The 115,343-nt window shown below is 46.1% G+C and carries 99 protein-coding genes and 25 pseudogenes (2 of these 124 only partly in view); 60 read left to right on the forward strand and 64 right to left on the reverse strand.

Translation table 11 applies throughout. The features are described from left to right. The 7 genes and pseudogenes from HRE53_RS28745 to HRE53_RS28780 all read right to left on the reverse strand — a co-directional run. Positions 1–529, reverse strand: partial view of a polysaccharide deacetylase family protein gene (locus HRE53_RS28745; protein WP_235111894.1) — the 5' portion only. The gene continues 353 nt to the left of window position 1, outside the view; only the first 529 of its 882 coding nucleotides appear in the window; it begins with the start codon at positions 527–529; its stop codon lies off the left edge, out of view. 275 nt (positions 530–804) lie between these two features. Continuing rightward, complete coding sequence (locus tag HRE53_RS28750) at positions 805–1,059, reverse strand: DUF1816 domain-containing protein (RefSeq protein ID WP_212667005.1); 255 nt, start codon at positions 1,057–1,059, stop codon at positions 805–807. A gap of 450 nt (positions 1,060–1,509) precedes the next feature. Continuing rightward, the gene (locus HRE53_RS28755; RefSeq protein ID WP_235111895.1) at positions 1,510–1,947 is read right to left on the reverse strand and encodes a transposase; all 438 of its coding nucleotides are present in this window, start codon (positions 1,945–1,947) and stop codon (positions 1,510–1,512) included. A gap of 108 nt (positions 1,948–2,055) precedes the next feature. Further along, the gene (locus tag HRE53_RS28760; RefSeq protein ID WP_235111896.1) at positions 2,056–2,688 is read right to left on the reverse strand and encodes a hypothetical protein; all 633 of its coding nucleotides are present in this window, start codon (positions 2,686–2,688) and stop codon (positions 2,056–2,058) included. 309 nt (positions 2,689–2,997) lie between these two features. Beyond that, complete coding sequence (gene grpE, locus HRE53_RS28765) at positions 2,998–3,702, reverse strand: nucleotide exchange factor GrpE (protein ID WP_235111966.1); 705 nt, start codon at positions 3,700–3,702, stop codon at positions 2,998–3,000. Positions 3,703–3,975: 273 nt separating this feature from the next. Next, a pseudogene (locus HRE53_RS35370) lies at positions 3,976–4,486 on the reverse strand (Rpn family recombination-promoting nuclease/putative transposase); the annotation flags it as partial. 325 nt (positions 4,487–4,811) lie between these two features. Next, positions 4,812–4,970 (reverse strand): annotated as a pseudogene (locus tag HRE53_RS28780) (DUF4351 domain-containing protein); the annotation flags it as partial. 279 nt (positions 4,971–5,249) lie between these two features. Between HRE53_RS28780 and HRE53_RS28785 the strand changes: the two are divergent. Both HRE53_RS28785 and HRE53_RS28790 read left to right on the forward strand, forming a co-directional pair. Beyond that, on the forward strand, positions 5,250–5,687 hold the full coding sequence (locus HRE53_RS28785; RefSeq protein WP_235111899.1) for a hypothetical protein: 438 nt from the start codon (positions 5,250–5,252) through the stop codon (positions 5,685–5,687). Then, entirely contained in the window at positions 5,684–6,208 is a 525-nt protein-coding gene (locus HRE53_RS28790; RefSeq protein WP_235111900.1) for a Mu transposase domain-containing protein, read from the forward strand. The genes HRE53_RS28785 and HRE53_RS28790 overlap by 4 nt, the downstream gene beginning before the upstream one ends. A 3-nt stretch (positions 6,209–6,211) precedes the next feature. On the opposite strand, the pseudogene HRE53_RS28795 reads toward HRE53_RS28790, so the two are convergent. The 3 genes and pseudogenes from HRE53_RS28795 to HRE53_RS28805 form a co-directional block, all read right to left on the reverse strand. Continuing rightward, positions 6,212–7,565 (reverse strand): annotated as a pseudogene (locus tag HRE53_RS28795) (ISKra4 family transposase). 50 nt (positions 7,566–7,615) lie between these two features. Then, positions 7,616–9,169 (reverse strand): DUF4347 domain-containing protein, encoded by a 1,554-nt coding sequence (locus tag HRE53_RS28800; protein WP_235111901.1) that lies wholly within the window; start codon positions 9,167–9,169, stop codon positions 7,616–7,618. Between the two features lie 760 nt (positions 9,170–9,929). Next, positions 9,930–10,211: a hypothetical protein gene (locus HRE53_RS28805; RefSeq protein WP_235111902.1), complete on the reverse strand. Its 282-nt coding sequence runs from the start codon at positions 10,209–10,211 to the stop codon at positions 9,930–9,932. Between the two features lie 861 nt (positions 10,212–11,072). Between HRE53_RS28805 and HRE53_RS28810 the strand changes: the two genes are divergently transcribed. After that, complete coding sequence (locus HRE53_RS28810; protein WP_235111904.1) at positions 11,073–11,753, forward strand: Rpn family recombination-promoting nuclease/putative transposase; 681 nt, start codon at positions 11,073–11,075, stop codon at positions 11,751–11,753. Positions 11,754–11,912: 159 nt separating this feature from the next. Here HRE53_RS28810 and istB (HRE53_RS28815) read toward each other — a convergent pair whose 3' ends face one another. After that, the gene (gene istB, locus HRE53_RS28815) at positions 11,913–12,632 is read right to left on the reverse strand and encodes an IS21-like element helper ATPase IstB (RefSeq protein WP_235111907.1); all 720 of its coding nucleotides are present in this window, start codon (positions 12,630–12,632) and stop codon (positions 11,913–11,915) included. 35 nt (positions 12,633–12,667) lie between these two features. On the opposite strand from istB (HRE53_RS28815), the gene HRE53_RS28820 reads away from it, so the two are divergent. The 4 genes and pseudogenes from HRE53_RS28820 (at position 12,668) to istB (HRE53_RS28835) (ending at position 15,404) form a co-directional block, all read left to right on the forward strand. Beyond that, on the forward strand, positions 12,668–12,838 hold the full coding sequence (locus HRE53_RS28820) for a hypothetical protein (RefSeq protein ID WP_235111908.1): 171 nt from the start codon (positions 12,668–12,670) through the stop codon (positions 12,836–12,838). A 146-nt stretch (positions 12,839–12,984) separates the two neighbouring features. Beyond that, positions 12,985–13,755, forward strand: a complete 771-nt coding sequence (istA, locus tag HRE53_RS28825; protein WP_235111910.1) for an IS21 family transposase — start codon at positions 12,985–12,987, stop codon at positions 13,753–13,755. Between the two features lie 19 nt (positions 13,756–13,774). After that, positions 13,775–14,539 (forward strand): Mu transposase domain-containing protein, encoded by a 765-nt coding sequence (locus HRE53_RS28830; RefSeq protein ID WP_235111912.1) that lies wholly within the window; start codon positions 13,775–13,777, stop codon positions 14,537–14,539. Between the two features lie 12 nt (positions 14,540–14,551). Next, positions 14,552–15,404: pseudogene (gene istB, locus HRE53_RS28835) on the forward strand (IS21-like element helper ATPase IstB). Between the two features lie 152 nt (positions 15,405–15,556). Here istB (HRE53_RS28835) and HRE53_RS28840 read toward each other — a convergent pair. Continuing rightward, positions 15,557–15,817: a hypothetical protein gene (locus HRE53_RS28840; protein WP_315876781.1), complete on the reverse strand. Its 261-nt coding sequence runs from the start codon at positions 15,815–15,817 to the stop codon at positions 15,557–15,559. A 132-nt stretch (positions 15,818–15,949) separates the two neighbouring features. On the opposite strand from HRE53_RS28840, the pseudogene HRE53_RS28845 reads away from it, so the two are divergent. Then, positions 15,950–17,303, forward strand: a pseudogene (locus HRE53_RS28845) (ISKra4 family transposase). A gap of 535 nt (positions 17,304–17,838) precedes the next feature. Here the strand turns inward: HRE53_RS28845 and HRE53_RS28850 are convergent. Beyond that, a complete protein-coding gene (locus tag HRE53_RS28850; protein ID WP_235111914.1) occupies positions 17,839–19,686 on the reverse strand; it encodes a hypothetical protein in 1,848 nt (615 codons plus the stop codon). A 1,030-nt stretch (positions 19,687–20,716) separates the two neighbouring features. Beyond that, positions 20,717–21,931 (reverse strand): annotated as a pseudogene (locus HRE53_RS28855) (RNA-guided endonuclease InsQ/TnpB family protein); the annotation flags it as partial. Between the two features lie 84 nt (positions 21,932–22,015). On the opposite strand from HRE53_RS28855, the gene HRE53_RS28860 reads away from it, so the two are divergent. The 3 genes from HRE53_RS28860 to HRE53_RS28870 are packed head-to-tail and all read left to right on the forward strand — an operon-like array spanning position 22,016 to position 23,329. Next, positions 22,016–22,576 (forward strand): DUF6431 domain-containing protein, encoded by a 561-nt coding sequence (locus tag HRE53_RS28860; protein ID WP_235111915.1) that lies wholly within the window; start codon positions 22,016–22,018, stop codon positions 22,574–22,576. Further along, positions 22,501–23,181 carry a hypothetical protein gene (locus tag HRE53_RS28865; protein WP_235111916.1) on the forward strand — a complete coding sequence of 227 codons (681 nt, stop codon included), beginning with the start codon at positions 22,501–22,503 and terminating at the stop codon, positions 23,179–23,181. Before HRE53_RS28860 ends, HRE53_RS28865 begins: the two co-directional genes overlap by 76 nt. After that, positions 23,144–23,329: a hypothetical protein gene (locus tag HRE53_RS28870; protein WP_235111917.1), complete on the forward strand. Its 186-nt coding sequence runs from the start codon at positions 23,144–23,146 to the stop codon at positions 23,327–23,329. The genes HRE53_RS28865 and HRE53_RS28870 overlap by 38 nt, the downstream gene beginning before the upstream one ends. Before the next feature lie 166 nt (positions 23,330–23,495). On the opposite strand, the gene HRE53_RS28875 is transcribed toward HRE53_RS28870, so the two are convergent. After that, complete coding sequence (locus HRE53_RS28875; RefSeq protein WP_255801587.1) at positions 23,496–24,647, reverse strand: ParB N-terminal domain-containing protein; 1,152 nt, start codon at positions 24,645–24,647, stop codon at positions 23,496–23,498. A gap of 309 nt (positions 24,648–24,956) precedes the next feature. Then, a complete protein-coding gene (locus HRE53_RS28880) occupies positions 24,957–25,427 on the reverse strand; it encodes a ParB N-terminal domain-containing protein (RefSeq protein WP_235111921.1) in 471 nt (156 codons plus the stop codon). Positions 25,428–25,641: 214 nt separating this feature from the next. Between HRE53_RS28880 and HRE53_RS28885 the strand changes: the two genes are divergently transcribed. From HRE53_RS28885 to HRE53_RS28920, 10 genes and pseudogenes are all read left to right on the forward strand, one after another. Further along, positions 25,642–26,979 (forward strand): NB-ARC domain-containing protein, encoded by a 1,338-nt coding sequence (locus HRE53_RS28885; RefSeq protein WP_235111922.1) that lies wholly within the window; start codon positions 25,642–25,644, stop codon positions 26,977–26,979. A 4-nt stretch (positions 26,980–26,983) separates the two neighbouring features. Continuing rightward, complete coding sequence (locus HRE53_RS35375) at positions 26,984–27,277, forward strand: 4-Cys prefix domain-containing protein (protein ID WP_396133504.1); 294 nt, start codon at positions 26,984–26,986, stop codon at positions 27,275–27,277. Then, complete coding sequence (locus tag HRE53_RS28890) at positions 27,277–28,740, forward strand: serine/threonine-protein kinase (RefSeq protein WP_235111926.1); 1,464 nt, start codon at positions 27,277–27,279, stop codon at positions 28,738–28,740. The genes HRE53_RS35375 and HRE53_RS28890 overlap by 1 nt, the downstream gene beginning before the upstream one ends. Before the next feature lie 45 nt (positions 28,741–28,785). Further along, positions 28,786–29,664: a hypothetical protein gene (locus tag HRE53_RS28895; protein WP_235111928.1), complete on the forward strand. Its 879-nt coding sequence runs from the start codon at positions 28,786–28,788 to the stop codon at positions 29,662–29,664. Positions 29,665–29,810: 146 nt separating this feature from the next. Continuing rightward, entirely contained in the window at positions 29,811–29,990 is a 180-nt protein-coding gene (locus HRE53_RS28900; protein ID WP_235111929.1) for a hypothetical protein, read from the forward strand. Positions 29,991–30,074: 84 nt separating this feature from the next. Then, the gene (locus tag HRE53_RS35035) at positions 30,075–30,314 is read left to right on the forward strand and encodes a transposase (RefSeq protein ID WP_235107289.1); all 240 of its coding nucleotides are present in this window, start codon (positions 30,075–30,077) and stop codon (positions 30,312–30,314) included. Further along, positions 30,296–31,219 carry an IS4 family transposase gene (locus HRE53_RS28905; protein ID WP_235111161.1) on the forward strand — a complete coding sequence of 308 codons (924 nt, stop codon included), beginning with the start codon at positions 30,296–30,298 and terminating at the stop codon, positions 31,217–31,219. Before HRE53_RS35035 ends, HRE53_RS28905 begins: the two co-directional genes overlap by 19 nt. Before the next feature lie 5 nt (positions 31,220–31,224). Beyond that, positions 31,225–32,106, forward strand: a complete 882-nt coding sequence (locus HRE53_RS28910) for a hypothetical protein (protein WP_235111931.1) — start codon at positions 31,225–31,227, stop codon at positions 32,104–32,106. A gap of 63 nt (positions 32,107–32,169) precedes the next feature. Beyond that, a pseudogene (locus HRE53_RS28915) lies at positions 32,170–33,226 on the forward strand (IS630 family transposase). Between the two features lie 34 nt (positions 33,227–33,260). Beyond that, on the forward strand, positions 33,261–35,372 hold the full coding sequence (locus HRE53_RS28920; RefSeq protein WP_235111933.1) for a pentapeptide repeat-containing protein: 2,112 nt from the start codon (positions 33,261–33,263) through the stop codon (positions 35,370–35,372). 21 nt (positions 35,373–35,393) lie between these two features. Here HRE53_RS28920 and HRE53_RS28925 read toward each other — a convergent pair whose 3' ends face one another. Continuing rightward, positions 35,394–36,071 carry a CHAT domain-containing protein gene (locus tag HRE53_RS28925; RefSeq protein WP_315876787.1) on the reverse strand — a complete coding sequence of 226 codons (678 nt, stop codon included), beginning with the start codon at positions 36,069–36,071 and terminating at the stop codon, positions 35,394–35,396. A gap of 32 nt (positions 36,072–36,103) precedes the next feature. On the opposite strand from HRE53_RS28925, the gene HRE53_RS28930 reads away from it, so the two are divergent. Together HRE53_RS28930 and HRE53_RS28935 are read left to right on the forward strand one after the other, a co-directional pair. After that, positions 36,104–36,661, forward strand: a complete 558-nt coding sequence (locus HRE53_RS28930) for a DUF6431 domain-containing protein (protein WP_212666506.1) — start codon at positions 36,104–36,106, stop codon at positions 36,659–36,661. Positions 36,662–36,688: 27 nt separating this feature from the next. Beyond that, complete coding sequence (locus HRE53_RS28935) at positions 36,689–37,399, forward strand: hypothetical protein (RefSeq protein WP_235111937.1); 711 nt, start codon at positions 36,689–36,691, stop codon at positions 37,397–37,399. A gap of 45 nt (positions 37,400–37,444) precedes the next feature. Here the strand turns inward: HRE53_RS28935 and HRE53_RS28940 are convergent, their stop codons facing one another. Together HRE53_RS28940 and HRE53_RS28945 are read right to left on the reverse strand one after the other, a co-directional pair. Further along, entirely contained in the window at positions 37,445–39,229 is a 1,785-nt protein-coding gene (locus HRE53_RS28940) for a hypothetical protein (RefSeq protein WP_235111938.1), read from the reverse strand. Between the two features lie 2 nt (positions 39,230–39,231). After that, the gene (locus HRE53_RS28945; RefSeq protein ID WP_235111940.1) at positions 39,232–40,719 is read right to left on the reverse strand and encodes a ShlB/FhaC/HecB family hemolysin secretion/activation protein; all 1,488 of its coding nucleotides are present in this window, start codon (positions 40,717–40,719) and stop codon (positions 39,232–39,234) included. A 183-nt stretch (positions 40,720–40,902) separates the two neighbouring features. On the opposite strand from HRE53_RS28945, the pseudogene HRE53_RS28950 reads away from it, so the two are divergent. After that, positions 40,903–42,144 (forward strand): annotated as a pseudogene (locus HRE53_RS28950) (ISAs1 family transposase). Positions 42,145–42,283: 139 nt separating this feature from the next. Here the strand turns inward: HRE53_RS28950 and HRE53_RS28955 are convergent. The 3 genes and pseudogenes from HRE53_RS28955 to HRE53_RS28965 form a co-directional block, all read right to left on the reverse strand. Then, on the reverse strand, positions 42,284–43,693 hold the full coding sequence (locus tag HRE53_RS28955; RefSeq protein WP_235111941.1) for a hypothetical protein: 1,410 nt from the start codon (positions 43,691–43,693) through the stop codon (positions 42,284–42,286). A 127-nt stretch (positions 43,694–43,820) separates the two neighbouring features. Further along, positions 43,821–44,624 (reverse strand): annotated as a pseudogene (locus HRE53_RS28960) (filamentous hemagglutinin N-terminal domain-containing protein); the annotation flags it as partial. Between the two features lie 209 nt (positions 44,625–44,833). After that, positions 44,834–46,231: a cytochrome P450 gene (locus HRE53_RS28965; RefSeq protein WP_235111943.1), complete on the reverse strand. Its 1,398-nt coding sequence runs from the start codon at positions 46,229–46,231 to the stop codon at positions 44,834–44,836. 201 nt (positions 46,232–46,432) lie between these two features. Between HRE53_RS28965 and HRE53_RS34675 the strand changes: the two genes are divergently transcribed. Continuing rightward, positions 46,433–46,564: a hypothetical protein gene (locus HRE53_RS34675; RefSeq protein ID WP_255801593.1), complete on the forward strand. Its 132-nt coding sequence runs from the start codon at positions 46,433–46,435 to the stop codon at positions 46,562–46,564. Positions 46,565–46,571: 7 nt separating this feature from the next. Beyond that, positions 46,572–47,114 carry a hypothetical protein gene (locus HRE53_RS28970; RefSeq protein WP_235111944.1) on the forward strand — a complete coding sequence of 181 codons (543 nt, stop codon included), beginning with the start codon at positions 46,572–46,574 and terminating at the stop codon, positions 47,112–47,114. A 15-nt stretch (positions 47,115–47,129) separates the two neighbouring features. Here the strand turns inward: HRE53_RS28970 and HRE53_RS28975 are convergent, their stop codons facing one another. Beyond that, complete coding sequence (locus tag HRE53_RS28975; protein WP_212666981.1) at positions 47,130–47,714, reverse strand: hypothetical protein; 585 nt, start codon at positions 47,712–47,714, stop codon at positions 47,130–47,132. Between the two features lie 401 nt (positions 47,715–48,115). Here HRE53_RS28975 and HRE53_RS28980 point away from each other — a divergent pair, with 401 nt between their 5' ends. The 3 genes from HRE53_RS28980 (at position 48,116) to HRE53_RS28990 (ending at position 48,965) form a co-directional block, all read left to right on the forward strand. Then, positions 48,116–48,352, forward strand: a complete 237-nt coding sequence (locus HRE53_RS28980) for a hypothetical protein (RefSeq protein WP_212666982.1) — start codon at positions 48,116–48,118, stop codon at positions 48,350–48,352. Between the two features lie 15 nt (positions 48,353–48,367). Further along, positions 48,368–48,529 carry a hypothetical protein gene (locus tag HRE53_RS28985; protein WP_235111946.1) on the forward strand — a complete coding sequence of 54 codons (162 nt, stop codon included), beginning with the start codon at positions 48,368–48,370 and terminating at the stop codon, positions 48,527–48,529. A 154-nt stretch (positions 48,530–48,683) separates the two neighbouring features. Further along, a complete protein-coding gene (locus HRE53_RS28990) occupies positions 48,684–48,965 on the forward strand; it encodes a cell division protein SepF (RefSeq protein ID WP_235111947.1) in 282 nt (93 codons plus the stop codon). 47 nt (positions 48,966–49,012) lie between these two features. On the opposite strand, the gene HRE53_RS28995 is transcribed toward HRE53_RS28990, so the two are convergent. Together HRE53_RS28995 and HRE53_RS29000 are read right to left on the reverse strand one after the other, a co-directional pair. Further along, on the reverse strand, positions 49,013–49,771 hold the full coding sequence (locus HRE53_RS28995; protein ID WP_235111949.1) for a hypothetical protein: 759 nt from the start codon (positions 49,769–49,771) through the stop codon (positions 49,013–49,015). Between the two features lie 371 nt (positions 49,772–50,142). After that, positions 50,143–50,457, reverse strand: a complete 315-nt coding sequence (locus HRE53_RS29000) for a single-stranded DNA-binding protein (protein ID WP_212666985.1) — start codon at positions 50,455–50,457, stop codon at positions 50,143–50,145. Between the two features lie 125 nt (positions 50,458–50,582). On the opposite strand from HRE53_RS29000, the gene HRE53_RS29005 reads away from it, so the two are divergent. After that, on the forward strand, positions 50,583–51,419 hold the full coding sequence (locus tag HRE53_RS29005; protein ID WP_235111951.1) for a hypothetical protein: 837 nt from the start codon (positions 50,583–50,585) through the stop codon (positions 51,417–51,419). A gap of 50 nt (positions 51,420–51,469) precedes the next feature. Here HRE53_RS29005 and HRE53_RS29010 read toward each other — a convergent pair whose 3' ends face one another. Further along, the gene (locus tag HRE53_RS29010; protein ID WP_235111952.1) at positions 51,470–51,748 is read right to left on the reverse strand and encodes an RNA-binding protein; all 279 of its coding nucleotides are present in this window, start codon (positions 51,746–51,748) and stop codon (positions 51,470–51,472) included. A 214-nt stretch (positions 51,749–51,962) separates the two neighbouring features. On the opposite strand from HRE53_RS29010, the gene HRE53_RS29015 reads away from it, so the two are divergent. Next, the gene (locus HRE53_RS29015; RefSeq protein WP_212666964.1) at positions 51,963–52,265 is read left to right on the forward strand and encodes a DUF3240 family protein; all 303 of its coding nucleotides are present in this window, start codon (positions 51,963–51,965) and stop codon (positions 52,263–52,265) included. Positions 52,266–52,489: 224 nt separating this feature from the next. On the opposite strand, the gene HRE53_RS29020 is transcribed toward HRE53_RS29015, so the two are convergent. Further along, complete coding sequence (locus tag HRE53_RS29020; protein WP_212666963.1) at positions 52,490–52,999, reverse strand: class IV adenylate cyclase; 510 nt, start codon at positions 52,997–52,999, stop codon at positions 52,490–52,492. Between the two features lie 205 nt (positions 53,000–53,204). Between HRE53_RS29020 and HRE53_RS29025 the strand changes: the two genes are divergently transcribed. The 4 genes and pseudogenes from HRE53_RS29025 to HRE53_RS29040 all read left to right on the forward strand — a co-directional run bounded on the left by HRE53_RS29025 (position 53,205) and on the right by HRE53_RS29040 (position 56,570). Continuing rightward, positions 53,205–53,615 (forward strand): hypothetical protein, encoded by a 411-nt coding sequence (locus HRE53_RS29025; protein ID WP_235111953.1) that lies wholly within the window; start codon positions 53,205–53,207, stop codon positions 53,613–53,615. 453 nt (positions 53,616–54,068) lie between these two features. Then, positions 54,069–54,821, forward strand: coding sequence for a response regulator transcription factor RpaB (gene rpaB / locus HRE53_RS29030; RefSeq protein WP_212666962.1), 753 nt, complete (start codon positions 54,069–54,071; stop codon positions 54,819–54,821). After that, a pseudogene (locus tag HRE53_RS29035) lies at positions 54,812–55,069 on the forward strand (hypothetical protein); the annotation flags it as partial. The gene rpaB and the pseudogene HRE53_RS29035, both read left to right, overlap by 10 nt. 257 nt (positions 55,070–55,326) lie before the next feature. Beyond that, positions 55,327–56,570 (forward strand): annotated as a pseudogene (locus HRE53_RS29040) (ISAs1 family transposase). On the opposite strand, the gene HRE53_RS35040 reads toward HRE53_RS29040, so the two are convergent. The 5 genes and pseudogenes from HRE53_RS35040 to HRE53_RS29065 all read right to left on the reverse strand — a co-directional run. Further along, positions 56,559–56,957, reverse strand: coding sequence for a transporter substrate-binding domain-containing protein (locus HRE53_RS35040; RefSeq protein WP_212666961.1), 399 nt, complete (start codon positions 56,955–56,957; stop codon positions 56,559–56,561). The pseudogene HRE53_RS29040 and the gene HRE53_RS35040 overlap by 12 nt on opposite strands. 78 nt (positions 56,958–57,035) lie before the next feature. Next, on the reverse strand, positions 57,036–57,392 hold the full coding sequence (locus HRE53_RS29050; RefSeq protein ID WP_212667114.1) for a pentapeptide repeat-containing protein: 357 nt from the start codon (positions 57,390–57,392) through the stop codon (positions 57,036–57,038). Between the two features lie 116 nt (positions 57,393–57,508). After that, entirely contained in the window at positions 57,509–59,206 is a 1,698-nt protein-coding gene (locus tag HRE53_RS29055; protein ID WP_235111954.1) for a recombinase family protein, read from the reverse strand. Beyond that, the gene (locus HRE53_RS29060; protein WP_235111955.1) at positions 59,203–59,379 is read right to left on the reverse strand and encodes a hypothetical protein; all 177 of its coding nucleotides are present in this window, start codon (positions 59,377–59,379) and stop codon (positions 59,203–59,205) included. Before HRE53_RS29060 ends, HRE53_RS29055 begins: the two co-directional genes overlap by 4 nt. A 142-nt stretch (positions 59,380–59,521) precedes the next feature. Continuing rightward, positions 59,522–59,836, reverse strand: a pseudogene (locus tag HRE53_RS29065) (IS4 family transposase); the annotation flags it as partial. Between the two features lie 196 nt (positions 59,837–60,032). On the opposite strand from HRE53_RS29065, the pseudogene istA (HRE53_RS29070) reads away from it, so the two are divergent. Then, positions 60,033–61,051: pseudogene (gene istA / locus HRE53_RS29070) on the forward strand (IS21 family transposase); the annotation flags it as partial. Positions 61,052–61,295: 244 nt separating this feature from the next. On the opposite strand, the gene istB (HRE53_RS29075) reads toward istA (HRE53_RS29070), so the two are convergent. The 3 genes from istB (HRE53_RS29075) to HRE53_RS35385 all read right to left on the reverse strand — a co-directional run bounded on the left by istB (HRE53_RS29075) (position 61,296) and on the right by HRE53_RS35385 (position 63,569). Further along, positions 61,296–62,042 (reverse strand): IS21-like element helper ATPase IstB, encoded by a 747-nt coding sequence (istB, locus tag HRE53_RS29075; protein ID WP_304518441.1) that lies wholly within the window; start codon positions 62,040–62,042, stop codon positions 61,296–61,298. A gap of 257 nt (positions 62,043–62,299) precedes the next feature. Continuing rightward, positions 62,300–62,908, reverse strand: coding sequence for a Mu transposase domain-containing protein (locus tag HRE53_RS35380; protein ID WP_396133505.1), 609 nt, complete (start codon positions 62,906–62,908; stop codon positions 62,300–62,302). Next, entirely contained in the window at positions 62,889–63,569 is a 681-nt protein-coding gene (locus HRE53_RS35385) for a hypothetical protein (RefSeq protein ID WP_396133476.1), read from the reverse strand. The genes HRE53_RS35380 and HRE53_RS35385 overlap by 20 nt, the downstream gene beginning before the upstream one ends. Before the next feature lie 721 nt (positions 63,570–64,290). Between HRE53_RS35385 and istB (HRE53_RS29085) the strand changes: the two genes are divergently transcribed. Further along, the gene (istB, locus tag HRE53_RS29085) at positions 64,291–65,040 is read left to right on the forward strand and encodes an IS21-like element helper ATPase IstB (protein WP_304518439.1); all 750 of its coding nucleotides are present in this window, start codon (positions 64,291–64,293) and stop codon (positions 65,038–65,040) included. Between the two features lie 190 nt (positions 65,041–65,230). On the opposite strand, the pseudogene HRE53_RS29090 reads toward istB (HRE53_RS29085), so the two are convergent. The 4 genes and pseudogenes from HRE53_RS29090 to HRE53_RS34680 form a co-directional block, all read right to left on the reverse strand. Next, positions 65,231–66,401: pseudogene (locus HRE53_RS29090) on the reverse strand (IS4 family transposase); the annotation flags it as partial. Between the two features lie 29 nt (positions 66,402–66,430). After that, the gene (locus tag HRE53_RS29095; RefSeq protein WP_235111969.1) at positions 66,431–67,120 is read right to left on the reverse strand and encodes a Crp/Fnr family transcriptional regulator; all 690 of its coding nucleotides are present in this window, start codon (positions 67,118–67,120) and stop codon (positions 66,431–66,433) included. Between the two features lie 16 nt (positions 67,121–67,136). Then, positions 67,137–68,081: pseudogene (locus HRE53_RS29100) on the reverse strand (transposase); the annotation flags it as partial. Positions 68,082–68,097: 16 nt separating this feature from the next. After that, on the reverse strand, positions 68,098–68,421 hold the full coding sequence (locus HRE53_RS34680) for a transposase (protein WP_255801504.1): 324 nt from the start codon (positions 68,419–68,421) through the stop codon (positions 68,098–68,100). A 390-nt stretch (positions 68,422–68,811) separates the two neighbouring features. Here HRE53_RS34680 and HRE53_RS29105 point away from each other — a divergent pair. The 6 genes and pseudogenes from HRE53_RS29105 to HRE53_RS29130 all read left to right on the forward strand — a co-directional run bounded on the left by HRE53_RS29105 (position 68,812) and on the right by HRE53_RS29130 (position 74,252). Further along, positions 68,812–71,113, forward strand: a pseudogene (locus tag HRE53_RS29105) (nitric-oxide reductase large subunit). 77 nt (positions 71,114–71,190) lie between these two features. Next, positions 71,191–71,871, forward strand: coding sequence for an alternative oxidase (locus tag HRE53_RS29110; protein WP_212666957.1), 681 nt, complete (start codon positions 71,191–71,193; stop codon positions 71,869–71,871). A 26-nt stretch (positions 71,872–71,897) separates the two neighbouring features. After that, a complete protein-coding gene (locus tag HRE53_RS29115) occupies positions 71,898–72,344 on the forward strand; it encodes a CopD family protein (protein ID WP_212666956.1) in 447 nt (148 codons plus the stop codon). Next, positions 72,341–73,186, forward strand: a complete 846-nt coding sequence (locus HRE53_RS29120; protein WP_212666955.1) for a YwiC-like family protein — start codon at positions 72,341–72,343, stop codon at positions 73,184–73,186. The genes HRE53_RS29115 and HRE53_RS29120 overlap by 4 nt, the downstream gene beginning before the upstream one ends. Positions 73,187–73,340: 154 nt before the next feature. Beyond that, positions 73,341–73,661: pseudogene (locus tag HRE53_RS29125) on the forward strand (recombinase family protein); the annotation flags it as partial. A 201-nt stretch (positions 73,662–73,862) separates the two neighbouring features. Continuing rightward, positions 73,863–74,252: a response regulator gene (locus HRE53_RS29130; RefSeq protein WP_212666954.1), complete on the forward strand. Its 390-nt coding sequence runs from the start codon at positions 73,863–73,865 to the stop codon at positions 74,250–74,252. Between the two features lie 21 nt (positions 74,253–74,273). Here the strand turns inward: HRE53_RS29130 and HRE53_RS29135 are convergent, their stop codons facing one another. Continuing rightward, entirely contained in the window at positions 74,274–78,314 is a 4,041-nt protein-coding gene (locus HRE53_RS29135; protein ID WP_235111959.1) for a PAS domain S-box protein, read from the reverse strand. A 470-nt stretch (positions 78,315–78,784) separates the two neighbouring features. Between HRE53_RS29135 and HRE53_RS29140 the strand changes: the two genes are divergently transcribed. Together HRE53_RS29140 and HRE53_RS29145 are read left to right on the forward strand one after the other, a co-directional pair. After that, complete coding sequence (locus tag HRE53_RS29140) at positions 78,785–79,036, forward strand: RNA-binding protein (protein ID WP_212666952.1); 252 nt, start codon at positions 78,785–78,787, stop codon at positions 79,034–79,036. A 607-nt stretch (positions 79,037–79,643) separates the two neighbouring features. Beyond that, a complete protein-coding gene (locus tag HRE53_RS29145; protein ID WP_212666951.1) occupies positions 79,644–80,147 on the forward strand; it encodes a hydrogenase expression protein HypE in 504 nt (167 codons plus the stop codon). Positions 80,148–80,218: 71 nt separating this feature from the next. On the opposite strand, the gene HRE53_RS29150 is transcribed toward HRE53_RS29145, so the two are convergent. From HRE53_RS29150 to HRE53_RS29175, 6 genes and pseudogenes are all read right to left on the reverse strand, one after another. Further along, positions 80,219–80,554, reverse strand: a complete 336-nt coding sequence (locus HRE53_RS29150) for a DUF1830 domain-containing protein (protein WP_235111961.1) — start codon at positions 80,552–80,554, stop codon at positions 80,219–80,221. A gap of 390 nt (positions 80,555–80,944) precedes the next feature. Beyond that, a complete protein-coding gene (locus tag HRE53_RS29155) occupies positions 80,945–81,271 on the reverse strand; it encodes a DUF1816 domain-containing protein (RefSeq protein ID WP_212666949.1) in 327 nt (108 codons plus the stop codon). Positions 81,272–81,904: 633 nt separating this feature from the next. After that, positions 81,905–83,069, reverse strand: a pseudogene (locus HRE53_RS29160) (IS4 family transposase); the annotation flags it as partial. A 321-nt stretch (positions 83,070–83,390) separates the two neighbouring features. Continuing rightward, positions 83,391–84,507, reverse strand: a pseudogene (locus HRE53_RS29165) (NAD(P)/FAD-dependent oxidoreductase). Beyond that, positions 84,504–85,907, reverse strand: coding sequence for an FAD/NAD(P)-binding oxidoreductase (locus HRE53_RS29170; RefSeq protein ID WP_212666946.1), 1,404 nt, complete (start codon positions 85,905–85,907; stop codon positions 84,504–84,506). The pseudogene HRE53_RS29165 and the gene HRE53_RS29170 overlap by 4 nt, the downstream one beginning before the upstream one ends. Further along, the gene (locus tag HRE53_RS29175; RefSeq protein ID WP_212666945.1) at positions 85,900–86,196 is read right to left on the reverse strand and encodes a (2Fe-2S)-binding protein; all 297 of its coding nucleotides are present in this window, start codon (positions 86,194–86,196) and stop codon (positions 85,900–85,902) included. Before HRE53_RS29175 ends, HRE53_RS29170 begins: the two co-directional genes overlap by 8 nt. 679 nt (positions 86,197–86,875) lie before the next feature. On the opposite strand from HRE53_RS29175, the gene HRE53_RS34685 reads away from it, so the two are divergent. From HRE53_RS34685 to HRE53_RS29200, 6 genes and pseudogenes are all read left to right on the forward strand, one after another. Beyond that, the gene (locus HRE53_RS34685; RefSeq protein WP_255801556.1) at positions 86,876–87,598 is read left to right on the forward strand and encodes a hypothetical protein; all 723 of its coding nucleotides are present in this window, start codon (positions 86,876–86,878) and stop codon (positions 87,596–87,598) included. Beyond that, complete coding sequence (locus tag HRE53_RS34690) at positions 87,576–87,935, forward strand: hypothetical protein (protein WP_255801557.1); 360 nt, start codon at positions 87,576–87,578, stop codon at positions 87,933–87,935. The genes HRE53_RS34685 and HRE53_RS34690 overlap by 23 nt, the downstream gene beginning before the upstream one ends. Before the next feature lie 62 nt (positions 87,936–87,997). Next, entirely contained in the window at positions 87,998–88,261 is a 264-nt protein-coding gene (locus tag HRE53_RS29185; RefSeq protein ID WP_212666943.1) for a transposase, read from the forward strand. Between the two features lie 143 nt (positions 88,262–88,404). Beyond that, positions 88,405–88,923 (forward strand): winged helix-turn-helix domain-containing protein, encoded by a 519-nt coding sequence (locus HRE53_RS29190; protein ID WP_235111757.1) that lies wholly within the window; start codon positions 88,405–88,407, stop codon positions 88,921–88,923. A gap of 38 nt (positions 88,924–88,961) precedes the next feature. After that, positions 88,962–89,267 (forward strand): hypothetical protein, encoded by a 306-nt coding sequence (locus HRE53_RS29195; RefSeq protein ID WP_235111759.1) that lies wholly within the window; start codon positions 88,962–88,964, stop codon positions 89,265–89,267. Beyond that, positions 89,264–89,884: pseudogene (locus HRE53_RS29200) on the forward strand (IS6 family transposase). The gene HRE53_RS29195 and the pseudogene HRE53_RS29200 overlap by 4 nt, the downstream one beginning before the upstream one ends. Here HRE53_RS29200 and HRE53_RS29205 read toward each other — a convergent pair. Further along, positions 89,862–90,691, reverse strand: a protein-coding gene (locus tag HRE53_RS29205; protein ID WP_212662238.1) for an IS1 family transposase whose coding sequence is annotated in 2 segments (ribosomal slippage) — positions 89,862–90,347 and positions 90,350–90,691 — 828 coding nt in all. Because the reading frame shifts where the segments join, the coding sequence is not laid out codon by codon here. The pseudogene HRE53_RS29200 and the gene HRE53_RS29205 overlap by 23 nt on opposite strands. A 56-nt stretch (positions 90,692–90,747) precedes the next feature. Here HRE53_RS29205 and HRE53_RS29210 point away from each other — a divergent pair. Beyond that, a pseudogene (locus HRE53_RS29210) lies at positions 90,748–90,885 on the forward strand (IS6 family transposase); the annotation flags it as partial. Between the two features lie 166 nt (positions 90,886–91,051). On the opposite strand, the gene psbU (HRE53_RS29215) reads toward HRE53_RS29210, so the two are convergent. Then, positions 91,052–91,489, reverse strand: coding sequence for a photosystem II complex extrinsic protein PsbU (gene psbU, locus HRE53_RS29215; RefSeq protein WP_235111761.1), 438 nt, complete (start codon positions 91,487–91,489; stop codon positions 91,052–91,054). A 316-nt stretch (positions 91,490–91,805) separates the two neighbouring features. Between psbU (HRE53_RS29215) and HRE53_RS29220 the strand changes: the two genes are divergently transcribed. After that, positions 91,806–92,900 (forward strand): hypothetical protein, encoded by a 1,095-nt coding sequence (locus tag HRE53_RS29220; protein WP_235111763.1) that lies wholly within the window; start codon positions 91,806–91,808, stop codon positions 92,898–92,900. Positions 92,901–93,112: 212 nt separating this feature from the next. Here HRE53_RS29220 and istB (HRE53_RS29225) read toward each other — a convergent pair. From istB (HRE53_RS29225) to HRE53_RS29250, 6 genes and pseudogenes are all read right to left on the reverse strand, one after another. Continuing rightward, a pseudogene (istB, locus tag HRE53_RS29225) lies at positions 93,113–93,863 on the reverse strand (IS21-like element helper ATPase IstB). A 590-nt stretch (positions 93,864–94,453) separates the two neighbouring features. Beyond that, entirely contained in the window at positions 94,454–95,389 is a 936-nt protein-coding gene (istA, locus tag HRE53_RS35390) for an IS21 family transposase (RefSeq protein ID WP_396133496.1), read from the reverse strand. 449 nt (positions 95,390–95,838) lie between these two features. Beyond that, positions 95,839–96,258, reverse strand: coding sequence for a photosystem II complex extrinsic protein PsbU (gene psbU, locus HRE53_RS29235; RefSeq protein WP_255801600.1), 420 nt, complete (start codon positions 96,256–96,258; stop codon positions 95,839–95,841). A gap of 181 nt (positions 96,259–96,439) precedes the next feature. Beyond that, positions 96,440–97,522 carry an AIR synthase family protein gene (locus tag HRE53_RS29240; protein WP_235111767.1) on the reverse strand — a complete coding sequence of 361 codons (1,083 nt, stop codon included), beginning with the start codon at positions 97,520–97,522 and terminating at the stop codon, positions 96,440–96,442. An 81-nt stretch (positions 97,523–97,603) separates the two neighbouring features. Beyond that, positions 97,604–97,852 carry a hypothetical protein gene (locus HRE53_RS29245; protein WP_235111769.1) on the reverse strand — a complete coding sequence of 83 codons (249 nt, stop codon included), beginning with the start codon at positions 97,850–97,852 and terminating at the stop codon, positions 97,604–97,606. Between the two features lie 208 nt (positions 97,853–98,060). Then, positions 98,061–98,450, reverse strand: a complete 390-nt coding sequence (locus HRE53_RS29250) for a hypothetical protein (protein WP_235111771.1) — start codon at positions 98,448–98,450, stop codon at positions 98,061–98,063. 207 nt (positions 98,451–98,657) lie between these two features. On the opposite strand from HRE53_RS29250, the pseudogene HRE53_RS29255 reads away from it, so the two are divergent. Then, a pseudogene (locus HRE53_RS29255) lies at positions 98,658–98,876 on the forward strand (IS4 family transposase); the annotation flags it as partial. Positions 98,877–99,036: 160 nt separating this feature from the next. Here the strand turns inward: HRE53_RS29255 and HRE53_RS29260 are convergent. From HRE53_RS29260 to HRE53_RS29270, 3 genes are all read right to left on the reverse strand, one after another. After that, positions 99,037–101,376, reverse strand: a complete 2,340-nt coding sequence (locus tag HRE53_RS29260) for a ribonuclease catalytic domain-containing protein (protein ID WP_235111774.1) — start codon at positions 101,374–101,376, stop codon at positions 99,037–99,039. A gap of 82 nt (positions 101,377–101,458) precedes the next feature. After that, the gene (locus HRE53_RS29265) at positions 101,459–102,235 is read right to left on the reverse strand and encodes a GNAT family N-acetyltransferase (RefSeq protein WP_235111776.1); all 777 of its coding nucleotides are present in this window, start codon (positions 102,233–102,235) and stop codon (positions 101,459–101,461) included. Beyond that, on the reverse strand, positions 102,232–102,435 hold the full coding sequence (locus HRE53_RS29270) for a hypothetical protein (RefSeq protein WP_235111777.1): 204 nt from the start codon (positions 102,433–102,435) through the stop codon (positions 102,232–102,234). Before HRE53_RS29270 ends, HRE53_RS29265 begins: the two co-directional genes overlap by 4 nt. A gap of 118 nt (positions 102,436–102,553) precedes the next feature. On the opposite strand from HRE53_RS29270, the gene recA reads away from it, so the two are divergent. The 4 genes from recA (at position 102,554) to HRE53_RS34695 (ending at position 108,091) form a co-directional block, all read left to right on the forward strand. Continuing rightward, entirely contained in the window at positions 102,554–103,627 is a 1,074-nt protein-coding gene (gene recA / locus HRE53_RS29275; protein WP_235111778.1) for a recombinase RecA, read from the forward strand. A gap of 68 nt (positions 103,628–103,695) precedes the next feature. Then, positions 103,696–105,957 carry an ATP-dependent RecD-like DNA helicase gene (locus HRE53_RS29280; protein WP_235111779.1) on the forward strand — a complete coding sequence of 754 codons (2,262 nt, stop codon included), beginning with the start codon at positions 103,696–103,698 and terminating at the stop codon, positions 105,955–105,957. A gap of 304 nt (positions 105,958–106,261) precedes the next feature. After that, on the forward strand, positions 106,262–107,737 hold the full coding sequence (locus HRE53_RS29285; protein ID WP_255801558.1) for a transglycosylase domain-containing protein: 1,476 nt from the start codon (positions 106,262–106,264) through the stop codon (positions 107,735–107,737). 105 nt (positions 107,738–107,842) lie between these two features. After that, the gene (locus HRE53_RS34695; protein ID WP_255801559.1) at positions 107,843–108,091 is read left to right on the forward strand and encodes a hypothetical protein; all 249 of its coding nucleotides are present in this window, start codon (positions 107,843–107,845) and stop codon (positions 108,089–108,091) included. Positions 108,092–108,097: 6 nt separating this feature from the next. On the opposite strand, the pseudogene HRE53_RS29290 reads toward HRE53_RS34695, so the two are convergent. The 6 genes and pseudogenes from HRE53_RS29290 to HRE53_RS29315 all read right to left on the reverse strand — a co-directional run bounded on the left by HRE53_RS29290 (position 108,098) and on the right by HRE53_RS29315 (position 114,103). After that, a pseudogene (locus tag HRE53_RS29290) lies at positions 108,098–109,842 on the reverse strand (Hsp70 family protein). A gap of 27 nt (positions 109,843–109,869) precedes the next feature. Then, positions 109,870–110,211, reverse strand: coding sequence for a nucleotide exchange factor GrpE (locus tag HRE53_RS29295; protein ID WP_235111780.1), 342 nt, complete (start codon positions 110,209–110,211; stop codon positions 109,870–109,872). Continuing rightward, a complete protein-coding gene (locus tag HRE53_RS29300) occupies positions 110,211–110,444 on the reverse strand; it encodes a hypothetical protein (protein ID WP_235111781.1) in 234 nt (77 codons plus the stop codon). Before HRE53_RS29300 ends, HRE53_RS29295 begins: the two co-directional genes overlap by 1 nt. Before the next feature lie 29 nt (positions 110,445–110,473). Then, positions 110,474–110,770 carry a DnaJ domain-containing protein gene (locus HRE53_RS29305; RefSeq protein WP_235111529.1) on the reverse strand — a complete coding sequence of 99 codons (297 nt, stop codon included), beginning with the start codon at positions 110,768–110,770 and terminating at the stop codon, positions 110,474–110,476. A 6-nt stretch (positions 110,771–110,776) separates the two neighbouring features. Continuing rightward, positions 110,777–113,308: a tetratricopeptide repeat protein gene (locus HRE53_RS29310; protein ID WP_235111782.1), complete on the reverse strand. Its 2,532-nt coding sequence runs from the start codon at positions 113,306–113,308 to the stop codon at positions 110,777–110,779. Positions 113,309–113,650: 342 nt separating this feature from the next. Beyond that, entirely contained in the window at positions 113,651–114,103 is a 453-nt protein-coding gene (locus HRE53_RS29315; RefSeq protein ID WP_235111784.1) for a hypothetical protein, read from the reverse strand. A 76-nt stretch (positions 114,104–114,179) separates the two neighbouring features. On the opposite strand from HRE53_RS29315, the gene HRE53_RS29320 reads away from it, so the two are divergent. Both HRE53_RS29320 and HRE53_RS29325 read left to right on the forward strand, forming a co-directional pair. Next, positions 114,180–114,479 carry a hypothetical protein gene (locus HRE53_RS29320; protein WP_235111785.1) on the forward strand — a complete coding sequence of 100 codons (300 nt, stop codon included), beginning with the start codon at positions 114,180–114,182 and terminating at the stop codon, positions 114,477–114,479. Between the two features lie 172 nt (positions 114,480–114,651). After that, positions 114,652–114,954, forward strand: coding sequence for a CpXC domain-containing protein (locus HRE53_RS29325; RefSeq protein WP_255801563.1), 303 nt, complete (start codon positions 114,652–114,654; stop codon positions 114,952–114,954). On the opposite strand, the pseudogene HRE53_RS29330 reads toward HRE53_RS29325, so the two are convergent. Beyond that, positions 114,938–115,343: pseudogene (locus HRE53_RS29330) on the reverse strand (IS4 family transposase); its annotated part runs 740 nt beyond the window's last position; the annotation flags it as partial. The gene HRE53_RS29325 and the pseudogene HRE53_RS29330 sit on opposite strands and share 17 nt — an antisense overlap.

A 115,343-nucleotide genomic window follows, 5' to 3' on the forward strand; every position in this document is an offset into this window, starting at 1 on the left:
GCTGAATCTCACGCTGGGCTAATGCAGGACTGTGGTTGTGGTAGCCATGACTCCAGGTATGATTACCAATAGCATGACCCTCTAACGCGACTCGTTGGAGTAAGTCTGAGTATTGAGGAATATTGCTACCTAAGACAAAAAACGTCGCTTGGACATTATATTCTTGAAGAATATCTAACACTTTGGATGTTGTTTTTGGCCAAGGTCCATCATCAAAGGTGAGTGCGATCGCTTTTTGATGCGGTTGAAGTGTCACCCTATTGATCGTTCGACCTTGAAACTGTTCAGGGAATTGATAAGAATGACGTTGTTTGAGATCGATTGAAGGTTGACCAGACTCAGATTTGGTCTGTACTAGGGGCGAATTAGCATTCTCTGCACTGGCATTCTGGGAAAAATCAGTCACAAAAAATTGACTCGGATTAGTCTGGACAACAAGTGAGATAGTGATGCCCAAAAATAACCCTGCCACTACCAACCATGAATACTGTTGACTGGTAAAACGACTGCTTAATTTTTCCTGTAGCATTACTTGCTCAACTAAAAACCCTTAAATAAGCTCATCAGACTGAACCGGAAAAGCAGAAAGTCAAAGTTCAATGTGACTGGTCTTTCATTTAGAATTCAATGATTCTGAAAATCAGCTTACCGATGATTTTTGTTTTACTTGCATCAATATGAAAAGTAATGGCCAACTCAACCCCTCCTTTGTATCCCCCAAAAACTTCCGGTTCATCCGCAGATTATCGAGTACCTTAATAAAGATCTTGAAGTCCAGATACTCCAGGATTTTGGGCAGGGTCACTACGAGAACTCTTTCTCATGACAGTTGGTCAAATGGGTTGGGTGACAACGTTGAATATGAGTGACTATATTCTGAGCATGTTCAGATTCTAAATCCTCAACATATCCAAGCAAAGCCACTGCTGCTTCTTGATAACTTAGAAATGGGCCAAAAAAGTACGTGCATATCGGGGATAGCGTTTTGACCTCAACCCACCAGGCTAAACCCAAGTGATTTATGAGTTCAGCCATGTAAATCAATAAAGCATTCATCATACTTCTGAAGTTGTAATTTACAAATTACTTTTGAACATTCATTTGTAAATACTAGAAGAAAAACTTGAGAACACTGTGAAGTTCCAAGGGGCGCTTTCGGGGGGATGTTGGAGGGTATGCCTCAGGAAAAAGAGACGAGATAATGATCCCGTCCCTTTTCAAAAAAAAGTACATTGACTTTACCTTACATAGAGACGCTATATCCAGACCAAGCAGAATGGTCCCTAGTGGTCATAAGTCGGTGTAAAGATCTAGCTTCGTCATAAGAACGATAAGCCAAGAGCTTCGTGTTAGCGTTACCCTTTGCTGGCAGCAGGATACAGGTATTGGGAAGTGTGTGAAATGAACACGCCGATACTAGAACACTTCCTAACTAGGAGCCTGAATCGATTAAGGAAGCTGTTTGAGACAGACTGATCTTTACACCGACTTATGAGTTAGTGTCCCGATTTATTCGCCACGCTTTTTGAAGCGATCGTGCTTGGCATGATCCCTGCGTAAGACAAGAAAGAAAATCGCTAAACAGCTCTCTTCATTAGGGAACGCACCAATTTCATCGGCCTTGGTTCGAAATTCCTGGAACAGCCGTTCAATTGCGTTGGAGGTTCGAATAAGTGAGTGAAGGGATTCATCGAAATGATAGAAGCTCAAGGTCAGGGCAGCATCGTTGATAAAAGTTCTAACGGCGCCAGGTTCTAAGTCTGTCCACTTTCGTTCGAACACCAGAAATGAAATAACTGCCCCTTCCCAGGTGGGCGCTTTATAGATGGCGTAGGCATCATGTTGAATTTGTGCATACCGCTGTTTCTTAGCTTCAGGAAGTGAAAGCTCTTGTCCTTGCGCATCCAGGTACGACAATTGCCCATAGCCTAAATGGGCTTGGTTCAAAAATAGTGAATATTGGGTTACACTTCCACGACAAAATAAGCCATCAATTTTCGATGGCTTGAAGTCTACTTCTTCCCAATCAGTTCAGACTATGCCCGTTGAAATCGCTTAAATCCCAATAGCTCTAACCAATGAGGATGAGGTGCTCCCGTCAGCAATTGTGTTATCAGGGTCAAACCCTCGGGCTTGGAGTTCGAGTAAGTACCATCCCCAAGTGTCTTCATCTCGATGCTCTGCGGCTTTCAGGAGATAGCAGTAAGTGGAGAAGGCATCTACCCCTGTCAATACAGGCATCGAGCCTTGAAAGATCTCATCATGAAGACCCTGCTTAATCGTAGACAGGTCTTGAGCTTGGTTGATTTCATCTGCTTGTGCAGCTGCGACTTGCAGATGATTGTGAACGGTCCCAACACTAATGGACCAATCAAACAGATCGCGCAATAGCTCAACGACACCTCGATAGGAGCTGTGGCAGATTAACACCAAAGCTAGAATCAGTTGGAATAGCCAAGTTTTGGTGATTGGTAAATAGAACAGAACCTCGTCATCCCCTTTATCGGCGAGGAAGGATTCATCCAACGCTTGTGCAGCAATTGCTTTCTGCTCATAAACGAACTTGCGACTGGTTTGATTCTCTCTGGCAATGCGAGCAATGGGAATGGATCTTGATAGAGCCTGAATGCCGATATCTTTGCGGATCTTTGGCGGAAGGGTGGCTGCAATGGCAGGGGTTGAAATCATGCTCGGCGATCAAGTCAGAGGAGGAAACGACAAGTCTCCAGACTACCCTGATCGCTCATGACACTGTTACCTACTTTTGAACCAAGCCCTTTTTCGAGACAAGGTCACAAGGACTATCTGTCGATATTGAGTCTCACTTTCGACGGGTAAACAGATGGTCTGATCGCCACGAGTTGAAGCTGCCATGTATGGGGTATTTCCCTTCGCTGCTAGAGTGCCCAATGACTCTACAGTGAAAGGAGAGGTAGATTCTCGAAACCCTCAATAGGCTTGAATTCTAATAGACCCCAGAATCCGTTAGAACGAGATTTAGTCTTCTATTGCAGGTTTTGGAGCCACAGCGACTTTAACTTTGGCATGCCGCAGAACACAATCACCCAAAACATAACCTCTAACAAGTTCTTCTAAAATGGTTCCCTCAGAAGCCTGATCCGTCGGTTCACATAAGAGCGCTTCATGCAAGTTGGGATCGAAGTCTTTCCTCTCACACTCCATAGCAGAAACCCCAATTTGTTTGAATTTTTCTTCTAACTGTTTATAAATACTCTGGTAACTATTATGGATGCTGGTTTCTGCCTCTGTCTGAGGGTGTATATGAGATTTTGCCCGTTCGAAATTATCCACGACTGGTAGGAGATCACTAATCGTGGAGCACTTGACCTTCAACCTCAAGTCTTCTTTTTCCTGATTGGTCCGTTTGCGAAAGTTGTCATATTCCGCTGTCAACCTCGTATACTGGTCTACTTTTCTTGTCAATTGTGTCTTTAATTCGATGATCTGTTGGCTCAGCTCAGCTAGCTGGGCCTGATTTCTTGTCTCTTCAATCAAAGAGCCAGTTTTCTCGCTGCTAGCCTCTACCTCTCCTGTTGGAGTGTCAATAGCCCCATCCGTTGACTGTTCCAAAGTAGCTTGATCACCGTCTTTATGCTGAGGTGGCTCCTCAGTCTCACTAACTTGCTCAATTCCTGACTCAGCCTTTTCATTGATGACTTTTTCATCGAGTTTCTCATCCATATCTGTGGAAGAAAGAGTGTCGGCTATTTGAACCTCTTCGCTTATGTTGACGTGGTCGTTCATAGATCTTGATTCTCCATACATTCGAGATTTTTGTAGATGTTGTTCATATGAACTTACTTAGGAGCATGAGAGGTCTTTTAGCTCTTCAGGACTTACAGTAACGGAAGCGTAACAGATTCCTAGTCTATGCTGAGTAATTATCTATTTTCTGGCAAATTCCTGTAATTTTTTGACTGAATGATCTTAGGCTAGGGATCTGTTACGCTTCCTCTGCATCTTGGCCATCAAAGCAGAAGCCACTGGATTATTCTGTCTCAAGTAGTCCCGCCAATTCAATCGATTGAGTTGAATAGCTTGGAAATTGAACTGCAAGACCTGGAAGTCGGAAAAATCAACTTTGTAGCTACTTTCCGCTGCTTTACGAGGGCTGTCATAAGAGAATATAACTACTGGATAAATGGGCAGATCATGCTTCTCATGCAATCGTCCAAAGTAGTAGAACATTCGTTTCTCAAAGTCAGGCTGATCAGACGATTGCGGTTCGATGTGAAAGAGGAAATAGCTCTCCTGACCTCGAAACTGGACTTGAGCCAGAAGATCAATAATGCGCTTCTCTTCTAGCGCCAATACTGCTGTAGACCTCCTGGGACAAAAATATCACAGGTCCACGTTCAACATAGTCCAAGACTTGAGGCAAAAATAATTCTAGGAATTCCCAAAAGAACGTTTCAATCAGTTCTTTAAACAAACCATCGTGGTCAATGGACCCTTGCTGTGTCACCCGCTTCTCCATCTATCACATTCGATTAGCTGCTTGAGTGTATCACCGAGTTTCTTCTCAATAAATTTGAGTCAAGCGGCCTACAGATCTGACAAAAGACCAGCCCGACCAAGACCACCAGCGAACACCGGAATCTCGAAAGTCAATCGGGGAAAGAATTCTAGAGACGAGCCTAAGACGGTCATTTTTTAATGTAAGTTTTAGTGTAATACAGATTTTGGTCAAAAATCTGGAATAAGAATCACAGATCTAATATAGTGATCTTGAAACTCATGCTCAGTGGTGCAAATTATTTTGTGTTTGGCTCAAAATCCCGACTTGCCGCCTATGACCGGTTTTTCTGCAGCCAGTTCACTAGATCAGAAGATTCCGTAAAGTTGAGTAAAGCCTCACCTAATGCTTCTAGTTGATCGAGGGTTAGGGATTGGATCTGTGATCTCAACTCTGAGGAAATATCACCAATACGGCGGGTGAGTTGCCGGAGGTGTGAATTCCGGAAACTCTGACTGCACCAATTCCGGAAAGTTTGTCTCCAACATTGCCACTATCTGAGCAAGATGAAAATAGTCATCTAAATCAGTGGCAGGTCCAGATGTATAAGCAATTGGAGCGTTACGTGGTGCAAAAAACTTAGAAAGAAAAAAAGTCTCCCCAAAAGGAAGTTCGAGAACTCACGGGCATTAGTGAAAAAAGTATTCAACGGATTGAGAAAGAACCCGAGATCACCGACATTAATGAGGAGGCTTTCCGGAAATCTAGAAACATGGGTAGACCCAGTCCCGTTAGCCAATATGAGGCACAAATCTTGGAATGGCTTCAAGAACCTCGTGCGCCTGAAGATGGACTGATTAAAGGCCAAGAGATTCTGGCTCGACTCAGACAACAAGGGTATACCGGTGGTAAATCGGCTGTCTATGAATTAGTCAGGCGCATCAGACCGAAGGAGCCTCCAAAGCCTATCCTTCGGTTTGAGGGATTACCTGGAGAGTTTTCCCAGCATGACTTTGGTCAGCGCTGGGTCACTTTTGCAGATGGCACTCGCAAATTGGTTCGCTTCTTTGCCTCCCGGCTCAAATACTCTCGATTTGTGGATATCCAGATCGTCGAGAACGAACAACAAGAAACGGTAGTTCGCAGCTTACTCAAAGGCTTTGAGCATTTTGGTGGGGGTGCCGATGATGGGAGTTTTTTGACAACATGAGCAGTGCGGTCAAATCCCGAGAGATGCAAGAAGATGGCAGTGTCAAAGTCCATTGGACAGAACGCTTTGGTCAGTTCGTTGTTGATTGTGGCTTGATTCCCCTAGCTTGCTGGCCCTATCGTCCACAAGAGAAAGGGTCGGTTGAGAATCTAGTGGGGTTCGTCAAAGGTAACTTCTTCTGTGGTCGGACCTTTAAGGACATGGAAGATATTCATCAGCAACTTCAGGACTGGATGAACCATGTCAATGAGCAAAGACCTTGTGATGCCACTGGTGAAATTCCTGCTGTGCTGCTCAAGCGTGAGCCACTGCAACCGTTGAATCATCAGGCTCAAACCTATGCCTTCAAAGTCAGTGTCGTCGTCCGGCCCACGGCACGGGTTCACTATCGAGGGATAGAGTACTCCGTCCCTGGCCATGCGGTGGGTCAAACCGTGACTCTACACCTACAGCAAGAACAAGTGAGCATCTATCAAGGTGATCGCTGTTGTAAGCGTAAATATCACGTATTAGAAAGCTAATTCTCAAGCAGCTTTTTCTTCTTCAGGGAGAACCAAATCAAGCCACTTTTCTTCCCATTCATCACTAATCATACTGGCTCTAATTTGCAAGACATTATGAGCACCATCCCGAGTCCATTGCATCTTCTGCTTCTTTTTATGGCGAGCATTAATGATGGTGTCAATATGAGATTCAGCAACTTGGCTGGTATAAGCTAAACCTACTTTATCTCGCTGATCATAATTGACGAGATAGTCACGGTTATTCTTCAAGTAGTCGTGTAGGCTTTTAAGCTTTGTTTGCTTCTTCTCATCTGAGATGTTGTCTCGAAGCAACGCAATCTTCTGCAGAGCATCATCTACTTTGCCATGCCATAAACTCCACTTTGCACTATCAAGGGAGTCTGTGAAGGTTTCCCCCAGTGCATTGCTGACATTCTGGAATTTCTTACCAATATGAAACCAGTCCAAGATGAGGTCTAAGGTTTTGCAATGGGGTTCAAGGGCTAAGATAACTGACCAACAGTTGTGTGCTCCATCGGCCAAAGCGGTAACCTTTGTCTCTTGGGTCATCCCTTGTTTGAGTGCTGCATGATGCAGATAGGTCTTGATGGTTTGCAACTCATCGTCTAAAGCGGAAACAACACAGGTCTTTTCAGTAATTTGGCGATGATGTTTATCAACTATCTCAAGAGCACTGGGACGATAGACGATGCCCGATAAGGCTTCAAAACTGCGTTTGTCTTTATCTTTAGTCGGGATATGCCCGCCATCGACTTGAGCAATGAGTTCTACTGCAGGGGGCGGGTAACTCTTCTGAATTAGGAGGGGTCGTGTTCACTTGAGATAAACGCTCACCGACTTGATTAGTTACGTTTTTGATTTGGACATGGTTATTCACACTCCGACGCTGAGCGTTCAGGCGTTCCATATTATCCTGAGCTTCTCGATAGCTATGCAAGGCACCATTCTCACATTGCAGTTTCACTAAGTCAGGATGAGTATCCGTGCCGAAGACACTAATCGTTGTTGGAGTACTTTGCCACCGACACTCTGGGTTCTTGCAACGATGCTTTTGAATGCGGAGCTTATGGTCGCTGAAGACGGCATGAAAGGTAGATGACATGAAACCAAGCTTTCCGAGTTTCTCGCCACATTTAGTACACTGCTTTAGACCGATGTCGATGAGGGTGGATTGTTCAGCTAACAGTGCACTTTGAACTTTGGAAAGTAGAGAGATTTGTTCTTCATGGCGCAATCCAAGATCTAGAATGGACTTTGGTTGTTTAATGTCATAGATTTTTAGAGTGTCTCGTTTAACGACTTCCTGGCTGGTGACAGAGACTTTCTCGACTATTACTCTAAATTCGTAATCCATCTACCACCGCTGCTCTCAAACCTCTACAAGAATTAGAGTAACACGGAAAACTATATTAATATGTGATATTTACGCTTACAAGCTGCATTGGGTGCTTCAAAAGTCACTTGTGTATTATCTTCTGTGGCAATAACAGAAATAATACTAGCAGGAGCATTAGCCTCTGCTGAGTTAAGGTCGTCCATTTCGCCAGCGTAAAACTCTGTACCTAGAGCATCTAGGCCCTTGGAACTCAGAAAAGACTGACCATTGCTATTTTCTTGAACAAGCTGAACATTAATCGCTTCACCATTGTCGGTTACCACTTTAATACCATTGCTGCCAACCGTATTAAATATCGTTGTCCCCCCTAGGTTAGTGAAGCCCAGCGTTAGGCTAAATTCAGATGTACTTTCTGTAATGCTAAAGGGAATATCTAAGTCTGTAATAGAGCCGGGAAAAGAAATAACCCCTGTCGCCGTCGGAAGTTCTGTCGTGATCAGTAACTTCATGGGGAAGTTAGCATGAACTGAACCTGCGGGTCTAGGCGGCAAGTAGTGCTCTGAACGAGGTTCATCAAAGCGAATATCAAGTTCGACAATGGCTGTGTCAGTGTTGCCATTGCCATCATCAATCTGATAGGTAAAACTATCTAAACCCAGAAACCCCACAGCAGGGGTATAGTCAATGGTTCCATTCGCGTTGATGACTAATGTGCCACCATTATCTGATGTCGTTCCATTGGGCAATGTGACGGTTAGATCTTCATTTTGAGCATCCGTGTCGTTTAAGAGGACATCGATATTTTGCGTAGTGCCTGGCGTGATGCTTGCACGGTCAGGATTGGCAACGGTGTAGTCTGAATTAATTTGATATACAAATGAGTCCACACCCGTGAAGCCATTATTGGGGGTGTAGTTAACGGTGCCATCAGATTGAAGAGCTACCGTGCCATTCGTAGGGAGCGCGACAATCGTAGTGGCGGCTGATGTGGCTGGATCATTGGCCCGAATATCAATATTCTGAACGATGTTTGGAAGGGCCGAGGATGTATCGTCATTGGGATTAAGAGTATGGTCCCAAGCATTGAGGGCAGTGGGTCCAAAAATAGATTGTGTCCCTTCTATTCCTGGTACATCTAACGCCCAGCTACCACCTGAATCGGGATGTCCTACTTTAGAAGTGGAAGCATAAATATTGGCTCCAATTGAATGGTTGAGCTTCGCTAAAAACTCCTCTCCAGCATCTCCAGCGGCAACATTACAACCGTACAGATATAGTGCTGAAGAGTATGGACGGTTGGATAGCTGTAAGCTTGGAGTAAACCAGTTTTGAACCTTATCAATATAGCTTTCTAAGCTAGATAGACTTAGCTCGCTACTACCTAAATAAAGACAACCAGGGGAACCGTGGGAAAGGATATGGATTTCAAGATCGAAATTGTCACATAACTGCCGACAATATAGTGCTTCTAGCTTCTCAGAAATTTGTAAAACCCCATCTTGATTGTCGCTGAGGGTAAATATCTCAACGTTAGGTTTTACCTCAGCAATGAGAATTTGATAATCCTCAACATCAGAGTCTACAAAAAGAACTGATAATTTGTGATTCGTTACGGCAGTCATGGATCTAGTCCCCCGGAAAATACAATAAAACAAAGATGAAAAAGAAGTGAGAAATAATGTTATTGAACTAGATTAATTAGATGATTTATTCGTGAAATATTAGTAATTAAAGACTCATTTGATTTTTTTTGTTATTGACATAGCCATCAATAGAAACGTCATAGAAATATCCACTGGCAAAAGCTCTTATATCTCCCTGGTTCCATTGAGCAAGTTTGAAACTGATTCCACCATCAACCCCTGTTAATACACTTTTAAATTCACGAATATGCTGTTACTGCTGAATACTCTCTAAAATTAAGCGATTCCCTATTCGTGAACGGCTACTTAGACGAATATAGCCATTGATCCGAAAGGGGAGCATGTCACCTTTGCAGATGCACAAAATTTGTAATCAGAAATTTGATGTCTGAAAGCAAGATTAGCAAGGATTTCTGGGATAAGTATAAATACTAGATTGCAAAGGTGACATGCTCCCATCCGAAAGTCCCACTTATTTCCCAAGCTTTCAATGCCTAAGCCTAATTGGGGAAAGACATTATTATCAGTACTGCGAGTATCAATTCCTAAATAGCCAGCATAGTTTCGATTATCATTTTTGTCGTAGAAGCGATGATCAAGCAAGAAGTTGCTGCCTAAATGAGCGCCATTATCGAGCAGCAAGCGGGCCTCAATAGACCTCTTGCGTAATTCAGCTACCGATATGGTAGAGGACTAAAAAATCATGTCAGATCGCGGCATAAATTGAGTGAGTAACACATCATGAAACGAATATTGCAAGAGGTCTATTGAAAGTGATGTCTGTTCCAGGTTTTTGACGCAATGGAAAGAAGCCTTCAAGGTAACCAAAGCCTTCAAAACCAGTACCATCAGTGGTATAGCCAATACCTCTCCAAGCAGAAACTTTAAGATCAATGACGCTTGTCGATATAACTCCACTATTTTTTGTTTGGGGTGATTCCGGTTCTGCCCTAACCATTTGGCAGAGTATTGTACTGGCTAAAAACGAGGCAATCAGAAAGCCTTTATAGAGAACGCACATTAAGTTAAGTCTCTGAAACAAACGGAACACTACTCTTTGTCAAAAAATCAACTTATTTCCAGATAATAGTTAGTAAAAAATAGGAAATAGTTGATAATTAAGACTTCAGTATGGTGCCCAGAAAAATACTAATACCTTCATGTTTTCTAGTCTTTTATCAAGAAATATTATGATTCAGCAAAAGTGGACTAGAAACAAACAAGAATAGAAATTATTTTCTTGTTTTCGACTCTTGTTTTTAACTTGGTTGATCCCTCGAAATATATCCCAAGTATTCTGTCATATCTCACTACTAGTTATGCTTTGTAGATAAAAAAAATAATGCAAACACAATCAATTCTTTTTAAGAAGTGATATTTAAGAGCTCTACAATTAAGCCAATCCCTAGATATCTATGTTGGGCTAACTTTTTTCTCTAGAATCCATATTAATGAATACGGCTTTGCTTGTAAAAAATATTTAGAAATTTCAATGTATTTTCTTTGAAATATAAATATAAAAAAGTTAAATTATGGAGGGCACTGGGTAATATCAATCATACAGATGTTTTTTTGATCTCTTGGTAATGGACAACAACGAAGAGAGACATCTTCAAACAGAGATGAGTTGTGATCAGCTAGCCATGCGCTAGGTCTGTTTTCTTTAATCTTGAGAGTTCAGCTCAAGATTCATAAATTACAACTCGGTCTCTGTCTTCATCTTATTTTGAACCAGGTGAAAAGTAAGAGTGTGTCAATGTTTATTCTCTAGGGCTAAAGAATAAACATTGACGCCTTTAGAGCTTGGGCTGAACTTTGGCTAAGTCGAGGAGTCGTCTCCATCCAGTAGAATAGCTGGAACGACGCAGAACGATCACTTCCATTGAAAACGGATTCAATTTTCTATCGTATCTTTCAGACAGACCCAGGCATCTTGTTTGAGCTGCTGGGTCAATCTCCTGAAATAGCACAAGGCTATGAATTCAAGTCAGTAGAAATAAAGCAGGTTGCCTTTCGCATCGATGGCATTCTGTTGCCTACCCCAGAAGCTGCAGACCAGACGGTCTGGTTTGTGGAATTTCAGTTTCAGCGTGACACGCTCTTCTATCAACGGTTTTTCTCTGAGATTTATCTGTATCTGAAGCTTCATCCTGAGACCGTAGACTGGCAGGCCGTTGTCCTCTACCCCAAACGCAGCATTGAGCCTGATCACCCTCAAGTATTCCGAGCCAATTTAGTTAGCGATCAGGTGCATCGAATTTACTTGGAGGATTTGGATGAACCCAGTGATTCCCTTGGAGTGGGACTCATGCAACTGGTTGTCGCGAATTCAGAGGATATTGTGACCCAAGCAAATGCAATGCTATCAAGGGCTCAGAAACAAAGACAGACAAATCCTAAGATAGCGGCGATAATGGAGTTGATTGAAACGATTGTGGTCTATAAATTTCCACAACTGAGCCGTGAAGAGATAGAGAGTATGTTGGGCTTAAGCGAACTCAAGCAAACCAAAGTCTACCAGGAAGCCTTACATGAAGGTGAAGAAAGACTTATCCTCCTGTGAATTCCGGAAACTCTGACTGGCAGATCGAGGATCTTTTCCGGAAAGTTTGACCACTAAATTTATTGATCGCTTAGCTTGTCATTATCTGTCAATTTTCTGATTTAGTATCACCCCCCTTTTGTGGCCGTAGGGCGCTCAGAAATAGCTGGCAGATCCAAATCAATTTTTTCGACCTTTCAATCGATAGGACGCTCCAGTCAGCTTCATGTACTCGCCATGGTGAAGGGTCCGGTCAATAATGGCCCGAGCCAGCTCTTCATCATGCAAAACCCTCCCCCAATGCTTGAGGGGTTTGTTAGTGGTAAACAGAATGGGCTTGCCTTTGAGATAGCGTTGGTCCACCACTTGAAACAGAACATCAGCTGCTCCAGATCCATAGCCGAGATAGCCCATCTCATCAATCACCAGTACATGAGGTTGCAGATAAGGCTTGAGGGCAAGGTTGAGATCATGGGCAACTCTTAAGTCATTAATCAGTGCAGTTGCCGTTGTAAAACGGGCTGAAAAGCCATTCTGAATTGACTTGTAGGCAATACTAATACACAGGTGTGTTTTCCCCGTTCCTGGGGGACCTTCAAGGATTAATGAGCGATGTTCGCTCACTAATTCTGGGCCCAGAAACCGTCCAAGCATCTGCAGTTTGAGATCGCTTTTGAAAGTGAAATCAAAGGTTTCAATGGTCGCCTGAAACGGAAACTTGGCTTTGGCAACCTGATTAGCGATCCGATTTTCTGCCCGTTGGGCAATCTCCTCAGAGACCAGGCGTTCGAGGAACTGAGTATAAGACCAAGCCTCTTTCTCAGCGATAGGCGTCAGTTCCGGTAGTACTCGTTGGACTGTACTCAACCCCAATCGCTTCAGCATGATGTCTAACGTCATTTAGCAATACCTCCTTCAGAGGAGTTCTGGAGAAGATGAGAGTCGGCACAAGCATGAGGATGCTCTACAAACTCCAAGAGATATTCACTGCCAATGTGCATATTCTCAGTAACTTCTCCACCCCTTGGGAGGGTAACTTCTCCGGTCGAATGGCAGTAACTTCTCCACCCCTGTGGAAGTTATCTTCGCCAGTCAAATGGCAATAAACTTCTCCACCCTTGTGGAAGTTATCTTCACCGGATAAGTGGCAGTTAACTTCTCCACCCCCCTAACCATCATTTCGACAGGTCATTATCCCTAGCCAGGCCATCCTCTAAACTTCTGTGCATTAGCCAGAGGAATGGAGATGGCAATGGCCTATAAACGTCAAGGAGCAACCCTGTCGATGAGTAAATTTAGAGAAATTATTCGCTTACATGAACTCGGCCACAATAAATCGGAGATCGCCCGTAGCTGCTTCATCTCCCGTACCGCTGTCCGAGACTATCTGCATCGTGCTCAGGGTCAATCCCTCAGTTATGACCAGTTAAGCCGACTAAGTGATAGTGATATCCAGCATCTGCTGGGAAAAGGTCAACGTCAGTCCTCCCGTAAGAAGCCTGCGATTGACTTCGAGTATGTGCATCGAGAGATGCAACGTAAAGGGGTCACCCTCGGCCTACTGTGGATGGAAGGTAAAGAGAGAGGGGATTGGAACTGTAGCTATAGTGGCTTTTGCCGTCGATACCGCAAGTGGAAAAAACAGCACTCGCTATCCATGCGCCAGACCCACAAGGGAGCGGAAAAAATCTTTGTAGACTACTGTGGTATGACCGTGCCGGTGGTCCATCCCAAAACCGGTGAGGTCACTCAAGCTCAAGTGTTTGTGGCCTGCTGTGGAGCGAGTAACTACACCTATGCAGAGGCGACCGAAAGCCAAACCATCAAGAACTGGCTCGGATCTCATCAACGGTCATTGGCCTTCTTTGGTGGAGTGCCGGTCGCTATCGTTCCAGACAACCTCAAGTCAGGAGTCACAGATCCGTGCCGTTATGAGCCCGGTATCAATCGGAGTTATCAAGACTTTGCGGAACACTACAACGTGATCATCTTGCCCGCTCGCCCCCAAATGCCCTCGGGATAAACCCAAAGTGGAGAATGCGGTGCAGCAAGTGGAACGTCATATTCTCGCACCCTTGAGAGACCAGACCTTTACCAGTTTCAAGCAACTGAATGAAGCGATTGCAGCAGGGTTGGAGAAACTCAACCATCGGACCATGAAATCCTATGGTCTATCCCGTCGAGAATTATTTGAGCAAGTGGACCAACCAGAACTCAGACCCTTGCCCAGCCATGCGTTTGAGTTTGGCGAATTTAAAACCGCGAAAGTGAGTTTTGATTACCACATTGAGGTGAACCGCCACTATTACAGTGTCCCTTATGAATATGTGGGGAAATCAGTATCCGTCAAGATTACGGAATCTTTGGTGCAGATTTTTCATGACCATCAGCGCATTGCGATACATGAACGTTCTAGCTTGCCGTTTCAGCATTCCACTGAAGAGGGGCATATGCCACCAGCGCATTTGGCTTACAAAACCCAATCGAGAGAGACCTTCCTGGCTTGGGCCCAGAATGTTGGACCAGCGACGAAGCAGCAAGTGATAGATATCTTTGAGAAGAAAGCCCATGATGAACAGGCGTTTCGTGCTTTGAAAGGGGTGCAACATCTAAGAACAACCCATGGTGCTGAAAGGTTGGAAGCCGCCTGTAATCGGGCTAATGCTATGGGGATGGTGGGCCAACGCTATCTCAAATCTATGCTCCAAAACAAACTTGAATCAGACCCCTTACCGGATGAAACCCATAAGGTGATTCCTATTCACCATGCCAATGTCCGAGGGTCCGAATATTATCAAGCGACGTAGGGGAAGACAGCGATGCAAGCAATGATTGAACAGCTACAACAAATGAAACTCACCGGCATACTCGAAGCTTGGCGAGAACAGCAGGCGATGCCCACCTATCATGATCTGTCTTTCGATGAACGACTGGCCTTGATGGTAGAGCGCGAATACATCCGGCGTCAGAATCAACGGATGCAACGCCGACTGAGGCAAGCTCGACTGCCGGTGCACGCCACCTTAGATGCAGTAGATTTCGATGTGCCCAGAGGACTTCGTAAAATCCAGTTCCTTGAATTTGCTCAAGGTCATTGGCTCCAGGAAAATCTGTCATTGATCATCCTGGGACCGACGGGCGTTGGGAAGTCTTTCTTGGCGGCCGTATTGTCCCATCATTTGTGTAAGCAAGGCCATAGCGTCCGCTATATCAAAACTGCTGATCTCGTTCTGGAGTTGAAGCTGGCCAAAGGAGATGGGTCTTATCCAAAACTCCGAAAACAATTAGCGGCCTACGATCTACTGGTGCTGGATGAATGGCTTAGAGATCCTCTATCTGTCTTTGAGGCTAGAGAAGTGCTCGATATCTTAGACGAGCGGTTTCGCAAAGCCTCCTGCTTATTTGCCACGCAAATGCCCCTGGAGCAATGGCACTCACAAATTCAAGATCCCACTCTGGCCGATGCCATCCTCGACCGGATTATCCATGATGCGATGAAGGTCTTGCTTCGAGGAGAATCCATGAGGAAATTGACCAGCAAGCTGACCCAGAAGCCAGAAGGAGAAATGAGTATTAACCGTTCAGATGAGGAGAATACAACGAGAGAGACAACCCTTAAAACACAAAAGGAGAAGAGGAATGAAAAAAAAGGAGGGACAGATGGAGGAATAGACCGGATGAGATCACGATCTTCCATTCGTGATATGTATGGATTTAGATCTGAATTTTTTGCCTATGAATTGCAACCCTTAATTCCATATCTACCTGTCGAAAATGGTTGGCCAATATTTTTTTTGGTTGGGGGGTGGAGAAGTTAGTGCCACTCAACCGGAGAAGTCATGATTATGCAGCACAATGCAACGGGCTTCTACTGCAAGTTCAATTGCTGCCAATAATTCAGTCCGACCTACTTTCTCATACAGCTGATAGGTCAAGTCCACATCCTCTGCCCAAGCTTGGGGACGGCGATGCACCAACTCTGTCAGATAAGGCTCCACTAATGGATCTAAATCCAACAAGATTTGACGTTGGGCATAGGGCTTTTTTGTGGGGGAGGTGAAAAACTCTTGAGCATGTTCACTCAAGACACTGGACTTTCCATTTTCCGGAAATCTCGGATGGACTCCCAAACAGCGATGTAAGCGTAAATATCACATATTAATATAGTTTTCCGTGTTACTCTAATTCTTGTAGAGGTTTGAGAGCAGCGGTGGTAGATGGATTACGAATTTAGAGTAATAGTCGAGAAAGTCTCTGTCACCAGCCAGGAAGTCGTTAAACGAGACACTCTAAAAATCTATGACATTAAACAACCAAAGTCCATTCTAGATCTTGGATTGCGCCATGAAGAACAAATCTCTCTACTTTCCAAAGTTCAAAGTGCACTGTTAGCTGAACAATCCACCCTCATCGACATCGGTCTAAAGCAGTGTACTAAATGTGGCGAGAAACTCGGAAAGCTTGGTTTCATGTCATCTACCTTTCATGCCGTCTTCAGCGACCATAAGCTCCGCATTCAAAAGCATCGTTGCAAGAACCCAGAGTGTCGGTGGCAAAGTACTCCAACAACGATTAGTGTCTTCGGCACGGATACTCATCCTGACTTAGTGAAACTGCAATGTGAGAATGGTGCCTTGCATAGCTATCGAGAAGCTCAGGATAATATGGAACGCCTGAACGCTCAGCGTCGGAGTGTGAATAACCATGTCCAAATCAAAAACGTAACTAATCAAGTCGGTGAGCGTTTATCTCAAGTGAACACGACCCCTCCTAATTCAGAAGAGTTACCCGCCCCTGCAGTAGAACTCATTGCTCAAGTCGATGGCGGGCATATCCCGACTAAAGATAAAGACAAACGCAGTTTTGAAGCCTTATCGGGCATCGTCTATCGTCCCAGTGCTCTTGAGATAGTTGATAAACATCATCGCCAAATTACTGAAAAGACCTGTGTTGTTTCCGCTTTAGACGATGAGTTGCAAACCATCAAGACCTATCTGCATCATGCAGCACTCAAACAAGGGATGACCCAAGAGACAAAGGTTACCGCTTTGGCCGATGGAGCACACAACTGTTGGTCAGTTATCTTAGCCCTTGAACCCCATTGCAAAACCTTAGACCTCATCTTGGACTGGTTTCATATTGGTAAGAAATTCCAGAATGTCAGCAATGCACTGGGGGAAACCTTCACAGACTCCCTTGATAGTGCAAAGTGGAGTTTATGGCATGGCAAAGTAGATGATGCTCTGCAGAAGATTGCGTTGCTTCGAGACAACATCTCAGATGAGAAGAAGCAAACAAAGCTTAAAAAGCCTACACGACTACTTGAAGAATAACCGTGACTATCTCGTCAATTATGATCAGCGAGATAAAGTAGGTTTAGCTTATACCAGCCAAGTTGCTGAATCTCATATTGACACCATCATTAATGCTCGCCATAAAAAGAAGCAGAAGATGCAATGGACTCGGGATGGTGCTCATAATGTCTTGCAAATTAGAGCCAGTATGATTAGTGATGAATGGGAAGAAAAGTGGCTTGATTTGGTTCTCCCTGAAGAAGAAAAAGCTGCTTGAGAATTAGCTTTCTAATACGTGATATTTACGCTTACATCACGGCTTGTACGTTGTGGTAAATGGGCAGGCCGTGGTTTGCAAATTTAACTAGAGAATATTCCTGTGTAATACAGAAACAGTCAGGACTCCTGTCAGAGGTTCCCGTTAGGACTGGCTTTTAAAATAGACTAGGCAAAGGCTAGACCTTTGCTGTTCTTTGTGGGCAATAGTGGAAATAGAAAACTAAAAAATTTGGACGGGTGAATAATCGCTTATTTCACTTGGGGTCACCATAACGGCAAACACGGATTCACGTCAAAATAATTGTTGCAATCTGTAAAGACAGCTCGAAATCGGCTACACCGACAACACTAGATCAATCACCCTATTTCTCTCAATATCTAGCTTTCAGCCATTATTCACCCAAAGCTCAAACGACTTAAATTTGTGTAACGGAAGGTGCCGTAACCGACTTTTAGCTGATATGGATACCGTTGCTCTTGCCCAAGATTTGTTCAAAGGCCAAATCGTTTTTCTTAAGAAAAAAACCAGAATTTTAGTCACCTCGTTCACTTTCGATATCCAGCGAAATTCCAAACATTCTATTCATCGATTTCAATGTGAACACGGCAGCTATTTCTGCATAGGGTTGCCACTGTTCTTCTGTCAGTACCCAATACTCGCCATCTCTCCAAGAGTAGTCAGTGACTAACTTACAGCTTTGGGCAAACCGATACCAACGGTCAAACTCCTGTTGTTCACCTTCGGTTACAGTTCTGCCCTGCACTGGTCCCTGTGTCTCAATCAACGTCAGAGGAAGCTTTTGTTGAGAGGGTTCTGGGACCAAACTTATGGGTTCAACTGGGGAACGGAGTCTTTGCTTCTTTCTCTGCTGGTGCAGCTGTACCCTTTCCTGTTGTCGTCGCTGTTGCTGCTTGGCTTTACCAATTTTGTTTTGCAAACCCGGTGGCAAAGAGAGTTTCAACTGATCCCAATTTTGAATAGGAACGACCTTAGAATTTCCCCCCAAACCCCCCTGATCTGGGACTTCGGAATCTGTAAGCGCCACTTTCGCCACCCTTTGGCCTTTGAGGGCCAGGGTGACGGTGGCTTGGATCTTCATCGTTGTCATTACAAACCCTACATTTATATAGAGTTGTAAAAGATCCTTTAATATCAGTAGTTCCAGCTTCCGCTGGTTTACAAGGTGATCATTGTTTGACCCTTGTTGTGTAATTTCCCCTTCCTGTATGGGTTCTGGGGATTTCTGAGGAGTTTCTTCAACTAAATGATGTGGATGCCATAATTCCTTGTTTGACCGTCTATATAAGGTTTTCTGGCTACAGTGGGCTAGCTTTGAGATGGCTTGGGCACGAGCGGTAATTCCAGGGGGGAATTTATCGACTCGCTTCAGTTCTAAGACTGCTTTTTTGATCCGAGTCTGGGCGGCTTCTCGCTTGCTTTGGTGGTATCCGAAGTCAGCGGGAGCGACTTGCTTGTCGTGGTATTTAGCTTCTCTACATGGAGCTGTGCCGGTGGGCCAGTAATACCGCATGGCCCAGATCGCTACTTCATGACTTCTTCTATCTATTTCATGCTGGTGGCGGCAATGCTCATAGAAGCCGGGGGTGTTCTGGGCAGTTTGGCATACGTATTCTGCTATCTGGTCTTCGGAGTCCATGCCCATAAATACGCGAGCTTCGCAGGCGAGGATCTTTAGTTTCTCGTTGGTTTGGCCTGGGCCTGTCCAGCCTTGGGTTTTCTCTTCATGGATCCGCTCTTGCCAGGTGGCAAGGGAGCTGGCATGGCCTGATTTACGGACTTTGAAGTTCTGTTGTGCATCTGAGATCGCATGATGGAGACGCCCCATGTCCTGGCCATCGGCGCATAGCTCAAAACAATCAAGCCAATGCTCCAGGGACCAAGGTAAAGGATTTAGATCGGTGTCGAGGGGATGGAAACCACTTCCAGGCTGCATGGGGAGTCGGAAGGCGGCAAAGAGACTAAAGCCTTTGCCTTTGGGTACGTAGCGTTTGGGGTTGGGGTAGAGTTCGCACTGCCCCCCATAGAACTTGATGCCGATGGCTTCTAGGTTGAGCTTGATGCAGTTGCTCAGCCAAAAGCTGCTGACGGTTTCAGGGAGGGGGAGGTATAGATGGAGTCCACTACTGTGGCTACTTTGGCAAAGGAGTGAGCGGCAAATACCAATGTCTTCTAGGGCATGGCGTATCTGAGGTAGCCACTGGGGATCGCTGGCTGGGTGATAGCGAGAGTCTTTGTCGATGTCGAGGACGAGCCAACGGGTTTGGGCACTGGGCCTAACTCCGATCAGGCACTCAGGGTCTTGGTGATGACTCCACATCTCCACGGGGGAGAGGGGGGAATTTTTTTGATGGTTGCCCAATCGACTGGATCTCCTGGCTCTGGGGCCGAGGCAAAGATCCAGTCCCAACCGTTGGGGAAAAGGGTAGCCAAATGCTTACCCACTGGATCAGCTGGTAAAGGGTCTTGTGTGCGTCGATTAGGTACACGAGATCTATCCTCGTGTCCAAAATATACGGGTTCCGCGATCACGGTATTCTCCCTAATGTTTATGTATGCAGCGATAGGGAGCCGTGACAAAGCTTTCAAACCACGGTTGCCATTTTTGACAAATTAGGTTTAAAATCTAAGCACGGCAAAAGCCCAGGTAACCAAAATGTGCTCCGTTCAAAAAGCTTCGGTTCCCGCCTTACAAGTTAATAATGATCAAATCCCCTTCTCGCCAAAGTTGGGGTTTTGTCATTTATAGGGTCATTTATTACCTCCTTAATCTTTACGCATTAGAGTTTAAATACACTGAAAGCGTTGATCAAGCAAGCTTTTAGCGTATTTGAGTACTAGGAGACACAGCCCAAGGCAAGTGGGGACGTGTCAAGATATGTTTTTGAGCTTTGCTCTCAATGAAAGATCTGGAACCTTAATAGCTGCTGCTACTACTGATCGCAGGACAATTCAGTAAAAAACTCAAATTGGCTTGGAGAATGCCAGTCTTATGACTAGAAGCCAGGATTAGGGACTGGCTAGCAAAAAACATTTGTTTAATAAAATGCTTATCCGCGATCGTACAACAAAATTTGAATACCGGGAAGTAGAAGCGACTGGATAGAAAAAATGTTGAATTTGGGATTGTCAAGTTACGGGATCTAGCTTTTTTGTGATGTTGATAATCGTCTTAGCTCTTTAGAAAAATCCTGTATCCTTTTCAGCTATAAGGTTCTAGAGTTTTACCTAAGTAGTAAAAATATCCTGAAATGCTATGTCAATGCTATGTCTGACCCAGGAATTTTGAAGATATTGAAGGTTGCAGAACATGAAAATGCTATGTCAAGTGCTATGTCATAGGGATTTATCCTAAAATGCTATGTCAATGCTATGTTTAGTCCTATTGACACTCATCCCGCTAACCCTACGGGTATAGCAGGAGATTCTTCTTTCAGCGACGTGACTTGCTGCATTAAACCTGAGTTCAACACAGTAGCGGCCTCATCTCCAGAAGCGTTTTGACTATCGAGTAGCCCGCTTCCCACATGCCCTGTGGTAGCGATTCCTTTTCTCAAGATATTGATGGCTGCATTCTCATCCCTGTCTAACTCACAGCCACATGCACAAACATGAGTTCGAGTAGACAAAGACTTTTTAACGAGTACACCACAATCAGAACATTCTTGAGAAGTATAGGCAGGTTCCACAGCCACGGTGACCTTGCCATACTTTTTCCCAAAGTACTCCAGCCACTGTCTGAACTGATACCAGCCTGCATCATGGATCGACTGAGCCAGACAGTGGTTCTTCACCATATTGCGAATCCTCAAGTTCTCATAAACAACCAAATCGTTAGATTGGATCACGCAAAGGGCCAGTCTCTTAGCCCTTTCTTTACGCTGTCGTGAGACTTTTAATTCATGTCTGGCTAGGCGATGAATAGCTTTATGCCGATTCGCTGAACCCTTTTGAGTCCTGCTCAATCGTTTTTGTAACCGATGACGTTTCTTTTGAGAACTGCGATAGAACTTTTCAGGAGGTTCTTTGTAGCCGTTATTGTCGGTGTAGAAGGACTCTAAGCCAACGTCTAAGCCAATGGTGTTGCCGGTGGGTTCTAGCTCAATTTTGACATCAACGCTGATGCAGAATTGCACATAGTAGCCATCCGCTCTACGAACTAACCTGACTCGCTTGATTTGACTCTCGTCATAGCTTGCTAAGTCATAAGTCCCGATTAAACGCAGCTCACCAATATTAAAACCGTCAGTGAATTTAATCTTTTTAGGACTCAGAAGCTTCCACCCAGAGGTTTTGTATTCCACTGACCGAGAATGCTTCTTAAACCTTGGAAAGCCAACGGGCTTTATACCCTGTTTGCAATTCTCATAGAAGCGACTGATTGAACTCCAAGCTCTTTCAGCACTTGCCTGCCGAGCCATTGAGTTGAGTTGCTTAGAAAAAGGAAAATCATTAGCAAGAACTCTACACAACTTGTTTAAGTCGTATTTGCCTGTACCTTTGTTATCCATCCAAAAGCGCAAGCACTTATTACGAATGAATTGAGCTGTCCTGATGGCTTCATCAATCGCACTTGTTTGATGCTGACTGGTTCTTGCTTTGAACTCTCAGATAGTTTAGGAAATGGTGTCTGAGGTGGCAAAGGTCTGAAAAGCTTATACTTCAGTGACTATGAGCGTAGCGAATTAGCCATGACTGAAAAACAAGCCCACCAAAATCGTACGGCAATTGTTCATTTTGGTGCAACCAAACAAGACTATTTGGACTTGGTGCAAGCAGAAGATCACCGCCCCTTAATCGAGTATTTGCAAGCACCCCTCACAGCTCAACTTTCTTCAGAACGTCATAAGCCCGATTGCTGTGATACCAGTCGTTATACGCTCCATGCTCTACGAGATCGCCAAGTGCAAGGGTGGTTAGGGCCAGTAGAAGCAATCCCTATCTGTCGAACCCGCTGCTTAAGTTGTCGAGCGGTCTTCACTGTCTTGCCCAGCTTCATCCTGCGATATCGTCGCCAAGATGCAGACTGTCTAGGCAAGCTACTGGAGTTAAATCTAGGGATGGGATTGAGCAACAGAGAGACGGCTACAATTTATAGCTGGTTAGGAGTAGAGCGGAGCTGGCAACCGGGTTGGGTTTGGAGTCTGGTGCAGTGGTTGGGAAACCTAATGCCTGTGTGCTTACTGTTGCTGCGTCTGGGACTCACCCCCCCCCCGCCCATTTACTCAGTGACGAGAAGTTTGCCAGTTTAGAGGGGGAGCAAATCTACTTGTTTTTGGTGGCTCAAGCCGAATTAATTTGGTATACCGAATTGATGAAGTCCACGGATGAGGCTGCTTTTCAAGTCAGCATTCATCGATTCTTGACGGGAATGGACGCTGCCGGACAAGCCACAGGTCACTTAGAGCCAGCGCAACTATATGTCCCTGAATCGGTGACCACCGACGGCTGGGTAGCTTCTCAAAATGCATGGACATCTGAGGTTGACCTCGACTTGATAGAGTGCAAACTCCATGGCCAAAAACGGGTGAGTGCCACCTTTGATGATTTCTCAAAGACCCATCCTGATTGGCTTCCTGAGCAACTCCAACAACTGGAAGATGATTTCGATTCAGTTCTCAATGCTCCTTCACTAGCAGCTTATTCTCAAAGGGTTCGACGCAATCGCGAACGCTATGGCCATGAGCCAATGTTGCTCAATCGATTGGATATTCTCAAGCACAAACGCTTTCTGTTTACGAATCACCTGAAACATAAAGACGCTTCCGCCTATTCTGCACCTTTAGATCGCTCCATGCGATTTTTTGGACAAGAAGCTCATGAAATTTGGGCAATACCGAGCAGAGGATGCCATTAACCCCATGGTGAATGCCTGGGCGATTGTGAATAATCTACGACCGTTCCTCCCCGATGCGAAAAAAGGCGGGGGCAGTCTTTGGCAGAACATTTTGGAGTTCAGCTCAAAGGTTTGTCTTGGATGGAAGCCCTTAACCTATGCACCGTGAGTAATCTGGATGCCATGCTGCTAGCTACTTTCTAGCAGACACCATTTTCTGATCTATCTGGAACTCTAGTACAATCATACTATTACACTAGCATGTTCGGCATAACAATATGCTTGGAATGGAGTGCTATACACATCTCCAACTAACATTCGTATAGTTGGAGTCTTTACGCACATTTTCTAGATAAATCTATAACTTTTTTTGATATCTGATTAGTGATAGACCAGGCTGTGAGAGCATCTGAGCATCTCTGGGGATCAGTCTCAGCGCAGTAGCAGGGGCATTCTAGTTCATCGATCAAGATAAATAATGAAGGGTCAATCAAGCCAACCATAACAACAGGATCATTGGCGTCTGTTGTACCAGATAAACAATACTCAGTAATGCCTCTCAATGTCTCTAGGTGTAAGTCTTCTCCATACGAAGTGTAGAAAAGCAGGGCATTCATTGAATTTTCAGGGATAGCTTGGGGCCAATTATCTCGTGTCTCCAGAAAAAATAGAAATAGTCCGACTGCAGAGGGTAAAAGTTTTTGGAATCGCTTAGAAGATGGATCGCCACAAAATAAATAATGCGACTTGCCTAATTTCCAGATATCACCTTTTTCAACATCTTTCGACTGTGATGCGGAGGGCTGTGCTATTTCTGACTTCTTTTTAGTACGCTTTCGCCTAGGTTTCTTCTCTTCAATTTGAGTGCCCTGACGAATTCCGGTTGTGTCAATTTCGTAGACTGTACCACCTCGCATAGCTATACGAGTGTTGGGGTTCATATTTTCTTGATCATCATTTTCTATCTGTGGAAAAGCCGCGGATAACTCTTTTCTAGCAGATCCAACGAGCTTTGCACTTACTCCACAACGCCTTGCAATCTCTCTATCGCTCCATTTTCGCCATTCACGATCGCGAACGAGCCTAATTACTGCACGTCGCTTATCCGCATTAGTTCTTCTGAGTCCGTGTGCTGCATTGGCTCCTACTGAGTGTAGAACGGCATCTCGCAGTTCTCCGGGAAAGACTTCCGCAGAAATTTCCTTCTCGTCAATGGCTTCTTTAGCCCGGACCCTATGAAATCCATCAGCTAACCAATAGTCCTTACCGTCATAGTAAATTACGACTGGGGGAAAAGTAGCTCCCTGCTTCATGTCCTCGGCGTATTCAGCTACTACATCTTCGTATAGCTTTGAGCGAGGCTGAGTCCCGCCATCCATGCGAATTTTAGCTATTTCGACTAACTGGATAGTCGATTCAATAGATTCGCTTTCAGGCTTGTTGGGGGGGGCATTCAGAGCTAGTGGTAGATGACAACATACCGCCATGAAAGCACCTAAGTCCCTAGGTCACAAGATATCTAGAGAATTGATAGTTTTTTTAATTAAGTTGAGTTAAGCAACGGTTCTTGCTAGTTGTTAGTATTACCGCTTCGTTTTGGTTCTCTCTGTTCTCTGATGTAGTTATCGATAATCATCTCAACCCATATCTTCAAAAAATAATCTGAAATTAGTGGCCCAAAGGTAGTAGAGTCCATCTTCAAAGCAGATTCTAGGTCGAAATACTTGGCTTTAATTATCTGCCTCGGTGTTGGATCTTGCCCAATTTTATGCATTTCAACCACCATCTTGTAGATATCAGCGATTCTCTGCTCTCGCAATTGATGGATATATTCTTCGCTCGCTCCAGATGAGATCAGCTATTTCACTGTTGCTCCAACGTTTCCATTCAGGATGTCCAATCAATTTATAGATATTTTTATGTAAGTCAGCTTCTGTTAGTTTCAACTCACTATCCAGATTTGCTCCAATAGCATGTAACACAGCATCTTGGTGGTTACCTTGCCAGACATCAGCGAGTATTTCTAGATCACCAATTATCTCTTTAGCACGAAGGCGGTGGAAGCCATCCACCAACCAAAATTTGGCCCCATTGTAATACACGATTACAGGTGGAAATTTTTCACCTTGACGCATAGCAGCTGCAAATTTTTTAACTACGTGGTCATAGATCTGGCAGCGAGGTTGAATTTCGTGATCAAGTGTAATTGATGAGATAGGAATTGACTCTATATTCTGAACACTAATCCTGGATTTATTCCTAGCCATTTAACTAACTTTGAAGTAAAACGTTAATCTGTGAGAGGCTGCAAGGTACTATGCTTATATATCAAAGCACAGCATAGCCGATAATTTTACGATGAAAGTGAAAAGCTTATCAGTTAGATGTTTACTCCCTGTTGACTAGAGCAAGCAATGCTAGGTTGATGCTAGGTTGATGACAGCATAAATTGCTATGTTAATGCTATGCAGGTGAGCATCCGTGAATTTCTCCCAAGTCACTAAGTTTGTTAATCGCATCTCACTGAGAATGAAAGAGCGCAATTTAACTGAGGCTGAAGTCATTGCGTTAAAGGCAGCATGGGAAGGTATTGGATATGGTGTAGCGATCCAGAGGTCAGGAGGAACATACAGTGAAAATTATGTACGCAGTGACTCTGGACGGAAACTATGGCTTATGCTTTCGGCCCAACTTGGCGAGAAGATTACGAAAGCCACACTACGAAGCTACTTTGATAGTCACCCCAACCTCTTCAGCAAAGAGAAAAGCAATTCAAAAATCTTAGGGGGCTATCCTCCAGTTACTGAAAATTTTATTGGTCGTCAGGGTGAAATAGAAAATCTCAAGCATTGGGCAACAACCCTTCAGTGCGTGTGCATTGGAGGTATTTCAGGTATCGGTAAAACGTGCTTAGCAGCGAATGCTATTCACCAAATCTTTCAGCAGCCTGATCAGTTTGATTACTATATTTGGCTACCTGTCCATTACAAACCAAGTCTCGATGAATTGCTTGATTGTTTAATCGAGCATTTAGGAGGAGAATCGGGCACTGCAGACCAGCAAAATCGCAGCTCAGTTTTTATCCAATTTCTACAGAGATATAAATGCCTCATCGTGCTTGATGAGGTGGACTTAATGGTTAGCGTGGATTTAGATCAAGAGATTAACGAATATCAAATATTCTTCCGACGTTTGATTGAAGAACAGCATCAAAGTTGCATTTGGCTAACATCCAACAATTATAGTGAGGAGCTTTCCAACTATAAAAGCATGGGGTTTCCTTGTGAAAATTTACATCTAAGTCCACTCACGGCAATAGAAGTACGGCAAGTCGTTGAGTCCCACGGTATTACTTTTGATGACGACTGGGAAAAGCTTGTCTCTTCTTGTATGGGCAATCCATTACTACTCCATTCAGTACTCAGAAAAGTATCAAATATGCTGGGAGGTCAGGCTGATCTTGTTAACCAGAAAACGAGCTTGGCACTGAATGAATTTGATTATTTACTGAAAAGGATATTTGCCAATGCTACTGATATACAAGAGTTAGAGCTATATGTATTGTCTATGATTGCAACTGTCGATCGATCACAGCGCAGTATACCGTTGCTAACGTTAACTCACGCAATCATAAATGAACGGTCAGATATATCTGAACTAGATGTGATCAATAGTTTAGGCCGATTACAAAAGCACAATCTACTGAGTGTTCAAGCAGAGAAAGGAACGACAAGTATTTACATAGGAGATGTAATAAAGAAGTATATTGTAAGAAATTTCATTAATAAAGCTGAAAATACCGTGTCTAAATCTTTATAACTCTGTGTCTTACTGTATTAATCCTAATTGCGATCAACGAGAGAATCCACCCGGCATTGATTTATGCCAAGGGTGTGGCACCTCTTTGCTGATCAAAGATAAGTACAGGCTCTTGCGCCCCCATACGCTCTTTGGATACGAGCAAACAGCTTTACCCCCTCTGAGACTGAAATTTTTGAGTGCGTTGATACTACTGGAAACCCTAAAGATCCCCCAAACACTCCAAAAATTTTCAAAATTCTCAATACAGAAGACCCTAAGCTTAAGCAACTTGCAAAGAGGGAAGCCTATGCTCTGATGGGATTATATGAATACCCTAATACGCCTAAAGTTCACATCCATGACTATTTCGAGTATCAGGATGAGCATTTCTCAGACACGCTGATCTGCACTGCCATTGAGAAAATTGAAGGGGTAGATCTAAAAGTATGGCTTGCTGAGCATGGCCAGGCTAACTCTACACAGCTCAAGGATTGGTTAGGGCAACTATGTGAAATTCTGGCAGTTGTTCATGAGAAAAATCTATTCCATCGAGATATCAAGCCTTCCAATATCATGATCCGACCGGATGGCAGGTTAGTATTGATTGATTTTGGGACTGTTCGGAAAATTACCAATACCTATATCGCTAAATTAAGCGGCCCAGACAACAAATCACCGATACAAGGGGCTACAGATGTGACGATGGTACGCACATTTGGTTATTCTCCCCCGGAACAGCTCTATGGCAAAGCTATGCCGCAATCCGACTTCTATGCCTTGGGGCGAACGATGATTCACTTAGCCACGGGAGTCCACCCCAATAATTTACCGGATGACGATGATCGATTGTCATGGCGAGATCAGGCTGAGAGTATCGATCTAGACCTTGCTGACTTGATTGATCGCCTTTGTGATCCTATTCCCACTGAACGCCCCAAGAATACCGCTGAAATCCTGGCTGACCTGGCTCACCCTCCCCGCAAGTCTTCTCCCAACAATCGTGCCCGTCCCTTCTTCAATTCCTTTAAATTCCACTGGATGTATGTCGGGCTGGGGATAGGGATAGCCGTCTCCCTGGCCTGGGGTGTGTTCTATCTCCCCCAACCTGCTGAAGTCATCACGAGCAAATATCACCTCACCCAAGGTTTGTCAGCGCTAAGGGTGCAAGATTTAGAAGAGGCTCAATCCTCACTAACTGAAGCCATCAGGTTGAATCCCAATAACGAAGAAGCTCACTATTACCTGGCCTTTGTTTGTGCTGAATCACTGAATTATGACTGTGCATTCAAACATTATCAAAAAGCGATTGAGCTGAACCCCCAGGACTGGGAAAACAAGTTTGCCTTGGCGAGTCTCTACGAGAAGCTAGGAAGAAATGACCAGGCGAAACCTTTACTCAAGTCTGCACATGAAATAGATCCCAAGGCCCCAGAACCACTCAACAATCTATCTCGACTGGCCCTTTTAAATGCTAATGCGAATGAAGGGATGAAGTACGCTCGGCAAGCTCTAAAGCTCACTAGAAGACCCAAGATGAAAGCCATCATTTATAAAAATTTGGGGTGGGCTGCTTACCTGCAAAAGGATCCTGAATTAGCATCTCAATATCTAAATCAGTCCATCAAGGCAAATCAAGACTTCCCTGATCCCTATTGTCTCCTCTCTCAAATTGCACCCACTACGGAACGAAAGGAAGCTTGCATTAGCTTACCTTCACTACAGCCTGAAGTCCGTCAATGGCGAAGGAGTATTATTGATGATATTGAGAAAAAGCTTTAGGAATATTTTCTGATATTCTATTCCTTAATAACAAAATATTCATGTATGAATAAATTATTTATCAGAAGTAATTTAGGATTTGCGATCGCATGTGCGATTCCACTTCCCATGATGATTTCTTCAAACCCTGCTAAAGCTGAACCCATAAAAAAATGCCCGCCAGTCGTCCGTTCTCTGAAGACGAAAAAACTCTATTGTGCCCATGAGTTAAAAGTCCTACAAAAGGAGAACGAGGCTGGTTTTTTATGCTTCTTTCTGAGAGCGATCATTCCCCCTAATGACTGGCTCAAGGCTAATCAATGTTTTCCCAAGGCGAATTTTTCAAGTGAGACGGGAAAAAAGATCATCCCCAAGCCAAAGGGTTCAAGAACGGCATTAAAATTCCTCAAACCGATCGGCACATTCCAACTCACCGCTCAACCCACCATCACTTGGCAATCCATTCCGAATGCTAACTATCGGGTTACCTTAGAGCAAGGAGGACAATGGCTCTGGTCTAAGGAGATCAATGGCACGGAGGTAAAGATCCCCAATTCTCATTCCTTAACACATGGCAAGCAATACAAATTGACTGTTGTCGCACTCAAAAACAACCAAACAGTTGCTGAAGAAAAGACGAATTTGCAATTAGTAGATCCTAAACAGCTTAGGGAAATTGACGACGCAATTCTAACAGCCCAGCAAGTCGCTCCTGACCCACTTGATCGAGGATTAGATAAAGCGATGATGTTTTATCACCTGGGATTGCTAGATGCAGCAGTAGCTACGCTACTTTCCCTCATCCCGCATCAAGAACCTGAAGTGTATTCACAATTGGGTTTAATTCATAAGGAGGTAGGTCAATTAAAAATTGCCCAGGGGTATTTTGATAAGGCGATAGAACTAGCGAACCAAACAGATCAACCTTTTTCTAGAGTCCAATAAATTTCTACCAAGGGTCTAATGTTGGGAAATGGCCCTTAGTTTTATATTCAGTCGTTAAGTGGGCAATGCCCTTCTTCAATAGCTTCATGACTTAGCAGCTAAATACAGCTATTATCTTGAAGAAATCAGGGTAATCAATATCAGCAATGAAAGCTCTCAAGGGATTTTGGCAGTTTCTCAACACGGATGTACGAGATATCCCTTGGGGGGAAGTGGCCCAACAAGGCATTGAAGGCATGAAGGCGTTGCCGGATGCTTCAAAAGCTTGGCAGGACAATGCCGATAAGGTTCAACAGCTTGCCCTGAAGGGGCGACATGCGCCGTAAACCTCTTGCTATTCGTGCAATAACCCGATAGACAAGAAAAAAGATGGGCTGCAAATGATGTATCTCCAGCTCACCTTATTGACAATGATATTGCCACTATACCAACCTCATTTACGCCGTCAACTGTCTCCTGCCCAGTATCTTCTCCTAGAGATCCTCGTTCATCTATTACAAACACTTCGCTGCGTCAAAATCGAGACGCTAGCAGAAGGGCTGCCACTGCCGATTCTTTTTGACAGTCGCCGAAAAAAATCCAACGGTTCTTATCCTTACCGACCCTTGAGCTTGAAACGCTTTGGCTACCGCTGGTTAAGCTGTGGCTGAGCCAGCAGTATCCTCAAGGCTCCCAGCTTTATGTCGTCATCGACCGTACGAGTTGGGGAGTGATTAATCTATTGATGGTCAGCGTGGTCTGGCAACATCGCGCTATTCCCGTATGGTGTGAAGCCCTCTGCAAAAAGGGCAGCAGCAACTATGACGAGCAAACCGCTGTTTTAAGCACAGTTATCCGCCATTTATCAGCCTATCGTCTGGTCATCCTCGGTGACCGAGAGTTTTGTTCCGTCAAGCTGGGGCAGTGGTTAGGCCAACAGAAGGTCTACTTTTGTCTGCGACTCAAGCGCAATACCGAAGTGGCTCTGGCCCAGCAGTTTACTCAACAACTCCAACAGTTTGGCCTTGTCCCAGGTCAAAAGCTATTTCTCAATGATGTGCGCGTCACTCAGGCTAAAGGCTTTGGAACTTTCAATGTGGCAGCCAAGTGGAAACGACGGTATCAGGGCTTTGCACCTGATGAAGCATGGTTTATTCTCACCAACTTCTGTGACCTCAATAGTGCTATCGTCAGCTACCAAAAACGCTTCTCTATCGAAGAAATGTTTCGGGACTTCAAGCAAGGAGGCTATTGTCTCGAAGGCTCTCAAGCCATGCAAGAACGGTTGGTGGCTATCGTTATTGTGATTGCCATTGCCTATACCAGTGCGGCACTACAAGGGCAAAATCTCAAGCAAAAAGGACTACAGCGCTATATTACTAGACCCGAATCCACCACTTCACCGAACAAGCGTCATAGTGCATTCCGAGTCGGACTATCTGCTCATCTGTGGGCCATAACGGGGGATGGAGTTCTGGCTCGATTGGTGGATGAGCTAATGAAACTCTCTCCCAATAAGCTACCTGAGTATCAACGGGGGATGAGAGCGATGGAGCTTGTCTGTGCTGGGTTGTAGCCTTCATGTCGCCCCCTCAGCAGCTTGCCCCTTATTTGCAAAAGGCAGAACCCCTGATCAAAGCCCTGGATACTCCAGTGACAAAGTTGGCTATTGCTGGGCTGCCGTTTGTATCTGTTGGCATAAACTTGCTGAAAATTGGGCTTGACTTGGCAAAAGTGGAGCCGACATTCGAGAATTCAGTCGCAATTGTCGCCCAACTCGCCTATCTCCAGAGTTTAGAAGCGGTGCTGGAGCAACAGGATGAGCAGATCAAAGCAACACTAGCGCAGCTATCTCTCAAGGATGTTGTGGAGAAACAGCTCGACAAATTTTATAGAACGGAATTGAACCTCAGTGAGGCAAAGACAGCCACTACCCAATTTCGAGAGTCCGTATTAGCCGAGAAGTTTGGCACAGCTTTGATAGAACAGTTGCACCAGTGCGGACTGGACAACAGCCAAGCCCAACGATTGGCAGATCAAGTCCTGTGGGGAAGTCATCGGTATTTCCATCTGGCGATTGCAGAAGCTGGGGAAAGCGTGGAACCCCTAGCAGAGTTTTACCGTACTGGTGGGCAACAGGAGCTAGAACGCTATACGGCTATTGACGAGTATTTAAAGACGCAGATTAAATCCACCCCGCAGGAGCAGATATTTGATGAAAGTAACCCCAGGGTATGCTTTCAAGATATCTATGTACGGCTAGAGGTACAGCCCTTAACCCAGAATGGCGAGATAAAAGATGGGGTCAGTCCCATCTGTAGTCATGAATGGACGAGGAAAACTTTAGAACAGCCAGCCAATCAGTCCCGCAGAGTGATGTTTATGGAAGGTGAGGCAGGCCGGGGGAAATCTGTATTTTGTCGCATGATTGCCGATTGGGTGTATACTGCAGACGACTTGTGACTTAACATAGTAGCGGAGAGATTTGGCACACTGGGAGTATCCCCCACCTACTCTCTTACTTGCATGATTAAAATTGATTTCACCGCAGAGGAAATCCAACACCTCAACTACGAACGCTATCATCATCCTCACCCACGGGTGCAGCGACGGATGGAAGTGCTCTACTTGAAAAGTCAGGGTCTTCCCCATGCCCAGATTTGTCAGCTTTGTCAGATTAGTCGTCCGACCTTAGCTAAAACCCTTCGTCAGTATCAACAAGGCGGAATTGAAGGACTGAAGACCCTGGAATACAAAGGTCAACCTAGTTCACTCAATGCTCATAGCGATAGTGTGAGAGCCTACTTTGAGCACCACCCGCCCCGCACCAGTGCAGAAGCCCAAGCAGTCATTGAACAATTGACAGGCATTAAGCGTTCTCCAACCCAGATCAAAGCCTTCCTCAAGCGCATTGGTTGTCGCTATCGAAAAGTGGGGTATGTGCCGGGAAAGTCGAGTCTGCCCGAGAAAATTGAGGAGCAAGAGCAGTTTCGACAAACTCGCCTTGAACCCTTATTAGAGGAAGCTCAACGCCAAGAGCGTCTTGTCTTTTTTGTGGATGCTGCTCATTTTGTTCACCGGGCTTATCTGGGGTTTCTCTGGTGCCTTCGTCGGATCTTCATCCCGTCTCCTTCTGGCCGTCAACGATTCAATGTTCTGGGTGCACTCAACGCTGTCACCAAAGAAGTCACCAGTATCACCAACCACACCTACATCAACTCTCATAGCATGTGTCTGTTGCTAGCCAAGCTGGCACTACTCGACCCAGTCATACCCATCAGCGTCATTTTAGACAATGCCCGATATCAAAAATGCCAGCTGGTGACTGACTTTGCTGAGATCGTCGATATTGAGTTAGTCTATTTGCCCTCCTATTCACCCCCATTTGAATTTGATTGAGCGGCTTTGGCGCTTTGTGCGCAAGGAATGTCTCTACTCGAAGTATTATGCCGATTTTCACTCTTTCAAAGGGGCCATTCAACATTGCATTGATCAATGCAATGGAGAGCACAAGGCGAAACTAACAAGCCTTCTATCACTCAAGTTTCAGTCTTTTAAAGAAGTTAATATCTTAGCCGTCTAGAGTATATTCAGAATTTGGGGATGCCTTTATTCCCGTGCGGATTCGGCTACGAGACTTACGGACACTAGCAAACAACCTAACGGAAACCCTAGAAGACTGCCCAGATTTAGAACAAGTGAAATTCGTTCGTGGGGAATCGAGTTGGTTAGCGGATAAAAACACACGATTTTTGATTATTTTGGATGGCTTTGATGAACTCTTGTTAGAGGGGCGGGCCACGGGTGGTTTAAAGGAATTTTTGCAGCAGGTGACGGATTTTCAGCGGCGTAGCCACCATCAACTGCTAGTAACAGGACGCCCTTTAGCGCTGCAGGGAATCGATCGGCTGATCACCCAAAACAAAGACTTGGAGAGGGTGCGACTGGAACCCATGGGAGATGGGTTGAGGGAATGCTGGCTGAACAAATGGCAAGCCCTATTTGGAGAAGACAAGGTCAATCAGTTCCGGCAGTTTTTGACGGCCTGTCCCAAAGACATCACGGATACTCTAGCCCGTGAGCCGCTGCTGCTGTATTTGCTAGCGCGGCTCAATCGAGAGGGGCATCTAACCCAAGAGATGTTTGCCGATACTCAAACGGGTCGCCCTCAGGATACTCAGGCCAAGCTGCGGATTTATCGAGCAGCAGTGGATTGGGTGCTGGAAAAACAGCGGCAGGATGAGAACTTGCGGCTCTGTGGATTAGATAACTTGGAAGATTTACGGGAGATACTGCAGGAAGCGGCGTTGTGTGTGGTGCAGTCTGGCAATGAAACAGCCCGACTGGAAATGGTGAAACAGCGGTTTAACGACAGCAGCAACCCCATCGCTGAATTACTGAAGCAAGCCCAGGAAACTACTGGGCAATCCGAGGACAAGGCGCTGAATAATTTACTGACCACCTTTTATCTCAAACCGGGAGAAAGAGATCAACGAGGTTCTGTGGAATTTGCCCACAAGAGCTTTGGCGAGTATTTATTTGCAGAGCGATTACTGATTGCCTTTGAAGCCTGGACGGAGTTAGATAAACGACAACGGTTTCGGTTAGATGAACGAGCCCTAAATGAACAAATCTACGATGTATTAGACTATGGCGGCCTGAGTCAAGAAATTGTTGCCTATTTGTGGGAGCTGTTAGATGAGAGCGACATTGACCGTGTAAAGCTGTTCAAGCGACTCAGCAATTTCTATAGCCGCTGGTGCCAAAACGAATTTTTGGATGCTCCTCCCAATGAGAATCTTCCCCAAAAGAAACTGATACAACTGCTAGATCAAGAGATCCCCACCGGATTAAAGCAAGTAGATGTATTTACGGGGCTAAACGTGATGATTTTTCTGTTTAGGCTACATGCATCTGCGCAACCAGAGGGTTATCCCTATTGTAGAAAAGAAATACCTCTTGAGATCTATTTTGATCCCTGTGGTGAAGCTAATACAAAAGGCTTTCAAGTCAATCGTCTCCTCAGAATTATTTATTATGCAGATGCTCTTGGAACAGGGATGTTTGCTATAACGGTTGGGCCTTATCTCAGCCTCGCCGACCTCAGCTTCGTCGACCTCCGCAGCGCCAACCTCAGCAACGCCGACCTCAGCAGCACCGACCTCCGCAACGCCAACCTCCGCAACGCCGACCTCAGCAGCGCCGACCTCAGCAGCGCCGACCTCAGCGGCACCAACCTCAGCGGCGCCGACCTCAGCAGCGCCGACCTCAGCGGCGCCGACCTCCGCAGCACCGACCTCCGCAGCACCGACCTCCACCTCGCCGACCTCAGCAGCGCCGACCTCCGCAGCACCGACCTCAGCAACGCCGACCTCAGCAGCGCCGACCTCCGCAGCACCGACCTCAGCAACGCCGACCTCCACCTCGCCGACCTCCACCTCGCCGACCTCAGCAGCGCCGACCTCAGCCTCGCCGACCTCAGCAGCGCCGACCTCGACGAAGCTCTCTTAATACGAACGGTTTTGAGTGATTCTCTCAACCTAACAAGTGATCAACTGGAAGGTGTTGACCCACCACTCATTTGCGGTACATTTATGCCCTCAAGTATCGATATTGATTCCAACTGTGATTGGGATAGGCTTGTGGGAGTTCTCCATGATCGCTTTCCCGTAGATTTTGAGACCTTGGAAGAAGCTGAACAATGGGTAGAGAAGGAACGATATCGTTGATTTCGGGTTGCTGTTGATGAATTAAAGCTGGACCAGCACATAATTTGCCCAGTAGTAGGGATGGGCATACTCTGATTTTAATAGCTTCAATTGCGCTTGTCTCAGTGCTTCATTCATGGGTTTCTGATTTTTGACAGCTGCATAAAATTCTTGAGACACTAGCACTGATGCAGCCGCATCTGCAGACCACAGAGAGGCAACGGTATTATTCGCCCCGGATTGTGCGGAAAGGCCCGCTAAACCTAATAACGATCTCGGATCACCTTGGGCACTGTGACAAGCACTGAGGAAGAGTAGATCTAGTCCTCCACCACTCCCCGCTTCCAATACACCAGAAATATCTTTCACATTCAAAGGTCGGTCCCATGCAAGTAAGAACGTTTGGGTGGGGTCAGAGCTAAATTGCCCGTGAGTAGACAGGTGGAGAATTTTTGAAGTGGGCTTTTCTACGTTTTTGAGGATGTTTTGATAGGTGAAATCTTTGTTTAGAATCAACTTGGCATCAGGGAAAGTTGCTTGAATTACTCCCACTTCTTCAGCGACTTCAGGCAAGGGGGCTAACGCTGTTTTCTGCAAGCTCGGACTATTTGTAGATACCCCTCCCACCACAGCTCCAGGTTGACGAGAGGGGGGAATAGACTCTCTGACCAGATAGATCAGAAAATGGTGTCTGAGACAGCAAAGGTCTGAAAAGCTTATACTTCAGTGACTCTGAGCGTAGCGAATTAGTCATGACTGAAAAACAAGCCCATCAAAATCGTACGGCAATTGTTCATTTTGGTGCAACCAAACAAGACTATTTAGACCTGGTGCAAGCAGACAATCGCCGCCCCTTAATCGAGTATCTGCAAGCGCCCCTGACAGCCCAACTCTCTCCAGAACGTCATAAGCCCTGCTGCCGTGATACCAGTCGTTATACGCTCCATGCTCTACGAGAGCGCCAAGTTCAAGGGTGGTTAGGACCAGTCGAGACAATCCCTATCTGTCGAGTGCGCTGCCAAAGCTGTCGAGCCGTTTTCACGGTTTTGCCCAGCTTTATCCTGCGCTATCGTCGTCAAGATGCCGACTGCTTGGGGAAACTGCTGGAGTTGAATTTAGGCATGGGACTGAGCAACAGAGAGACGGCTACGATTTATAGCTGGCAGGGAGCAGAGCGAGGTTGGCAACCCGGTTGGGTTTGGAGTCTGGTGCAGTGGTTGGGGAACTTGATGCCTGTGTATTTACTTTTACTGCGTCTGGGACTCACCCCCCCGCCCATTTACTCAGTGACGAGAAGTTTGCCAGTTTAGAGGGGGGAGCAAATCTACTTGTTTTTGGTGGCTCAAGCTGAATTGATTTGGTATACCGAATTGATGAAGTCCACGGATGAGGATGCTTTTCAAGTCACCATCCATCGGTTTCTGACGGAAATGGACGCCGCCGCACAAGCCACAGGCCACTTGGATCAAGCACAACTGTATGTCCCCGCATCGGTGACCACCGACGGCTGGGTCGCTTCTCAAAATGCTTGGATATCTGAGGTTGGCCTCGACTTGATAGAGTGCAAACTCCATGGCCAAAAACGGGTGAGTGCCACGTTTGATGATTTCTCAAAGACCCACCCTGATTGGCTACCTGACCAACTCCAACAACTCAAAGATGATTTCGATTCAGTTCTAAATGCTTCTTCACTAGCGTCTTATTCACAAAGGGTACGGCGCAATCGTGAACGCTATGCCGATGAGCCAATGTTGCTCAAACGATTAGATATTCTCAAGCACAAACGCTTTCTGTTTACGAATCACCTGAAACATAAAGACGCTTCCGCCTATTCTGCACCTTTAGATCGCTCCATGCGATTCTTGGACAAGAAGCTCATAAAATTTGGGCAATATCGAGCAGAGGATGCCATTAATCCCATGGTGAATGCCTGGGCGATTGTGAATAATCTACGACAGTTTCTCCCTGATGCGAAAAAGGCGGGGGCAATCTTTAGCGGAACATTTCGGAGTTCAGCTCAAAGGTATGCCTTGGATGGAGGCTCTTAACCTATGCACCGTGGGAAGTCTGGATGCCATGCTTGCGCCTACTTTCTAGCAGACACCATTTTCTGATCTATCTGCTCTGACATAGCCATTTGATAGTGCAACTGGGTTACGCTCAATCAGATAACGCTTGCCATCATGGAGTAACGCCATTGGGATATTTTGCAGAGGACCACTCAGGTGGAACTTAATGGGGGTTTCTTCTAGGATTAGATTTTTTGCCACTGCAGGCTCAAGGATCTGCTGATACAGCGACTGCAAGAGGGGAAGGTATTGCGACTGACGCATGTCATAGAAATTATCCCCTTGCAGAGCAACTGTTAGTTCGTCAATCGTCGTCTTGAGTTGATTAGGGTCTACGGTGTAATGGGTATCGCCAACAATGACGGTGGTTTGGTCCCCAAGATCTAAGATTTGCACGACAACTTGTTGAGAATCTTGAGCTTGTGCCAGGGGCACTAAGTTAGTTTCCCCGCACTTGAGATAGTTCTCTAATTCAGCAAGTCGCAGACTTTGATTGACTTGAGAAACGAGCGTCAAATCGGGGTTATCCGTCTTCAGCAACAGCCCCATATATTGCTGGTAAACGGGTTCCACTTTTTCTTTAAAGGAGAATTGCAGATCGGAGGTGACGGGCAATAGGTTCCAGCGCACATGCTCAAGGGCCGAAATCGCGCTTGTGTAGGAGGTGATCGCCTGCTGGGTTTGCCCCTGATCCTCATACTGCTGGGCTAGGGCACTGCGCCATTGGTAAAGACCATCCCAAGCTTGGACGGACTGGGCGAACTGGGCGGCCAGCTCATAGGAGCGCATGGAGAGATCGCTCTGACCACTCTGCTGATAGAGCCGACCCAGTTGACCATAGACGAAGGACAAGGCTCGATAGTTATCCAGCTCGTTCGCCAGGTTTTGAGCGGTCTGGGCCTGTTCAAAAGCGAGAACCAGGGGATGTTTCCCTGAGAGTTTCCCCGATTGTTTCGCGATAATTTTGGATATTTTCAGATGGGCATACACCCGTGAGATGGGTGAGAGTGCATTGAGGTCAGATTGCAATAAGGTTTGTAGGATTTGCCCTTGTTTGGATTGAAGTGAATCCCGTAATTCAACCATCTCAAAGATGCCTGGGCCATCTGAAGCTATCCACTGATCAAGATCATCATAGAGGCTGAGCCATCCGAGTCGGGCTTGGCTAGTGTCTAAGGCTTCATAGTCCGCAAAGGCTTGTTTGGCAGTTTTCTCTGCTGCTTTAACTTGGGTCGCTTGAACCAGGGCCTCCCCTGAGATTTGAAATTTCTGAATTGCTGACCTTACCTGAATGGTCCGTGTATTGGCGAGGGTCTGTTGACTCGCTAGCTGTTGGGCCTGATTGCCTTGTTGTTTTGCGTTTGCGATCGCAAGGGTGAGGACTTCCTCGGATCGTTCTAGGTATCCTAGTTCCTGAAAGATCTTGCCCAGGTTTTGTAGGGCAATCAGATCCGTCGTATCAAAGGTTCGATCCACAAGAGGAGTGGTAGGAGCGTCTGATTGGCAATACCTCTCAATCGCCAGGGCAAAGCTCACTTCACGACAGGCATTGAGGTATTGCCCGAGCTGCTGATGGGCTAGGGCTTTGTTGATCTGAGATCCTTTAACACCTTCCTTATTGTTGCTTTCCTGGTAAAACGATTGGGCTTTTTCAAAGGAGGCAAAAGCACCACTAGGATTCCCTTGATCTAATTGCTGGTTACCCTGGACAGTGAGGGCATCCGCTTTGTCTAAGGGGGGGAGATCTGCTGCTTTTGCACTTGGGATGAGCAGCAGGGATAGGAGTAGGATTTTGGCAATGTGCTTCAACGTTAAAGCCTCCCAGTGATGGATAGATATAGCCCCTCTTCTTGGAGAGTAGGCCGTCGATCTGGCTGATTGAGTAAGGGGATGCCGAAGTCAATACGGGCACTGATTCTTTCTGAGAGGTCATAGCGCAGACCTAATCCCACGGACGCTAAAGTTTGGCTGGGGTTGGGTAAGAAACGCTGTCCCTGATTAAAGCCATGCCCCACATCGATGAAAGGGACGAGTTGGAGGGTGCCTGCGGAGCCTGAGAATAGGGGAACTCGCAACTCTGAGGAGAAGAATAAACCACTATCACGGGTGAGGCCATCCTGTCGATAGCCACGCACCGTTGATACTCCCCCCAGGCTGAATTGCTCAGAAGGAATCACGGGTCCATCTGCGAACTGGACTCCACCGCGATTGACCCAGGTGAATTTAGAAAATTGGTGTGCCCAGAGTGCTTGACCTCTCCAGGCAAAGAAGGTGCCATCACCAAATAAATCGGCGTTGCGGGTACTGATGGGCAGGCCAATATTGAATTGAGATCTGAGAATGATGGAGTCGTTGCGGTCTCGATTGTTCCAATCTTGGGTGAGGCGTAGCACGGTGGAGTTCGTTTGGCCCGTTCCATCTGCGCCTTCTGTAAGGGGGAAGGGAATTCCCAATAGACTTTCATTGCTCTCCAGGCGGGAGAGGGAAACACCAAGGGCAAATTCTTGGATCTGATTGCCACTGATTTTTCTCAGGATGGGTTGGCGATAGGAGGCTTCTAACTGGAAGGCGCTGGTGTTGAGGTCGATCAGATCAAAGGGTTCTTCGACAATATCGTTATCGCCATAGGTGAAACTGAGGCCCACGGTGCCGTTTTGGATGTTGACTGGGGTGGCATAGTTGACACTCACCAAGTTGCTGCCGTCTGTGTTGCGAAAGGTGAGATCAACACTATCGCCCAGGCCCGTGACGTTGCGGTAGGTGGCCGTGGCTCCTCTTTCAAAGGTGCCGACAGAGGGGGCGCGATTGTTATTGGCAAAAACGTCTAGGCTAAAGGGTTTATGGGGGTTAACATCCAAGGTGAGGGTGGCTTGGCCGACCACTGCACTGGGCGTAAGCTGAGCATTGATGCCCCGTATCAGCGGATCTACTTGCAGCCATCTCAGGGCATCTTGAAGGTCTTGCTCCCGGAGTACGCCCTCCGTCACGGGTTCAATCCTATCTCGAATATAAGATTCAAGACGATCTGCTCCCTGAATGGCGATATCGGTGACTCGCCCCTCTATGATTTCAATGGTGATTACTGCATTAGAGGGGTCGATCTCTTGGCCGAGGGTAATATTAGCCCCGGAGTTGATGTACCCCTCTTTGGCATAGCGTTGGGTAATTTTTTCTTCTACGGTCAGTAGGTCTGTGATCGTCTGGGGTTGGCCGATAAATTCTGCGACTTCAGCCTGCAATTGCTCATTCGAGAAAACGGTATTCCCTTCAAAGACGAACTGCTCGGGGGTAACGACCAAGCTGCGATCTAGTCGTGGATCAATCCCAGAGGGTAACTGAAAGGGATTGATTTCAAGGGTCGGTGGAAGTGGAGTGGTTGGAGCATCTGGGGGGGGACTCCTCGGGGAGGGGGGCAGGGGCAGCGCAAGAAAAATGAAGCTGTAATATGCTATGGAACTCCATTCTGTTAAAAGGGTTTCCCCATGGCTACAGGATTCAGCAAGCCGCCTTCCTCACCAGCTTCCACTGACTCATCCTCGTCACTCCTGCCTGCCAGTGATTGCGATCAGGCTTATCAACAGTTGTCCGAGTGTTTTGAAGATTTGCCTGATCCACGGGGAGGCCAAGGTGTCCAGCATCCGTTTGTCAGCATCGTCGTGATTGGACTATTGGCAAGTTTAGGTGGCGCACAAGGGTGGGAAGACATTGAAACCTATGGTCTAAGCCATCAAGATTGGTTGTCGAGTTTTCTGAGCCTACCGTCTGGGATGCCGACAGCAGACACCTATCGACGAGTGTTTGAGCGTATTTGCCCCTCCGCTTTTGAACGGAGTTTCAATCACTGGTTGGATCAGGTAGTGACAACCCTCGGCGCTCAAGTGATACCGATTGACGGCAAACAACTCAGAGGTTCCTATGATCGCAATCAAGACCAATCCGCATTGCATCTGGTCAGTGCTTGGGCCAGTGAGTATCGGTTATTTCTAGGACAGGTCAAAGTTGCAGACAAGAGTAACGAAATTACCGCTATTCCAGCACTGCTAGAGCTATTAGACATTGCCGGGTGCATTATTACCATTGATGCAATGGGAACTCAGCACGAGATTGCCCGCCACATTCAAGCTAAAGAGGCTGACTATGTGCTGGCCCTCAAGGAGAATCATCCCACGCTGTTTGAGCAGGTTGAGCAATAGTTTGAAACGGCTGAAGCGAATGAGTGTAAGTGCATTGAGCACAGCTATGATGCGCGGGTGGAAGCAGGGCACCATCGTCGCGAAAAACGACAAGTTTGGGCCGTGTCCCTTCAACAGATGGGTCCTCTGTACAAGCAGGCGCAGTGGAAGGGCTTGCAAACCATCGTCAAGGTCGCTCGAACCCGTCACTTGTGGAACAAAACCACCTATGAGGTGATGTTTTATATCAGTTCTCTACCGCCAAATGCTCAGCAGTTGGGCAAAGCCATCCGCCAGCATTGGTCGATTGAGAACCAACTCCACTGGGTCTTAGACGTGACCTTTGGCGAAGATGCTAGCCGCATTCGCACAGGACATGCGCCGGAAAACATGGCCATCCTGAGACGCTGGAGCATCAACCTTCTCAATCAAGAAACGTCCTTTAAGCGAAGTACCCGTCAAAAACTAAAACGGGCGAGCATGGATGAAGCGTATATGCTCAAAGTTCTAGGCGCTTCTCTTCCTTTACAGTCTAGCCTTTCAGAGGCTTGATTTTCTTGCGCTTACCCTGGGGGGAGGGGGAGGGTGTCTGGGAGGATCGGAGCCTCTTGTGCCACGAGCGGTTTAAGACTGCAGCAACTGATACCCAATCCGAGCAGGATGGATAATGGTTTATTCATTATTGGTGGTGTTAACCAGCTTTTGCGGTTGGATCCGGTTGGCAAGCCTGGAGTGTGGATGCGATCTCGGAAGCATACTGATCTGCTTCTCGTGGATCGTTTACGAATGTCACGGTGCCGTTATCATTCGTCTTCCATCCCACCACTCGTTTCAGTGGCTTGTGTTCCCCCGTTTTCGGATCAGCATATGTCAATCGCCGTTGATCATACCTCGCTTTGGCGACTTGCATCCAGCGGCTTTCCGAACCTGGAAGAGTTTCAGGGTTGATGGGTTGTCCCGCCGAGCCAACCCGATAGTAGGCTAGAGTATCGCGGTAAGTGGGGCCGCAGGAAGCGTATAGCTCAGGGGGTTCAGATTGGATATTCAGGTTTGGATCACGGTTAAAGTCAGTAATTTCAACTTCCACATCGACACTGCCATCAAACTGAGTACCAAGTTGGGAAGTAGCTGTGATGGTACTATCTGGGGATAGGAAGAGGCCAAGGGTATTGATCTGGATGTTTCCACCCTGAGCATTTTGAGCATTGGCAGAAATATTGCTCTGTTCAATAGCGACGACTAAATTGGAATTGAGGGTGACATTTCCTCCAGGTCCGTCCTGCCTAGCTGAAGCTGTTATATTGCCGTTCCTAAGATTCAGAAATCCAGAACTAATAGCAATTTCACCACCTTGCCCTGAAAACGTCTCAGCACTAATCGAGGCCCCATTCAGTATGGATATTTTCGAGGCTTTGACATCAATCGTTCCTGCGTTCCCAGCTCCCTGATTAAGGACACCTATTTGAGCATTGCTATCAAGTACCAACTCCCCAGTATTAATCGATATTCTTCCTGCATCTCCCGATAAAGCGTCAGGCCCAAAGAAACTAATGAATAACGGATTGATATTAGAGCCAGTAGAAAATATTCCACTGATATTCAGAGTTAAGTCATCTGAGGAATTGGGTGATTCGCCAGAGATTCTTAAAGACTCTGTTGCATTGATACGAATTTCACCACCATTTCCTTGAGCAGCAGTAAGGGCATTAATATTCGCTCCCCCTGTAATATTTAATCGTTTAGTAAATAACTGAATATCCCCAGAATTTCCTTGCCCAGTCGTCCCTGATGTTAAAGTACTTGGAAGAAAGCTATTTCCACCTATATCTGCAACACTTGAGCCTATCAAATCAATAGATTCTGAAAAATTTATATTCAGATTCCCTCCGGGTTCAGAGCTGGTAGTCTGGGAAGTTACAAAGCCACCATTCAGCACTTTAAGCTGCTTACCGCTTAGAAAAATATTCCCCGCAGCACCATTAACTGAAAAAGTATTGATGACACTATTAGTAAAGGTTACAGGTATGATAGGCGTACCATCAATTAGAAGTAAATCTTGAACATTAATATTGACGCTTCCCCCAGGGCCGTTCCCAAACACAGATGATGTGATATACCCAAATTTACTAATGGATATATTTTTACTCTCAACTTCAATTTTAGGGCCTTGTAAATCACCAATATGTTGTAAAATGAATCCTCCATAAACCGGTCGCAGATCAAAAGGGTTAGGGGAAAAAAAGAGGATCCACAACTCCCTGAATATTTATATTTTCACTTGCAAAGACTTTTATTCCATTATTAGTGGCATCTCCTATAGTTTGGATATAAAGCTTAGATGAATTCTTTATATCAAGGTTCTTTGTATAAACTTCAATCTTGCCATTTTGACTACCACTAGCATCTATTAGTGTATTGCCATCTAGTGAGGTATTAGAAAAGCTCGAAATACCGTCATAGCTGAGGCCATACCCTTGCAGGGTCCGTGATAATCCTATTTTCCCTGTTCTAATGGATGATAGATTTATAATTCCTGATGGAGCAGTTAAAACCCCTCCATAAGAATCGATCGAACCACCTAAGATATAAATTCCTTTCCCCTCATTTACTCTTAACCCATCAAGGCTATTCCCACCTCCAATCGTAAGACTCGTTAGTGGTGCAGCGGGATTGGAAAAGCCTAATTGCCCTCCATTACCTTCAAAACTAATTTGTGCTGAATTACCATTAAAGACAAAATTTATTGGTAACTCACTACTAAGATTTTCTGATTTAGCGAGGTTATCAACACCAAAGAAGATTCCATCTGGAAACTCTAATTTATTCGCTGTAGTTACAAAAAATGAGCCTCCTATATTAAGCTTTGAGTTTGGACCAAAGACAATTCCTGATGGATTTAGAATGAACAGGTTAGCAGTTCCATTTGATTCGAGCAATCCATCGATTCGTGAAACATTGCTGCCAGTAACCCGACTAATAATATTTCGGATGGTTGCTGAATTATTGAATCGAGCATTTGAACCATTAACTACATTAAATTCTTTTAAAAACTATGAAATAGATTGAACCCTTTTTGTGTCCCTCCATTAATCACAGAACTATTAACAGAGCTAGAAACGCTAGAACTACTTGGGAGGGTAGTATCAGGTACTATTTGTGCCAAAGATGCACACGAGACTGACATTACTGTGACTGCAGACAGAGGAGATAATAGTACAACTTTAGTGATCTTCGACATTACTTATATCCCATCAACAGATTGAAAATTTACTTTTAGACCATCACGAGGTTTCATGACAGGGATAATATCAAGATCCATATTCTGATTGGGTAATATATCCCATTCATACCCCTGCAACAACTTGGCAGCAAATAGCTTCATTTCCAGCCGAGCATATTCTTTGCCAATACACTCTCTCATCCCACCACCAAATGGGATATAACTCATATTCTTGGCAAGCTTCTTATGTGATTCTGGAGTAAATCTATCAGGATCGAATTCATCGGGTTTATCATATACTTCTATATCGAGATGCGTAAGGGAAGCCTGATAAATTACATTCCAACCTTTGGGAATGTGATATCCATTTAAGCTGCAGGGTTGAATAGCTTTTCTAAATCCACCACCTACTGGTGGAAAAAGTCTCAGTGTTTCCCGGATAACCTGATCCAGAAATGGCATTTGCTGTAATTTCTCATAATTAATTTCCTCCGCAAGTCCTAGCTGTTCCTGCTCCTCTTTAGCCTGCTGAAAAATGTCTTTATTTTGGCCGAAAACTATGCATAATGAACAAATCGCTGAAGCAAGCGTTCCATGTGCAGCAAAAAGGATTGTCAATAACTGCTCATTAACTTCTTCAAATGTCAGATGGTCCCCATTTTCATCTTTCTCAGAAATCAACAGATCTAGAATATCTGATGTTGAATCTGAAGGATTCTTCTTCCTGCTCTCGACCAAATCTCCTAGTTGCTCGATAAGTCGCTGTCTACTTCTCAAAGTCTTTTGATATTTAGTCCAAGGAAAAGGTAATGGAAAGGAGAATAAACCATCTCCCCATAAATCATAGTCACGATAAAGGGGTGTGGATGATGCATTATCTAAACTAATCAGTAACTTGCAGGCTATATCAAATGTATACTTCTGGATTTCTGGATACCAAGTAAACGTCTGCAGATCAAGCCATTTTTCTAGGTATTGATCTGTTACTGAAATCATGCCAGTCAGATAACTTGAAAGGCTACGTGGCTGGAAAGCGGAATAAAGAAGCTTCCTACGGTTTTGATGAACATCCCCATATTGTTGAGTGATTGCTTTATCACCTAACAAATTCCTTATGCTACCTGGGAAATAACTAACGAAAAGTTTATGTTCATTCATCAGAACATACTTATTAGCTTCAGCCCCTTTGATATAAACAATGGGTGCATCAAAACCTATTAGCTTAGTTTTGAATATCGATCCATATCTCTCATGCCTATTTTTAGCAAAGTCTTGATTGTCAGTAATAAAGCTGAATATCTCTCCTAATATCGGAAGCCCAAAGCTACCTGGCGGTAATTCCATTGCCGCTGCATCATCGAATTGAGTTGTCATTGGAAAAAAAAGACTCAGAGGAATTGTCAAAGTAGGATCATACATCTGGTATGAACCCCTATGTGCCGAGAACGATACCACTTTTTTTGGGACGACTTTGCGATCTCAACAGTCCCAAAACCTAACGATTCAGCTCCCCCAAAAATCAGCCCCCCACCCCAAAATTAAGCTTTCCCAACAAAACCCCCCCCCCAGACCATATCCTCAGAAGCTAAACTGAACCAGCCTTAGCACTGGATATCTGCAATGCCCCCCTCAACTCATTTCCCTGAAGCCCAAACCACCCGCCGAACCCACGCTGACACCCTCGACAAATACCGAAGCAACCCCGACATACCCAGACAAGGCATCATTCCAGACCATCGACCGGAAAGATGATCTGCCAGTGAAGCGTAAGGCAACTTCACAGCCTGAAGATGATGATCGCAACACTGAACCCACCCCCAAATACGACCGCAGCGAACCCACCGACACTCGGAGAACACAGCGAGGGTATTCAGCTCGGCAAACACCAGGAAGAGTTCGACCCCCCAGAGTGTCGAGAGCTTTTGAGTCCAAATTTCATGCACTGGAGAAGCGTCAAAGGAACTTGGTTCAGCAGACCAAGCAAAAGGGGCAGCTTGAGTATCTGACGGTTTCCCGAAGCAGTTCAGGGAAGTTTTGGATCACCATCGAGGGCAGCGGTAGGCCATTCATCAGAATTTCGTTTGAAACACCTGAGTTCTGTTTCGAGTGTGCGCTGGAATTAGAGGACACGTTCGATGTATTGCAGGTGTTGAGTCTGCGGCCAGGGGAAACCATTGAGCGGATTGAGGAGATGATCGGGGGTGTGGTTGGACCGGGAACGGGTGGCGAGGGCTTGGGGGGTGAAATGGTAGTTTTGCAAGTTGCTGTTCTTCTCAGCTTTAACGTTGCTCAGAATGGATAGTAATTTTTTTCAGTCTCAAAGCAATTCATACATAGAGTTTTGGTCAATATGTTTGGTATATTTTTTGACCAGGATTTCGAGCTGATCGGTGGAGCCAATCTCTATCCAATCGTCAATGGAACCTAGATAGCAATATCTCTGGGCTTGAAAGAGTCGCTGCTGTTTGTTCACCAAAATGAACCTAAAATCACAGGAATAGGACAGCACCTGTTGGAGGAGTTTTTGTAAGTCCTCTTGAGTTTTTCCAAGAGCCTGAGCTGTTGGAACGAGAAACTCTGAAAGGGCAGAAACATTCTGAGTCGGAGTAAAAATACTTATGGTCTCTTTCTTGACATCAACTATGTATTTATCCGCATGGGAATATTTCTCCATTCCATCCTTAACAAGGCTTAATTCCTGATCGGTGATCAGCTTTGGCGGAATCTTCCTCAAGAAAACTTGGGCATTAGGATTTTCATAGATTTCAAATCCTTTTGGGATGGCCTCGGCTAATACTCCCTCAGCCTTCATTGAGAAGTGGTATTTGGGTTTACCTGTTTTAGTCTTGCCCTGATGCAAATAAAACGTTTTCTGCTTCCGGTTGGTGTAGGTTATGGGCATGAGAGTGCAATTGGTTCAAAGGCTCTGATAGTAGATTAATGTATTAGGCAATTCTGGATCACAGTTGAGGGAAAAAAGCCGCTCATCAAAATTCCGTTTAAAAGTCCAGAGCTGGGAGACACGCTCAATATCTTCTAGATGGTTGAGCTGTGGCTAGGTGAAGCAATTGAGTGAATTAAAGAGATAGTAGGCGTTTACCTGAATTGGGAGCGGGTTGCAAAGGTTTGGGGGTGATTGGGCCAAGGTTTCTCCTGATAGCCATAAACTACGTAATATCGCTATCAGGAGAAACTACTAGGGATTTCAGATGGCTAATTGATAATAATCAGTGTTTACGCTGTTTTAATCAAAATTGCTTTACTTGATGATATAGGGACACACAGGGATAAAGCGAAGATATTATGTTGACAAGTTTTTTGGCCGAAGTATTAGCCGTTACCTTTGACAACCTGACCCAGACAGCAACGATGTTTGAGTGTGTAGAAGAAGCATCTGAAGAACTAAGCCCAGAAGCAAAGCAGAGATTAGCACTCGTCCATACAGGTTTAGCAATGGCTATCCAGGCAATGGAATTCGATGAGCTACAGCAATTGATTAAGCAGTCTGAAAATTATTTTGATTTTCAAGAAATCGGCTGATGTTGGCCTAATGTATTGCGGCTTCACAGAATTCTGCTTGAAGCAGTCTTTGAAATAGAGGATAAGTTCGACATCTTTCAGGTGGTTGAGCTGAGGCCAAAGGATGCGATGGAGCGGATTGATGAGATGGTAGGAGTGAGCTTGGATCGGGATCGGGTGGTAAGGGTTTGGGGGTAATTCGGTAGCTGCGGAACAATTGGTTCCTTCTAGTGTCATTGGGAGTAACGGATCAGGTACGATTCTAGGCTTGAGTATGCATAAAGAGACTGCCTGGAGTATTCACGAAACGTTAAGGATGTGCCTGGATTTGGTACTAGAGGAGCACTGGCGCATGGACAATCTTCTTCCCTTTCAAGGAATATCACCCCACAAAATCCGCGTGTGTCACCCCAAGTCATTTGAAGATGCTGAGGAAGCAATCAACGCAATGAAAACGGATGATATGCTCCTAGTGAATTTAGCAGCTTTGGAAAACAAGCTGGCTCAGAGGCTAACAGACTACTTGGCTGGTAGTACTTTTGCGCTATCAGGAGAGCGAATGGAGATTGGTAGAGGCGTTTTCCTATTTGCTCCACCATCATTCTCGATCACAAGAATGATGGCTCCTGCTTGAGTCGGATGATGATACTGGGCTGAACCCGACCATCTAGTATTCTTTCGTTAGGTCTTTTTCTGAGACTTTTTGGCCTTAGTTTTTTTTGATTCCTCAGATTTAGTCTGTGAATTTTCTTCAAGGATATAACTCATGGGTACATTAGGGGATTTAATCCATAGATTTTTCTTGGTACCCTGATACATAGTGTTGTGCATCCTTTTACGTTCCACTTTGAGTGCATCGCCACTCAGTTCACCATATAGCTTCAATATCACATCATCCATGTGAACCAAATTTCCAGATTGTTCTTTCATGATCTGTGTGATTGCATCAAATTTACTCGTCTTGTCAAAGGGCTTGTTCATCTTCAGAACACTGGATGAAGAACGGCCTGTTTGTTTCTGAGCTTTTTTAGTCTTTTCCTGAGATGGTGTTTTCTTAGGAGTAGAGGATTTTTTGGGCGAAGCTTTTTGAGCAGCTTTTGGAGGATTAGCTTCAGCTTTAGACTCTACCTTTTTTGTATTTTTCGGAGTTGAGGCTGATTTTTGGGATGTTGGAGATTTTCTCTTCCCAGATGAAGGTGAAGCTTTTGGGGCAGCTTTCTTTGGGGCAGCTTCAGCTTTAGATTCTACGGTTTCCTTTGTCTTTGCGGTTGCAGCTGCTTTCTTAGAAGTTGCAGCTGTTTTCTTAGAAGCAGCTTTTTGAGTAGTTTTCTTAGACTTGGTTTTAGGTTCTACTGTTTTAGCAACTTTAGAGGCTGGAGCTTCTGAGGTTAGTGAATCTGCTTCACCTTGCAGGACTGAAAGAATGTCAGAGCCTAACAATGGATCTTCAATTAACGTATCTAGAGACGTGATTTTAGTCTTGAGTTGACTCGTTTAAGCTTCGAGTTCAGCAATTGTCTGTTGGTAGTGGGTCTTTAACTCAAGAAGTACTTTGGAGTATTTGTTGTCAGTAGCCATAGATTGTCGTAAATCAGTGTAGTTTCAGCAAAGCTTAGGAATGCTAACCTATAGCATTCCCGGAATTAACTTCACTTGTATCTAATCATTAATGGGCTACATTTTGAGTTTCTGGAGAGTTTTGACAATCTTTGCCTTTTTATTTCAGTTATTTCAAGACTTGCTGAGCTACTCTACATTTTGCTTTGCGCTTATTTCGATAGCATCGTCAATGATTTCGACAGAATGCTTCATCAGCTAGCCCGTTGAATTCGGTTAATCTTCTCAACAATCAGGCTAGCCTGTTGCTCAACATATTCTTCTTCACCCGTTTTGTGTGTCACTTTTGTGATTTTGAGCTGCCCTTGTAGAATCAGTTGGTCGCCGGGTTGCAAGGCTTGATGGGCTTTTTCTCCATTTTCACCCCAGTAAATTGCTTTGAGGTTTTCTGGGGGATCTTCTTCTCGTAATGGAGGAATAGTAACCACAAATTCAGCGATTGCCTGTCCGTCTTTAGCGTGCCGCAGATCTTTCTCTAGGAGGATGGCTTGAAAAGCACATTGATTCATAATGTCTATTATCTTAAGTCTGGGCATGGGTTGTATGACGTATCCTGGCGAGAAACCTAAATTTCACCCAAAGCCTCACTTCATACTCTAGAATAGCTGCAAGTCTGTCCCTAGTGAGGTTTCCTATGCCCTCTGCAACTATCGACAAGCTCAACCAACTCAAAGTTCAGCTTGAGCAGTGCAACAACGAAACTGCTGCCCTTCTCCTAAAACGAACGATTGCGAAACTCGAATCTCAGCTTCAGATAGAACAACTCACAACAGGTTCTGCCAAAGCACCATCAAAAGAAATACCAAAAGCCTCTCAGGCTAGTACCAAACGTCAATCCACAGACCAGGATCAGGCCAAGGGAAAACCCAAAGCAACACCCCAGCAACAGCAGGCGACAAAAACTCCCCAGGCAAAATCTAAGCAGCGAAAGCAGCGAAATAAGAGACAGCCTCTGCTCTCTGGCAATGGCACCCATCGGGCCTGGTGCCGACTTCCGGGAATCATCCGGGTTCAGGAGGTTGAGGGGGAGAAGGAACGACCCAATTACTTTTTAGAGCTTGACGGTCATCAGATTCCCTTGAGAGTAAAGCATCGATTCGCAAAATTTACTAAAGCCGCCTTGGATAGACCCTTGATGGTCAAATGCTATCCCCAGATTATTGATGGTCAAATATTCTTCACACAATTTGCAGGGGCGATTGAGGTAACCCCTGAGAAGCCTGAAGCTTGGGTGTTGATCGGAGTGTGGAATGCACACAAGCAAAGAGTGTTGGTCCAGCGTGATCAGAAGCTGGATGACAATAGGAGGATTCTTCAGCACTCACCTCTGATTAGTAAGGAGTGCTTGGAGAAGTTGGAGGATAGAAAACTCTATCGTTTTGAGTGTCAGCGAAAAGGAGTCATGGTCACGGTGGTGGGTGTGGAAGCTGTTATGAGTGAAGCAGAGAAATCTGATCAGGTAATCTCATAGCCCTAAAACGATTGAGCTATGAGCGCTAATCCCCTTACTTCAAATTAGCTCTACCAGCGGTTACCACCACCACCACCACCTCTATTTTCACGGGGCTTTGCCTTATTCACTTTCAGGGTACGTCCCATCCATTCAGCACCGTCTAGTTCTTCAATGGCTTTGGCTTCCTCAGCATCATCACCCATTTCGACAAAGGCAAATCCACGTTTGCGTCCTGTTTCTCGGTCAGTGGGAAGCTTGGCACTTTTTACGGTTCCATATTCGGCAAAAGCGGTATTTAGGTCTTGCTCTGTAACGTCATAAGAGAGGTTACCAACGTAAATCGACATGAGGTGATATCCAAGATTAGTCATGATTATGCTACCCGATCCCTATTTCTTCTTTTGAGAGTAAAAGCAATCTTCATAGAGATCTCAGAATTGGAGGGTAGGATTTGAAGATGCCATGATCAAGGGTCTCCAGCCAGATAGTCATGACGTAAATATTTGTGGTGAAAGTGCTGTATCAGAGATTTTAGCTGAACACAACTCATTTGGAGTTCCCATGTCTTCTTCTTCAATAAACCAAGGTATTTTGGTCACCGTTATTTGTGAAGCGGTATTACAGCATCGTCTGATCCATTTACTCAATACATTAGATGCCTCTGGGTACACCATCATTCCAGCCCAGGGAGCAGGGAGTCATGGTCAGCGGATGGGGGATATTGCAGGATTTAATACCAATATTCAAGTGAAAACGATTGTATCTTCAGAGGTATCAGATCAATTACTCGAAGAGCTGAAGCAGTACCGTGGCTCTCATGCTCTGATTGCTTTTCGACAAAAAGTAGATGGATTATTTGATTAGGTTATTCTTCAATTTCTATCTATGCCCACTCCTCAGCCAACCTCCAGCCTGACCATCCACCTCACTCCTGAACCTTGGATTCCTCGCCTACCTTTATTCCAACGAAGACCCCGAAGACGCTCTGATCGACCTCCTAGATAGCGCCAGGAGCCGAGCTATCCACAGAGCTGAACAGCAAGTGAGGGTCTTGTACCCAGGTCAGGAGAAAGCCGAGGGTAGACAACTTAAACGATCAGTAGATCGACATAGGCTCTATCTATAAGTTGAGACTGTTCGATCCCAAGCTTATCCATGAGCAGGTGAGCTTCTTCAATCCCCGTCTCTGGTAACTCACCTTCTGCAAGTATCACTTCCAGTTCAAGAAAATGACCTAACCCTTCAACCTTATCCAGATGAACGCGGGTTCTACCAACGAGAAATAAGGTTCGCACCTTGCGGACACGACCAGCTTGACCATAGGCCAACGTCAGCGCTTCACGTAAGCTGTCTGGCGATGAAGTGGGTGAGATCAGGTAAAAGGATTCTTTTGGACCGGGTTGATCTTGGCGACGGTAGAAGATCAGCTTTCCTTCAGTTTTGGATAGTGATCGAAGCTTTAGCCTGCCATTCTCACACTGGAAAAAGGTATCGTCTTGCACAATCTCGATGGGTCCTTGATCGGCAAATTGAGCTACCAGTTTGGTGATGGTTTCAATGTTGTGGATGCGGGCCTTGATTTCAATGTTTCGAGCCATATGCGGGGAATCGAAGAAACTCTAGATGTGTTTACTGGTCTGTAATTGTTGGAGCGGATTGAGGAGATGGTGCGGCTGGGGTTGGAGCGGGAGAGGGTGGCGAGTGTTTGGGGTTGAGGGTTACCAAGTAATAGATTACCGAATAAGAAGCTATTGTAAGATTTGGGGCTATCTAAAAGATTCAACTAATAGTCGAGCATAGCGAATGATGAAATATTCACCCGATGACATCTGTACAGCAGCTAAGGCAATCCAACCCTATATTGCAGAACTCCTTGATGCTCCGGCTGCACAACGAATAGAAAGACAGTTAGAGGGACTACTATCTGAGTCTTCACTCCAACAAGGGAGCCATACACAGCTCTCCAGCCTTTTAGCTGAGAATGAACCCACCCGTGATTGGATCAGATTATATCTAGAAGAACAATATCCTGCTGAGGATATTCTTAAAGCCCTCAGAATTTATTATCCTCTTCCAGGGATCAAAAATTCTGTTGAAAGTCCCCGGTATGTCTGTCCCGTCGAAAAATGCCATCAAGATTGGTATCGCAAGAATCGAGAAGACGAAATTCCTGTCTGCCCAGTCCATGGCTTAAAACTCATGATCGATAGTTAGGTAAAGTGTCGATCCAGTAATCATTGAGTTCGATGGAAAACTACAGTAGATAGGGATCATAAATCGGTTATGAGGTCACTGGGTATGCTTCAATCATGTCTGAGAAGCCTAAGAGCCTAGTTGATATATAGATAGAAATAAATCACAAATGATTTGATTGTTTACATAGTTCTATCTATACTAAAAGGAATTCTATCAACTGTACGGATGCAATTATGAATTCTAAGCAGGTACATTTTGCCTGCTATAGCTTCAAGAACTACTTGCTTTTAGGGGAGGTAAGCATCTAAGAAATAAGTTCTAAGTAGATGCTTTCAAACTAGTTATTATTGGCACTCCTTCAAGATATTAAGAATATACAAAATGCTCTCATTTTTTATAGATTTAGAAAGTTAATTCTGATCAGTATATTGAATTCTTTCTTAAGGTTTTCATACGGCAAAGTTTGAATCCATGAATAATCCTAGTCACCAACAGCATTCAATTTTAGTCGTTGATGATGAAACTTCGGTTCGACGAATATTATCAACCCGGCTAACTATGGTGGGCTATAAGGTCTTCACTGCTGCTGATGGCATAGAAGCACTAGAAGTTTTTGAGCATCAAGATCCCGACTTGATTGTACTAGATGTGATGATGCCGAAACTGGATGGTTATGGTGTTTGTCAAGCCGTCCGCAAAATATCGAGAATTCCGATTATTATGCTGACCGCTCTGTCAGGGACAGCAGATCGTATTACTGGCTTAGAAATGGGTGCTGATGATTATATGGTCAAGCCCTTTTCACCTAAAGAACTAGAATCTCGTGTTCGGGTTATTCTCCGCAGACTGGATGCTGTAAAAATATCGAAGTATCAAATCCCTGGTGTGATTGAGATTGGCTCACTCTACATTGATAGAAATAAACGGCAGATTTACCACGACCGAGCACGTCTCTTCTTCACCCAGATGGAATTTAGTTTATTGGAACTATTGGCTAGCCGACTTGGAGAAGCTGTTTCTCGTCAGGAGCTTTTACAGAAAGTATGGGGATATGGTGAAGAGTCCATAGTTGATACGCGAACAGTCGAGGTTCACATGTCACGTTTGCGTCATAAACTCAAAGAGAATCTAGGAGAATCAGTGATGATTCATACGATTCGTGGTGTAGGTTATGCACTGAAATATGATCAATCACAAATTTTGGCTGATCAGCAGGTCAGCTAGAACACCTGGTTGTTTCTGAAAACATCTCTAGGCAAGACTGGATTACGGTGGCGGGAACAGGGAAGCCTTTTGTGAGGGATGTTTTTTCTACTCCTGAATTTTGCTGGGAGTGCGCCGTTGAGATTGAGGACACGTTCGATATTTGGCAAGTGATTGAGCTGCGTCCTGGCGAGACGATGGAGCGGATTGAAGAGATGATCGGGGGGTGGTTGGAGCGGGAGAGAGTGATGCTGGTTTGGGGTCATTGAAGGGGAGACACTATTGGCGAATTATTTCGAAAGAATCAATTATCGTCTTAATGTGCTTTCAATAATCTGTACAGTGAGTCTAGTGAAAATTGAAGTATTCCAAACCGCTGATTAGCCTTTCGCGGTTCTTACCAAAAACACTCATTATATTTTCAAGCATGTCAGATAATAAACTCATCACCATTCGCCAGGGGCAGTGCAAGAAAAATGAAGCTGTAATATGCTATGGAACTCCATTCTGTTAAAAGGGTTTCCCCATGGCTACAGGATTCAGCAAGCCCCCTTCCTCACCAGCTTCCACTGACTCATCCTCGTCACTCCTGCCTGCCAGTGATTGCGATCAGGCTTATCAACAATTGTCCGAGTGTTTTGAAGATTTGCCTGATCCACGTGGGAGGCCAAGGTGTCCAGCATCCGTTTGTCAGCATCGTCGTGATTGGACTATTGGCAAGTTTAGGTGGCGCACAAGGGTGGGAAGACATTGAAACCTATGGTCTAAGCCATCAAGATTGGTTGTCGAGTTTTCTGAGCCTACCGTCCGGGATACCGACAGCAGACACCTATCGACGAGTGTTTGAGCGTATTTGCCCCCTCCGCTTTTGAGCGGAGTTTCAATCACTGGTTGGATCAGGTAGTGACAACCCTCGGCGCTCAAGTGATACCGATTGACGGCAAACAACTCAGAGGTTCCTATGATCGCAATCAAGACCAATCCGCATTGCATCTGGTCAGTGCTTGGGCCAGTGAGTATCGGTTATTTCTAGGACAGGTCAAAGTTGCAGACAAGAGTAACGAAATTACCGCTATTCCAGCACTGCTAGAGCTATTAGACATTGCCGGGTGCATTATTACCATTGATGCAATGGGAACTCAGCACGAGATTGCCCGCCACATTCAAGCTAAAGAGGCTGACTATGTGCTGGCCCTCAAGGAGAATCATCCCACGCTGTTTGAGCAGGTTGAGCAATGGTTTGAAACGGCTGAGGCGAATGAGTTTAAGTGCATTGAGCACAGCTATGATGCGCGGGTGGAAGCAGGGCACCATCGTCGCGAGAAACGACAAGTTTGGGCCGTGTCCCTTCAACAGATGGGTCCTCTGTACAAGCAGGCGCAGTGGAAGGGCTTGCAAACCATCGTCAAGGTCGCTCGGACCCGACATCTGTGGAACAAAACCACCTATGAGGTGATGTTTTATATCAGTTCTCTACCGCCAAATGCTCAGCAGTTGGGCAAAGCCATCCGCCAGCATTGGTCGATTGAGAACCAACTCTACTGGGTCTTAGACGTGACCTTTGGCGAAGATGCTAGCCGCATTCGCACAGGACATGCGCCGGAAAACATGGCCATCCTGAGACGCTGGAGCATCAACCTTCTCAATCAAGAAACGTCCTTTAAGAAAAGTACCCGTCAAAAACTAAAACGGGCGAGCATGGATGAAGCGTATATGCTCAAGGTTCTAGGCGCTTCTATTCCTTTACAGTCTAGCCTTTCAGAGGCTTGATTTTCTTGCGCTTACCCTGGCTTCGGGGGTTAGGGCCAAGAGCTTCAGCTCAATCGGCTTCCCCAATTCTTCTGAAAGCTGTGTTTGAATGAGCTTTAGCATGTCTACCGAATACCCTTGCAGTTGTCCCTGCTCGTTGGTAAAGGCAAAGGGGAAAGCTGCTTGATTGGTGCCCGCAGTTAATGTACCTGTACGATCAACCTTTTCAAGAACGGTTTCAGCTGAGACCCATTGAGGGGTGATTACACAACTGAGCAATGCTGTTGCCATGACGGTGAGTGATGCACGTACCATAGAATGTTGGCCATCAACGGTAGCAAAGATCTGGGGAATGCGAGGCAATCGCACAGCAGAGATGCGATTCAACGCTACACAAAAAAGCTTCATAAGGTGACACTGAACAAGAAGATTGGCAGAATCTTACTAACCTATTGACTCAAAGACAAGGGGCTAGCCCTGTTTGGTTCAAGACGCATTAGGGTCAAAGCCAGCTGGGAAGTGAGTGGTCTTATCATAATCAGCCTCAGTGAGGCTAATATCTGTTAAGGTCGTGCTTCTCAAGTCGACACCAAAAAGGCTGGATCCGCGTAGATCTGCTTGTGTCAAATCTGCTTCACTCAAACTGGCATAACTAAGATCCGTTCCCCTCAAATTGGCATTGTTTAAATTTGTCTCACGGAGATCAGCATAACTAAGATCTGCTCCCTTTAAGTTAATTCCACTGAGGTCAGACTGACTTAAATCTATTTCTCTAAAGTTGCGTTCCCCAGCGGCATATTTTTTGAGGAGTTTATCAACTTTCGGATTTTGGGTCGGTTCCATTGATTGCTTTGTGAGTGGAGCTTCCATATTCAAGCGTATATTACCGAGTTAAGAATGCCATAGGCAATGGTCAAAATTTTGCCAAATAATAGACCGTAGTAGCCAAACATCTGCTGTCATCTTGGTTTTTGAGAAAAGGATTTGAATCTAGGCGTTACATTCAGTCTAGAGATCAATGGCACTGAGATACACGTTCGCAACAATGTGGCGAATTTTTTTTGAGCTGTCTGCTCCCTTGCTACTAAAGGACTGTTTCCCACCTTAAATACTACTTTGACCCTATCTTGAAAGATTTCTACTCGCTTGACGAGTGAACGGATGACCTCCCGCTTTTCTAAGAATGCCAATGTATCTAATCGCTCTTTGACCCTAGCTGAAAACTCTTCGAGCCGCCCAATCACCAACTTCAGTTCACTGTCAAAAACTTCTTCATTTTTCAATTGTTGTGATTGGACTTCTAGGACCTTCAATCTATCTCTCATGCTTTTGAGTCTCGGTTCCAATTCTTTCTTGTTGATAAGCCCCTCAGCATAAGCATCAATGATACGTTCAATGCCCTTGTGTAGTTTTCTCATTTGTGATTTAAGGTGTTGGCGAGTCTGGGCGGCGGGGCTTTCATCTGCAGCATGCAAGCGTCTTTGATATTCTTGCTGTAAATGAGTTGGGTTCTGCAGTAATCTGCACACTTCTACCCAGACAGCCTCTTCGAGTTCCTGTGCCTTAATTGCAGGATTGGGACACCAAGGTCGCCCATCCACTTTTTGACTCGGACTGCATTGATAGTATTGGTACCATCGGTGATTTGATGATTTATTGGAATGGATATAAGCATATCCACAGAGCCCACAAACGACTAGCCCTTGCAATAGATGACTGGGACCTTTCTTTCGCTGGCGAAAGCGAGTCCGATTTTCTTCTAATTTCTCTTGAGCTGCTTCAAACAAAGCCTCATCAATAATCGGGGTAACGGGAACAACGATCCAATCTTCGGGAGGTGTTCGATAAACGGAATGTGCTTTTGGATGGGAGGAGGCATTGCGAATGGCTCTGGGCCTATCTATTTTTTGACCATTGCGCCATTTACCAAAACTTGCGCAGCCTTTATAGTGAGGATTCTTCAGCATTCTCGATACGGTGGTGACCGTCCACTTGGGCTTCCCAGAGGGAGAGGGGATAGACATTGATTCAAGACGTCGACAAATTTCACTAACACTTAAGTGCTCATGAACATACCACTCAAACATTTGTTGAATATGGCGTGCCTGGGTCAAGTTAACATCCATGCGAACTTGGCCACCATTCAGGTGTTTGGAAATGAAATCATACCCATAAGGAGCCCTGGAAAAAGCATTGAGAGAACCACTTTGTGCTGCATGTCGTTTTCCCCGACGACTCCGTTCTAGAATTTTTGCTCGTTCATACTCAGCTACCATTCCTTGGACTTGGAGGAGCAATTCATCTTCGGGAGATTGGCCCAGAGGATGATTCAGAAAAATGACGTCTACCCCCGCTTTTGAAAACTCATCGACAAGGACCACCTGATAAGCATATTTCCGAGCCAGTCGATCTGGAGAATGGACATATAGCCGATCAATATCACCTAAGGCAACAGCATCTCTCAACTGTTCCAGGGCAGGCCGTATGAGATTGCTACCACTAAAGCCATTATCCTTAAACTGCAGATGTTTTGAACAAGTGTACCCATCGGCTTTGACTTGCTCTAACAATGCTGTAATTTGACTATCAATGGTATTGGTACTGACTTGTTGCTCACAAGAAACCCGTGCATAGATGGCCACTTGGATGCTATTCATGACTGGGCCTCCTTAAGGTTGATATCTAATGATTCACGTTGTTTGGATGACTTAGAGGTGGAGCGTATTTCTGGCAGTACCTGAGCATAGGCAGCAACTAAGTACTCGCTTGCAAGGCGGCTAAACTCAACTTCCACCTCTACGTTGAGAATTCGAGGGTGATGATTCGCCATGGCAACTCTCCAGTGTTGAAGGAGCAGAGCTATTCTCTTTATGCTCCAAAACTAGCAAGGCTGGCTGGCTTTGTTGGCGCTGAATTATTGCACTGAAGTCAAAAGGGATTTTCGCCACATTGTTGCGAACGTGTAAGCTTAATCAAGCAGCCAGATTGGCTTTGAGGACAGAGCGCGGTTGTCGCATTCTGGGGAAGGGCTTAGGTCTTCGTTTAACGACCCTGGGTTCGAGCCGATGGGGTCGAACCGGCAGAAGGTCAGTAGCAATATTTTCAAGCAGATGAGCATACAACCGTTGACGTATCGCTTGTGTGGCCGTTGCTAACAAAACCAGCATCTGATTAAAGTGTTGTCGAGCCCCTTGTAAAGAGAGTCGAGAGCGGTCATATTCTGCCCATGGGGCAGCCTGTTCCATGAGACTTCTCAATAAGTTGTAGCCTAGCAAATGAGACCAAATGATAGGCGACAATTGCATAGACCGAATACATGACCGCCTGACAATTACGTAGACCTCTCTAGAAATCAGGATCTCATTCTCAAAACACAAGAGATCTCAAATCAGTTCAGAGAGCATCTATACCTTTTCACTTTTTTATAACTCCATACAGGAAAGACACTAGGGTTTGTACACCTAAGACGATTAGGGACCTCTAGTGCCAGCTCCTATTAAACCTCAACAGGTACAGCTTTATATGAAAACAAAACAATCCGGCTCTTCCCAAGACACTGCAGCTGCCAAAGCAGGGATCTCAACCCGCACTGCCCGTCGTATTGATAGTGGCACCCATCGTCCCCAACGAGGCCGCCCTCATGACTGGAAAACCCGTGAAGATCCGCTGGATGGATTATGGGAATTAGAACTTGAGCCGATGTTAGAGCGTGAGCCTCGATTAGAAGCGACTACTCTATTTGAGACCTTACAAGAGGACCATCCTGGGCAATATGATGACAAGATCAGAACCGTGCAACGCCGAACCGCTAAATGGAAGGCAGCTCATGGCAAGCCCAAAGAAGTGATGTTCAAAATTCAACATCATCCTGGAGAGATGGGACAGTCAGACTTCACCCAGCTCAAAGGTTTCAGTGTGACGGTTCAGGGTGAAACCTTTCACCATATCTTGTATCACTATCGACTGAGTTATAGCGGCTGGCAGTACGTGCAGGTGATTCAAGGCGGAGAGAGTTTTATCGGCTTATCTCAAGGACTACAAAATGCCTTATCTGCCTGTGGTGGTGTGCCTAAGACCCACCGTACCGATAGTCTGAGTGCCGCCTATCGCAATACCGGCGGTCGTAACCCCCCAGCTGACTCAGTTGTATTCCACTCTGTGTGACCATTACCGGATGGAGCCGACCCGCAACAATCTGGGCGTCTCTCATGAGAATGGCGGCATCGAGAGCTCCCATGGCTATTTCAAGCGGCGATTATGCCAGGCCCTGTATCGTCGAGGCAGCTTTGACTTCGAATCCGTAGCTGAGTATCAACAGTTCATCGAGCAAGTCATCGCTAAGCTGAATGCCAAGTGTCAAAAGAAGTTTGCACTGGAGCTCCCCCACATTACAACCTTTGCCCAAATATCGCACCCCTGATTATGAAATCCGCAGCGCTAAAGTCAGCTGCAACAGCACGATTGCCGTCCGCTGTGTCCTGTACACAGTCCCCTGTCGAATGTCAATTACATAGTCCGAAAGTATTTTGATTTTCCTCCTGCTATTAGAGATTTGATTTGAAGCTTTGTCACTTGTACTTGAGATCGATGATCTTCTGCCTCGGTGATGGCCGAAGGCCGGTCGGAGACCATCGCGACAGAGAGCAAATGACAATTATCAATAAAACCACCATCAATAGAGATGCTTTCGAGTAAGCATCTCTATTGATGGTGGGGTAAAGGAGGTTTATTCTCGCTTGGGATTAGCTAGAAGTCTTTGGAGAATTGGCCGCGTTTTTTAGCAGCTGCTTGTTTTCGAAAACTCTCAGCCTGCATCTCGAAAATGGTGGCATGGTGAATTAAGCGATCAATAGCAGCCACTGTCATCATCGAGTTGGGGAAGATCTTATCCCATTGGCTGAAAGGCTGATTAGCCGTGATGAGTAGGCTCTTTCGCTCATAGCGATGAGCAATCAGTTCGAATAGGACCGAGGTTTCAACATCAGACTTTTGAATATAGCCGAGGTCATCAATGATGAGCAGATCGTACCGGTCGAGCTTAGACAACAGGCTCTGCAATTCCAGTTGGAGTTTTGCCAGTTCCAGCTGTTGCACCAACGCTGTGGCCGTGACAAACTTCACCCGTTTCCCCAACTCAACAATAGAAGTCCCTAATGCAGAGCTGACATGTGTTTTCCCTGTTCCGCTTGGCCCAAATATCAAAATATTACTGCCCGACTCTAGCCAGTGAGTTGTTTGGGAAAACTCCATGATGGCTGCTGGATTGAGACTGGGAATATGGTCAAACTCAAAATTGGTCCAGGACTTGCCGTAGGGCAGCTGCGCTTCGGTTAGCGCGCGGGAGATCCGATTCTGTTCTCGACGGCTGGCTTCCCCTTGGGCTAAAGCCAATAGAAACTGGGCGTAGGACCAATTCTCCTGAGTCGCTTGATGCTCGATGCTCTGCCACTCGTCGAGGAAATGTCTTAACCGGAGCTGCTTGAGCGTCATCATCAAATTGTCGTATGGATTGTCCGGTGCTGCATTGGAGGAGTTGGTCATAGTCGGAGAGAGCGTGCTGTTGTGAAATGATGTCAGGATATTGCTCAGTCGAGAGCTTGAACTCAAAGGCTTGTTTTAATCTACTCAAGGTCAGGGTGGACTGTTCCAGTTGGGTTTGTAGATAGTCAGCTACCTGGGATTCTTGATCCTGAGTTGCAGCAATGTAGAGGGCTTCTGTCATCAAACGGGCAGCCTGGTCCCGCTCAAAGTCAGCTTTGAGGGATTCCCATAGCTGATGCCATTGAAGATTGGGCAGTAAGTCTGCTTGCCATTGGCAGTAGAGAAACGCATGGGGGCTTTCTCCTGAGACTTTCTGCCACATGCTTGTAATCGATACTACGAGCCCGTCTCTTCTTCCCAGAGCCATGGACATGGACCCGCGCCAATTCCACTACGGGAGTGGTGCCTAAGAAACCGACAAGGCGGTCATGGTATAGGTGCAGTTTCAACCGATGACCAATTAAGCGAGAGGGGACTGTGTACAGGACACAGCGGACGGCAATCGTGCTGTTGCAGCTGACTTTAGCGCTGCGGATTTCATAATCAGGGGTGCGATATTTGGGCAAAGGTTGTAATGTGGGGAGCTCCAGTGCAAACTTCTTTTGACACTTGGCATTCAGCTTAGCGATGACTTGCTCGATGAACTGTTGATACTCAGCTACGGATTCGAAGTCAAAGCTGCCTCGACGATACAGGGCCTGGCATAATCGCCGCTTGAAATAGCCATGGGAGCTCTCGATGCCGCCATTCTCATGAGAGACGCCCAGATTGTTGCGGGTCGGCTCCATCCGGTAATGGTCACACAGAGTGGAATACAACTGAGTCAGCTGGGGGGTTACGACCGCCGGTATTGCGATAGGCGGCACTCAGACTATCGGTACGGTGGGTCTTAGGAACACCACCACAGGCAGATAAGGCATTTTGTAGTCCTTGAGATAAGCCGATAAAACTCTCTCCGCCTTGAATCACCTGCACGTACTGCCAGCCGCTATAACTCAGTCGATAGTGATACAAGATATGGTGAAAGGTTTCACCCTGAACCGTCACACTGAAACCTTTGAGCTGGGTGAAGTCTGACTGTCCCATCTCTCCAGGATGATGTTGAATTTTGAACATCACTTCTTTGGGCTTGCCATGAGCTGCCTTCCATTTAGCGGTTCGGCGTTGCACGGTTCTGATCTTGTCATCATATTGCCCAGGATGGTCCTCTTGTAAGGTCTCAAATAGAGTAGTCGCTTCTAATCGAGGCTCACGCTCTAACATCGGCTCAAGTTCTAATTCCCATAATCCATCCAGCGGATCTTCACGGGTTTTCCAGTCATGAGGGCGGCCTCGTTGGGGACGATGGGTGCCACTATCAATACGACGGGCAGTGCGGGTTGAGATCCCTGCTTTGGCAGCTGCAGTGTCTTGGGAAGAGCCGGATTGTTTTGTTTTCATATAAAGCTGTACCTGTTGAGGTTTAATAGGAGCTGGCACTAGAGGTCCCTAATCGTCTTAGGTGTACAAACCCTAGTGTCTTTCCTGTATGGAGTTATAAAAAAAGTGAAAAGGTATAGATGCTCTCTGAACTGATTTGAGATCTCTTGTGTTTTGAGAATGAGATCCTGATTTCTAGAGAGGTCTACGTAATTGTCAGGCGGTCATGTATTCGGTCTATGCAATTGTCGCCTATCAGTCCCCTCTCGCTTAATTGGTCATCGGTTGAAACTGCACCTATACCATGACCGCCTTGTCGGTTTCTTAGGCACCACTCCCGTAGTGGAATTGGCGCGGGTCCATGTCCATGGCTCTGGGAAGAAGAGACGGGCTCGTAGTATCGATTACAAGCATGTGGCAGAAAGTCTCAGGAGAAAGCCCCATGCGTTTCTCTACTGCCAATGGCAAGCAGACTTACTGCCCAATCTTCAATGGCATCAGCTATGGGAATCCCTCAAAGCTGACTTTGAGCGGGACCAGGCTGCCCGTTTGATGACAGAAGCCCTCTACATTGCTGCAACTCAGGATCAAGAATCCCAGGTAGCTGACTATCTACAAACCCAACTGGAACAGTCCACCCTGACCTTGAGTAGATTAAAACAAGCCTTTGAGTTCAAGCTCTCGACTGAGCAATATCCTGACATCATTTCACAACAGCACGCTCTCTCCGACTATGACCAACTCCTCCAATGCAGCACCGGACAATCCATACGACAATTTGATGATGACGCTCAAGCAGCTCCGGTTAAGACATTTCCTCGACGAGTGGCAGAGCATCGAGCATCAAGCGACTCAGGAGAATTGGTCCTACGCCCAGTTTCTATTGGCTTTAGCCCAAGGGGAAGCCAGCCGTCGAGAACAGAATCGGATCTCCCGCGCGCTAACCGAAGCGCAGCTGCCCTACGGCAAGTCCTGGACCAATTTTGAGTTTGACCATATTCCCAGTCTCAATCCAGCAGCCATCATGGAGTTTTCCCAAACAACTCACTGGCTAGAGTCGGGCAGTAATATTTTGATATTTGGGCCAAGCGGAACAGGGAAAACACATGTCAGCTCTGCATTAGGGACTTCTATTGTTGAGTTGGGGAAACGGGTGAAGTTTGTCACGGCCACAGCGTTGGTGCAACAGCTGGAACTGGCAAAACTCCAACTGGAATTGCAGAGCCTGTTGTCTAAGCTCGACCGGTACGATCTGCTCATCATTGATGACCTCGGCTATATTCAAAAGTCTGATGTTGAAACCTCGGTCCTATTCGAACTGATTGCTCATCGCTATGAGCGAAAGAGCCTACTCATCACGGCTAATCAGCCTTTCAGCCAATGGGATAAGATCTTCCCCAACTCGATGATGACAGTGGCTGCTATTGATCGCTTAATTCACCATGCCACCATTTTCGAGATGCAGGCTGAGAGTTTTCGAAAACAAGCAGCTGCTAAAAACGCGGCCAATTCTCCAAAGACTTCTAGCTAATCCCAAGCGAGAATAAACCTCCTTTACCCCACCATCAATAGAGATGCTTACTCGAAAGCATCTCTATTGATGGTGGTTTTATTGATAATTGTCATTTGCTCTCTGTCGCGATGGTCTCCGACCGGCCTTCGGCCATCACCGAGGCAGAAGATCATCGATCTCAAGTACAAGTGACAAAGCTTCAAATCAAATCTCTAATAGCAGGAGGAAAATCAAAATACTTTCGGACTATGTAATTGACATTCGACAACCAAATATCCTTGCGCACCATTTCAGGTGTCTTTGCCGTGAGCATTTCCATCTTTAAGGTGGTTTTGAGGTGTCTCAAATTGACTTCAGCCGCCTGCCATCGCCATCCGTACAAGCGAGTCAATTGTTTAGCACTATAGCGCTGAGCATCCAGTAAAGTCGTGACGACGATAATGAACTGGTCTCGAAAGCCTCGACGCGATAGACGTAGCGATACCTCCCTGACTGTCAATGTTTTGGGAATCTCTGCAAACTCCGTTGCACTCATGTGGGCGGGACACCGTGTGGGCTTTTGCCATTGAACTTGGTGGTCTCCTATCCCGTTCTTACGTCCTTTACGGAAGTCTGTATGACGGGCATGATGTTTACGTAAAACCCCATCGGCTCCTTGTTGTTGAATCAGGGCTAGAGCAACATAGCTGCCATAGGCTTGATCTGCTATGGCCACATCATCAACCTCCAGATCCTCATAAAGCAGCCGACTGATGACGATTTCACTCATGCTCCAGGGGGCAATGCAGGCTGAGACCACTGCCCCTGTGATTAAGCAAAAAAACACCACTAAACGGGCAATGGGGAATCCACAGCCAGGAGCCTGATTGCCATGTTGAGGATACTCCCCTTGGTTCGCCGCACTATCAGCCATCAGCACTGTCGTGCCGTCATAGACTTTCACTGTTCGATTACACCAGTGGTGTTCTTGGGGAATGCTTTGCTCTATGTGATTAGCAGTTTCGGGAATTAACCGTTGCAGCAGGGACTCAGGTAATCTTCCTCGGGCTTTACTGTAGGCTCCTGTATCTGATGATGGGGGTTGGAGTCCTGCGGCAGTGAGCCAGGTGGTGATGCATTTGACCGTGTTGCGCAAGCTTTTGTCTGCAGATAATGCTTGGTAGAGCATGGCCCACAACGTAACGATGGGCGTATACACACGGTTACGATAGGAGATTGATTCTTCTGCTAGGATGTCGGTCAGCCTTGAAGCGAGAAGAATATCCGTCCAGGGCAATCCCAGGCTTTGGGAAAACTGATGCTTGAGAATTTCGGCTGACTGAGACATAGTAGAAGGCAGATTATTGATGGATTGCAAGTCTTGATTCTATATCTATCAAGACTTGCAGCCCTTTTCTACTTTCTTAAGTCAGTGACATTGGTCTAGAGATGGTTGAGATTTCGATAGTTGACTTAACGCTAGGAGGCGGTCGTGATCCAAGATCTCAATTTGCATTCCTTTGACTGCAATGATGTCGTCAGTGCTGAGGCGATAGAATGCCCGCGAGAGGGTAGCCGGTATCGTACCTAAAGCCGCTGCTAGCTGATGTTTGCTTAAATTTAGCATGACTACATTTGCTTGTTGAGTCAACGGAGTGACCGTCTGATAGCTGCTCAAATTCAGTAAGTGAGATGCCAGGCGCTGCGGCACATCTTTAAAGGAGAGGTCTTCGATGACCTGAACTAAATGTCGTGTATGTCTCGCCAAACTACTGAGGATATGGATGGCGATGTCGGGATATTGATGCAGCAATGCCAAAAATTCTGTCCGAGTGAAAAAGACAACTGTTGTCGGATCTAATGCGGTTGCAGATGCAGGAAACTCTAGTCCATCTATCGCTGCCACTTCAGCAAAATTTTCCCCCTCATCAAAGATATTCAGAATTTGCTCTCTACCATTCACAGAAATTTTAAAGACTTTGACTCTTCCTGTTTTAATCACAAAGAACCTAGTAGCCGGTCGTCCTTGCTTAAAAATGAGTTCACCTTTTTTGAAGACTTGAAATTGAGCGATTTGGGTTAAAGCCAGGAGCTGTGAGCAAGAGAGTTCTTGGAAAATAAGTTAGTGTCCCGATTTATTCGCCATGGTTTTTGAAGCGATCATGCTTGGCATGATCCCTGCGTGAGACGAGGAAGAAAATCGCTAAACAGCTCTCCTCATTGGGGAAAGCACCAATTTCATCAGCTTTGGTTCGGAATTCCCGGAACAGCCTTTCTAGGGCATTGGAAGTACGAATCAGCGAATGAAGGGATTCATCAAAATCATAGAAACTCAAGGTCAGGGCAAAATCTTTGATAAAGGTTCTGACCGCATCGGGTTCAAGGTCTGTCCATTTCTGTGCAAACACGAGCAACATCACAATCGCTTCTTCCCAGTCTGGCGCTTTATAGATAGCATAGGCATCGTGTTTAATTTGTGAATATCGCAGCTTCTTGGCTTCAGAGTGGGACAGTTCTTGTCCTTGAGCATCCAGGTGTGGCAATTGCTCATATCCCAAATGCCGGAGCATCGCTCGAACCTTATGAGTAATGCATCGCTGATGTTGTGCGAGGGGAAACAGAGCACGAATCACCTTAGGCAACCCAGTCGTGCCATCACTGACAATCAATTTCACCGAATAGGGTTGCAATCCCCGTTGCCACAGATGCGCAAAGAACAGTAACCAAGCTGCCTCCGATTCTTGCGTCGCCATTTCATAATGAAGCACCGTTTGGGTGCCATCGGGCCACACTGCCATAGCGACTAGAATGACTCGGTCTTCCGCATGACGTAGTTTCCGGATATGCCCAGCTTGGTCTTCCCAAAAGTCTTCTGAGGAACACTGAACACTAGCCCAAACACCATCGACAATCAGAATAGGAGGGGTTTCCTCAAGACGAGTCTGACGGCTTTGAAACATTTGCTTCTGAGCTTTTAGCGTAATTCGGTTAATGGCATTAACGGATAAGACTGCTCCTAGAATCTCATAGAGAGCTTCTTGCAGATCCCGAAGCGATAACCCCATGACGTACAAGCCGAGGCAAAAATCGAGGAGACTACCGAGAGACTCGTTGGTAACGTTCTAAAATCTGCCACTCTCGGTCTGCATTCCCTTTCCGTAGCTTAGGGACAGACAGCTGAGCAATACGGCCGTATTGAGTATCGAGGACCCGTTGATAGTAGCCTGAACGTCGAGGTCGATCCCCTTGAACCTCTGATAGATAAGCTTGAACTTCTTCGTCTAGTGCTGACTCTACTGCGTTCTGGGTGACTCGGTTTGCTTCAAGGCGAAGGGTTGCTTCTAGGGCTTTGTTAATAGAGGCATAGGAACTTTGAGACTGAATACGGATAATCTGCTGCTCGCGTTGGGCAATGTTCATCAAGGAATGCTCTGAATTATCTATTACCAAAGCATTTCAGCTATCTCAGCTCATGGCGAATAAATCGGGACACTAACGAAAATAAGGGTCGATGATAACCACCGACTGAGTTGCGATTCGTCCATTCATTACCCCAGAGTATTTTTTATCCAGCTTGGCCTCTCCTTATCTTAAGGATTTCATTGGGTTATTTCGAACAGGCTGTACTTCATCGGGTTCGCAAAATTAAGAATCTTTCAAGATATTTTTTGACATAAGTCAAAGCATTTTTACTGTAGCCTCTCCTAGGCTAAGGAGGGCTGATGCAAGTGTTATCGCGATTAGTGATCGTCTCTGTGGCACTGTTTGCTTACCTCCAGATATCAGTTTGAACTTATCTATTTTGCAAGAATGGCTAATCCCACTTTCGAGAGTACAGTTGCGACCGGAAAGCATCCTCAACGAGTTGGATTACCGGCATGGCTAGCGTTGATCTGTATTGTCACCTTTACGGTTTTGCTCTCTGCCGGGGCTGCTATTTATAAAAATGCGCCTCCCATCCCCATGACTATCGTTTCACCTCAGCAAGAAGTCATTCTGACTCAGGCTAATATTCAAGCAGGTCAAGAAGCCTATCTGGCAAGAGGTGGACAACATATTGGCAGCATCTGGGGACATGGTAGTTACCTCGCACCAGACTGGACAGCAGATGTCCTCCATCGTTGGGGGTTAGCGACAGCAGGCGTAATCTACAACAACAATCCAAACTTTTCACAGACGGATTTAGAGGCACTGCCTGCCGTAGAACGAGCGATTCTGCAAACTCAGGTACAGCAGGACTTTAAAGCCAACCGCTATGGGCCAGAGACACAGGCATTGACTCTAACAGCCGCACAGACCCAGGGACTCCAGACAGTTTTTGCTGACTATCAAACTCTACTATCCCAAGGCTCAGCAGTGCATTCAATTCCCAGGGGTTGGTTTACGGATGGTGGCCAAATTCGGGATGTGACTTCTTTCTTCACTTGGACGGCCTGGGCTGCCTCGGCCAATCGCCCCAACGCTCCCTTTTCCTATACGGCCAACTTTCCCCATGACGATCTCATTGGTAACCAAGCCCCCCGCTCAGTTCCTGATCTGGTCGATTGTCTCGGTGATTGTGTTAATTGCAGCGATCGCCTTTTTCCTTTTTATCTACATCACCCAAGAAGATGCCGAAGACGTGCAACCCGTAACTACCCGGCCTGCCATTCGGATCGCTACTCCTAGCCAGAAAGTTACTACTCTCTTTTTTGGAGTGGCAATGACGCTCTTTTTAGTTCAGATTCTGATGGGAATGGTGACGGCACATTATGCGGTAGAAGGGGATGGTTTTTACGGGGTACCGATTCAGCAGTATTTACCCTATGCTGCGTCGCGCACCTGGCATTTGCAGCTCGCGGTATTTTGGATCACGACCTGCTGGCTAGCAGCGGGGCTATACTTTGGACCACGCTTTGGTAAGCATGAACCCAAGTTCCAAGCTTGGGGTAATGGTGGGTTACTGGTAGCCCTAACGATCGTAGTAGTGGGTTCGCTGATTGTTTCCTGGGCTGGTGTTCAAGGTTTGCTAGGGGATAAAAGCTTTTGGTTCGGACATCAGGGCTATGAATATGTGGAACTAGGTCGGCTTTGGCAGTTATTGCTGATTGGTGGCATGGTTTTTTGGCTATGGCTGATGTTTCGGGCGCTCAAACCCGCCTTACAGGCTGAGGGTAGCAAGACGGGGCTAAATCATTTCTTTCTCTACAGTGCGATTACTATTCCGCTTTTTTACTCTGCAGGCTTGATGTATACCAACCATACCCCCCTCAGTATTGCTGAGTATTGGCGCTGGTGGGTTGTGCATTTATGGGTAGAAGGTTTTTTTGAAGTATTTGCGACTGTGGCAATCGCCTACCTATGTAGTGAGCTAGGCTTTTTAAAGCGGTCTACAGCCTTACGGGCCACCTATCTAACCACGATTCTCTATCTTGGTAGTGGTGTGATTGGCACTCTCCATCATCTTTACTTTTCGGGAACGCCCGTCTTTATTGCAGCAATGGGTTCGGTTGCTTCCGCATTAGAAGTCGTGCCTCTCACCTTGATTGGGTTTGAAGTCGTGAAATCATTGAAGCTATCCCAGGAAGCTCAAGGGTTTTACCGACTACCGCTCAAATTCTTTTTAGCCACTTGTTTCTGGAATCTTGTTGGTGCAGGTGTATTTGGCTTTTTAATCAACCCGCCCATCGTGCTCTATTACTCTCAGGGATTGAACACTACTCCGATTCATGCGCACTCAGCACTGTACGGTGTGTATGGCTCATTGGCGATTGCACTCATGCTATTTGCGCTGCGAGAAATCACCCCCGACTCCGCTTGGGATGAGCAGAATTTTAACTTTTCGTTCTGGTGGATTAATGGCGGCTTGGGGATCATGATGGTCTGTGGCTTGATTCCCAACGGCTTTTATCAATTGGTGCAGTCCGTGAATCATGGCACTTGGTATGCTCGCAGTGCCGAGGTCATTAGTTCTCCCTGGATGCGATGGACGGTCTGGTTGCGGATTCCAGGCGACATTATCTTTTCTGTCGGTGCTCTAGTGCTGGTGTTTAGTGTAGGACGGGCGATTGTTGCTATATTCAGGCAACCCACTCAATCACAGCCAACGGACTTAGCCACAGAGGTTCGTTGACTATTTCGATTTCAAGTCTCAGGATGACGTATGAGTTCTGGGATTTTAATTTATTTGCTGCTTAGAGGTTTATTGCAATGATTCGTCTTTTAGTTGGTATTTTGGTGCTCGTGATTAATAAGGTCTACGCCAATCGACCCTATCCACGGTTTTACGTGCTTGAGACTGTAGCTCGTGTTCCCTACTTTTCCTATCTGTCAGTGTTGCACTTCTATGAAACCTTGGGCTTGTGGCGTAAGGCAGACTGGCTAAAGATTCATTTTTCAGAATCTTGGAATGAACTTCACCACCTGTTGATTATGGAATCTCTAGGGGGTGCAAACTTTTGGGGTGATCGCCTATTGGCAAAAACTACGGCCATGATTTATTACTGGGTGATTGCAGGGCTGTACCTCGTCTCACCTCGCTCAGCCTATCGTTTTATGGAACTTGTAGAAGAACATGCCTATGCCTCCTATGACAAGTTTCTCAAGCTAGAAGCCGATACGCTTAAGACTCAATCTGCCCCTGAAATTGCTGTGCAGTACTACCGTGATGGCGATTTATATATGTTTGATGAGTTCCAGACGGCACGCAGAGACGAAGAACGCCGTCCTCAGATCGATTCGCTCTACGACGTATTTGTGGCCATTCGCGATGATGAAATGGAACATGTCAAAACCATGGCAGCCTGCCAAAAACCTGGTGCGCTTCAGGACCTTCTCAGCCCTCATGCTTCCCCAGTCTTGAGTGTAGAGGATACCCCAGTACTTCCTTAACTGTTATCGCGGATCAAACATCTCTTATGCTGTTCAAAATCCTGGTTATTCTGCACACTCTAGGTGCAACAGTATGGTCAGGAGGCCATCTGGTACTTGCCATTACGGTTCTACCTCAAGCGTTGAAAAACCGGGATCCAGATCGTATTCATGCTTTTGAAGAACACTTTGAGAACTTTGGCCTGTTGGCATTGCTGCTTCAAGTAACTACAGGGCTATGGCTGACCTGGATTTATTTCCCTGGCTTCCAGACTTTTTTAGCTTTTGACTCCTATCTTTCTAGATATATTGCAATTAAGCTGGGCCTGCTCGTAAGCACGCTGGCGCTAGCCATTCATGCCCGCTTTTTCATCATTCCGAAGCTCACTAAAGAAACAATGAATTCCTTGGCGTATCACATTGTGGGTGTAACCACCTTGGCCGTTTTGTTCGTGATTCTGGGGAGCGGAATTCGCCTAGGAGGACTAATATGACAGTCTCTGATTCTCATCAATCTAAGACTGTGCAGCTAGATCCCAAATCGACGTCCCATCTCTCAGCTTGGTATCACCCCACTTTCTCATCGGAGCATGGCGTTTATGTCGTGTTGATTGTCTCTTTCCTGACAGGTGCTGCTGCTGCCCAGCAGTGGACCTTAGCGACAACCCTTGCCCTAGTTTGTGCTTTTACTGGCTTTCAGGCTGAGCACCCTCTGGTGTTGCAGATTAAACAGCGGCGCAGTTGGAAACCTCGGTTCCTGATATGGGGTGGAATTTATACGGCTATTGCCATGGGGCTGGGTGGCATTCTGGCGATACAGGTCCCTGTTCTGCTGTGGCTGTATCTGAGTGCGATCTCAACTTTGTTAGTCGATACTATTGCAGTGTTCTACCGCAAGCAGAGAGCGATTGCCAATGAGCTGCTGACCTTTGCGGCTGTCTGCTTAGCAGCCCCCCTAGCTTATACTGCGACCTTAGGGACTCTGACAGCCTCGGTTTTAGGACTGTGGATTTTGAATACTCTATTTTTCAGCAGTGCCATTTTCACCGTCAAGCTGCGCAAGCCTAAAACAGAATCATGGGTCCCAGGACTGGTTTATCATGCGATCGCCACCTTCATTGTTTGGGTCCTTTGGTACGCTGGTGGGTTGGAAACCATCACGGCGTTGGCCTTTGGTGTGGCTCTGTTCAAATTTGGCTTGATCTTACTCGGGCAAAAATGGTACCGAAACACTCGGATTCAAAATGTGGCAGCTCTAGAAACATTATCAGCACTTGGATTCCTAGCGATTGTAGCCCTCTCTCTACTCCCGGCCCAACTTCCTATTCCAGTTTAAGAGTAACTTTTGGAGATTTGATACGGTTCAACAGATAGCATTGCCAACTGAACTTCATTACAAGGAGGTACATTTTGATCTCAGCGGAATGAGACTATTGTAAAACCTCCAAAACTCAGACTGGGCAACTTAACCCGGAATAATTTACAGGTGGACGACTGCCAATGGTCGCTTGTTTTTCGCGGTTTTTGCAGCCCTGGCAGAATATGAGCGAGAACTGATTGGTGAACGAACACGAGCTGGCTTACAAGCAGCACGGGCAAGAGGCCGAAAGGGAGGGCGGCCCCGCAAGATGGATAAAACGACGCTTCAAATGGCGATGACTGCCATGAGCGATCCGAAGGCATGTGCCAAAGAAGTGGTGCAAAAGCTCGGAATAACAACGGCTACGCTCTTTGCCTACATCAATGGAGATGGTTCTGTAAAGAAAGCTGGACAGCTCCTAATCGATGGTGAAACAGAGTATGTACAGTAAGTGTGGACAATAGCAGTCTCGACCTATATTGATCAAATATTTGGTGGCTCACAAGTTCCACATCACTTTTGGTTAGAGTTGTTATCACCGAAATTGACTAAAACACTGAATGCATCTGTATGGTGAGTTTACCAATATACAGAGCAGATGTTTCGCTAGCAGACAACTGCTCTGTATATTGATGCAAGACGAACTGAATCCATGTCTATCATCCAACCCAAGACGCTACTTTGCATTGATGATGATGTTTGCACAGTATATGTCATCCGAGTTGCTCTAGAAACGACAGCGGGTTGGCAAGTCTTGGGTGCTCTAAGTGGTTCTGAAGGGCTAACTATGGCGATAGCTCAACTGCCTGATGCGATTCTCCTAGACCTGAAAATGCCCTTAATGACGGGCATGGAGACCTTACTTGAGCTGAAAAAAATCCCCACCACCCAAAATATTCCTATTGTTTTTCTCACTGGGAGACCCGACCTCGCTAAACAACACCAATATGCTGGTTTAGGTGTTCAGGCAATCATTACAAAACCGTTTGATGTTTTGACACTAGCCCATCAAATCTCAGCCGCTTTGGATTGGGCTGACTGAAAGCTGTAGGGGAATGCATTGTCATGGAGTGTGATTAAACACCCCTTTCAAAGTGTTCAACAATGTCTCAGCCGTATAGGGCTTTGATAGCAAGGCATCACTTTTTAGATCAATATCAGTAGGGTTTTGTTCCTTACTCACTAAGCCAGTAGCAACAATAATCTTGACCTGTGGGTCCAAAGCTTTCAGTGTCTGAATTGCAGTGGTACCATCCATCTCAGGCATCATCATATCCATCAAGACTGCATCGATATCATCTTGATGCTGGACGTATTGAGCAATCGCCTCAATGCCAGTTTGAGCTGTAATCACCTTATAGTTGTAGGCTTCCAATGTCGCCTTCGCAATTTCACGAATCGGGGCTTCGTCATCTACAACCAAAATCAATTCTCCCAGGCCATTGACGTGCTCAAGAGCTTCCGTTTGAGCGGTGTTATTGTCCTCTACTACGGGCAAATACACCGAAAATTGAGTCCCACTCCCCAACTGGCTATCTACCTTTACAAACCCTCCATGGCTCTTGACAATACCCATAAGCGTAGATAGTCCCAGTCCCGTGCCTGAGCCCACCTCTTTCGTCGTGAAAAAGGGATCGAAAATGCGTTCCAATGTTTCTGCTGCCATGCCAACACCAGTATCTGCAACTGAGAGAATTATATAAGGACCGACCTGGGCCTCTAGAAGCATTTGGGCGTAGTTCTCATCAATGAGAAAGTTTTCAGCAGAGAAGCTTAGGGTTCCTCCGTGGGGCATAGCATCATGGGCATTGACGCAGAGATTCATAAGCATCTGATGTAATTGAGTCGCATCACCGCTGACCATGCCTAGGTCACTAGGGAGATTGATGTGCAGCTTGATGTTCTTAGGAAAGGTTTTTTCGGCAAAGTCTTTGACTTCTGAGAGCAGATGCCCGACTTGCAATGTTATGCGTTTATTTTCGATTCCACGCGAGAAGGACAAGACTTGCTGGACTAAATCAGCTCCTCGATGGGCACTGAGCTGCATCATCTCAATGAGATGCTGGCTCTGTTCATCAAGATGGGGGATTTTGAGCGGCAACAGTCCAGCAATACCGACAATTGGAGTCAAAATATTGTTAAGGTCGTGGGCAATACCTCCAGCAAGAGTGCCAATGCTCTCTAGTCGCTGAGCACGCAGATATTGCGCTTCCAATTGTTTTTTCTCAGTAATATCGGTGTTCACAACCAGGATTGAGGATGGCTGTCTATTGTCATCTTGCATTAAGGTCCAGCGACTATCCACAACTATCTCCTGGCCACTATGGGTTACTTGCTGCAACTCTCCCTGCCATGTACCGTTCTCACGTAGTGCATTCTGAATGTCCTCAAGCTGTGTCAAAGATTCCGGGTACAAAAGGTCATTGACATTTCGCCCTAAGACGTCTTTTGCCTGCCATCCATAGAGTCTTTCAGCCCCTTGATTCCAGAATAAGATTTTGTGATCTAAACTGCGGACCATCGTCGCATCTGTAGTGATATTCAGCAGAGCAGCCTGCTCATGAATTTGCTTTTCTGCCTTCTGTCGTTCAGTGATGTCATGGTTGAGTCCGATGGTTGCCACGAACTGACCGTTCTGATCCAAGAGGGGGACAACAACCGTTTCGCACAAGCCTATTGTGCCATTTTTGCGAACAAAGGCGATCTCACCCGACCACTGCCCCTCACGTTTCATGTCATCAATAATTTGTTGAGTTAGAGTTACAGATTCTCCAGGTTGATGGAGTATATCTGGTGTCTGGCCTAATACCTCGGCTTTGGTATAGCCGAATATCGTTTCTGCTGCCGGATTCCAATCAATGATGCAACCTGCTGAATCAGTTAGAATCACACCATCCTTAATGCTCTGGAAGATTAATGCCTGTCGCCGCAAAGCAACTTCAGTGTGCTTGCGCTCGCTGATATCGCTGATGGATCCTGCCATGCGCAGAGGAACTCCATCTTTGTTCCAAATGGCTTGACCTCGGGCATGAACCCAGAGATAGTCGCCTTGTTTGGTACGTAAACGGTACTCAATATCGTAAGGAAGATGAGACTTAAGATGGTCCTCAATCTTGGCTAGAACCAGATCGTGGTCTTCTGGATGTATCTGTGACTCCCAGGCTTTAAACTCGCTAGCCAACTCATGATCCTGATATCCCATGATTTCCTTGAACCGAGGGGATAAGTAGACGGCGTTTGTGTGGATATCCCAATCCCACAAACCATCTTGAGACCCTCTGACAGCCAAAGCATAACGTTCTTCACTTTCCCATAAAGTCTCCTCGATTTTTTTGCGCTCGCTAATATCTTTGTGGGTTCCTGACATCCTTAGTGGTGTGCCATCGGGATCGCGGACCACGACTTTGCCATAATTGGCAATCCATTTCCATTCGCCTGACTGGGTCCGCATTCGATAGTCAAAGGTATAAGGAACCTCTCCATCCTGAAGGTGCGCCTCCAAAAGTTCCATCACCCAAGGTTTATCTTTTGGATGGATCAGGTTCTCCCAGGTGCTGACATGTCCGGGGAGTTCATTCACTTCATAACCCAGCATTGCTAACCATTGGGGACTTAAATAAACCTCATCTGAGGTGATATCCCAATCCCACAGCCCATCCCCAGAGCCTTCAAGTGCTAACTGCAAGCGTTCTTTGCTAACCTGCTGTGCTTTCTTCAGCTGCTTGCGAGTAGTCACATCTTGAGCGAGCGATAAAATACTGATGAGATTATCTGAGTCGTCTAGGAGAGCAGAGTGATACCATTCACAATCAATGACCAAGCCCTCTTTGGTATAGTTACGGCTCTGGCTAATATTTCGTGGCGCATGACCTGTCAATAGCTCACCCGTGACTTCCATGACCGCCTCTAAGTCCGCTTCAAGCACAAAATGCCAGTCCGTCCAGTGTTTACCCAAGACTTCTGAGGCACTCCAACCAAAGATATTCTCTGACTGCTGTGACCAGCGCTGCACTCGGAATTGAGAATCCCACTCAACGACAGCAAGGGGAGAGTTATCTACGTGAAAGGTCAAGCGCTGATTGGCATCCCGAAGTTTTGAGTCAAGATGCTTTCTAACGCCCTTTTGGACATTGGCTTCCCGGACTAAATCATCTGTTCGCTTTTGCTGCAGTTTGGCATACTCTGTTTGCAAATCTTGAACCTGTTGCTGCAGCAGTTCCAGCACCTCACTAATCTCCTCTTGATCCCTCGGCAGGAGGTGGCTCTGTGTAACAATCCCCTTTAATTCCCCTTGAAGATCGGCCACAACGAGATGTCGTACCTTATGGTGCTCCATCCGTATATGTGCCGTCCACAGTGAGTCTTCCGGGCTCACAAGAAAGAGGGGGGTACTCATCACATCCTGGGCTTGAGTACGCTCCAAATTCAGCTCCTGTTGCTGGCACTTGATAATATCTCGCTCAGTAAGAATCCCAATGGGGCAGAGAGGTTTAGTCGGTCCTGCGATGGTTTCAACAATCACCAAACAACTGGCTTGATGCTCCACCATCATCTGGATAATTTGCTGCACAGGATCTGTGGATACAGCGTGAATAACAGTCGAGGTCATGACTTCATGAACTTGACGCATTTTCATCAAATCAGCAGGTTCTAGAAGACTACGTAGTCGTCTCGGTGTCAGTACTCCTAGAATCTCCCCCTGATTATCCACCATGGGTAAATGGCGAATTTGATGATGGCGCATCAGATTTAACACCGAGAAGATATCCAGGTTGTCCTCTGCTTTCAAGGTGATGACTGGCTGAGACATAACATCCTCAACGGCTAGTTCAGCTAGAGATTGATGTTCTGCGATCAATCTGACGATATCCCGCTGAGTCAGGATGCCGACTAGCTGAGAATCGTCCAACACGAGAACACAACTAGTATGCTGCTCAGCCAATAATGGATGCTGAAGCTCTGCCTCCTCTGTTGCAGGGAGATGACCACAAATCGAGGTCTGACCCATTTGGCAAATCGCTTCAGGCAAAGGCGTATGTGGCGCAACACTAAGTGAAAGGAGATCGAGCGCCTGATCTAACGCAAATGCTGAGACTTGCCGCATAACTATGAATAGCTAAGTGGACATCTTAATGAAAGCAGATATAAGCCTTAGAAAGAAGTTCAAGTTAGAAATTAGATTTTTCGAGTGTATCTAAGAGCCAAGTATATAAATACGATCGAAGAGTTTATTGATTAATCCTCATAGATTTCAGTAGATACTCCTTTGCATCTTTTAATAAGGATTGTATAGCCTTGCTAATGTATTAAAGTGTTTTGAACGAAATATTCACAATACAGAGCATTAAGGCTGGTTAGATACAAGTTCATTCAACTAAGATCTCCTTCCTAAGAGATAGATAAATTAGCTACTGATTCTCACAATTTCCTCACAACTTAGTTATATCTTCAGAAGAAGAAATTAACCATAGTTCAACATCCTAGATAGGTGAGTAATGATGAACGAGTAAAATTCTTCAAGACTAGATATAGCAATGCTTTACAAAATCACTTTTTATCTTGGGAAAATTAATTATGTCAATTTATGTGGGCAACCTATCCTTTAACATGACTGAAGCAGACGTCAATACTGTCTTTTCAGAATATGGAACGGTAACAAGGGTCAATATTCCCACAGACCGTGAAACAAGTCGTCCCAGAGGTTTCGCTTTTGTGGAAATGAAAGCTAATAGCGAGGAAGAGGCTGCCATTACAGCGCTGGATGGAACCGAGGTGATGAAACGTAATCTCAAAGTGAATAAAGCAAAACCCAAGGGAACTCGTTAGACGAATCGTGGCAGTATGTCTACTTGGTAACACTTCGAGTATTAACTTAGCAAAATTGTGAAATGCTCAGTAGGTAGAGTTGAGTATTGAGAGGCTTAATAAAAGCCTCTCAACTTACTTAAAAGACGTTGAGGTCTATAATTTAACGATAACTAGTAACACTAAAATCACTAATTTAGCTCTTAATACTTATCATCATTGATTGGCACTATTCTCTTAAGGAGTGATAAATCTGTGAGACTCTTTACTGGAATGCTCCAGCTATTTTTAAGCATAAATACTTAAAAAAATTTCAAGGTTTAGGTTTGAAGTTCCTATCACGCCTCAACACAACAATGCCTTATTGATTCAATAGCATGACTTACTAGACACTTTTTGGCTAAGTCACTATTTTATAGAAAAGCTTATTTTGCTGGCTGATAAGCATCTTTAAGTTAATCCTAAATCAAATTTATTCCTATTCTTTAAAGGTATGTCTTGTGACCAATTCATTTGATGCCTATAAAGTTACTTATGGCTGAAGTCAATACAGATTCTAGCTAGAAAATCTATTCTAGGGTTACTCACCGTTGCAAATGATGCAAATTACTGATGTGATAAATTTGTTATGCCTAGTTCAATTCGTAGCCATCAAGAATCCACAATCATTATTGGTTTCGGCAACATACATTACAGCGATAGTAGTATTGGGGCTCGGGTTGCCGATGAAGTTGCGTCTTGGCATCTATCCGAGGTACTTGCTTTGACTGTTCGGCAATTGACTCCCGATTTATCCGAAACCTTAGCTAAAGTAGGGGTAGCTATTTTTGTGGATGCTAGTCGGGTACACCAACTTCATGGCATCAAAATCATACCAATCACGCCTTCAAGTTCAAACTACCCAGAATCGTCCGCTAAGGGATGGATGAAGACATCAGAACCACACTCCTTAATTGCACTAACTCAAGCTGCTTTTGGTTGTTACCCACAAACTTATTGGATTAAAGTTCCAGCCGATGACTTTTTTCTTGGCGATCATATCTCACCCATTGCTGAACAAGGTATAGAAGCTGCATTAATGAGTATCGAATCAATCATTCAATATCAAAAGCTTGTTAGAGCAGCCTGCTAACAAATATTGTACCAAGACCTTATTTCGGTATATAACTGGACTGATGAGATCTTTTCTAAACAACTCATGAGCTAAACTAAGACAGTTTTACAATCAGTCTTATTGATACGAAACTTATCTAAACCCTTATCTGATAATACTTTTACCCGTTCAAGTGCTAAACGGCAACAAGGAATAGTGTCAGATAGAAGTGCACTGACAAGTATGCCAGAATGCACCTCAAGCTGAGAATCTAAAGTTGCTTCAAAAAAAATCTGTTTACCGGGACAAACTACACGTTCAAAAAAACAATTAGGAAGATTAACAATACGAATAATTTGAAATCCAGTTGTTGGATTAGTATAACAACAACGAATTCTTTGAACTCTTGCATCACAAGTGATTGATTTCTCTAAGATTCTTGTCATTATTATTTCCTTTAATATAATGTTGAATTGAAGATTAGTCACCAGTAAAGAAAATGCTAAAAAATGAATCTAAAAATAGTAATTCGAACAATACATGAACTTAAGTATCATTAATACTATTCAGGAGTTGTCAGTTTTTTTTAGATAAATAGTCTAAACTCTTGACTTGAAATGGCTCTTAGCTTTTTCTCAAGAGAAAAAATGCCACCCTTTTTTGAACTGTATCGAACAACAATATGGTCCATAGACTAGATGCCATAGCAATAGTATTGAGATAATCTAACGCCCTACAAGCACTGCTTGAAAGTGGATCTGAGATCAAGTGTTAAACCAAGAGTATTGCCATAGATTGAACCATACTTGAAGTTACTAGAAATATTATTTATGGTGTTAATAAATACGATGGTTACCTAGCAAGGCTTCAAAAAATGTGGGAGGACATGCTTCTAAATCCTGAATGGTCATTTCTTTCTCTTTAATTGTGAGCTGACGCGGTTGGCATAATCGACTGTGAGAATAAATATTTTGGGACTCCTTCTCAGATTCTTGTTTTGCAGCTTCAGCCTTAACTTGGCTTACATAAGGCCCATAGTAATTAATACAAGGAGGATTTGTAGTGCCTACCTCTAGCCACCAGCTCAAACACAAATCATCCACCTTATTAAAAGCTTTTGACTCTCTTGTTTTCGATGTACTTGGAATTTTTTGTGAAATCACTTGAATACTCCAGTCAGTGGGGATCTTTTACTCTCAAGATTAAGACTAGAGGTCGAACCTGAGTATTGTGTGAAGATTTCTCAGTTTTGACGCCGTGGTTCAAGTACCAGAAGGCTAATAGAACATCTCTCTCGCAGTTCAAAACTCCATATCCCTTTCTTGTCAATACTTTTCCGGTCTAACGTAAAACCAAAAGTGTTACTCTTGGTTGAACCATACCCTACCCTTTAAGCACTATATGCTTGTAAGAACGTATTTTCGGGCTGCACTAGATAATTCTGGAGCGGAAACTGATTCCTGAGTCGCTTTACCTACAACGTTCACCGCCTGCAACTGGATTTGGGAAGAGAGTTGACTAGCCAATATGCGGATCTGAGAAAGTTGCTGCATCGGTTTCTCCAGTGCTTGAAGCTGAGTTACAGCCGAATGAGCGTTAATATGTCGATTGAGATGATCTTGGACTGTTTTCACTTGGGCCACAAGCTGATGGCTATGAGACTGAAACTGCCAGGTGAAGGTATTAATCTCTTGGGCAAACTCGATGATTGTTTGTAAGTGTCTATAGGCTGACTGGGCTGTTTCAGTATGTTGATCAACTCCTTCAACTAAGAACTGAATACTGGGTTGATTGACTCGAAGATACGCTAATAGTTGATCCTGCAAGGTTGTAAGTTGCTGTTGGCGTACCCAATCAGCCCACAATTCCATGGCATAGATCCATCGTTGCCCATAGAGTCCAAGACTAAATTCACTCTGCCGTTGAGTCTTATCTTTATGCTCTTTAATTCGTCCAGCGTAAATATCCACTCCTAATTTTTTCATCCATTGCCCATGCAGCGTAGCCAAGGTATAAGCCATGGCAATCAACAAAACTAAGGCCAGAAATCGGGTGTCATTCACTTTCGTATCTTCTAAGTTATAACCTCCTGTCTTACAATCCTTGAAAAGTTGTTCAATTCCCCAGCGACAAGAATAAATGTCCAGTGCTTGTTTGAGACTCGGCAGATTGGTCAAGATATACCAAGGCTCTTTCGGCCCCTTATTTCTATATTTGCGTTTCCAATAGACAGCCAGATTAAATGGCCCTAAGCCATCTCCTTTGTTGCACAAAACACCTGTATAGAATTTGGACATTCCCGGTTTAAAGCCTAGCTGTTTGAGCACCTGATACTCTTGATGGACTTCCTCTTGAAAATGACCGTCTTTCTTCTGTCTTAAAGCAAAAGATACACCCTTAGACTCAAGCCAGTCAGCTAGTTTAGGGCTATGGAACTCTCGATCTCCCAGGACAAGAACCGGATAATTCTTAAACAGATGTAGCACTGTTTTTAAGAGCCGTTGTTGAGTGGCTAGATTACTATTACCCACATGCTCTAAAACTTCCCAATACAGGGGAAGAGAATGGGTTCCCCAAATGATACTCACCATGAATATATTGCGACCTTTCCATTGGGTTCTATCTATCGCTATGATCCAATAGCCATATTTTCGATGTTTGAATTTCTTCAGCCGACGACGATGCTCCCGATTTAATCCTCGTCCTGTTTGCTCTTGTCGAATCCAATATTTAATCAGGGGGGAACCACAAAACTTTGATGCTCAGTTGTGGCAATACTAAAAAGCGTTGCAAGTTACGTTTTCGACTGGGATATTGAATCGGTTGAGGAAAGACACTGGCCAATATGGAGAGTTTTACCTGGCGATGAGCCTGTATCAGCAACAACAGAAGTTGGAGGGTTAGATACTGACTTTCACTCAGATGAGCACGGAGAGTAGTTTGGTATGATGCAGGGAACATTTTTTGAGATGGGAGTACAATCGTACTCCCTATTTTTTTGCCCTACTATTTTCTCAATTCATTGCTACGCATAACCTTGGATTACCTTGTCACCCGTTAAGAGTGAAAGGAGATATAGCTTCTCGAAACACTCAATAGGCTTGAATTCTAATAGACCTCCGAATCCGTTAGAACGAGCGTTGTTTGTATCCTTTCCACTTCCGATCAATTCTAAGTTCAGCCTATGGAGATGAACTTAGAGAAAAATATTGAATTTTTGTCAGATGTTTGCAGGCAATGGGAATCTCCTTGCATACCCGATAGAGTTGCTGGGAGAGAATGTCAACCAGAAATAGATTGGAAGCGTTGAATAGTAAATGGTTCGATCATAAGAGAACTCTTCTGCTCCAAAATCAACTCTGACATAATTCGCCCTACTACAGGTGAAAGTTGAAAACCATGAGCAGAGAATCCAAAAGCATGATAAACGTTAGGCACCTTAGCACTAGGACCTATAACCGGGATGTGATCGGGCATAAAAGCTTCCAACCCCGCCCATGTCCTGACAATTCTTACTTCAGCCATTCTGGGGAAAAGGGTTAGGACGGTACGACTACTTTCACTGAGTTTAGAAAAGTCGATATCTGTTGTTTCCTGGTCTAGATCATGATCGGCTAGGTGTGCTCCTCCAATCAGTATGGTCCCGTTCTGCATCTGCTTAAACGACAACTTGCGAGAAGTAGCCCCCACGACCGGATCTAGGAAAGGAGGGAGTCGTTCAGTCACCATCATCATGGGAGCACCCACCGTCAACGGGACAGGTTCTTCCAATTGCGCACAGATTTGCCCTGCCCAAGCCCCTGCACAATTGACGAGGATTGGGGCATCCAACTGGGCCTGTTCCGTTACAACTCGCCAAGTACTTCCGACCTGCTCTAATTCAGTGACCCGGCATCCCGTCCAATATTCCACACCTAGGGTCTCAGCTGTTCGGCGAAAAGCCGTCAGTGCATGATACGGACGGGCCAAGCCATCTCCAGCAGTATACAATCCACCCACGCAATGGGGGGCTAAATCGGGCACCAGTTGGTAGAGGCGATCGTGATCTATGATTTGCTCATGGTCAAAGCCAAGATCGCGGACCATAGCAGCCCGTTCCTCTAGCTTGTGCAAATCCGCTGCATTCTCCGCTACCTTAACCTGGCCGCTCAGTTTCACATCACAGTCACTGCCCACCAAAGCATGAATATCCCGCCACATTTCTGCAGCAACAACCGCCAAAGGAATCTCCGCAGGATGACGATTCAACCGCCGCAGGCCTCCCGCATTAACTCCCGAGGCATGGCGACCAGGACTATTTTTTTTCTAAAACTATGACCTTTTGGCCCGCTTTAGCTAAGTGGAGCGCAGTCGAAGACCCAATCAACCCGCCCCCAATAATCACAACATCTGCCGTCATTCTTCTGCCCCTCCTAAGTCAGCCAATTGGGCAATGCTCAAGGGTCTGATCGGGGGACGCACTCGGAACGGGGGATAGTCAGACACCGGACGCTTATTTTCGGCGGCGACCATATGGGCCACGACTGAAGCACATTGTCTTCCCTGGCAAGGTCCCATTCCACAACGCAGGAAAAACTTGACCTGATTCGGATCGGAATGTCCTTCGTGCACAGCACGGCGGATTGCCCCTGCTGAAATCTCTTCACAACGACAGACAATAGTGTCGTCATCTGAGGGTACCAAGAGTGAATCTGGCAGTCGGTATAACGTTTCTAGAAACGGCCGGACACGCAGGTCTTTACGCATCCAGTTCTGATCATCCTGGCCTTGGGAATCTCGCTGCTGACGACTGATCAGGTGCACACTCCTAGCCGCTTCTAGGGCAGCCAATCGTCCACTGTGTTCGGCACTACGGGCACCGCCAATCCCCGCATTATCCCCAACGACGGCAAGCCCTGGCACATTGGTATTACCCCATTCATCCACCTGGGGACACCAACATTGTTGGCCCCGATCCCAAACATGATGACACCCTGCTGATCGGGTTAAATTGGTTCTGGGAATCACGCCAAAATGCACCAATAGATGATTGGTGGAGAGTGTTTTTTGTCTAGCAATTCCGAATCGTTCCCAACCAAAGTTCACTGCTTCGACCTGATCGTTGCCCTGGGCCTGCAATCTAGAAACACCGTAATAAATGGGCACGCCACCTTTTAATAAATCCACCGTATATTTCAAGCCACGAGCGATGTAATCTCCAGCTCTTAAAGCTTGAGGCAAACGCGGTGCAGCACGCCATAGGTTGTTGGTCGGTGAGCATTCAAGGATGGCTTTCACAGATACCCCAGCTCGGAGGTATTGCCAAGCCACCAACAAGGGCAATGGTCCAGTCCCAGCAATAACCATCCCACTGGCGGGGACAACACCAGAGGTTTTGAGCAAGATTTGGGCAGCGCCTACATTCATGACCCCTGGCAAGGTCCAGCCTGGGAAAGGGACTGGGCGCTCCATTGCGCCACTGGCAACGATCACCCGTTCCGCTTGAATGATAGAGGCTTGCCCTTGGCGTAGGATTCCGATCTGATGCTGGGCATTCAAAGACCACACCGTTGTTTGAGGCCAATACTGAGCCCCACTCGTCTTAAAAGCTTCAACCAAACTCGCCCCACGCTGGTAATCGGCCCCTAGTAAGGCAGACCGATCTGCGGGGGTTCGGGTGATTGCCCGGTAAATTTGGCCGCCAGGCGAGGACTGCTCATCCAGGACCACCACATCCATACCCAACTGAGCGGCAGTGGTGGCGGCACAGAGTCCTCCTGGCCCAGCCCCAATCACCACAAGCTGATAGGACTTAGGCATCTGTTCCACCAACTCCCTGCTGGCGACGAATAGTCATACCCGCTTTAACCTGTACCTGACAGGCTTGCTGATTGGGTGACCCATCAACTTCCATCAGGCATTCAAAGCAGACCCCCATCATGCATAACGGTGAGCGAGGGGCTCCTGAGAGGGAAGTCGTGCGGGTATAACCCAAATGATGGACTAATGCGGCCGCAGCCACTGTCTCACCCTCAGGAACTTGAACATCTGCACCCTCAATATTAATGGTGACGGTAGGCCCCTCTATTTCATTTAACCGCTTAAACATAAAGTAATTGTTGTACGCCTCTTTCCATTTTCCCAGACTCAAAGTCTCACTGTCGATTCTAGGTCAGAATGCTTACACACTATCTTTCACGCTAATTCAGTTACATGCCCTTTTACTTAGCATTGCTTAAGGCCGACGGTCTACGGTATTACATGCATTGATGAAGTGGGTCGGTAGGGGCGTCACTCAACCTAAATATTGGCAATCCCCATCAGATAATCACTGCAGAGTGGACAGCTCAAGGTCAGTCCTGCATTCGCTGTAATGGAGACTCACATATTTAAAGGGGGCTGTGCGGAATAGAAATAACGTTGGACTGGCCCCTATAGGTCCTGATTCTACTGTTGCAATCATGCAAACTTTACATAGAGTGATGATCGCTAGGAATTCGTTCAGGCTAGGGCTCAGCCTTCCCTTGACTAGAAGCTTCTCTAGCAAATCCCAAAACAAACATCTCTATCTGATACTTTAAGATTGGCTGATAACCTGTGGCCACCTGGCTCTCACCGTTCCAGAAAGCCCTTCGCTGGCAAAAGTTGTCAATCCGTAAGCGACTTCCCCCAAGCATCCTCAGCTCAGATGGGAAAGATTCAGAAATAATTCCTTGACGTTAGTTCCGAGCATCTCTTCCTAACTGTTTCGCGATCCAGGCTGATAACGATAGTGAGGTTATACACAAATGCTCAGTCATCAAATCCATTGTCAGTACTTCTCTCAGGAAGATCTACTTGCTTCCGGCTGCTTGGATGTTCGCATGGCGATGCAAGCAGCCGAAGACGCCTTGAAATCATTCAATCAAGGGGAAGTCATTTTCCCAGACAAGATCGTCCAAATTTTTGATGACGATACTCAAGAGCGGATCAATTGTTTACCCGCAACATTTAAGAACCATAAAATTTGTGGGGTCAAATGGGTCTCAGTTTTCCCCCCTAACCCAATCAAACATGGCATTCAAAATTTATCTGCCGTCATTATTTTGTCGGAGATTGAGCATGGATTTCCAATCGCATTTATGGAAGGAACCCTCTGCTCAAACCTGCGTGTGGGTGCCATGGGTGCCATCGCAGCCAAGTATCTAGCGCGAACTGACTCACAAATCATTGGTTTAATCGGGGCGGGCGAGCAGGCCAAGATGCATCTAGTTGCCATGAAAACAGCACTACCTTCTCTAACAGATTGTCGGGTTGTGGCCAAGGATAAGGCGGAGGAAGAACAATTTATTACCGAAATGTCCCCCATTTTGTCAGATGTCAAGATTGTGGGAACCCAGGAGAATCTTCAAGATGCGATAGAGGGAGCGGATGTCATTGTCACTGCAACCAGCGCCCAAGCGCCGTTGCTCAAGGCAGACTGGTTCAAGTCGGGAGCTTTCTATAGCCATGTGGGGGGGGTGGGAAGATGAATATGAGGTCGCGAAAATTTGTGACAAGATCGTTTGTGATGATTGGGAAACTGTTAAACATCGGACCCAAACCTTGAGCCGGATGTACAAAGAGGGGCAACTCAAGGATGAGGATATTCATGCCAATCTTGTTGAAATAGTGACGGGCAAGAAACCAGGTCGCACCAATCCCGACGAGCGTACCTACTTTAATGCTGTGGGGCTAGCCTATGCCGATATTGCGATTGCCTACGCCATGTTCCAAAGAGCGTCTCAAGCGGGCTTCGGTCAAGATCTCAGAATACAAAAGGAAATGATCTTTGAACATGCCTACTTGAAGAAATGGGTTCGACTATAGAACCCATTTGAAATCTTTTGGTAAATTCTCGACAATGGAAAGTGTCGTCAATTCCAAGTCCTATGGCTTATTCCAGCAGTCTGAGCGATTCAGAATGGGAACTCCTTGAACCGCTGTTACCCAAGGTTCTGCCTCTCAAGAAAAAGCCTCGCCCGCTCGAATGGAGTTATCGAGACCTCATTGATGGAATGCTCTATCGACTCAAGAATGGCTGTAATTGGGAAGACTTACCCAAATACTTTCCTCCCTCCTCAACGGTCTTTTGGCACTACAACGAGTGGCGCAAAGCAGGGTCGATTGATACCAATTTGTGTTTTGAGATGTAATTTAGATAGGATCTAATCCTATGTTCATTCCGCAAGTATACAGCGGATCGCAGGTTGGTAGGGGACATATTCAATCCTGGAGTATTTACTGATCAAGCTTTTTAAGAGTTGTGTCTGTCCCCCATCTATATGAAAACCGCTGTATGAGTCGAGTTAGTACAGTTAAACCGCATCTAACAGTGGATGAGGTGAAAGACAAAATTGCCACGGCTCCGACTGCCCGCTGTCAGCAAAAATGGATGATTATTTATAACGCCCTGGTAGATCCTCGCCCAGCTATCGAAATAGCCACGCATACTGCAACTAGTCTTCGAACGGTCCATCAGGTGATTGCCGCTTACAATCGCCTAGGAGCAGCAGCAATTGCTCCTAGGGCTAAACGGAAGAAGAATCCCGGTGCTTATCTGAGTATCGAAGAAGAGATTGAATTTTTAGAATCGTTTATTGAACGTGCTCAACAAGGTCATTTAACAACGGTTCAAGAGATCCAAACGGCCTTTGAGACTAAAGTGGAGACGTCAGTGGCACCCAGTACTATCTATCGTTTGCTAGACCGACACGGATGGCGCAAACTCATGCCTCGTCCCTCCCATCCCAATGGGAACAAAGCGGCACGAGAGGCTTTTAAAAAAACTTTCGGGGGCTGGTCCAAACCGCTGTAGCAGATCGCTCAGCCGAAGACCAACGTCCCATTGTGATCATGGCAGCAGACGAAGGGCGCTTTGGTCGTCTAGGACAAGTAAGAAGAGCTTGGTGTGCTCCTGGAATTCGACCCGAAAGTGGGCAGCAGCTTGTCCGTGAATATCTCTATGGCTATGTTGCTGTTGCTCCTGCGTTAGGAAAGATGAGTGCTTTAGTCTTACCCTTTTCCAATACTCAGATGATGAACTTATTCCTAGCACAAGTGGCGGATGAATTTTCAGACGGTTCTGTCGCAAAAATAGGTTCTGCGCTGAGAACCAGTGGTAATCTGAGAAGCTGTGTTTCTTCTCTCTCCCGCCAATGAAAACTGCTGACCTATTCAAGTGGCGTCATTATCGATCTGAGATCATCCTTCTCAATGTTCGATGGTATTGCCGCTACCCCCTCAGCTATCGTCACCTAGAAGAGATGATGCTAGAGCGGGGATTGGAAGTGGATCACAGCACCATCAATCGGTGGGTTCTCCAATATTCCCCTGAGCTAGACAAGCGCTGTCGCTGACATCTCAAGCCTACCAATGATTCTTGGAGAGTTGATGAAACTTACATCAAAATACGTAAAAAATGGCGGTACCTTTATCGAGCCGTAGACTCTGACGGCTACACCCTCGACTTTTTACTCACAGCAAAGCGGGACGCCAAGGCTGCGAAGCGCTTTCTGACCAAAGCATTGAATGCGGTTCATACCCATGAACCTCGGGTGATCAACGTGGACAAGAATCCAGCATATCCCCCTGCTGTAGAGCAGTTACAGGAAGAGGAACGTCTCCCTGAAGGCAAAATAGTACGGCAGGTCAAATACCTCAACAATATAGTGGATCAGGATCATCGAGGGATAAAACGTCTGGTGAATCCTGGCATGAGTTTTGGATCGTTTAACTCGGCTAGACGGTCGTGCATCAAACAATTGTGGGGTAGGTGAGTATGTCATCCCAATGCCAAGCTCGCGAGGCTAGATCAGCACGTTGTGCCGCCGTTGTTTTAAGCCGACTGTGTGTCCAAATCCAATTGAAATAGCTGACCACTAATCGAGCAGTGACTTTGGTTTGCGCCCACACTTTGCCAAATTTGTTCTGGCGTCGATGCCATCGACCACTGTGCTGTCGAATAATGCCATTGGTGCGTTCGAGTCGTTGAGTTCTGTCCTTGCCAATGTAATGGTCAATCTCCCAAGGCAACACTCTTTCGTAACCACCCCAATCGTCACTATTCCAGTCCTTGCAATCGGTCTTACCTTCAGTGCTAGTCACCAGTTCATTCAATAATGAATCGGTGTGCTTGCCCACACGACACGAGAGGATCACGCCGCTTGTGTTTGCCAAGGTAATCGCCATCCAACAATCACCCATCTCTAGCTCATGGGGAAGACAGTGTTTTTGCTTTTTTTCACAAAGGACCACATTTCATCTGCACTGACATCCTCCGTTTCAACGGCTTGCACTTGGCCATTATGGAGTTGCTGAGATCGTTGGCTAGCAGCTCTTACTAGTGAGACTACAGTGTTGTAAGCCAGGCCACTGGTCCGAGTGATACCTCGAAGACTACTCCCTTCTGCATGGGCTTGGAGGACTTGTCGGACCTGCTCTGGACTCACCTGACGACGATAGTAAAGGGTATCAAAGCGTTCGGTAAAGGTCTGCTGGCACTCAGGACAACGGTATCGTTGAAGCATGTTGGGCATCTTGCCATGCTTGTGTGCTTTGGAATGACCGCATAGTGGGCATTGCATGGGTAGGTTAGAAGCTGAGCTGAGCCTCTAGTATACTCAACCCACAATTACTTGAGGCACGACCGGCTAGACGAACCTTAAAAGGGTATGAAGCGATGAACATGATCCGTAAAGGTCAGATCAAAAATGTGGGCAAAGATGATGTGTTAGGACAGATCTCTTTCATCCACAAAATCTTTGGATTAGCAGCCTAGTCTTGGATGAAACTCAGAGGATTTTTGTACCTGGAAACATTATTTGCGACACAACCACAAAGGTAACTGCTCTGCTTCCCTAACAGGGGTTTTTTTGCATGTCCCCTCGAAAAGAATCTATGCAAGCCGCAAGGGAAAGCCTCCCTAAATAATGTACAGGTAAAAACTAACGGTAAGGTTTATAAACACCCGGATTATAGCGGTCCTGACCACCCACTAACGAAGGATCAGGATCAGTAACAGTAAAGTTCTCTAGATTGGCTTCAAAAAGTCTCTTCTGTTGCTCAGTCAAACCAGTAATTTGTAAAACGTCTTCCACACTGTTATACGGGGCATTTTGAACCACTTTACCTGCAATCGCGGGGTACAAACCTTTGAATTGAGTAAAAGCCATCACATTGGTATTGTTCAAATCTATTTTTTGACCAAAGTCTGTTTCTAGCTTTTCATCGATAGGATTACGATAGGTTTCTGACAGCACAATTGTAGGTATGAACTGTCCGCTCAACTCTAACGCCCTAACGGGTAGGAAACAGTTAATGAAGCCGAGATAAATACCTACGGCTAGACCCATTAAACCAAAACGACGAGCTAATAATTTCATATTCTTAAACACCTTCTAATAGTAGAGAATTAAATCCAAGCTTGTATAAGGTTCTATCATCAACCCAGAACTCCAAGTCAGGTTTGTCTTTAGGGTATCTTTGTCACATTGAGTCATTTCACTAAACTGATATCAACTCAAAAGCTTATTTTATTAATCCTGCGTCAAAGTTTTTGAATCCCATATTGAACAAGCTTCTGAAATTTAAAGCCTTTGCTCAATACAGGGTAGTTAGGTGAGATTATCTCAGCCCCTCTAGCTAAGGGAGGCTCGAAAAAGGTATTGCTGAAGGGAGTTATTGAGCCAAGATACTCCCATGGAAGAGAAAAAAAGGCCATTACTTTCAGAGCTAGCTTGCGTGAACTCTAACTGTGAAAGCTATGGTCAAGCGGGCCTTGAGAATTTAACAGTACGTAAAGTATACGGACAAGATCGAATACGGTATCTGCGCTGTCATAGCTGTGGAGCAGAGTTCAGTGAACGCAAGAACACTGCCTTTTGGAATACAAAAATCCCTGAATCTCGAGCAATAGAAGTAGGTCGTCAAATTGCAGAAGGAACGTCTATCAAAGGAACATCACGTCTGACCTACACCCATCCGGATACGGTGAAACGTTTGACCCTCAAGTTTGGTCAGCATGCCCAGGACTTTCATGAGCAGGAAGCTCAGCAACTGGATATCGACATACTAGAGATGGACGAACGTCATGGATACGTCGCCAGCAAAAAGCAGCAGTGTTGGGATGCGGTATCCATTGATGCCGCCAGTAAATTCATTGTCCACGTGGCAATTGGTCCCCGTAACACAGACCTGATAGAAAGGCTGATGCAAGGCAGTCACAGACGACTAGCTCATCCCCAAGACCTGGTGCTGATGACCGATGGAGAAGCGAGTTATCGCACTCTCTTTCCGGTCATCTTCGGGGTGTCTTACCTCCCCCCCCCCGTCAAAGCACGATGGGTCGACCTCCCAACTCCCAAGTATCGGATTCCTCGAACCCTTGCCCACGTCCAAGTCATCAAGCATCGTCAGGGACAAAAGTTAGAAGCTGTAGAGGTGAGCAAAGCTCATGGGAGCTGGCAACGGATCAATCAAGCGCTAGATGAAATAGGGTACAACATTCCCAACACCTCAACTGTGGAGCGTTTCAATGGCACTGCACGACGGATGAATGCTCATCAAGTCAGACGCTCACTTGCTTTCGCTCATCGCAGTAATACTCGTCAGGCCGTTGCTTGGTGGAGTGCTACAGTTTACAACTGGGTGAGAGTGCATCGCAGTTTACGAACTCCTCTAGAAGTAACCGAGGGTAAAAAGCGCTTTCAACAGAGAACTCCTGCCATGGCAGTTGGATTAACTGAACACATTTGGACTGTCGAATGTCAATTACATAGTCCGAAAGTATTTTGATTTTCCTCCTGCTATTAGAGATTTGATTTGAAGCTTTGTCACTTGTACTTGAGATCGATGATCTTCTGCCTCGGTGATGGCCGAAGGCCGGTCGGAGACCATCGCGACAGAGAGCAAATGACAATTATCAATAAAACCACCATCAATAGAGATGCTTTCGAGTAAGCATCTCTATTGATGGTGGGGTAAAGGAGGTTTATTCTCGCTTGGGATTAGCTAGAAGTCTTTGGAGAATTGGCCGCGTTTTTAGCAGCTGCTTGTTTTCGAAAACTCTCAGCCTGCATCTCGAAAATGGTGGCATGGTGAATTAAGCGATCAATAGCAGCCACTGTCATCATCGAGTTGGGGAAGATCTTATCCCATTGGCTGAAAGGCTGATTAGCCGTGATGAGTAGGCTCTTTCACTCATAGCGATGAGCAATCAGTTCGAATAGGACCGAGGTTTCAACATCAGACTTTTGAATATAGCCGAGGTCATCAATGATGAGCAGATCGTACCGGTCGAGCTTAGACAACAGGCTCTGCAATTCCAGTTGGAGTTTTGCCAGTTCCAGCTGTTGCACCAACGCTGTGGCCGTGACAAACTTCACCCGTTTCCCCCAACTCAACAATAGAAGTCCCTAATGCAGAGCTGACATGTGTTTTCCCTGTTCCGCTTGGCCCAAATATCAAAATATTACTGCCCGACTCTAGCCAGTGAGTTGTTTGGGAAAACTCCATGATGGCTGCTGGATTGAGACTGGGAATATGGTCAAACTCAAAATTGGTCCAGGACTTGCCGTAGGGCAGCTGCGCTTCGGTTAGCGCGCGGGAGATCCGATTCTGTTCTCGACGGCTGGCTTCCCCTTGGGCTAAAGCCAATAGAAACTGGGCGTAGGACCAATTCTCCTGAGTCGCTTGATGCTCGATGCTCTGCCACTCGTCGAGGAAATGTCTTAACCGGAGCTGCTTGAGCGTCATCATCAAATTGTCGTATGGATTGTCCGGTGCTGCATTGGAGGAGTTGGTCATAGTCGGAGAGAGCGTGCTGTTGTGAAATGATGTCAGGATATTGCTCAGTCGAGAGCTTGAACTCAAAGGCTTGTTTTAATCTACTCAAGGTCAGGGTGGACTGTTCCAGTTGGGTTTGTAGATAGTCAGCTACCTGGGATTCTTGATCCTGAGTTGCAGCAATGTAGAGGGCTTCTGTCATCAAACGGGCAGCCTGGTCCCGCTCAAAGTCAGCTTTGAGGGATTCCCATAGCTGATGCCATTGAAGATTGGGCAGTAAGTCTGCTTGCCATTGGCAGTAGAGAAACGCATGGGGCTTTCTCCTGAGACTTTCTGCCACATGCTTGTAATCGATACTACGAGCCCGTCTCTTCTTCCCAGAGCCATGGACATGGACCCGCGCCAATTCCACTACGGGAGTGGTGCCTAAGAAACCGACAAGGCGGTCATGGTATAGGTGCAGTTTCAACCGATGACCAATTAAGCGAGAGGGGACTGTGTACAGGACACAGCGGACGGCAATCGTGCTGTTGCAGCTGACTTTAGCGCTGCGGATTTCATAATCAGGGGTGCGATATTTGGGCAAAGGTTGTAATGTGGGGGAGCTCCAGTGCAAACTTCTTTTGACACTTGGCATTCAGCTTAGCGATGACTTGCTCGATGAACTGTTGATACTCAGCTACGGATTCGAAGTCAAAGCTGCCTCGACGATACAGGGCCTGGCATAATCGCCGCTTGAAATAGCCATGGGAGCTCTCGATGCCGCCATTCTCATGAGAGACGCCCAGATTGTTGCGGGTCGGCTCCATCCGGTAATGGTCACACAGAGTGGAATACAACTGAGTCAGCTGGGGGTTACGACCGCCGGTATTGCGATAGGCGGCACTCAGACTATCGGTACGGTGGGTCTTAGGCACACCACCACAGGCAGATAAGGCATTTTGTAGTCCTTGAGATAAGCCGATAAAACTCTCTCCGCCTTGAATCACCTGCACGTACTGCCAGCCGCTATAACTCAGTCGATAGTGATACAAGATATGGTGAAAGGTTTCACCCTGAACCGTCACACTGAAACCTTTGAGCTGGGTGAAGTCTGACTGTCCCATCTCTCCAGGATGATGTTGAATTTTGAACATCACTTCTTTGGGCTTGCCATGAGCTGCCTTCCATTTAGCGGTTCGGCGTTGCACGGTTCTGATCTTGTCATCATATTGCCCAGGATGGTCCTCTTGTAAGGTCTCAAATAGAGTAGTCGCTTCTAATCGAGGCTCACGCTCTAACATCGGCTCAAGTTCTAATTCCCATAATCCATCCAGCGGATCTTCACGGGTTTTCCAGTCATGAGGGCGGCCTCGTTGGGGACGATGGGTGCCACTATCAATACGACGGGCAGTGCGGGTTGAGATCCCTGCTTTGGCAGCTGCAGTGTCTTGGGAAGAGCCGGATTGTTTTGTTTTCATATAAAGCTGTACCTGTTGAGGTTTAATAGGAGCTGGCACTAGAGGTCCCTAATCGTCTTAGGTGTACAAACCCTAGTGTCTTTCCTGTATGGAGTTATAAAAAAGTGAAAAGGTATAGATGCTCTCTGAACTGATTTGAGATCTCTTGTGTTTTGAGAATGAGATCCTGATTTCTAGAGAGGTCTACGTAATTGTCAGGCGGTCATGTATTCGGTCTATGCAATTGTCGCCTATCATTTGGACCGAAGCTCAGATCCTCAGAGCACCGGTTTATATAGCTTCTCAAGAATAGGGGGCTGAGATAATCTCACCTAACTACCCAATACAGAAGACGGATTGAAATTCATGATGGATGAAAAAGTATTGCAGGGGATTGAACAAAATAAATGTTCTCTAAAATGATCCAATTGATGACTTCTGAGTACTCAATGATTCGGGCTGTATTTAACTCCCTTAAATCTTTTTAACTCTGATGCTAATGCTCAATATCATCGCATCATCGGGCGAGGTGGCATCCGTGTGGCAAGATCGGTTTTAGGTTCAGTTACGGCAAAAAAGTCCAATTTATCTTCAAGGAGTTTTTTCTGCTTTAAATTTAGACCTCGAATATTTAGGACTTGTTCGACAGACTCATAGGGACCATTGTTAATTATCTTTTTGGCAAGCGTTGGATAATACCCAGGGCAATCCTTAAATGAGATCGCATTGGCATTGTTTAAGTCAATTTTCTCGCCGATGGGTATGCATGAAGTTGGCTCTGCAACTTGCTGCACTTCAGCTACTCTCGAGTAATCTATAGACTGGCTTTGAATCTCTGCAGAAATAGCTCTAGATCGAGGCAATAATATTAGACCTAGACAAGTTAGAAAAATCAGGCCAAAAATGACTACTCGCCTGTAATGCTTCATTTTTAGTACCTCTATTGACAAAATTCTTAAAGTCTAGAAAATATTTCATACATGGTTCTCTAAGGAGAAGAAGATCATTCCTTCAGAACACTATTCAAAATCTATGGATTATCACTCAGACTTTCTAGTATTTATATATTTTGAGGACAACTTGTGAGAACTTTATGAGGTTCGTCACGCTTCATGAACTCAACACTTGTGCGACGGCATCCCGACTTGGATAAGGTAGCTTTTGATAACCCAGTGATGTTTGGCACAAAACAGTGGGTTCCCCCGCTTCAACCTCACCAATTTTGTGGCAAAGAATTCCAGATTTGTTCAGGGCACGGCAAATCTGTTGAGCATCACCAGCAGGTGTGGTTAGTAGGAGCGCACCTGAGGAGATCGCAGCCAATGGGTCAATCTGAAAGACCTGACAAATTTGAACTGAGAGTGGATAAATATGCACCGCTTCTAAATCAATCATGAGTCTACACCCACTAGCTTGTGCTAGTTCCCAGAGGGCTGTAGACAATCCACCCTCAGTAGGGTCGTGCATGGCGGTGACCTTGCCGGCCTGGATCGCGATCCGCGCATCTGGCAATATACTGATGCCTGGTTCGTGGAGGAAAGCGTTAGCCTGGATGATCTCATCAGGGGTTAACACCTGGCACAGTCGATCAGGAAATTCTCGGGAGAGAAGCGCCGTGGCTTCGATCGGCACACCTTTGGTGAGTAGAATGCGATCTCCTGGACTTGCACCAAGAGGCGTAATCAGATGGTCTCGGTCAACTTCACCAATAAGTGCACCCACCACAATCGGGCGATCTAAACCATAGGTGATTTCGGTGTGCCCACCAATCAGCGAGACATCAATATCCTGACAAGCATTGTAAATTTGCTTGTGAATCTGCTCAGCTAAGGCTGCAGTTGTCTTATGTTCGGGGAGTAATATTGTGACAATAAGCCAGCGAGGGATAGCCCCCGCAGTAGCTATATCGTTGGCATTAATTTGAACGACGTACCAGCCAATCTGGTCTGTCGCAAAGGTAATTGGATCGGATTTAATGACCCACAATCTCGAACCGACCTCAACCACAGCGCAATCCAGCCCAATTCCTGGACCCACAATAACTCGCAGATCATCAACTGGAGTTTGACTTAGACAGTGGGCCAATATGTCTGTGGGTAATTTACCCACCGGAAGTGTGTTCTGTTTCACGTAAAATCCTTGCCAGAGCTTCTCTAAAATACTTTGGTCTCCAATGGTCGAAGCATTACCCACTCACAATTTCATCAGGTTTTTCCTTCGGTTCAGACAGGAGGATGCACTCTAAAGCAGTTTGATGTGATGAGTAAGCTAAAGCTATAGAGAGTTTGACATATCTAGTTCCATCTCAATTTTTCTGTCCCAAATGATATAGTCCGCATGGGCTAATAGGGAATCCAACGATTCAATATCCATCCCTATATATTGACCAGCCTCCGTTAGCGCATGTTGGAATCCCATCACATCTGTTCCATAGCCACACAGTTGTGCAGCCGTTTTAAGCCCTTCCTTGGCATTGGCTCTAGCACAATCAATCAAATCTATACCTGTTAGAGGTTGAAACATATACTACAATTCTCCCTTCGTTCGACTTTTGTAAATTTGCAATTGAGAGTTTTTAGAACGGGCTACCTTTCTCAAGCAAAAGTTGTGGGTTTTGGTGGAGATGAGCATAAACACAGTATTGAACCTCTGAATTCAAATCAATGTATCTGTGGCCTGTGTTCTCTTTAGTCATTGAACGGCGATGGCACAATGTTCTTCCTTAACGTCACTACTGAAGACTGTTGGGGCAAGCCCCCAAGCCTTGAATAACCTGTTGTTGAAATGCTTCAATCTCTTCCCGGTTAGGTTTTCCATGCACAACAATTGCAATTTGGTAGCGTTGCATCACTTCAGTTGGAGTTTGTCCTTTGGCTAGACTTACCAAAGCGGTACTCATTACGCTTGAAGGAACACAAGGATACCCAAACTCCTTCATGACTGCCCGAAAATTCATCTCCAATTTATCTTGGATACTGCCATCGAATTTGACTCGAATTAACCATCCGCTTGGCAAATGGACCACCGTTACATACTCCAGGGGAAGCTCAGGTCGTTGCTTCAGATACTCAATCACCCAGATTGCGATACTGGCATTATCAAAGAGGTAGAGATATTCCATGACTTTATCGAGCAGGTAATAACATCGCTTTTCAAAGGCACTGATTACTCAAATGTCCATATTTTGTATGTTAGAAAATCAACTTGTGGATTTCATGAGGGTATTATCACTCCACGCTTTCGCTGGACTTTTTACCTGTCTTAGACTGCAATCTCTTGACCCACCATGAAAATGGGCGAACCGTAAGGAAATCACATCCCAAGAAACAAATCAGGAGTGGATATTTATGCTGGACGAATTAAAGAGCATAAAGATACGACTCAACGGCAGAGTGAATTTAGTCTTGGACTCTATGGGCAACGATGGATCTATGCCATGGAATTGTGGGCTGATTGGGTACAAAGTCTGATTGTGCTTAAACCCCATAAACGCCTCTATTTTCAGCGAGGATTCTTTGCTCTATCCCTTATAAAACAGGCTTTGTAGCTTCGTTGTCATCCGTTAAGGCTGCTCGCGTTGGGCAATGTTCATCAAGGAATGCTCTGAATTATCTATTACCAAAGCATTTCAGTTATCTCAGCTCATGGCGAATAAATCGGGACACTAACGCTTCTGTCTTGAATCACCCTATATTGATGGGAGGGAATCAATCTTCTTGGTTGGTCAAATTCTGAGGTTGGCTGAATTCTACTCCCGGAAACCACTCACCCCAATGCTGCGGTGCCAGCTCCCGCACTTGTTCCAGTACCTCTTTAGCAGCCAGACTCTTAGCCAATTTTTTCTTCTTCGCTACCCCGCTACCTTCAATTCGTTCACCCAGAATATACAACTCACACTTACAGATAAACCAATCATCTGAGCTGTCCATTTCGTACTCTGGATTCTCCCATCTCAATCTCTGGCAGACATCCATCAACATCCCAACAAAATTCTGACCACCACTGAGTGGTTTCACCAACGCAGCATGAATGGCTTTGGACAGCGATACCTTGCTAGAGGATGAAGATTTGGACGGCGATTGAGGCTCTGGTACCGGAGGCTGTACCCGCTCTTCTGGACTGACTAAGCTGCTCTGGAGATAGGCTTCTAGCCATAATAAACAAGCCTGATGACGGGCATCTTGCTTCCGGGAGTGGACTACCGGATGAATAGTTGTGAGTGATTCTCCAGATCGTTTGACCTCTAACCAGACAGTGAATGGTGTGCTATCCCCCACCTCAATATATTCAAACGCTTCCCAGTCCTTTTCCTGGCCTGAGGCAACGCTGATCACACTCGCAGCTTCCTGAACGTGATTGGCAAGATGCTGGACAACCTGCTGCTGTAATTCACAGTCATCTCCCTGAAAGACCAATAAGTACAGGTCTTGAACCGTTAATTTCTCTGATTCCAAGCGAGTCACCAACTCACTGTGTAGTCGCTCAAAGTCTTGGTTCTCAGCAGCATACTTCACCAAACGACTGAATTCTTTACTAGAAAGATGACCCAGCTCTTCAGGAGTCTGGAGTTGCTCTTGGTAGACCTTCTGATGCTCAGCCTTATAGTATTCTGAGGTCTTTTCTTCATCTTTACCCCTAACCTGGGCAATATGCTGTCCTAGCTGCTCAAGATCATGCACAGTATAGGGTACATCTTCCTGCTTGAGTACAGCTTTAACGATGCGATGGTTGATGAGATCAGCCAGTCTACGTATCGGACTGGTGAAGTGACAATAAGCAGGTAGGTTCAGAGCAAAGTGTCCGATTAACGCTGGACCATACTCAGCACGGTTCATCCAACTGTACAACCGTTGGCGAATGGCAGCGCTAGATCCTAGCGTCAGCAATGTCTGATACATCGTTTCCCGATCTGGGGCAATTGTCCTGGCCGTGTGATTGCGATACAGCGCCGGGATATCTTGAGCTGCTAACCACTGGGCGACAGCACGGTTCGCCAAGATCATAAATTCTTGGATCAAGATATGACTACGATGATGTTCACTCTGGCTTAGACTGCCCTCTTCCGTGAGCCACTGACCTTGGGCTGTCTGGGTCGCACCTATTGCGCCAGAGGTCAGACGATTCCGGTACAGATGCAATGCCCAGTGATGGGCCATCTCTAAGGTCTCTTGAAAAGCAGAGTGGGAGTCAGGCTGGGAGGCTTCAGCGTAGGTAAATCGTTTCTGGCTCGTCAGCCAAGACTCAAAGATTTCCATATCCATAATCTGAGCCTTCGCATCGAGGGTGACCTGGATCGTCAGGGTGGGACGCTTTTGGCACTCTAGGAGACTCAGCTTATCTTCTGAGAGCGGCCTCGGCAGCATGGGAGCATTCCCCTTATTGAAATAGCGTGTGGTTGTGCGCTCAATTGCCACTTGATCCAAACTCGAATCAATCTCGATGAGTTCAGAGACGTCAGCAATATGGATAGAGAAAACAGCACCTGAATCAGTGGGTTCAATCCAGATGGCATCATCTAAGTCCCGCGAAGTTGGACCATCAATGGTGATGCCTTGGACTTGGGGACGTTGCCATAAATAGTCAGCAAGGACAATCCGCTTGGCTGCTGCGAACGCTTGAGGAGGAAAACGGTTCTTGCTTTTGGGAGCTGTTTCGGTCTTAGCTGGTGGCCTGTCCTGAGTTGGTGATTTAGATTTCGTATCTTGAACTGACGCCTTAGCCTGTTCGATTGGTTTTCCCTGATCTAGTGTTATGAGCTTTTTATCTTGAGGTACTCCTTCAGACTTTGACTCCAGCTTTATCAGTGAAGGGGGTTTCAGCGTTGTTTTTTCTTGTTGCAGCGCTTTCTGTTTAGCCTGCTTCTGGGATTTCCTCAGTGCAGCTTTGCGTTGGGCTATTTTGGATACTTTGGTCTGGGTCTGGCCTGAGCTTAATTGAGCCTCAAGTTTTGCAATCGTACTTTTGAGTAACTTGGCAGCAATCGGGTTGGTGCATTCCTGAAGCTGTGTTCGGAGCTGGTTCAGCTTTTCTGAAGTGGCAGTAGGCATGGGAAGCTCACGGGGACAAACTTTTGGTCATTCTAGTGTAGAGCGGTGGGTTTTGTCCCGTTGATGATATAAAGACGGCCTGTTAGGGCAGTTCATTAGTATAAGTTGCTTCAAAGGCCACTTCTTGACGGTCCACTTCAGACTGCCATTGCTCCACCTCCAATGCCAGACGAGCCAGGTCTTTCTTCGGGAGTTGACCGAGTTGTTCCTGTCGCCATAATTGATGCTGGGCATGTCGGTAAAAGAGGCGGGCTGCGAATAAGTCAAGCTGATCCTGGAATCCAAATCGATGATGCCAGTTTCTGCTCGCTTCATTCGCCAGGAAATATCGACTCTCTAACTGGGTAAAAGGGGTGTTAACGAGTTGGTTGAGTATCGTTGTCATTAAGCCAGTTGCGACACCACAGCGTTGCCACAAGGGGGAGACACCCAATAACCGAAGATAGGGCTGTTGTTCTGGCTTCTCAATCACTAGAGCTGTTCCAATGAGGATACCCTCTGGTGAAATGGCAAGGCATGAAACCGTTGAGGGCTTACCTTTAACTGCGTCTAAATAGTTATCAATACAGCTTTGGGCTAATTCCTGAATATCCAGCTCTTCATAATTGCAATATTCAACAGAGTCGTGGAAGACCTCAAAGAACAGACGCTTGAGCTCAGGCGCATCCGTTGGCACAACAGGCCTAATCCTGCACGCCTTAGGGGTATAGCTTCGGGGGGCAACATTGATGATGGTCAGAACAGACTGCTGTCTGGGTGTGAGATAAGCCATACCGTTGAAGTACTCATGCTTCCAACCCAGTCGCCAAGGCATAATTTCATATTCTTCCCAGGACATGACGATCTGTTCGCTCTTCACTCCACCTCCAAGGAATGCTCAACCAGAAAGCGCCCTGCTTCTAACGCCAATCGGCTGTTCTCGTAAAATTCCCCATCGGTGTGAACCTGTCTTTCTGGAGTGATGACCCAACATTGATAGCCCCACTCAAGATCAAGAGAGACTCCAACGAGCCAGCCATCAGGGAATCCTAACAGTTCAGCAAGTGTATCTGTTGCCATTACAACCTCATCATGTGGAGGTAAAACATGAACATAAGTATCATATTGACACCATCTTAGTACAAGATTACTATATTGGTCTAGCACCCCCCAAATTGACCCCTTTGGAGATCCACTGATGAGTGCCAAAAATGACATGACCGAGAAGCAAAAAGCCCTCGACTTGGTAATGAAGAACGTTGAGAAGACGTTTGGCAAAGGGGCCATTATGCGACTGGGTGATGCCACTCGTATGCAGATAGAGACGATTTCTAGTGGTGCATTAACCCTAGACCTAGCTTTAGGAGGTGGTCTTCCAAGAGGGCGAGTTATTGAAATATACGGCCCTGAAAGTTCAGGAAAAACCACCGTAGCCCTCCACGCGATCGCTCAGATCCAAAAGACGGGTGGTGTCGCGGCCTTTGTTGACGCTGAACATGCCCTTGATCCTGTTTACGCAGCAGCATTGGGTGTGGATGTATCTGAGCTGCTTGTGAGTCAGCCTGATTCGGGGGAGATGGCTTTAGAAATCGTGGATCAGCTAGTTCGTTCTAGTGCGGTTGATCTGGTGGTGATTGACTCTGTTGCTGCACTCACTCCCAGAGCGGAGATTGAGGGAGACATGGGAGATTCCCACATGGGGTTGCAAGCTCGATTGATGAGTCAGGCCCTGCGTAAGATTACGAGCAATATTGCCAAGTCTGGTAGCACCGTCATCTTCCTGAACCAACTTCGTCAGAAGATTGGGGTCACCTATGGTAACCCTGAGGTGACCACGGGAGGTAACGCCCTCAAATTCTATGCATCTGTTCGCTTGGATATTCGGCGGATCCAGACTTTGAAGAAAGGGACTGACATGTATGGCATCCGAGCAAAGGTCAAAGTTGCAAAAAACAAGGTTGCTCCTCCCTTTCGGATTGCAGAGTTTGACATTCTATTTGGCCAAGGGATCTCAACAATGGGTTGCCTTGTGGATATGGCGGAAGAGAAGGATATTATTGTCCGTAAAGGAGCTTGGTATAGCTATGACGGTAGCAATATAGGCCAGGGTCGGGAGAATACCATTCAATACTTTCTGGATAACCTAGAGTTTGCTCAAGATATCGAGCAACAAGTACGTCAAAAGTTAGAGTTGGGTTCTAAAGTCTCTGCCAATTCCATCACGGCTGCTGAGATAGAAGCTTCTGATACAGAGGAAGTTGACGCATCTTAAGAGAATTAACCTATCAGGAGTATATTGCTGTTAAAGAAGTCAAGCATCAAGTCTTAAGGTAGCTACCTATGCCCAGTAGTTCTGCCAATATAGGGTCTCCCCCCATTGAACAACTACAGGGGATAGTAGAGCGACTGACCTTCCATTCTGATGAGTCGGGTTATACCGTTGCTCGCCTCAAGGCCCCTCGAACTCGTGACTTGATCACCATTGTAGGTAGCTTTGCCAATATCCAAGCAGGCCAGACGCTTCAACTCCAGGGGATATGGCGAGACCATCCTAAATATGGTCCTCAATTTCAGGTCAAACAATATAAGGAAACAAAGCCCGCCACTCTCACAGGACTTGAGAAATACCTCGGCAGTGGCCTGATCAAGGGTGTCGGTCCCGTCACAGCAAAGCGCATCGTAGCTCACTTTGGACTAGATACTCTCGACATTATTGAGAACCAAATTGAACGCTTAATTGAAGTCCCTGGCATCGCGAAAAAGCGAGTCAAGCTGATTCAGACCGCCTGGGACAGTCAGAAGGCAATCAAAGAGGTAATGGTCTTTCTCCAAGGGCATGGCGTCTCCACCACTTATGCCGTCAAGATCTTTAAGCAGTATGGTGATGAGTCCATTGAAACCGTCACCCATAACCCCTATCGACTAGCAACAGATGTCTATGGCATTGGATTTGTGACCGCAGATGAGATTGCTCGCAGCCTGGGCATCTCACCTCATTCTGAATACCGCTATCGAAGTGGTCTGTTACATGTCTTGAGTGAATCCGCAGAAGAAGGGCATTGTTATTTACCCCAACCAGAACTGATTGACCGAGCCGTGAAGCGATTGGCCCTCCCTGACTATCAGCCCAAACCCGATCAAGTGGAATACCTGATCCATGCCATGATTTCTGACGCTGAGCTAATCGTCGAACGGTTAGCACATGAAAACTCGACTAAGCTGCTATGCTACGCACCTCCTTTCTTTCAAGCTGAATTCCACTTGTCTCGTCGAGTTCTCCAGCTGCTAGCAACCCCTCTAGTCGTCGATAAAGATCGGGTAAAGGCTTGGTTAGACCGCTTCATGGCTCAAACGGATGTAAGTCTCTCAGAGCAGCAGCAGCAAGCCGTGGAGATGGCAGCTAGTCAGCGTATTGTGATTCTTACGGGTGGCCCTGGAACGGGGAAGACATTTACAACCCGCACAATCGTAGCGCTTTGGAAGGCAATGGGGAAAGACATTGTGCTCGCTTCCCCCACGGGTCGGGCCGCACAACGCCTCAGTGAAGTGACGGGTCACGAAGCTAAAACCATTCATCGCCTCTTGGAATTTGACCCCAAGATAATGAAGTTTCAACGGAATACAGATAACCCGATCCCCGCTGAAGTAGTGGTTATTGATGAAGCCTCCATGCTGGATCTGTTCTTAGCAAATTCCCTGATCAAGGCCATTGATACCAACGCTCAACTCTTGCTCGTGGGTGATACAGACCAGTTACCCAGCGTGGGACCAGGAAATGTCCTATTAGATCTGATAACCTCTGGGAGGATTCCAATTATTGAACTGACAGAGGTTTTTCGTCAGGCCAAAGCCAGTCACATTATCCGTAACGCTCACCGCATCAACCAAGGCCAGTTTCCGAACTTGGAATCCGTGAGTCATTCACCTAAAACGGATTGTCTCTGGTTGGGAGCCCCTGAACCAGAGAACGGTGTGCAAGCGATCCAGGAACTGATTAACGATCTTCTCCCTGGACTCGGATTCCATCCGGCACGAGACGTACAAGTCCTTTGCCCCATGACGAGAGGCGAGGTTGGTACTCGAAAACTCAACCAAGTCCTGCAAGCATTGATCAATCCTCCCCATCCCGATAAACCTGAGTTGACGCGAGGAGGACTTACTCTCAGGGTGGGAGATCGCGTTCTGCAGCAGGTCAATGATTACAACCGAGAAGTCTTCAATGGCGATATGGGAGTGATCGAGGATATCAACCTAGAAGAGATTGAAGTCACCGTTCGCTATGCAGAACGTTCCGTTTCTTATGATCTCGCTGACTTGAATGAAATTGGCTTAGCTTGGGCCGTCACGATCCATAAGAGCCAGGGGTCCGAATATCCCGTCGTCATTCTGCCCCTGTATATGCAGCATTACATCATGCTCAGCCGTAATTTACTCTATACCGGATTAACACGGGCAAAGAAGCTGGCAGTTCTTGTGGGTCCCAAGAATGCGATCAGCATGGCCGTCAGGCAGATCAAAGATAGGCAACAATACACCTTGCTTGAGCGGCGCTTGGGTGGTGTTCCCAAAGCTGACGAATCACTAGCTTCCGCGATTTTTTAACGGGTCGTTAACACAGTCATCGATAATCTGGGTTGTTTAACTAGCTCATGAAATCCCCATATTGTTGCGTTATTTTGCAGAGATGATGGCTCTTTAAGATCGAGAGTGAAACTTTACTTTAGTATGGGCAGACTTTAGGTATAGAAAGCTTCTCAGTTATTTTTTTAGCAGTAACCTCACACTCCAAATTTAGTGTGTCATGGTTGCCCTTTAATACACCATGTCATCTAGTGCCACTTCTCCTCGAGACTTCTCCTCTAGATCAACCTCCACCCTCTTTTTAAGGGGGATAGGCAATACTACCTTGACCACCATATTGACCTTGACCCTCCTGGGAAGTGCTGGTTTAGCAGGAGGACTGATGGGGGTAGCGATTAGTTATCGTGATCTGCCTGATGTGACTTCATTAACCCGCTTTTCACCCAACGAAACAACCTACATCTATGACATCAACGGCAAGTTGCTCACGGGCTTGCATGAGGAAGAAAATCGCCAGGTTGTCCCACTGGCTAAAATCTCTCCCCACTTGAAACTGTCCGTACTCGCCATCGAAGATAGCAACTTTTACCAACATGACGGCATTAATCCAGTCGGTATCCTGCGGGCAGCCATCACCAATTACCAGGCAGGTCAGACGGTACAAGGGGCATCAACCTTGAGTATGCAGCTGGCTAAAAATCTCTATCTGACCCCAGAAAGAGCCTTTAGTCGCAAGCTCGCAGAAGCAGTTCTAGCACTGAGAATCGAACAACTGCTCAGTAAAGATGAAATTTTAGAGCTATACCTCAATCAAGTGTATTGGGGACATAATACCTATGGCATAGAAACAGCCGCCCAGAGTTATTTCAATAAATCTGCTGAAGATCTGACCCTAGCTGAATCTGCCATGATGGCTGGGATTATCAAAGCACCAGAAGGGTATAGTCCCTTTGTAGATTTAGACCTTGCTAAAGAACAACAGGACATCGTTCTGGGGCGTTTGGAGGAACTGAAATGGATTACATCTGCTGAGGCTGAAGCAGCTCGGACAGAGAAAATCATTTTAGGAGAAATTACCTCCTATCAACGGAGCCAAGCCCCTGATGTCACCAATACCGTCATTCAGGAATTGACTGAAAGATTTGGTCGAGAGGCACTCGTTAGAGGAGGATTCCGAGTTCAAACGACTCTTGATTGGAAGATGCAGGAAATTGCGGAGAAGACCGTTCGCAGGAATCATCAACACTATGCCTATGCAGCAGACCAGATGGCATTAGTCGCAGTCGATCCGAGAACGCACTTCATCAAGGCCATCGTTGGTGGAGTGGATAACAAAAAAAGTGAATTCAATCGGGCGACTCAGGCTTATCGACAACCCGGTTCTGCTTTCAAACCCTTTGTGTATTACACCGCCTTTGCGACGGGGAAGTACACCCCAGATTCAATGATTAACGACTCTCCCGTGAGCTTCAATGATGGTGGTATAGAGCGGTATAAACCTCAAAACTATGACCGCAGTTTTCAAGGCTCAATGTCCATTCGCCAAGCTCTCGCTCAATCGCGCAATGTGCCTGCTATTGTCATGGGTCAAAAAGTGGGCATTAAGAATGTGATAGATGTCAGTCGTAAATTAGGAATTACTAGCCCGATCCCCAATGTGATTTCACTCCCCTTAGGCGCTGTGGACTTAACTCCCGTAGAGATGGCTTCAGCCTATGCCACCTTTGCTAATAATGGCTGGCAGTCCAAAACAACAGCCATTTCTGCAAGTCACAGATCCTGCGGGCAAAGTGTTGATTGACAATACCCCACAACCCAAGCAGGTACTCAATCCTTGGGCTGCTGCCTCCGTCAATAGTACGTTGCAAACCGTCGTGCAATCCGGGACGGGGGGTAGCGGCCCAGATTGGTCGCCCCGCAGCGGGGAAGACGGGGGACCACTTCGTCCGAGCGGGATGTTTGGTTTGTGGGCTATGTGCCTCAACTATCTGTGGCCGTGTGGGCTGGTAATGACAATTACTCCCGGATTGGGTCTGGGGCAACGGGGGGAGGGTGGATGGCCCCTGTTTGGCGAGAGTTTATGAGTGAGGTATTGAAGGATACGCCTGTTCAGTATTTTGAGCCACCTTCCAAGTTTCCCAAGCCCAAGGGTTGAGATTATTCACCTACCTGATCGTACCTCTGTAGTTTCAGATCTAGAGCGGTGCGCACATCTAAAACTGATTCCGGGTTCATCCTCAGGGGTGATCGCCTCGACTTGGTTAAGCATTTCCCGCAACGATTCCGCTTCATCACCCTCCATGGATTCTAAGAGTCGATGGGCGTGATCGATTAACTCCGTCTGAGTAGGCATGGAGTCATCAGCATCGATTTCAATGCCTGCACCTTGGGCGAACAATGATTCAATTTCAGCTCTAGATTGAGTGAGCTCATGACTAGACAGACGGCTCGTCCCTGCATCATCAACAATCAATGTACTCTGCTGACCCTTCCCTTTCTCTGTTGCCGTCACGGTCAAAATACCATTGTGGTCAAAATCAAAATGCACCTCAACTTGGACGCCTCCTGCAGGTCGAGGTGGCAACCCCTCCACTCGAAATGACCCGAGGGGGACATTCTCTCTTGCTACTGCATTCTCCCCTTGAAACACCTCAATCTCCACCGTTTCTTGACCATCAGAGCAAGTGGAGTACACTTCAGAACGCGAGACGGGAATGACACTATTGCGAGCAATGATCCTGCTAAACATCCCTGGCATGGTGCCAAAGGCAGTACTCATCGCTGCGGCAATACCCAGGGAATGGGGAATAACATCCACCAAAATAGCGTCTACGGATGCACCCGATAGTACGCCCGCTTGGATGCCAGCCCCTAAGCTCACACATAAGTCGGGCTGGATACCGTCAATGGGAGCTTGTTCTAGATGGGCTGTAATCATCTTTTGGACTAACGGAATACGGGTAGAACCGCCCACCAGAATGACCCGATCCAACTCTTGCTTGTCCAGCTTTGCATCCGCTAAAGCTCGGTCTATCGCCTCCAATGTTTCTTCAATCAGGGGTTGAATGAGGTCTTCAAAGGACTCCCGTGCTAATTCCACTTCCAGGTGCAGTGCGGTCTTCCCCTGGCTGACTAAATAGGGTTCACGCGCTGTCGCAAAGGCATGTTCACTCAAGTCAATCTTGACTTTTTCCGCAGCCCGGAGCAATCGGGCGTGGACGGTGGGATCTGCAGGAACCTCTGTGTCATGACTTTGCCGAAACTGCTCTGTGAGGTACAGCTGCAACCGTCGGTCAAAGTCATCCCCACCAAGACGATTGTTCCCATGGCTGGCCAAGACTTCGGTCACATCTCCGGTAATCTCGACGATTGAAACATCGAATGTGCCGCCGCCAAGGTCATAAACTAGCACCTGCTCTGTTTCCTCACTGCGAAAATCATAGGTTAAAGCAGCAGCCGTGGGTTCATTGAGCACTTGCAGTACTTCTAAGCCAGCAATTTCTCCAGCCTCCTTCGTGGCCTGTCGTTGAGCATCTGTAAAGAAGGCAGGGCACGGTAATGACTGCTTGGGTAACTGCTTCACCAAAGGCATCTTCCGCTCGTTGCTTTCAAGGTACGGAGGAGAATAGCAGAGATTTCTTGGGGTGAATAGGTTTTCTCTCCCAGTACCGTCTTATGATCCGTTCCCATCTGCCGTTTGATAGATTTCACGGTCTGTTCAGGAGCAGCTGCATATTGCCTAAGCGCTTCTCTGCCTATGAGGAGTTTGCCCTTTGTTGTGATTCCCACACATGACGGCAACAGGGTTTCCCCATTCTCGTCTGGGATGGCCCAAGGTTGGCCATTATCAATGGCAGCCACAACCGAATTCGTCGTTCCTAGATCAATCCCGACTGCTGTACCCATATCGTCTATCCTTTGTAAGTTCTTGAACTATCGCTCGTCTGGATCTGAGGGTTTAGAAGCCACCATCACTTGAGCTTCACGCAAGATCCGATTCTGCCATAAGTACCCCTTAACCACTTCTTGAATAACGGTATTCTCTTCTACTTCTGCACTTTCTTGCCGACCTAGTGCATACATCTGTTCTGGATCAAAGGGTTGACCGTTCACTTCAATGGGTACGACCTGTCGCTGCTGGAGGATATCGAGCATTGAACGTCGGATGAGTTCAACCCCTTCTTTCGCACTACTGATGATCTCACGGGTGCCATCCGTCTCTAATTCTGATGTCTCAGGGCTGACGGAGGCAGGAGATTCCTTTTGCCAAAACATCAACCACTGCTGACATTTTTTGGAAAAAAAGAGGATGAGGAAGCAGCAGAGGATACTTGGGATTGAGAAAGAGGTGTTGCTAAGGTCTGCAAATGGTCTTGTTCCGCTTGATGCCAATGCTCACATGCATGATCTAAGCCATCTAAAATACCCAGCAAATCTTGCAGGAAACGTTCTTGGTCTCGTCGATGTTTGGCAGTTTGGGTAGCTAGCTCTCGGGGGGATTGGGTCATGATGTTCTAGGGTCCATCTCCTGGTCACTTTAGAATGTTAGCCGCACTAATTCTGTTAAGGTCACTTGCGCTTGAGCGGTAGCTCGTGCTCGCAGCTGGGTGACGACTGGCGCATCCAACTCCTGCTGACACGGTTGGAGTTCAAAGAAATCTTGTTCAGGTTGCTGTTCTCCCTGGCGCAGGGCTTCATAGGCTGCCCGAATTGCTTTGAATTCTTGAGGCTGTTTATGGGCGGGAAATTCCCGTAATTTGGAATGATAGGCGGACTTGATCTCAGTTGGGGTTGCCCCAACTGCCAAGCCTAAGAGGTCATAGTGGTCTTGCATCGTTGGTTATCCTCGCCAAGTTCTTAGAATTGAAATCCACGTTTTGTTTTTTTTCGGCTTGCTCTTGGAGCGCGACCGACCAAAGGGTAAGCCTGCATTCAGGGGATCTGGCTCAAAGAAGTAATCATCATCTTCATCCCCAAAATCAGGGAGATCATCCATCATCCGATCTACTAATTCTGGCAACATCCTTTCCAAGAGTTCGGGTGGAATTTCTGAGCCAAACATTTGCTGCGCCATCTTACGCATCATATCTGTCAGGTCTATTTCGCCGGATTCACTGAAATTGGTCAAGTCGGGAAAGACGGCTTGGGCCATCATCCCTGACTGAAAAGCTTCTTCGGCACGATAGGCTTGCAGTGCCGGAGCATCTTGTAACCGTCGAGCCAGTTCAAACCCTTGCTCATGCCAGTTTTGGTAAGCTTGACTCTCAATGTCAAAGGTCGTCGCTTTCGCTAGGAGTAATTGAGGATTCTGGGCGTCTTGGCTGAGGGCCGTGTCAATCAGAGGACGGAGGACGTCTGTTTGGGTATAGTACCGAGCTTGCAGCTGGATACGGGCTAAGGCTGTTCCAGGTTGGGGGGACTGATTTAGATAGAGTTGAAGGGCCATATGTAAGCGTTCTGCAGCTAATCCTTTGACAACTAGGAGAACAAGATGAGCCTCTTGTACTTCTGGATACTGCTCGCCTAGGGCAAAGTGTTGCTGCAAATACTGGCTCTCCAAGGCAGCAATCCCTTTGAGTCGCTTGGCAAAGAGCTTAAGACTAAGAAAAATCGCTTGCAGGGGCTGAATCTGCTCTTGAGGGGATGATGTTTTTAACAAACGAGCCCATTTTGGGGTAGCGGATGATTGGACTAATGTGACCCGACCCGCAGCGTTGGGTTCGTCCTCAACGGATTCCACAAAAATCTGGCAGGCTTGCAATGCGGGGTCTTGACTGGCTTCTCTGGACATCACGAGCTGGGCAAAGACCCGATAATTTTGGGTGGACAGGGCTTCTTGCCACCAGGGAATGCCTAGCTCTGGCTCGATCTCTAGATCCCCAAAGGGTTTACCAAACTGTTGACGGGCTTCGCGAATGGCTTGGGCTTCTCCTTGTTCTTCGAGGGATTCAATCAGGGCAAAATAGACATCGCCATAGGTACATCCCTCACTTAAGGCTTTCGTTAGCAAAGGAATAGCTTGGTCGAGTTGATTCTTCGCAAATGCCATTAAGCCTTGGCGACCCATGACCTCTGCAGATGTGGGAGACATCTGTTCAGCTTGTTTCAGCGTTCGTATCCCCTGTTTGGAATTCCCCATCTCCATCCATAAATCCGTCTGCCAGCAATAAAGTTTCGCCAGTATGGGTTGAGTACGAGTTTCGGGCCAAGCTTGGGAGTCTGCTCGGGCAGTGGTCTTAACCCAATCTAAGAGGCGACTGAGTAGACGCTGACGTTGAGGGAAGCGTTCAGTCTCTTGATAGACCAGATGGAGCTTTAGGGCTAATTTGGGGTCAAAGGGGTCTGATTCAATCAGATCTTCCCAAAAGGTGATCGTACATTGGGGTTGACGATTCTGGAGGGCTTGTTCCCCTGCTAGCAGCAATAGTGGTCGTCTAAGAATATCGACATCAGGATAGTCTAAGCAGGGTTGTGGCAATCGCTGAATTAGATGGGCAGCTTCATGGTAGTCAGATTGGTCAATCAGATAGAGGGCTTCAAGGACAATGGCTAAGGACCGATCCGAATGAAGGTTACCATCTCGCTCAATTAAAGGGAGAAGGGATTGTTGTTGATCTAACGCTTGCCTGATGGCAAGTCGTTCAAGGGCGGGGTGCTGAGGAGTTATACCTGAATTGAATCGTAGGGCACTGAAGGGAGAATACGGCTTCAGTCCTAAGATACTCTCTGAGATTTCCCAGTGACCTAACTGCTGCTGGGTGTAGGCAATCCAAACGGACTGATTATCTCCCGGAGTTACGGCTCTGCGATCCATTTTCTTGAAAGAGGTGATCGCTTTTTGAGGATCTTCAGCAGCTAAGGCTAACACCCCTCTGGCCCAATGCAATTGAGCAGCATAGAACCGTTTGGATTGATGGGTGATCAGGTCTTGAATTGCTTCAATATCCTCATTGAGGAATAAGAGTTTCAAATAGCACCCTGCATAGTTTTTAGGTAATACTTTCTCCTCAAAGGCTTTCTGAATAAGGGCTAATGCAGCCTCTATCTGATCTGAGGCTAAAAGGCATTTGGCTAGCCAATAATGTCCCTCACCAGCATGACCAAGAGTGAGTGCCTTCCGCAAAGAAACTTCAGCTTGAGAATAGTCGCCTTGGTCATATTCCTGCTGACCCTGCAGCAGCCATAGTTGGGATTCTGACTGACTAATCTGTGCTTCGGGATAGGAACGGTGAATTTGCTTCAGCTTGTCTAAGGCTTGGCGATAGTTTTGACGTTGAACTTGCGTTTGCAGCTGCCTCTCTAGCTTCTCAAATTTGGAAGATGGGCTCGTTGACGCTGACCTTTGACGTTGCTTGGTTTTTCGTTTGGCCACAATCCTGCCCTCAGTTCAACAATGAAACCCCCCCCCCAACCAACTTCTATCAGGATAATTGTGAACTCAATACAGTAGATACTTATTGGCCTTTTCTTAATATTGGATATCAAAGCGGCCCGAGAGGGGCAAAACGCTCCAAAAATCGCCAAGATAGTCTCATTAATGATTAGATCAAGTGAATCATACTCTGGGAATGCTAACTCATAGCATTCTTACACTTTGCTGAAACTATACTGATCTCCGACAACCTATGGCCACTGACAACAAATATTCTGAAGTACTTCTTGAGTTAAAGACCCACTACCAACAAACACTGGCTGAACTTGAAGCTCAAATAAATCAACTCAAGACCAAAATCACGTCTCTAGATACGTTGATTGAAGATCCATTGTTAGGCTCAGATATCCTTTCAATCCTGCAAGGTGAAGCAGGCTCAATGCCATCAGAAGCGTCAAACTCAAAAGCTGCTGACACAGTAGAGCCTAAAGCTGAATCTAAACCCAAGAAAACTGCTCCAAAAGCTGCTTCAAAGAAGAAATCTGCAACTCCTAAGAAACCAGCGTCAACTCCAAAGACAAAGGGAAAAGTAGAATCTAAAGCTGAAGCTACTCCAAAGAAAGTTGCCCAAAAAGCTTCACCCTCATCTGGGAAGAGAAAATCTCCAGCATCTAAGAAAACAGCATCAGCTCCAAAAGATACTAAAAAGGTAGAACCCAAAGCTGAAGAAAAGCCCAAGATAGTTGCTCCAAAAGCTTCACACTCGTCTTCACAGAAACAGTCTTCGGCCTCCAAAAAAGCTGCATCCCAGACAGAGACTAAAAAGAAGAATCAGAAAAAACCGAGCCAGTCTTCATCCAGTCCTCTAAAGATGAACAAGCCTTATGACCAGATGAACAAGACTAAAGCCATTGCTCAGATCCTGCAGGAGAATCCTGGTAAAGTCATGCATACCGATGACTTGAGCTTGATATTGTTTGGTAAGTTGACCCCAGAGCAACATCAAGCTGAGCGGGCAAGGATGAAAACCACTATGTATCGAGGTGTTGATCAGAATCGTTGGAACAAAGTACCTAAAAAGAACATGTGCTATGTCTACGATCCCAGTAAAAATGTTGGCCCTACGAACTCAGATACAACCAAGGGTCAGAAGTCTCGCAAGAAGACCTGATCGTAGATAGGCAAACTCAGCTATCGTACCCTGGTCCAGTGAAACCAGGGTACGATAATTTTTCTATTGTTATACTCGTTTACCCTATTACCTCAGTTAACCTCAAACTACTGGGTACTGCCATAAACATATCTGTTTATGGTTAATATACTCACTATTTGAGGAGAGTTTGGTGGACTACTCTTATTCCAGACCTACTGAAGTACATTGTCCTCATTGCAACCAGATGGTGACAGTTGATGTCTGGTTGATTTTGGACCAGGGTTCTCAACCAGACTCGATCCATAGCATAATTGAGGGCAGTTTTCAGACACATCCTTGTCCCAATTGCTCTAAATCCATACAGAAAGTCGATCAACCCATTTTGATTTATCGATCAAAGCTACACCCGCCCTTGTTATTTGCTCCAGCTTTGAAAACCACCCTAAAAGAAGATCAGACTCACACCCTTCAACAACCTACGGTGTACACATAAGTCGATTTTGAGCTATTTCCCATGCAAAGAACATCGTCTCAAACCGTTTCAGGCCATGGGTTAGCGTTGCTGTACCTGGAGGTCTTTGAGACTGATACCCCTTCCATCCACCCAGGCGAGCAACAATCCAAGTTGCCCAGGCCAAGGAGTTAATCGGATAAGGATTTTGTAGCTTTGTAGTTTTACCTTGGACTGTGGGGGCAATTTGTTTCAGGTATTGCTGCTGTTCATCGGTAAAAGTGATAGATGCAGGCCATTGTGGCTCGTCTCGTCCTTCCACCATTTGCAATGTCGCAACCGCAACAGATAAGGCTAAGACGGTGAGGCGCTGAATTGCTTCACCTGATTCGAGTTGTGTCGATTCAAGATCTAAACCAGTCTTTTTTAGT

Origin of the sequence: Acaryochloris sp. 'Moss Beach', from assembly GCF_021497025.1 — a bacterium.
GTDB classification, from domain to species: Bacteria; Cyanobacteriota; Cyanobacteriia; order Thermosynechococcales; family Thermosynechococcaceae; genus Acaryochloris; species Acaryochloris marina_A.

Bases quoted from the DNA above. Each gene is read 5' to 3' on its own strand.
- HRE53_RS34690 (WP_255801557.1), top strand. From the start codon at position 87,576: ATGTGGGGGGGGTGGGAAGATGAATATGAGGTCGCGAAAATTTGTGAC.
- HRE53_RS29025 (WP_235111953.1), top strand. From the start codon at position 53,205: ATGATGAAATATTCACCCGATGACATCTGTACAGCAGCTAAGGCAATC.
- HRE53_RS28880 (WP_235111921.1), bottom strand. From the start codon at position 25,427: ATGGCTAGGAATAAATCCAGGATTAGTGTTCAGAATATAGAGTCAATT.
- HRE53_RS29150 (WP_235111961.1), bottom strand. From the start codon at position 80,554: ATGACAAGAATCTTAGAGAAATCAATCACTTGTGATGCAAGAGTTCAA.
- HRE53_RS29190 (WP_235111757.1), top strand. From the start codon at position 88,405: ATGAGTCGAGTTAGTACAGTTAAACCGCATCTAACAGTGGATGAGGTG.
- HRE53_RS28980 (WP_212666982.1), top strand. From the start codon at position 48,116: ATGTTGACAAGTTTTTTGGCCGAAGTATTAGCCGTTACCTTTGACAAC.
- HRE53_RS28910 (WP_235111931.1), top strand. From the start codon at position 31,225: ATGTCGCCCCCTCAGCAGCTTGCCCCTTATTTGCAAAAGGCAGAACCC.
- HRE53_RS29120 (WP_212666955.1), top strand. From the start codon at position 72,341: ATGACAGTCTCTGATTCTCATCAATCTAAGACTGTGCAGCTAGATCCC.
- HRE53_RS29020 (WP_212666963.1), bottom strand. From the start codon at position 52,999: ATGGCTCGAAACATTGAAATCAAGGCCCGCATCCACAACATTGAAACC.
- rpaB (WP_212666962.1), top strand. From the start codon at position 54,069: ATGAATAATCCTAGTCACCAACAGCATTCAATTTTAGTCGTTGATGAT.
- HRE53_RS29170 (WP_212666946.1), bottom strand. From the start codon at position 85,907: ATGCCTAAGTCCTATCAGCTTGTGGTGATTGGGGCTGGGCCAGGAGGA.
- HRE53_RS29055 (WP_235111954.1), bottom strand. From the start codon at position 59,206: ATGAATAGCATCCAAGTGGCCATCTATGCACGGGTTTCTTGTGAGCAA.
- HRE53_RS28895 (WP_235111928.1), top strand. From the start codon at position 28,786: ATGAATAAATTATTTATCAGAAGTAATTTAGGATTTGCGATCGCATGT.
- HRE53_RS29250 (WP_235111771.1), bottom strand. From the start codon at position 98,450: ATGGAATATCTCTACCTCTTTGATAATGCCAGTATCGCAATCTGGGTG.
- istB (WP_304518441.1), bottom strand. From the start codon at position 62,042: ATGATGACGCTCAAGCAGCTCCGGTTAAGACATTTCCTCGACGAGTGG.
- psbU (WP_235111761.1), bottom strand. From the start codon at position 91,489: ATGAAATTATTAGCTCGTCGTTTTGGTTTAATGGGTCTAGCCGTAGGT.
- HRE53_RS28875 (WP_255801587.1), bottom strand. From the start codon at position 24,647: ATGGCGGTATGTTGTCATCTACCACTAGCTCTGAATGCCCCCCCCAAC.
- HRE53_RS28805 (WP_235111902.1), bottom strand. From the start codon at position 10,211: ATGTGCGTTCTCTATAAAGGCTTTCTGATTGCCTCGTTTTTAGCCAGT.
- HRE53_RS29185 (WP_212666943.1), top strand. From the start codon at position 87,998: ATGGCTTATTCCAGCAGTCTGAGCGATTCAGAATGGGAACTCCTTGAA.
- psbU (WP_255801600.1), bottom strand. From the start codon at position 96,258: ATGAAGCATTACAGGCGAGTAGTCATTTTTGGCCTGATTTTTCTAACT.
- HRE53_RS29115 (WP_212666956.1), top strand. From the start codon at position 71,898: ATGCTGTTCAAAATCCTGGTTATTCTGCACACTCTAGGTGCAACAGTA.
- HRE53_RS29010 (WP_235111952.1), bottom strand. From the start codon at position 51,748: ATGTCGATTTACGTTGGTAACCTCTCTTATGACGTTACAGAGCAAGAC.
- HRE53_RS29280 (WP_235111779.1), top strand. From the start codon at position 103,696: ATGCCCAGTAGTTCTGCCAATATAGGGTCTCCCCCCATTGAACAACTA.
- HRE53_RS28820 (WP_235111908.1), top strand. From the start codon at position 12,668: ATGAGAGTCGGCACAAGCATGAGGATGCTCTACAAACTCCAAGAGATA.
- HRE53_RS29270 (WP_235111777.1), bottom strand. From the start codon at position 102,435: ATGGCAACAGATACACTTGCTGAACTGTTAGGATTCCCTGATGGCTGG.
- HRE53_RS34675 (WP_255801593.1), top strand. From the start codon at position 46,433: ATGCCCCCCTCAACTCATTTCCCTGAAGCCCAAACCACCCGCCGAACC.
- HRE53_RS29005 (WP_235111951.1), top strand. From the start codon at position 50,583: ATGCCCTCTGCAACTATCGACAAGCTCAACCAACTCAAAGTTCAGCTT.
- HRE53_RS29295 (WP_235111780.1), bottom strand. From the start codon at position 110,211: ATGTTTTGGCAAAAGGAATCTCCTGCCTCCGTCAGCCCTGAGACATCA.
- HRE53_RS34685 (WP_255801556.1), top strand. From the start codon at position 86,876: ATGCTCAGTCATCAAATCCATTGTCAGTACTTCTCTCAGGAAGATCTA.
- HRE53_RS29175 (WP_212666945.1), bottom strand. From the start codon at position 86,196: ATGTTTAAGCGGTTAAATGAAATAGAGGGGCCTACCGTCACCATTAAT.
- HRE53_RS28965 (WP_235111943.1), bottom strand. From the start codon at position 46,231: ATGTATGATCCTACTTTGACAATTCCTCTGAGTCTTTTTTTTCCAATG.
- HRE53_RS28860 (WP_235111915.1), top strand. From the start codon at position 22,016: ATGACTGAAAAACAAGCCCACCAAAATCGTACGGCAATTGTTCATTTT.
- HRE53_RS35040 (WP_212666961.1), bottom strand. From the start codon at position 56,957: ATGAAGCTTTTTTGTGTAGCGTTGAATCGCATCTCTGCTGTGCGATTG.
- HRE53_RS29000 (WP_212666985.1), bottom strand. From the start codon at position 50,457: ATGAATCAATGTGCTTTTCAAGCCATCCTCCTAGAGAAAGATCTGCGG.
- HRE53_RS29220 (WP_235111763.1), top strand. From the start codon at position 91,806: ATGGAAGAGAAAAAAAGGCCATTACTTTCAGAGCTAGCTTGCGTGAAC.
- HRE53_RS28975 (WP_212666981.1), bottom strand. From the start codon at position 47,714: ATGCCCATAACCTACACCAACCGGAAGCAGAAAACGTTTTATTTGCAT.
- HRE53_RS29305 (WP_235111529.1), bottom strand. From the start codon at position 110,770: ATGCAAGACCACTATGACCTCTTAGGCTTGGCAGTTGGGGCAACCCCA.
- HRE53_RS29300 (WP_235111781.1), bottom strand. From the start codon at position 110,444: ATGACCCAATCCCCCCGAGAGCTAGCTACCCAAACTGCCAAACATCGA.
- HRE53_RS28785 (WP_235111899.1), top strand. From the start codon at position 5,250: ATGGGTAGACCCAGTCCCGTTAGCCAATATGAGGCACAAATCTTGGAA.
- HRE53_RS29050 (WP_212667114.1), bottom strand. From the start codon at position 57,392: ATGGAACCGACCCAAAATCCGAAAGTTGATAAACTCCTCAAAAAATAT.
- HRE53_RS35035 (WP_235107289.1), top strand. From the start codon at position 30,075: ATGATATTGCCACTATACCAACCTCATTTACGCCGTCAACTGTCTCCT.
- HRE53_RS28800 (WP_235111901.1), bottom strand. From the start codon at position 9,169: ATGACTGCCGTAACGAATCACAAATTATCAGTTCTTTTTGTAGACTCT.
- recA (WP_235111778.1), top strand. From the start codon at position 102,554: ATGAGTGCCAAAAATGACATGACCGAGAAGCAAAAAGCCCTCGACTTG.
- HRE53_RS29110 (WP_212666957.1), top strand. From the start codon at position 71,191: ATGATTCGTCTTTTAGTTGGTATTTTGGTGCTCGTGATTAATAAGGTC.
- HRE53_RS28890 (WP_235111926.1), top strand. From the start codon at position 27,277: ATGGGATTATATGAATACCCTAATACGCCTAAAGTTCACATCCATGAC.
- istB (WP_235111907.1), bottom strand. From the start codon at position 12,632: ATGACGTTAGACATCATGCTGAAGCGATTGGGGTTGAGTACAGTCCAA.
- HRE53_RS29245 (WP_235111769.1), bottom strand. From the start codon at position 97,852: ATGTTTCAACCTCTAACAGGTATAGATTTGATTGATTGTGCTAGAGCC.
- HRE53_RS28870 (WP_235111917.1), top strand. From the start codon at position 23,144: ATGAAATTTGGGCAATACCGAGCAGAGGATGCCATTAACCCCATGGTG.
- HRE53_RS29260 (WP_235111774.1), bottom strand. From the start codon at position 101,376: ATGCCTACTGCCACTTCAGAAAAGCTGAACCAGCTCCGAACACAGCTT.
- HRE53_RS28930 (WP_212666506.1), top strand. From the start codon at position 36,104: ATGACTGAAAAACAAGCCCATCAAAATCGTACGGCAATTGTTCATTTT.
- HRE53_RS28790 (WP_235111900.1), top strand. From the start codon at position 5,684: ATGAGCAGTGCGGTCAAATCCCGAGAGATGCAAGAAGATGGCAGTGTC.
- HRE53_RS28760 (WP_235111896.1), bottom strand. From the start codon at position 2,688: ATGATTTCAACCCCTGCCATTGCAGCCACCCTTCCGCCAAAGATCCGC.
- HRE53_RS29130 (WP_212666954.1), top strand. From the start codon at position 73,863: ATGTCTATCATCCAACCCAAGACGCTACTTTGCATTGATGATGATGTT.
- HRE53_RS34680 (WP_255801504.1), bottom strand. From the start codon at position 68,421: ATGAACATTGCCCAACGCGAGCAGCAGATTATCCGTATTCAGTCTCAA.
- grpE (WP_235111966.1), bottom strand. From the start codon at position 3,702: ATGGATGAGAAACTCGATGAAAAAGTCATCAATGAAAAGGCTGAGTCA.
- HRE53_RS29195 (WP_235111759.1), top strand. From the start codon at position 88,962: ATGGCAGCAGACGAAGGGCGCTTTGGTCGTCTAGGACAAGTAAGAAGA.
- HRE53_RS29015 (WP_212666964.1), top strand. From the start codon at position 51,963: ATGTCTTCTTCTTCAATAAACCAAGGTATTTTGGTCACCGTTATTTGT.
- HRE53_RS29060 (WP_235111955.1), bottom strand. From the start codon at position 59,379: ATGGCGAATCATCACCCTCGAATTCTCAACGTAGAGGTGGAAGTTGAG.
- istA (WP_235111910.1), top strand. From the start codon at position 12,985: ATGGCCTATAAACGTCAAGGAGCAACCCTGTCGATGAGTAAATTTAGA.
- HRE53_RS29135 (WP_235111959.1), bottom strand. From the start codon at position 78,314: ATGCGGCAAGTCTCAGCATTTGCGTTAGATCAGGCGCTCGATCTCCTT.
- HRE53_RS28750 (WP_212667005.1), bottom strand. From the start codon at position 1,059: ATGATGAATGCTTTATTGATTTACATGGCTGAACTCATAAATCACTTG.
- HRE53_RS28990 (WP_235111947.1), top strand. From the start codon at position 48,684: ATGGACAATCTTCTTCCCTTTCAAGGAATATCACCCCACAAAATCCGC.
- istB (WP_304518439.1), top strand. From the start codon at position 64,291: ATGATGACGCTCAAGCAGCTCCGGTTAAGACATTTCCTCGACGAGTGG.
- HRE53_RS28900 (WP_235111929.1), top strand. From the start codon at position 29,811: ATGAAAGCTCTCAAGGGATTTTGGCAGTTTCTCAACACGGATGTACGA.
- HRE53_RS29320 (WP_235111785.1), top strand. From the start codon at position 114,180: ATGAACAAGCCTTATGACCAGATGAACAAGACTAAAGCCATTGCTCAG.
- HRE53_RS29145 (WP_212666951.1), top strand. From the start codon at position 79,644: ATGCCTAGTTCAATTCGTAGCCATCAAGAATCCACAATCATTATTGGT.
- HRE53_RS29140 (WP_212666952.1), top strand. From the start codon at position 78,785: ATGTCAATTTATGTGGGCAACCTATCCTTTAACATGACTGAAGCAGAC.